This is a genomic window from Streptomyces sp. NPDC007157 (genome assembly GCF_040634235.1).
In the GTDB taxonomy this organism is placed as follows: domain Bacteria; phylum Actinomycetota; class Actinomycetes; order Streptomycetales; family Streptomycetaceae; genus Streptomyces.
The window spans coordinates 55,105-167,311 of the sequence record NZ_JBEYFE010000006.1; the positions used below are offsets into that span (position 1 = coordinate 55,105).

General features: G+C 71.3%; 109 protein-coding genes, 2 pseudogenes and 1 riboswitch (2 of these 112 running past the window's edge). Of the genes and pseudogenes, 43 read left to right on the forward strand and 68 right to left on the reverse strand.

The window, feature by feature from the left end:
- The 4 genes in view from ABZ642_RS12680 to ABZ642_RS12695 are tightly spaced (at most 19 nt apart) and all read right to left on the reverse strand, a layout consistent with a single transcriptional unit that may run on beyond the window.
- On the reverse strand, positions 1–568 hold the 5' portion of the coding sequence (locus tag ABZ642_RS12680) for a DUF6286 domain-containing protein (protein WP_360481500.1). 38 nt of this gene lie to the left of the window's left edge; the window shows 568 of its 606 coding nt (coding positions 1–568); it begins with the start codon at positions 566–568; its stop codon lies beyond the left edge, outside the window.
- Positions 568–927, reverse strand: a complete 360-nt coding sequence (locus tag ABZ642_RS12685) for an Asp23/Gls24 family envelope stress response protein (RefSeq protein WP_360481503.1) — start codon at positions 925–927, stop codon at positions 568–570. Before ABZ642_RS12685 ends, ABZ642_RS12680 begins: the two co-directional genes overlap by 1 nt.
- Positions 924–1,118, reverse strand: coding sequence for a hypothetical protein (locus tag ABZ642_RS12690; RefSeq protein WP_360481506.1), 195 nt, complete (start codon positions 1,116–1,118; stop codon positions 924–926). Before ABZ642_RS12690 ends, ABZ642_RS12685 begins: the two co-directional genes overlap by 4 nt.
- A gap of 19 nt (positions 1,119–1,137) precedes the next feature.
- Positions 1,138–1,611, reverse strand: coding sequence for an Asp23/Gls24 family envelope stress response protein (locus ABZ642_RS12695; RefSeq protein WP_360481509.1), 474 nt, complete (start codon positions 1,609–1,611; stop codon positions 1,138–1,140).
- An 87-nt stretch (positions 1,612–1,698) separates the two neighbouring features.
- Here ABZ642_RS12695 and ABZ642_RS12700 point away from each other — a divergent pair, with 87 nt between their 5' ends.
- On the forward strand, positions 1,699–2,397 hold the full coding sequence (locus ABZ642_RS12700) for a nucleopolyhedrovirus P10 family protein (RefSeq protein WP_360481512.1): 699 nt from the start codon (positions 1,699–1,701) through the stop codon (positions 2,395–2,397).
- Positions 2,398–2,481: 84 nt separating this feature from the next.
- Here the strand turns inward: ABZ642_RS12700 and ABZ642_RS12705 are convergent, their stop codons facing one another.
- The 4 genes from ABZ642_RS12705 to ABZ642_RS12720 all read right to left on the reverse strand — a co-directional run bounded on the left by ABZ642_RS12705 (position 2,482) and on the right by ABZ642_RS12720 (position 6,473).
- Positions 2,482–3,285 (reverse strand): enoyl-CoA hydratase/isomerase family protein, encoded by an 804-nt coding sequence (locus ABZ642_RS12705; protein ID WP_360481515.1) that lies wholly within the window; start codon positions 3,283–3,285, stop codon positions 2,482–2,484.
- 128 nt (positions 3,286–3,413) lie between these two features.
- A complete protein-coding gene (locus tag ABZ642_RS12710) occupies positions 3,414–3,632 on the reverse strand; it encodes a helix-turn-helix domain-containing protein (RefSeq protein WP_046727957.1) in 219 nt (72 codons plus the stop codon).
- 391 nt (positions 3,633–4,023) lie between these two features.
- Complete coding sequence (locus tag ABZ642_RS12715; protein WP_360481518.1) at positions 4,024–5,622, reverse strand: ABC-F family ATP-binding cassette domain-containing protein; 1,599 nt, start codon at positions 5,620–5,622, stop codon at positions 4,024–4,026.
- Positions 5,623–5,714: 92 nt separating this feature from the next.
- The gene (locus ABZ642_RS12720; protein ID WP_360481521.1) at positions 5,715–6,473 is read right to left on the reverse strand and encodes a hypothetical protein; all 759 of its coding nucleotides are present in this window, start codon (positions 6,471–6,473) and stop codon (positions 5,715–5,717) included.
- Positions 6,474–6,855: 382 nt separating this feature from the next.
- Between ABZ642_RS12720 and ABZ642_RS12725 the strand changes: the two genes are divergently transcribed.
- Both ABZ642_RS12725 and ABZ642_RS12730 read left to right on the forward strand, forming a co-directional pair.
- Positions 6,856–7,746, forward strand: a complete 891-nt coding sequence (locus ABZ642_RS12725; RefSeq protein WP_360481524.1) for a neutral zinc metallopeptidase — start codon at positions 6,856–6,858, stop codon at positions 7,744–7,746.
- 252 nt (positions 7,747–7,998) lie between these two features.
- Positions 7,999–8,412: a VOC family protein gene (locus ABZ642_RS12730; RefSeq protein ID WP_360481528.1), complete on the forward strand. Its 414-nt coding sequence runs from the start codon at positions 7,999–8,001 to the stop codon at positions 8,410–8,412.
- Between the two features lie 22 nt (positions 8,413–8,434).
- Here the strand turns inward: ABZ642_RS12730 and ABZ642_RS12735 are convergent, their stop codons facing one another.
- From ABZ642_RS12735 to ABZ642_RS12745, 3 genes are all read right to left on the reverse strand, one after another.
- The gene (locus ABZ642_RS12735; RefSeq protein ID WP_360481531.1) at positions 8,435–9,835 is read right to left on the reverse strand and encodes a hypothetical protein; all 1,401 of its coding nucleotides are present in this window, start codon (positions 9,833–9,835) and stop codon (positions 8,435–8,437) included.
- 331 nt (positions 9,836–10,166) lie between these two features.
- Positions 10,167–11,294, reverse strand: coding sequence for an alpha/beta fold hydrolase (locus ABZ642_RS12740; RefSeq protein WP_360481534.1), 1,128 nt, complete (start codon positions 11,292–11,294; stop codon positions 10,167–10,169).
- A 226-nt stretch (positions 11,295–11,520) separates the two neighbouring features.
- Positions 11,521–12,255 carry a class II aldolase/adducin family protein gene (locus ABZ642_RS12745; protein ID WP_360481537.1) on the reverse strand — a complete coding sequence of 245 codons (735 nt, stop codon included), beginning with the start codon at positions 12,253–12,255 and terminating at the stop codon, positions 11,521–11,523.
- 196 nt (positions 12,256–12,451) lie between these two features.
- Here ABZ642_RS12745 and ABZ642_RS12750 point away from each other — a divergent pair, with 196 nt between their 5' ends.
- The 10 genes from ABZ642_RS12750 to cobI all read left to right on the forward strand — a co-directional run bounded on the left by ABZ642_RS12750 (position 12,452) and on the right by cobI (position 26,143).
- Complete coding sequence (locus tag ABZ642_RS12750) at positions 12,452–13,228, forward strand: lysozyme (RefSeq protein WP_360481540.1); 777 nt, start codon at positions 12,452–12,454, stop codon at positions 13,226–13,228.
- Positions 13,229–13,402: 174 nt separating this feature from the next.
- Positions 13,403–14,650: an inorganic phosphate transporter gene (locus tag ABZ642_RS12755; protein ID WP_360481543.1), complete on the forward strand. Its 1,248-nt coding sequence runs from the start codon at positions 13,403–13,405 to the stop codon at positions 14,648–14,650.
- Positions 14,651–14,669: 19 nt separating this feature from the next.
- The gene (locus ABZ642_RS12760; protein WP_360481546.1) at positions 14,670–14,897 is read left to right on the forward strand and encodes a hypothetical protein; all 228 of its coding nucleotides are present in this window, start codon (positions 14,670–14,672) and stop codon (positions 14,895–14,897) included.
- Between the two features lie 138 nt (positions 14,898–15,035).
- A riboswitch (cobalamin riboswitch) is annotated at positions 15,036–15,178 on the forward strand.
- A gap of 99 nt (positions 15,179–15,277) precedes the next feature.
- On the forward strand, positions 15,278–16,261 hold the full coding sequence (locus ABZ642_RS12765; protein WP_360481548.1) for a cobalamin biosynthesis protein: 984 nt from the start codon (positions 15,278–15,280) through the stop codon (positions 16,259–16,261).
- The gene (locus ABZ642_RS12770; RefSeq protein WP_360481551.1) at positions 16,258–17,769 is read left to right on the forward strand and encodes a cobyric acid synthase; all 1,512 of its coding nucleotides are present in this window, start codon (positions 16,258–16,260) and stop codon (positions 17,767–17,769) included. The genes ABZ642_RS12765 and ABZ642_RS12770 overlap by 4 nt, the downstream gene beginning before the upstream one ends.
- Complete coding sequence (gene cobN / locus ABZ642_RS12775; protein ID WP_360481554.1) at positions 17,766–21,419, forward strand: cobaltochelatase subunit CobN; 3,654 nt, start codon at positions 17,766–17,768, stop codon at positions 21,417–21,419. Before ABZ642_RS12770 ends, cobN begins: the two co-directional genes overlap by 4 nt.
- On the forward strand, positions 21,416–23,410 hold the full coding sequence (locus tag ABZ642_RS12780; RefSeq protein WP_360481557.1) for a putative cobaltochelatase: 1,995 nt from the start codon (positions 21,416–21,418) through the stop codon (positions 23,408–23,410). Before cobN ends, ABZ642_RS12780 begins: the two co-directional genes overlap by 4 nt.
- The gene (gene cobO, locus ABZ642_RS12785) at positions 23,410–24,009 is read left to right on the forward strand and encodes a cob(I)yrinic acid a,c-diamide adenosyltransferase (protein WP_360481560.1); all 600 of its coding nucleotides are present in this window, start codon (positions 23,410–23,412) and stop codon (positions 24,007–24,009) included. The genes ABZ642_RS12780 and cobO overlap by 1 nt, the downstream gene beginning before the upstream one ends.
- Positions 24,006–25,415, forward strand: a complete 1,410-nt coding sequence (locus tag ABZ642_RS12790; protein ID WP_360481563.1) for a cobyrinate a,c-diamide synthase — start codon at positions 24,006–24,008, stop codon at positions 25,413–25,415. The genes cobO and ABZ642_RS12790 overlap by 4 nt, the downstream gene beginning before the upstream one ends.
- Positions 25,412–26,143, forward strand: coding sequence for a precorrin-2 C(20)-methyltransferase (gene cobI, locus ABZ642_RS12795; RefSeq protein ID WP_360481566.1), 732 nt, complete (start codon positions 25,412–25,414; stop codon positions 26,141–26,143). Before ABZ642_RS12790 ends, cobI begins: the two co-directional genes overlap by 4 nt.
- 5 nt (positions 26,144–26,148) lie before the next feature.
- Here the strand turns inward: cobI and ABZ642_RS12800 are convergent, their stop codons facing one another.
- Positions 26,149–26,877, reverse strand: coding sequence for a ZIP family metal transporter (locus ABZ642_RS12800; protein ID WP_360481569.1), 729 nt, complete (start codon positions 26,875–26,877; stop codon positions 26,149–26,151).
- An 84-nt stretch (positions 26,878–26,961) separates the two neighbouring features.
- Between ABZ642_RS12800 and cobM the strand changes: the two genes are divergently transcribed.
- Genes cobM through cobC form a run of 6 tightly spaced genes read left to right on the forward strand, consistent with a single transcriptional unit; the run spans position 26,962 to position 33,330 of the window.
- On the forward strand, positions 26,962–27,822 hold the full coding sequence (cobM, locus tag ABZ642_RS12805) for a precorrin-4 C(11)-methyltransferase (protein WP_360481572.1): 861 nt from the start codon (positions 26,962–26,964) through the stop codon (positions 27,820–27,822).
- Positions 27,819–29,051, forward strand: a complete 1,233-nt coding sequence (gene cbiE, locus ABZ642_RS12810; RefSeq protein WP_360481575.1) for a precorrin-6y C5,15-methyltransferase (decarboxylating) subunit CbiE — start codon at positions 27,819–27,821, stop codon at positions 29,049–29,051. Before cobM ends, cbiE begins: the two co-directional genes overlap by 4 nt.
- Positions 29,048–30,751 carry a precorrin-3B C(17)-methyltransferase gene (gene cobJ / locus ABZ642_RS12815; protein WP_360481577.1) on the forward strand — a complete coding sequence of 568 codons (1,704 nt, stop codon included), beginning with the start codon at positions 29,048–29,050 and terminating at the stop codon, positions 30,749–30,751. Before cbiE ends, cobJ begins: the two co-directional genes overlap by 4 nt.
- The gene (locus ABZ642_RS12820) at positions 30,748–31,332 is read left to right on the forward strand and encodes a precorrin-8X methylmutase (protein WP_360481580.1); all 585 of its coding nucleotides are present in this window, start codon (positions 30,748–30,750) and stop codon (positions 31,330–31,332) included. The genes cobJ and ABZ642_RS12820 overlap by 4 nt, the downstream gene beginning before the upstream one ends.
- On the forward strand, positions 31,329–32,255 hold the full coding sequence (locus ABZ642_RS12825; protein ID WP_360481583.1) for a sirohydrochlorin chelatase: 927 nt from the start codon (positions 31,329–31,331) through the stop codon (positions 32,253–32,255). The genes ABZ642_RS12820 and ABZ642_RS12825 overlap by 4 nt, the downstream gene beginning before the upstream one ends.
- Complete coding sequence (gene cobC / locus ABZ642_RS12830; RefSeq protein ID WP_360481586.1) at positions 32,245–33,330, forward strand: Rv2231c family pyridoxal phosphate-dependent protein CobC; 1,086 nt, start codon at positions 32,245–32,247, stop codon at positions 33,328–33,330. The genes ABZ642_RS12825 and cobC overlap by 11 nt, the downstream gene beginning before the upstream one ends.
- 102 nt (positions 33,331–33,432) lie before the next feature.
- Here cobC and ABZ642_RS12835 read toward each other — a convergent pair whose 3' ends face one another.
- The 5 genes from ABZ642_RS12835 to ABZ642_RS12855 all read right to left on the reverse strand — a co-directional run bounded on the left by ABZ642_RS12835 (position 33,433) and on the right by ABZ642_RS12855 (position 38,148).
- Entirely contained in the window at positions 33,433–34,338 is a 906-nt protein-coding gene (locus ABZ642_RS12835; RefSeq protein ID WP_360481589.1) for an SCO1860 family LAETG-anchored protein, read from the reverse strand.
- A gap of 142 nt (positions 34,339–34,480) precedes the next feature.
- On the reverse strand, positions 34,481–35,572 hold the full coding sequence (locus ABZ642_RS12840; protein ID WP_360481592.1) for an amidohydrolase family protein: 1,092 nt from the start codon (positions 35,570–35,572) through the stop codon (positions 34,481–34,483).
- A 118-nt stretch (positions 35,573–35,690) separates the two neighbouring features.
- Positions 35,691–36,464 carry an amino acid ABC transporter ATP-binding protein gene (locus ABZ642_RS12845; protein WP_360481595.1) on the reverse strand — a complete coding sequence of 258 codons (774 nt, stop codon included), beginning with the start codon at positions 36,462–36,464 and terminating at the stop codon, positions 35,691–35,693.
- Complete coding sequence (locus ABZ642_RS12850) at positions 36,461–37,297, reverse strand: amino acid ABC transporter permease (protein WP_360481598.1); 837 nt, start codon at positions 37,295–37,297, stop codon at positions 36,461–36,463. Before ABZ642_RS12850 ends, ABZ642_RS12845 begins: the two co-directional genes overlap by 4 nt.
- Positions 37,294–38,148 (reverse strand): ABC transporter substrate-binding protein, encoded by an 855-nt coding sequence (locus tag ABZ642_RS12855; RefSeq protein ID WP_360481601.1) that lies wholly within the window; start codon positions 38,146–38,148, stop codon positions 37,294–37,296. Before ABZ642_RS12855 ends, ABZ642_RS12850 begins: the two co-directional genes overlap by 4 nt.
- A 217-nt stretch (positions 38,149–38,365) precedes the next feature.
- Between ABZ642_RS12855 and ABZ642_RS12860 the strand changes: the two genes are divergently transcribed.
- The 5 genes from ABZ642_RS12860 (at position 38,366) to thpD (ending at position 42,936) form a co-directional block, all read left to right on the forward strand.
- Positions 38,366–39,466: an aminotransferase class V-fold PLP-dependent enzyme gene (locus ABZ642_RS12860; RefSeq protein ID WP_360481604.1), complete on the forward strand. Its 1,101-nt coding sequence runs from the start codon at positions 38,366–38,368 to the stop codon at positions 39,464–39,466.
- Between the two features lie 350 nt (positions 39,467–39,816).
- Positions 39,817–40,332, forward strand: a complete 516-nt coding sequence (ectA, locus tag ABZ642_RS12865) for a diaminobutyrate acetyltransferase (protein WP_360481607.1) — start codon at positions 39,817–39,819, stop codon at positions 40,330–40,332.
- Positions 40,333–40,343: 11 nt separating this feature from the next.
- The gene (gene ectB, locus ABZ642_RS12870; protein WP_360481610.1) at positions 40,344–41,615 is read left to right on the forward strand and encodes a diaminobutyrate--2-oxoglutarate transaminase; all 1,272 of its coding nucleotides are present in this window, start codon (positions 40,344–40,346) and stop codon (positions 41,613–41,615) included.
- Between the two features lie 31 nt (positions 41,616–41,646).
- Entirely contained in the window at positions 41,647–42,045 is a 399-nt protein-coding gene (locus ABZ642_RS12875; protein ID WP_351496114.1) for an ectoine synthase, read from the forward strand.
- Positions 42,046–42,048: 3 nt separating this feature from the next.
- Positions 42,049–42,936 carry an ectoine hydroxylase gene (gene thpD, locus ABZ642_RS12880; protein WP_360481613.1) on the forward strand — a complete coding sequence of 296 codons (888 nt, stop codon included), beginning with the start codon at positions 42,049–42,051 and terminating at the stop codon, positions 42,934–42,936.
- A gap of 71 nt (positions 42,937–43,007) precedes the next feature.
- Here the strand turns inward: thpD and ABZ642_RS12885 are convergent, their stop codons facing one another.
- The 5 genes from ABZ642_RS12885 to ABZ642_RS12905 form a co-directional block, all read right to left on the reverse strand.
- Positions 43,008–44,069, reverse strand: a complete 1,062-nt coding sequence (locus ABZ642_RS12885) for an aminotransferase class V-fold PLP-dependent enzyme (protein WP_360481616.1) — start codon at positions 44,067–44,069, stop codon at positions 43,008–43,010.
- A 97-nt stretch (positions 44,070–44,166) separates the two neighbouring features.
- Positions 44,167–44,883, reverse strand: a complete 717-nt coding sequence (locus ABZ642_RS12890; protein WP_360481619.1) for a DsbA family oxidoreductase — start codon at positions 44,881–44,883, stop codon at positions 44,167–44,169.
- Between the two features lie 61 nt (positions 44,884–44,944).
- Positions 44,945–45,448, reverse strand: a complete 504-nt coding sequence (locus ABZ642_RS12895) for a GNAT family N-acetyltransferase (RefSeq protein ID WP_360481622.1) — start codon at positions 45,446–45,448, stop codon at positions 44,945–44,947.
- A 48-nt stretch (positions 45,449–45,496) separates the two neighbouring features.
- Positions 45,497–46,105 (reverse strand): DUF1349 domain-containing protein, encoded by a 609-nt coding sequence (locus ABZ642_RS12900; protein WP_360481625.1) that lies wholly within the window; start codon positions 46,103–46,105, stop codon positions 45,497–45,499.
- A 125-nt stretch (positions 46,106–46,230) separates the two neighbouring features.
- On the reverse strand, positions 46,231–47,760 hold the full coding sequence (locus tag ABZ642_RS12905) for an aldehyde dehydrogenase (NADP(+)) (protein ID WP_360481627.1): 1,530 nt from the start codon (positions 47,758–47,760) through the stop codon (positions 46,231–46,233).
- Between the two features lie 145 nt (positions 47,761–47,905).
- Between ABZ642_RS12905 and ABZ642_RS12910 the strand changes: the two genes are divergently transcribed.
- Complete coding sequence (locus ABZ642_RS12910) at positions 47,906–48,679, forward strand: IclR family transcriptional regulator (RefSeq protein ID WP_351326197.1); 774 nt, start codon at positions 47,906–47,908, stop codon at positions 48,677–48,679.
- Between the two features lie 81 nt (positions 48,680–48,760).
- On the forward strand, positions 48,761–50,218 hold the full coding sequence (locus tag ABZ642_RS12915; protein ID WP_360481630.1) for a penicillin-binding transpeptidase domain-containing protein: 1,458 nt from the start codon (positions 48,761–48,763) through the stop codon (positions 50,216–50,218).
- Positions 50,219–50,311: 93 nt separating this feature from the next.
- On the opposite strand, the gene ABZ642_RS12920 is transcribed toward ABZ642_RS12915, so the two are convergent.
- A complete protein-coding gene (locus ABZ642_RS12920) occupies positions 50,312–51,763 on the reverse strand; it encodes an NCS2 family permease (RefSeq protein WP_360481633.1) in 1,452 nt (483 codons plus the stop codon).
- Positions 51,764–52,041: 278 nt separating this feature from the next.
- On the opposite strand from ABZ642_RS12920, the gene ABZ642_RS12925 reads away from it, so the two are divergent.
- A complete protein-coding gene (locus ABZ642_RS12925; protein ID WP_360481637.1) occupies positions 52,042–52,614 on the forward strand; it encodes a SigE family RNA polymerase sigma factor in 573 nt (190 codons plus the stop codon).
- Positions 52,611–53,462, forward strand: a complete 852-nt coding sequence (locus ABZ642_RS12930; protein WP_360481640.1) for a hypothetical protein — start codon at positions 52,611–52,613, stop codon at positions 53,460–53,462. Before ABZ642_RS12925 ends, ABZ642_RS12930 begins: the two co-directional genes overlap by 4 nt.
- Before the next feature lie 72 nt (positions 53,463–53,534).
- Here ABZ642_RS12930 and ABZ642_RS12935 read toward each other — a convergent pair whose 3' ends face one another.
- The 18 genes and pseudogenes from ABZ642_RS12935 to ABZ642_RS13020 all read right to left on the reverse strand — a co-directional run bounded on the left by ABZ642_RS12935 (position 53,535) and on the right by ABZ642_RS13020 (position 71,883).
- On the reverse strand, positions 53,535–54,689 hold the full coding sequence (locus tag ABZ642_RS12935; protein ID WP_360481643.1) for a right-handed parallel beta-helix repeat-containing protein: 1,155 nt from the start codon (positions 54,687–54,689) through the stop codon (positions 53,535–53,537).
- Positions 54,690–54,837: 148 nt separating this feature from the next.
- A complete protein-coding gene (locus tag ABZ642_RS12940; protein WP_360481646.1) occupies positions 54,838–55,635 on the reverse strand; it encodes an HAD family acid phosphatase in 798 nt (265 codons plus the stop codon).
- Positions 55,636–55,753: 118 nt separating this feature from the next.
- Positions 55,754–56,866: a chondroitinase-B domain-containing protein gene (locus ABZ642_RS12945; RefSeq protein ID WP_360481649.1), complete on the reverse strand. Its 1,113-nt coding sequence runs from the start codon at positions 56,864–56,866 to the stop codon at positions 55,754–55,756.
- Positions 56,867–56,888: 22 nt separating this feature from the next.
- On the reverse strand, positions 56,889–57,884 hold the full coding sequence (locus tag ABZ642_RS12950) for a pectinesterase family protein (RefSeq protein WP_360482463.1): 996 nt from the start codon (positions 57,882–57,884) through the stop codon (positions 56,889–56,891).
- A 34-nt stretch (positions 57,885–57,918) separates the two neighbouring features.
- Positions 57,919–59,049 (reverse strand): pectinesterase family protein, encoded by a 1,131-nt coding sequence (locus ABZ642_RS12955; RefSeq protein ID WP_360481652.1) that lies wholly within the window; start codon positions 59,047–59,049, stop codon positions 57,919–57,921.
- Between the two features lie 87 nt (positions 59,050–59,136).
- Positions 59,137–60,411 carry a pectate lyase gene (locus tag ABZ642_RS12960; RefSeq protein ID WP_360481655.1) on the reverse strand — a complete coding sequence of 425 codons (1,275 nt, stop codon included), beginning with the start codon at positions 60,409–60,411 and terminating at the stop codon, positions 59,137–59,139.
- A 59-nt stretch (positions 60,412–60,470) separates the two neighbouring features.
- On the reverse strand, positions 60,471–61,244 hold the full coding sequence (locus ABZ642_RS12965) for a rhamnogalacturonan acetylesterase (RefSeq protein WP_360481658.1): 774 nt from the start codon (positions 61,242–61,244) through the stop codon (positions 60,471–60,473).
- Positions 61,245–61,351: 107 nt separating this feature from the next.
- A complete protein-coding gene (locus ABZ642_RS12970) occupies positions 61,352–62,692 on the reverse strand; it encodes a sugar ABC transporter substrate-binding protein (protein WP_360481661.1) in 1,341 nt (446 codons plus the stop codon).
- Positions 62,693–62,817: 125 nt separating this feature from the next.
- Positions 62,818–63,003: pseudogene (locus ABZ642_RS12975) on the reverse strand (family 43 glycosylhydrolase); the annotation flags it as partial.
- Positions 63,000–63,839: a PmoA family protein gene (locus tag ABZ642_RS12980; RefSeq protein WP_360481664.1), complete on the reverse strand. Its 840-nt coding sequence runs from the start codon at positions 63,837–63,839 to the stop codon at positions 63,000–63,002. The gene ABZ642_RS12980 and the pseudogene ABZ642_RS12975, both read right to left, overlap by 4 nt.
- Positions 63,836–64,984, reverse strand: a complete 1,149-nt coding sequence (locus ABZ642_RS12985; RefSeq protein ID WP_360481666.1) for a Gfo/Idh/MocA family oxidoreductase — start codon at positions 64,982–64,984, stop codon at positions 63,836–63,838. Before ABZ642_RS12985 ends, ABZ642_RS12980 begins: the two co-directional genes overlap by 4 nt.
- Positions 64,985–65,054: 70 nt before the next feature.
- Positions 65,055–65,939: a carbohydrate ABC transporter permease gene (locus tag ABZ642_RS12990; protein WP_360481669.1), complete on the reverse strand. Its 885-nt coding sequence runs from the start codon at positions 65,937–65,939 to the stop codon at positions 65,055–65,057.
- Positions 65,936–66,871 carry a sugar ABC transporter permease gene (locus ABZ642_RS12995; protein WP_360481672.1) on the reverse strand — a complete coding sequence of 312 codons (936 nt, stop codon included), beginning with the start codon at positions 66,869–66,871 and terminating at the stop codon, positions 65,936–65,938. Before ABZ642_RS12995 ends, ABZ642_RS12990 begins: the two co-directional genes overlap by 4 nt.
- A gap of 112 nt (positions 66,872–66,983) precedes the next feature.
- Positions 66,984–68,717: an L-arabinonate dehydratase gene (gene araD, locus ABZ642_RS13000; protein ID WP_360481675.1), complete on the reverse strand. Its 1,734-nt coding sequence runs from the start codon at positions 68,715–68,717 to the stop codon at positions 66,984–66,986.
- Positions 68,714–69,625, reverse strand: a complete 912-nt coding sequence (locus ABZ642_RS13005) for a dihydrodipicolinate synthase family protein (RefSeq protein ID WP_360481678.1) — start codon at positions 69,623–69,625, stop codon at positions 68,714–68,716. Before ABZ642_RS13005 ends, araD begins: the two co-directional genes overlap by 4 nt.
- Entirely contained in the window at positions 69,622–70,278 is a 657-nt protein-coding gene (locus ABZ642_RS13010; protein WP_360481681.1) for a GntR family transcriptional regulator, read from the reverse strand. Before ABZ642_RS13010 ends, ABZ642_RS13005 begins: the two co-directional genes overlap by 4 nt.
- A gap of 170 nt (positions 70,279–70,448) precedes the next feature.
- Positions 70,449–71,201, reverse strand: coding sequence for an MBL fold metallo-hydrolase (locus ABZ642_RS13015; protein ID WP_360481684.1), 753 nt, complete (start codon positions 71,199–71,201; stop codon positions 70,449–70,451).
- A gap of 97 nt (positions 71,202–71,298) precedes the next feature.
- Positions 71,299–71,883, reverse strand: coding sequence for a TIGR03086 family metal-binding protein (locus ABZ642_RS13020; RefSeq protein WP_360481687.1), 585 nt, complete (start codon positions 71,881–71,883; stop codon positions 71,299–71,301).
- A gap of 172 nt (positions 71,884–72,055) precedes the next feature.
- Here ABZ642_RS13020 and ABZ642_RS13025 point away from each other — a divergent pair, with 172 nt between their 5' ends.
- Positions 72,056–73,282, forward strand: a complete 1,227-nt coding sequence (locus ABZ642_RS13025; RefSeq protein ID WP_360481690.1) for an MFS transporter — start codon at positions 72,056–72,058, stop codon at positions 73,280–73,282.
- Here the strand turns inward: ABZ642_RS13025 and ABZ642_RS13030 are convergent.
- Together ABZ642_RS13030 and ABZ642_RS13035 are read right to left on the reverse strand one after the other, a co-directional pair.
- Positions 73,225–74,382 (reverse strand): hypothetical protein, encoded by a 1,158-nt coding sequence (locus ABZ642_RS13030; protein WP_360482466.1) that lies wholly within the window; start codon positions 74,380–74,382, stop codon positions 73,225–73,227. The two genes, ABZ642_RS13025 and ABZ642_RS13030, sit on opposite strands and share 58 nt — an antisense overlap.
- A gap of 95 nt (positions 74,383–74,477) precedes the next feature.
- Positions 74,478–75,419, reverse strand: a complete 942-nt coding sequence (locus ABZ642_RS13035; protein ID WP_360481692.1) for a 5-dehydro-4-deoxyglucarate dehydratase — start codon at positions 75,417–75,419, stop codon at positions 74,478–74,480.
- Between the two features lie 224 nt (positions 75,420–75,643).
- On the opposite strand from ABZ642_RS13035, the gene ABZ642_RS13040 reads away from it, so the two are divergent.
- The 7 genes from ABZ642_RS13040 (at position 75,644) to ABZ642_RS13070 (ending at position 83,017) form a co-directional block, all read left to right on the forward strand.
- Positions 75,644–76,453, forward strand: a complete 810-nt coding sequence (locus ABZ642_RS13040) for an NAD(P)-dependent oxidoreductase (protein WP_360481695.1) — start codon at positions 75,644–75,646, stop codon at positions 76,451–76,453.
- A 245-nt stretch (positions 76,454–76,698) separates the two neighbouring features.
- Positions 76,699–77,469 (forward strand): DeoR/GlpR family DNA-binding transcription regulator, encoded by a 771-nt coding sequence (locus tag ABZ642_RS13045; protein ID WP_360481698.1) that lies wholly within the window; start codon positions 76,699–76,701, stop codon positions 77,467–77,469.
- 122 nt (positions 77,470–77,591) lie between these two features.
- On the forward strand, positions 77,592–78,962 hold the full coding sequence (locus tag ABZ642_RS13050; RefSeq protein ID WP_360481701.1) for a sugar ABC transporter substrate-binding protein: 1,371 nt from the start codon (positions 77,592–77,594) through the stop codon (positions 78,960–78,962).
- On the forward strand, positions 78,959–79,900 hold the full coding sequence (locus tag ABZ642_RS13055) for a sugar ABC transporter permease (protein WP_351705429.1): 942 nt from the start codon (positions 78,959–78,961) through the stop codon (positions 79,898–79,900). The genes ABZ642_RS13050 and ABZ642_RS13055 overlap by 4 nt, the downstream gene beginning before the upstream one ends.
- Entirely contained in the window at positions 79,897–80,733 is an 837-nt protein-coding gene (locus ABZ642_RS13060) for a carbohydrate ABC transporter permease (protein WP_360481706.1), read from the forward strand. The genes ABZ642_RS13055 and ABZ642_RS13060 overlap by 4 nt, the downstream gene beginning before the upstream one ends.
- Positions 80,730–81,719 carry a zinc-dependent alcohol dehydrogenase family protein gene (locus ABZ642_RS13065; RefSeq protein ID WP_360481709.1) on the forward strand — a complete coding sequence of 330 codons (990 nt, stop codon included), beginning with the start codon at positions 80,730–80,732 and terminating at the stop codon, positions 81,717–81,719. Before ABZ642_RS13060 ends, ABZ642_RS13065 begins: the two co-directional genes overlap by 4 nt.
- 104 nt (positions 81,720–81,823) lie before the next feature.
- The gene (locus tag ABZ642_RS13070) at positions 81,824–83,017 is read left to right on the forward strand and encodes a TerD family protein (protein ID WP_360481712.1); all 1,194 of its coding nucleotides are present in this window, start codon (positions 81,824–81,826) and stop codon (positions 83,015–83,017) included.
- Positions 83,018–83,081: 64 nt separating this feature from the next.
- Here ABZ642_RS13070 and ABZ642_RS13075 read toward each other — a convergent pair whose 3' ends face one another.
- Positions 83,082–84,122 carry a 1-aminocyclopropane-1-carboxylate deaminase gene (locus ABZ642_RS13075; protein WP_360481715.1) on the reverse strand — a complete coding sequence of 347 codons (1,041 nt, stop codon included), beginning with the start codon at positions 84,120–84,122 and terminating at the stop codon, positions 83,082–83,084.
- A gap of 14 nt (positions 84,123–84,136) precedes the next feature.
- Positions 84,137–84,784 carry a GntR family transcriptional regulator gene (locus ABZ642_RS13080; RefSeq protein WP_360481718.1) on the reverse strand — a complete coding sequence of 216 codons (648 nt, stop codon included), beginning with the start codon at positions 84,782–84,784 and terminating at the stop codon, positions 84,137–84,139.
- A gap of 210 nt (positions 84,785–84,994) precedes the next feature.
- On the opposite strand from ABZ642_RS13080, the gene ABZ642_RS13085 reads away from it, so the two are divergent.
- Positions 84,995–86,197 (forward strand): hypothetical protein, encoded by a 1,203-nt coding sequence (locus tag ABZ642_RS13085; RefSeq protein WP_360481721.1) that lies wholly within the window; start codon positions 84,995–84,997, stop codon positions 86,195–86,197.
- 84 nt (positions 86,198–86,281) lie between these two features.
- On the opposite strand, the gene ABZ642_RS13090 is transcribed toward ABZ642_RS13085, so the two are convergent.
- From ABZ642_RS13090 to ABZ642_RS13100, 3 genes are all read right to left on the reverse strand, one after another.
- Entirely contained in the window at positions 86,282–86,980 is a 699-nt protein-coding gene (locus ABZ642_RS13090; RefSeq protein WP_360481724.1) for an HNH endonuclease signature motif containing protein, read from the reverse strand.
- Between the two features lie 75 nt (positions 86,981–87,055).
- On the reverse strand, positions 87,056–88,537 hold the full coding sequence (locus ABZ642_RS13095) for an alkaline phosphatase PhoX (RefSeq protein ID WP_360481727.1): 1,482 nt from the start codon (positions 88,535–88,537) through the stop codon (positions 87,056–87,058).
- 285 nt (positions 88,538–88,822) lie between these two features.
- Positions 88,823–90,253: a hypothetical protein gene (locus ABZ642_RS13100; protein WP_360481730.1), complete on the reverse strand. Its 1,431-nt coding sequence runs from the start codon at positions 90,251–90,253 to the stop codon at positions 88,823–88,825.
- A gap of 306 nt (positions 90,254–90,559) precedes the next feature.
- Here ABZ642_RS13100 and ABZ642_RS13105 point away from each other — a divergent pair, with 306 nt between their 5' ends.
- Entirely contained in the window at positions 90,560–92,386 is a 1,827-nt protein-coding gene (locus tag ABZ642_RS13105) for an endonuclease/exonuclease/phosphatase family protein (RefSeq protein WP_360481733.1), read from the forward strand.
- 10 nt (positions 92,387–92,396) lie between these two features.
- On the opposite strand, the gene ABZ642_RS13110 is transcribed toward ABZ642_RS13105, so the two are convergent.
- From ABZ642_RS13110 to ABZ642_RS13125, 4 genes and pseudogenes are all read right to left on the reverse strand, one after another.
- Positions 92,397–93,134 (reverse strand): SRPBCC domain-containing protein, encoded by a 738-nt coding sequence (locus ABZ642_RS13110; RefSeq protein ID WP_360481736.1) that lies wholly within the window; start codon positions 93,132–93,134, stop codon positions 92,397–92,399.
- Between the two features lie 17 nt (positions 93,135–93,151).
- Positions 93,152–93,874, reverse strand: coding sequence for a helix-turn-helix domain-containing protein (locus tag ABZ642_RS13115; protein ID WP_360481739.1), 723 nt, complete (start codon positions 93,872–93,874; stop codon positions 93,152–93,154).
- Positions 93,875–93,969: 95 nt separating this feature from the next.
- Positions 93,970–94,452, reverse strand: coding sequence for a circumsporozoite protein (locus tag ABZ642_RS13120; protein WP_360481742.1), 483 nt, complete (start codon positions 94,450–94,452; stop codon positions 93,970–93,972).
- Between the two features lie 103 nt (positions 94,453–94,555).
- Positions 94,556–94,946: pseudogene (locus ABZ642_RS13125) on the reverse strand (hypothetical protein); the annotation flags it as partial.
- A gap of 93 nt (positions 94,947–95,039) precedes the next feature.
- Between ABZ642_RS13125 and dapA the strand changes: the two are divergent.
- The gene (gene dapA, locus ABZ642_RS13130) at positions 95,040–95,951 is read left to right on the forward strand and encodes a 4-hydroxy-tetrahydrodipicolinate synthase (protein WP_360481745.1); all 912 of its coding nucleotides are present in this window, start codon (positions 95,040–95,042) and stop codon (positions 95,949–95,951) included.
- Here dapA and ABZ642_RS13135 read toward each other — a convergent pair whose 3' ends face one another.
- Together ABZ642_RS13135 and ABZ642_RS13140 are read right to left on the reverse strand one after the other, a co-directional pair.
- Positions 95,952–97,169, reverse strand: a complete 1,218-nt coding sequence (locus tag ABZ642_RS13135; RefSeq protein ID WP_360481748.1) for a WD40 repeat domain-containing protein — start codon at positions 97,167–97,169, stop codon at positions 95,952–95,954.
- A complete protein-coding gene (locus tag ABZ642_RS13140; protein ID WP_360481751.1) occupies positions 97,166–97,726 on the reverse strand; it encodes a SigE family RNA polymerase sigma factor in 561 nt (186 codons plus the stop codon). The genes ABZ642_RS13135 and ABZ642_RS13140 overlap by 4 nt, the downstream gene beginning before the upstream one ends.
- Positions 97,727–97,866: 140 nt before the next feature.
- Here ABZ642_RS13140 and ABZ642_RS13145 point away from each other — a divergent pair, with 140 nt between their 5' ends.
- Entirely contained in the window at positions 97,867–98,376 is a 510-nt protein-coding gene (locus tag ABZ642_RS13145; protein ID WP_360481754.1) for a hypothetical protein, read from the forward strand.
- 134 nt (positions 98,377–98,510) lie between these two features.
- On the opposite strand, the gene ABZ642_RS13150 is transcribed toward ABZ642_RS13145, so the two are convergent.
- The 6 genes from ABZ642_RS13150 to ABZ642_RS13175 all read right to left on the reverse strand — a co-directional run bounded on the left by ABZ642_RS13150 (position 98,511) and on the right by ABZ642_RS13175 (position 102,879).
- Positions 98,511–98,735, reverse strand: coding sequence for a hypothetical protein (locus tag ABZ642_RS13150; protein WP_360481757.1), 225 nt, complete (start codon positions 98,733–98,735; stop codon positions 98,511–98,513).
- Positions 98,736–99,194: 459 nt separating this feature from the next.
- The gene (gene dapD, locus ABZ642_RS13155) at positions 99,195–100,184 is read right to left on the reverse strand and encodes a 2,3,4,5-tetrahydropyridine-2,6-dicarboxylate N-succinyltransferase (protein WP_360481760.1); all 990 of its coding nucleotides are present in this window, start codon (positions 100,182–100,184) and stop codon (positions 99,195–99,197) included.
- Positions 100,185–100,318: 134 nt separating this feature from the next.
- Positions 100,319–101,296: a CU044_5270 family protein gene (locus tag ABZ642_RS13160; RefSeq protein WP_360481763.1), complete on the reverse strand. Its 978-nt coding sequence runs from the start codon at positions 101,294–101,296 to the stop codon at positions 100,319–100,321.
- A gap of 2 nt (positions 101,297–101,298) precedes the next feature.
- The gene (locus ABZ642_RS13165) at positions 101,299–101,904 is read right to left on the reverse strand and encodes a sigma-70 family RNA polymerase sigma factor (RefSeq protein WP_360481766.1); all 606 of its coding nucleotides are present in this window, start codon (positions 101,902–101,904) and stop codon (positions 101,299–101,301) included.
- A gap of 118 nt (positions 101,905–102,022) precedes the next feature.
- Positions 102,023–102,559, reverse strand: a complete 537-nt coding sequence (locus ABZ642_RS13170; RefSeq protein ID WP_360481769.1) for a TetR family transcriptional regulator — start codon at positions 102,557–102,559, stop codon at positions 102,023–102,025.
- The gene (locus tag ABZ642_RS13175) at positions 102,559–102,879 is read right to left on the reverse strand and encodes a multidrug efflux SMR transporter (protein ID WP_360481772.1); all 321 of its coding nucleotides are present in this window, start codon (positions 102,877–102,879) and stop codon (positions 102,559–102,561) included. Before ABZ642_RS13175 ends, ABZ642_RS13170 begins: the two co-directional genes overlap by 1 nt.
- A gap of 273 nt (positions 102,880–103,152) precedes the next feature.
- Here ABZ642_RS13175 and ABZ642_RS13180 point away from each other — a divergent pair, with 273 nt between their 5' ends.
- Complete coding sequence (locus tag ABZ642_RS13180; RefSeq protein ID WP_360481775.1) at positions 103,153–104,028, forward strand: AbfB domain-containing protein; 876 nt, start codon at positions 103,153–103,155, stop codon at positions 104,026–104,028.
- Between the two features lie 54 nt (positions 104,029–104,082).
- Here ABZ642_RS13180 and ABZ642_RS13185 read toward each other — a convergent pair whose 3' ends face one another.
- From ABZ642_RS13185 to ABZ642_RS13220, 8 genes are read right to left on the reverse strand one after another with little or no spacing between them, the layout of a single operon-like run.
- Positions 104,083–104,415: a metal-sulfur cluster assembly factor gene (locus ABZ642_RS13185; RefSeq protein ID WP_037743875.1), complete on the reverse strand. Its 333-nt coding sequence runs from the start codon at positions 104,413–104,415 to the stop codon at positions 104,083–104,085.
- The gene (gene sufU / locus ABZ642_RS13190) at positions 104,412–104,882 is read right to left on the reverse strand and encodes a Fe-S cluster assembly sulfur transfer protein SufU (RefSeq protein ID WP_360481778.1); all 471 of its coding nucleotides are present in this window, start codon (positions 104,880–104,882) and stop codon (positions 104,412–104,414) included. Before sufU ends, ABZ642_RS13185 begins: the two co-directional genes overlap by 4 nt.
- 18 nt (positions 104,883–104,900) lie before the next feature.
- A complete protein-coding gene (locus ABZ642_RS13195) occupies positions 104,901–106,157 on the reverse strand; it encodes a cysteine desulfurase (RefSeq protein ID WP_360481781.1) in 1,257 nt (418 codons plus the stop codon).
- On the reverse strand, positions 106,154–106,945 hold the full coding sequence (sufC, locus tag ABZ642_RS13200; protein WP_360481784.1) for a Fe-S cluster assembly ATPase SufC: 792 nt from the start codon (positions 106,943–106,945) through the stop codon (positions 106,154–106,156). The genes ABZ642_RS13195 and sufC overlap by 4 nt, the downstream gene beginning before the upstream one ends.
- Before the next feature lie 7 nt (positions 106,946–106,952).
- Complete coding sequence (locus tag ABZ642_RS13205) at positions 106,953–107,273, reverse strand: non-heme iron oxygenase ferredoxin subunit (RefSeq protein ID WP_360481787.1); 321 nt, start codon at positions 107,271–107,273, stop codon at positions 106,953–106,955.
- Positions 107,270–108,454 (reverse strand): Fe-S cluster assembly protein SufD, encoded by a 1,185-nt coding sequence (sufD, locus tag ABZ642_RS13210; RefSeq protein ID WP_360481790.1) that lies wholly within the window; start codon positions 108,452–108,454, stop codon positions 107,270–107,272. Before sufD ends, ABZ642_RS13205 begins: the two co-directional genes overlap by 4 nt.
- A gap of 55 nt (positions 108,455–108,509) precedes the next feature.
- A complete protein-coding gene (gene sufB / locus ABZ642_RS13215) occupies positions 108,510–109,931 on the reverse strand; it encodes a Fe-S cluster assembly protein SufB (protein WP_351694876.1) in 1,422 nt (473 codons plus the stop codon).
- Entirely contained in the window at positions 109,928–110,662 is a 735-nt protein-coding gene (locus ABZ642_RS13220; protein ID WP_360481793.1) for a metalloregulator ArsR/SmtB family transcription factor, read from the reverse strand. Before ABZ642_RS13220 ends, sufB begins: the two co-directional genes overlap by 4 nt.
- A gap of 172 nt (positions 110,663–110,834) precedes the next feature.
- On the opposite strand from ABZ642_RS13220, the gene ABZ642_RS13225 reads away from it, so the two are divergent.
- Positions 110,835–111,638 (forward strand): AAC(3) family N-acetyltransferase, encoded by an 804-nt coding sequence (locus tag ABZ642_RS13225; protein ID WP_360481796.1) that lies wholly within the window; start codon positions 110,835–110,837, stop codon positions 111,636–111,638.
- A gap of 46 nt (positions 111,639–111,684) precedes the next feature.
- Positions 111,685–112,207, forward strand: partial view of an ABC transporter ATP-binding protein gene (locus tag ABZ642_RS13230; protein ID WP_360481799.1) — the 5' portion only. The gene runs 401 nt beyond the window's last position; only the first 523 of its 924 coding nucleotides appear in the window; its start codon is at positions 111,685–111,687; its stop codon lies beyond the right edge, outside the window.

Sequence of the window (112,207 nt, forward strand, 5' to 3'; positions counted from 1 at the left end):
GCCTGGGCGGGTGGGCCAGACCCAGGCCGTGGATCGCGTCGGTGAGTGCCGCGTCCAGGTCGGCCCGCACCTCGTCGAGTTCACGGAAGTGGGAGACGGCGAGGACATGGGCGCGGGAGCGGTGCAGTCGTACGCGTACCCGGCGTACGCCCGAGATCTCCATGGCCCGGTCGCGCAGCGCCATCGCGGCCGCGTCACGGCGCAGCCCGGCGCGGACGTCGGGGTGGCTGCGGCGCATCGGCAGGACGTCCCGCAGGCCCGGCGTGAGGGCCAGGGTCAGCAGCCATACGCCGAGGGCAGCGGCGATGCCGGCGCCGACCAGGACCCAGGTGTCGTCGAGGGGGCGCGTGGCGAGTTGCCGGGCCAGTGCGCGGCGCCAGTGCATCGCGGGGTGGTGGGCCCGTACGGCCCCGATGTCGTACAGGAAGGCGGCCGCCGTCACCAGGAGAACGACGGCGGCCAGGGCCGCGGGTGTGCGGCGTGGCGACCAGAAGCGGCCCGCGTGGCCGGCCGGGGGCGGCGCGGCCTCGGGTGGCTTCTCGATGACCTGTGTCTGCTCCGTGCTCATCACGCCCTCCCCTGGGTCTGGGCCGGGTGCAGCCGCTCGACGTGCACGGCGACCTCCCGCACCTCCATGTCCACCAACGCGCCTACCCGCTCGACCACATGCCGACGCACAGCCGCGCACCGGGCGCCGATGTCGGACGGATAGCCCAGTTCGAGGTGGACGCGGACGCGGGCGGTGCCGTGGTGGACCGCCACCGTCGCGTGCGGGGGTACGGCGTCCTTGGGGAGGGGGCCGAGGATCTCGCGGGCCGCCTGCGCCGCGATCTTCGCCACCACCCGGTCGGCGATCCGGACGGCCCCGCGCTCGCCGGGCGCCACGACCGTCGCGGGCCTGCGCGTCTCACCGCTCACGGTGGTCATCGCCGCCGGTCACGCCGGTCGTCGCGGCCGCGGAAGAAGTCACCGAGTTCGAGGTCTCCCTCCGCGAGCCTGCCGACGACGAACCCGACGGCCCCCAGCGCCGCCACCAGAAGGAAGGCGCCGAATCCGCCGAAGTACCCGGCGAAGCCCAGCGCCATGCCGGCGATCATGCCGACCACGGCCAAGCTCATGGTGCGCTCCCCTCAGCCGTCACTGAAGCCGGGACTCCGGCTCCTCTTCCTCTTCCTCGGGCAGCTTCACATCACTCACCGCGATGTTGACCTCGACCACCTCGAGCCCGGTCATGCGCTCCACGGCCGCGATCACGTTCTCCCGTACCGCGCGGGCCACATCCGCGATCGAGACGCCGTAGTCCACGACGATCTCCAGGTCGAGCGCGGTCTGCACCTCGCCGACCTCGGCCTTCACACCGCGGGTGACCGACTTGGAGCCGCCCGGCACCCGGTCGCGCACCACGCCGAAGGTGCGGGCGAGTCCGCTGCCCATCGCGTGCACGCCGACCACGTCCCGGGCCGCCAGTCCGGCGATCTTCTCCACCACACCGTCGGCGATCGTGGTCCGGCCCCGGGTGGACGGGTCACCGCCACCACGTCTGACGGTCTTGCGGGTCTGTACCGTCGGGTCCTTCGGCTCCTTCTCCGGCTCCGCCGTCATCTCCGTCATCGCCGTGCGCCCCTTCCGGTCGTCGTCCTGCGACCAAGGTAAGTGCGGATGCCCTGTCATGTTCCGGTGATGCGGCAGGCTGGAGCAATGACGGCGGACCGATGGACACACGCGGTACGGCATCCCCTGGGCTCGGGCAGGCTGATCCCGCTGGGCGGGCGGCACGACGGTGCGTGGGTGACGGAGCCGGCGGCCGACGCGGTGCTGCGCCGGGCGGCGGCCGGGGTGCCCGGGGTGCGGCTGGGGGCGGTGCGGATCGCGCCGGCGGATCCGGAGGACGTCCAGGAACCCGTCGTACCGCCACCGCCCGGTGCCGTACCGCCGGGGCCGCTGCGGATCGCGGCGGACTTCGCGGCGACGGCCGCCGAGCCGCTGCCGACCACGGCGGCACGGCTGCGCCGGGCGCTGGCGGCCGCGGCGACGGCACGGCTCGGGCTGACGGTGGCCGAGGTGGACCTGCGGGTGACCGACCTGCTGACGGCGGACCGGACGGAGCCGGAGGCGGTACGTCCGCCTCGGCCGCCGTCGGTCCGGGAGGGCACGGATCCGGACGGGGCCCGGGTGACGGCGGCGGCGCTGGCGGTGCCGGGGGTGGCGCGGGTGACGGGGACGCTGAGCCGGGAGGTGCATTTCGAGGCCGCGTTGCCGCGCCGGCATGTGCGGGTGGAGGTGGCGCTGGCCGACGGGCCCAGGGCCGTGGACGTGGCGAGGAGGGTCCGTACAGCGGTCGGCGCGGCGCTGGAGGACCACCCCACGGTGGCTGTGCTGGTGACGGACGTCGGCTGAGCGCCCGGGAAGGGGGGCGGGGCTGTATCGATACGCGGCTGTCGCCACGTGGGCACGACCAGCCCCCCACCCACCCTTACCGAACTACTCGCCCACGCCCGCCAGGTCCCGCAGCCGCCGAGCCTGAGCCTGCCGCTCGGCAGCCCGCTGCTCCTCGTAGGTACGGCCGCCGGCGCCCCGCAGCAGCGCCTTGGTCTCCACCACCGCGTCCCGGGGCGCGGCCAGCAGCGCCGCGGCCAGGTCGCGCACCGCGGCGTCGAGTTCGGCACCGGGCACCGCGAGGTTGGCGAGCCCGGAGGCCACCGCCTCCTCGGCCGTTACGAACCGTCCGGTCGCGCAGATCTCCAGCGCGCGGGCATAGCCGACGAGGGAGACCAGTGGGTGCGTGCCCGTGAGGTCCGGGACCAGGCCCAGGCTGGTCTCGCGCATGGCGAACTGCACGTCGTCCGCGACGACGCGCAGGTCACAGGCGAGGGCGAGCTGGAAGCCGGCCCCGATGGCGTGGCCCTGCACGGCGGCGATCGACACGAGGTCGTTGCGCCGCCACCAGGTGAACGCCTGCTGGTATTCGGCGATGGTGGCGTCGAGCCCGGCGTCGTCACGGCGCGCGAGTTCGATGAACGTCGGCTCGCCCGGGATCCCCTCCGGCGAGAACATCTGCCGGTCGAGGCCCGCGGAGAAGGACTGGCCCTCACCGCGCAGCACGACAACGCGGACCGACCCCGGCAGCGACCGCCCGGCCTCGGCCAACGCCCGCCACAGCGCGGGGCTCTGGGCGTTGCGCTTGGTCGGATTGGTCAGCGTCACCGTGGCGAGCGCGTCGTCCACGGTGAGCCGTACGCCGTCCTTGTCGAGAACAGGAACGAGATCCTGGTCGGGCGAAGCCATGGGGCGCCTCCGATGTGTGCGGTCATCACGCATTGCCGTACGGCATGCTAAGTGACTGCACAGTAACCACCCGGCCGATCAGTCGGCCGACCGGGTGGCCACCATCGAAGCCGATGGGCCGCCCGGGGTCAGGACGCGGCTTTCTTGCCCCGCGTCGCCCCGCCACGCCCACGCAGCGTGACCCCCGACTCACTGAGCATCCGGTGGACGAAGCCATACGAGCGGCCGGTTTCCTCGGCCAGTGCCCGAATGCTCGCACCGGAGTCGTACTTCTTCTTCAGGTCTGCCGCGAGCTTGTCGCGCGCGGCGCCGGTTACCCGGCTGCCCTTCTTCAGAGTCTCGGCCACCCGTGCCTCCTCATGGGAAGTGCGCTCTGGTCCCCTCATGATCACCCCTCCGGGGCGCGATGGCCACCCATTCGGCAAGGTCCGTGAGACATCGTTGTGACGACAGGAGCGCATCCCCACAAGCGGAATCTGTGATTCCTGCGGGTGGCACCCATGGGGCCGAACGGGTTCTTCCGCGAAGTGCCAGGTCAGACACGGAAAGCGACCGACCCCTTGTCGACAAAGGGATCGGCCGCGAAATCGGTGCATGACACACCTCGATACGAGGAGATCTCACACAGATGATGGATCACCGATAAGCCGAATGATCCATAGCCAGTGGATCAGGCATTCGATCAAGCGAGGACGACGAGACCGGCACGTGAGGACGAGGGGCCGGTCCTCCCGGTTCTCAGGCGAGCGCGACCAGGTCCGCGTAGTCGGCGCCCCACAGGTCCTCGACGCCGTCGGGGAGCAGGATGATCCGCTCGGGCTGGAGCGCCTCGACGGCGCCCTCGTCGTGGGTGACGAGGACGACCGCGCCCTTGTAGGTGCGCAGGGCGCCGAGGATCTCCTCGCGGCTGGCGGGGTCGAGGTTGTTGGTCGGCTCGTCGAGGAGCAGGACGTTCGCCGAGGAGACGACCAGGGTGGCGAGGGCGAGCCGGGTCTTCTCGCCACCGGAGAGGACACCGGCCGGCTTGTCGACGTCGTCGCCGGAGAACAGGAACGAGCCGAGCGTCTTGCGGACCTCGACGAGGTCCAGGTCGGGGGCCGCCGAGCGCATGTTCTCCAGGACCGTGCGCTCCGGGTCCAGGGTCTCGTGCTCCTGGGCGTAGTAGCCGAGCTTGAGGCCGTGCCCCTCGATGACCTCGCCGGTGTCGGGCTGCTCGACGCCGCCGAGCAGCCGCAGCAGGGTGGTCTTGCCGGCGCCGTTGAGACCCAGGATGACGACCCGGGAACCCTTGTCGATGGCCAGGTCGACGTCGGTGAAGATCTCCAGCGACCCGTACGACTTCGACAGGCCCTCGGCGGTCAGCGGGGTCTTGCCGCAGGGCGAGGGTTCCGGGAAGCGCAGCTTGGCGACCTTGTCGGAGGCCCGGACCGCGTCCAGGCCGGCCAGCAGCTTGTCCGCGCGGCGGGCCATGTTCTGCGCGGCGACGGTCTTGGTGGCCTTGGCGCGCATCTTGTCGGCCTGCGAGTGCAGCGCGGCCGCCTTCTTCTCGGCGTTGGCACGCTCCCGCTTGCGGCGCTTCTCGTCGGCCTCGCGCTGCTGCTGGTAGAGCTTCCAGCCCATGTTGTAGACGTCGATCTGGGAGCGGTTGGCGTCCAGGTAGAAGACCTTGTTGACGACCGTCTCGACCAGGTCGACGTCGTGGGAGATCACGATGAAGCCGCCGCGGTAGGTCTTCAGGTAGTCGCGCAGCCAGACGATCGAGTCGGCGTCCAGGTGGTTGGTCGGCTCGTCGAGCAGGAGCGTGTCCGCGTCCGAGAACAGGATCCGGGCCAGCTCGATACGGCGCCGCTGACCACCGGAGAGCGTGTGCAGGGGCTGGCCGAGCACCCGGTCGGGCAGGTTGAGCGCGGCGGCGATGGTGGCGGCCTCGGCCTCGGCGGAGTACCCGCCCTTGGTGAGGAACTCGGTCTCCTGGCGCTCGTACTGGCGCAGCGCCTTCTCGCGGGTGGCGCCCTGGCCGTTGGCGATGCGCTGCTCGTTCTCGCGCATCTTGCGGATCAGTACGTCGAGGCCGCGCGCGGAGAGGACGCGGTCGCGGGCGAGCACGTCGAGGTCGCCGGTACGGGGGTCCTGCGGGAGGTAGCCGACCTCGCCGGAGCGGGTGACGGTACCCGCGGCGGGGACGCCGTCACCGGCCAGGACCTTGGTGAGGGTGGTCTTGCCGGCGCCGTTGCGGCCGACCAGACCGATGCGGTCACCCTTGGCGACACGGAAGGTGGCGTTCTCGATGAGGATGCGCGCACCGGCGCGCAGCTCGATACCGGAGGCGGAGATCACGGACAGACTCCAGGGCGTACGGGGTTTGACGGGTGGGCGGCTGAGGACGTTCCCGCCGTCTAATGCGCGAGGAGAATGGCCATGGGCCAAGTCTAACGGGGCGGCGCAAGCGCTTTTTCGGCGTGCGGGTGTTCGGGGCGGCTGCCGGGGAGGTCGTTGCCGAGGGGCGCGCGGTGCGGGGCGATCCGGCCCAGGTCGTCCACGGCGATGAGCTGCGCGGTCCAGGCGCCGTCCGCGCAGGGCTGGGCGACCAGCAGGGCGGTGCCGTGACGTACGGCACGTTCGGGGCGGAACGCGCAGCCCGCGCGGGCGGGCAGTACCCAGCGCAGGTCACCGTCGGCGGTGCGGTACGCGGCGATGCGGGCCGGGGTGACGACCGCGAGGATGCCGCGGCCGAGGGGCCGCAGGACCCCGGTGCCGCCCTGTCGTCGGAGCCAGCCGGTGGCCGCGGGCAGGGCGCGGTGCCAGCGCACGGAACGGCCGTCGGTGTCGGTGACGAGCCCGTCGTCCCAGACGGCGATCGCATGCCCGCGCGCGGGCACCACGCTCAACGGACGCCGCCCCACGCGCGCGTACCGCCACCGTAGGGTCCGTCCGTCGTACGCCTCGACCACCGCCCCACGCGCGCGTGCGCTGTGCGCGGCCGGACCGGGGGTGAGGCGGTCGCCGTAGGGGGCGGGCCGAATCTGCTGGACCACACCGAGGAGGGCACCGGCCAGGAGCACGGCGAGGACGACGGGGAGGCGCCGGCGGGCGGGGAGTCCGCGCCGGAGGGGGATCGAGAGCCCGAGGGGGTTCGAGAAAAGCCGGGAGGACGCGCGCACCGGGGGGCGGTCGGCGGGGGCCGGCACCGGGGCGGTCCTGCGCGGGCCGCCGATCGTGGGGGCCGGGTTCCGGGGGCGGTCGGGAGAGAGCACCGGGTTCCGGGGGCCGCCCGCGGCGGGAATCTGATCCCGGGGGACGCCGGCTGCGGGGACCGGGGCTGTGGTGGGCGGTGGGGTGCTCGTGTGGGGCAGTACGGGCACCGGGTCCCCCTTCGACGCCCGGGCGGGCGTCCTTGTCGCATGGGTCAGGCGCAGAGCGTAGTCATGGCCGCGAGGCGGTGGTGGGCGTGACGCGGGGGCAGGACGGGACGTCGCCCGATCGGGCGTTCGCCGGGCCATCGGCGCGAAGTGACGGCCGGGATGGCGCAAGGTGGATGCAGGGGACGGTGCGAGCGGAAGGCGGTGCCCCATGCAGTTCGACGACGACGCGAACCTGGACACCTCCGAGGTCCAGGACGTGCGCGGCAGCCGTGTGCCGGGTGGGAAGGCGACCATCGGCGGCGGCCTGGCCGGTCTGATCGCGCTGCTCCTCGCCCTGTTCTTCGGTGTCGGCCCCGACCAGCTCGGCCTCTCCTCCGGCGACAGCTCGCCCGCGCCCACCTCCTCCTCGCTGGCGCAGGTGCAGCAGAGCTGCCGTACCGGGCGGGACGCGAACACCAAGGAGGACTGCCGGATGGTGGCGGTGGTCAACAGCGTGCAGGACTTCTGGAAACAGGAGTTCCAGCAGCGCCGGGGCACCTACACGAACGCCCCGACGGTGTTCTTCACCGGCCGGGTCCCCACCGCGTGCGGCACGGCGACCTCGGCGGTCGGGCCGTTCTACTGCCCGGGCGACCGCAAGGTCTACCTGGACCTCGGCTTCTTCGACGAGCTGCGGTCCAAGTTCGGCGCGAGCGGCGGCCCGTTCGCCCAGGCGTACGTCGTGGCGCACGAGTACGGGCACCATGTGCAGGACCTGATGGGCACGTTGAGCCGGTCGCAGGACAACCTGACCGGCGTGAACAGCAATGCGGTTCGGGTGGAGCTCCAGGCCGACTGCTACGCCGGGGTGTGGGCACGGCACGCGACGACCACGAAGGACGAGTCGACCGGGCGGCCCCTGATCACCAGCCTGACGAGCGCCGACATCCGGGACGGTCTCGACGCGGCGGCGGCCGTGGGCGACGACCGGATCCAGGAGCGGTACCAGGGACGGGTGACGCCGGAGACCTGGACGCACGGGTCGGCGCGGCAGCGCCAGCAGTGGTTCTACCAGGGGTACCGGACCGGGGACATGGCGCAGTGCAACACCTTCCGATGAACCGGTACGCCGCCCTCCGATGAAGTCGTGCACCGCCCTCCGATGAACTGACGCAACACCTTCCGACGGGCCGGCGCCCGCCGTCCGATGAACTGATGAACCGATGGCCCGATGGGCCACTGAGCCCCCGGCCGGCACCGGCAGCGCGGGCCGGGGCCTTGTCAGTGCCGGGTGCAAGACTGTGCAACAGGCCGGACGACGACTTTCGGGGGACCGGCACACGGGGACCGGCACACAAGGGGAGTGATCGGCATGGCAGGCACGACCGGCGGACGGCCGAGCATCTATCCGACGCTGCTGTACGCGGACGCGAAGGCGGCGATCAAGCAACTGACGGAGGCCTTCGGCTTCACCGAGCTGTCGGTGTACGAGGGCGAGGACGGCAAGGTGCTGCACGCCGAGCTGGTACAGGGCAACGGCGCGATCATGCTGGGTTCCCAGGGCCGTGGCGGCCGTTTCGACGCGGCGATGGAGGGCGCGGGCCCGACCGGGGTGTACATCGTCGTGGACGACGCCGACGCACACCACCAGCGGGCCGTGGACCACGGCGCGGAGATCCTGATGCCCCCGACGGACCAGGACTACGGCTCGCGGGACTACATGGCCCGCGACGTCGAGGGCAATGTCTGGAGCTTCGGCACCTACGCCCCGGAGATAACGGCCTGACCTGCCCGCCCCGCCTCCGCCGTCAGCCGCCGGTGTGCACCTGGAAGGCGGCCCGGCGGACGGCTTTGGCGAGCGCCGGGTCGGGGTGGGCGGCGGCGAGGGCGACCAGGACCTGCACGGTGCGCGGGTGACCGACGGCGCGCACCTCGTCGAGCAGGGCGGGGACGGTGGGCTGCAGCGCCGACTCCAGATGACGGACCAGCATCGGGGCCTCACCGTGGTCGGCGACCGCGGCGGCCGTGTCCACCCAGAGCCAGGTGGCCTCTTCGCGGGTGAGCACCTCGTGGGCGTCCTCCGGGTCGGCCCCGTCGTGCTCGGCCAGCCACAGCAGGGCGTACGGCCGCAGGGTCGGCTCGTCGACGACCGCGTGGACGTCCGGTTCGGCGGGGGCGCCGACCACGCGCAGCGCCTCGAAGGCGAGACCGCGCAGCAGGGCGTCCTCGCCACGGGCGGCGGCGACGAGTTCGGCGACGGCTCTGCCGACGGGGCGGGCGGCGAGCCAGGCGCGGTATTCGGCGCGGGCCGCGTTGGGGCGGAGCTGGGCGCAGCCGCGCAGCATCTCCTCGGCGGCGACCTCGATGTTCCCGGCGGGGCTCTGTGCGGCCACGCAGATCTGCTCCAGCTTGACCCAGACCGCCCAGCTGCCCAGCGGGGTGAGGGTGGCCTGGCCGACGCCGTAGGTCAGCGCGCCGACGGAGGCGAGCGCGTGCAGGGACCAGTCGAGGAGGGGGGCGAGCTCGGCGTCCTCGGCGGGGGCCGGGTCGTCGGCCGGTGCGCGCTCCGCCAGGTCGGTGCGGGCGGCGGGCACGGTGACGGCGGGCACGGCGGACCCACCCCCGGCGCCGATCCCGGCCTCCGTCTCGTAGGGGACCTCGCAGCGTTCGGTGCGCAGTTCGGTGACCCGCTGACGCAGCAGGTCCAGGAGCTGCTCGACCGGGACGGGACCGGCGGACAGCTGGAGGAAGGAGAGCACCTGGGGCATGGCCGAGACGACCTCGGCGACGGCGGCGGCCTCGAACTCCGCGGGCTCCGGGTGGGCGAGCGACCAGGCGTCGAAGAGGGCGACCCAGCCGCGCAGCACGGCGCTGTCGTCGCGGTCCCAGGCGCGCAGGCGCCAGCCGGGGCGTGCGCTGTCGCCGTGCACCTCGACCAGGCCGGCGAGCCGGGCGGTGTCCCAGTCGGCGCGGATCTGAGCCACGGTCAGGCCCAGATCGCCGGACGCGCGTTCGGCGGACGCCTCGGAGAGAGTGGCCTTGCCGTCGGCGGTCGCGCCGTCGCTGCCCGGACCGAGGGCCGTGTCGGCCCAGAGGGCGACTCGGGCCGCTCCGGCCAGCCCGGACCGTGCCATTCTGGCCAGCTCGGCGGGGGCCGGGGTGCCCTCGGGTGGGCGGGGTGCGGGGCGACGCGCGGGCCGCTGGTTCATCGCTCGGGGGGCTGCGGCCAGGGGTCGCGTTCGGACGAGTCGAAGCCTTGAGTCGCGCGGGATACGGGACGTCACGGGTGCAGTCTTCCGGTTGACGGTCCGAAAACCCAAACGGAATGTCACGGCGGGCGACGGGGCTGGCCAACGCACGGGACCCGAGGGGAGGCGAGGAGACATGTTCAGGCCAGTGGTACGGCCTTAAACGGAACTCGCGGGACCGACTGGAATCGGGGCTTCCGGCTTGTGTCGGGGCGAGGTCGGGGAAGGGCCGCGGGTGCGGGGAAAATCATGTCAAGGGTGTCATGTCATAAGAGAGGAGACATCAAGGGCATCACATCAGAGGCGTGAGGAATCGGCGCAGCCGCTCCTCGTAGCTGTCGGGGTCGGCGTTCCACATCGCGCCGTGCGGGGCGTCCGGCACGGTGTGCAGGGCGATGCGGTCGGGGCGCTGTGCGGCGAACCGGCGGGAGTACACCCAGGGGGCCACCGTGTCGTCCGGGCCGTGGACGATCAGGGTGGGCACGGTGAGCTGCTCCGGGTCGACGGGGTCGCCGACGTGGTCGGCGTGCAGGCCGGCGCGGCCCTGGGCGGCGCGCACCGCGAGCGGCAGCAGCGGCTCGGGGATGTGCCGGGCCTGGGCCAGGGCGCGCAGGGTGGCCTCCCAGCTGAGCACCGGCGAGTCCAGGACCAGCCCGGAGACGCGCTCGCGCAGCGCCGAGTGGGCGACGGCGCGCAGCGCCATGGTGGCGCCGGTGGACCAGCCGTACAGGACGACACGGCGGGCGCCGTAGCGGATGGCGTAGCGGATCGCCGCGTCCAGGTCGCGCCACTCGCTCTCGCCGAGGTGGTTCAGGCCGTCCGGGGGGCGCGGGGCGCCGAGGTCGCCGCGGTAGGCGAGGGCGAGGACGGGCAGGCGCCGGCCGTGCAGGAACCGCATGACGTTCATGGCGAGCTCGCGGGTGGTGCCGAGGCCGTGCACCGCGATCACCCAGGTGTCCCGGTAGCCGGGCACGAACCAGGCGGGCAGCGCCCCGAGTTCGCCGGGCAGGTCGATGTCGGCGTGGTCCAGACCCAGGGCCGCGCCCGGGTTGCCGATGTGGACGTTGGGGGTGAGCCAGACCTTGTCGCCGGTTTCGAGGGTGCCGTGGGTCACGCGCTCCAGGCGCCGTACGACGGTGTCCGGGGTGTTCGCGGCGGACTCCAGGACGGCGCCGACGACCGCGTGCGAGCCGTCGCCGGCCAGGCCGTAGGTGCCGGGGCGCAGCGAGGCCAGGTCCCGGGTGAGGGTGACGCGGCCGACCGTGCTGCCGTGCACGGTGAGGCGGGGCTCGGTGGGCAGGGGGCGGCCCGGCGGCGCCTTCAGCGCGGCACCGCTGGCGAACCGCCCCGCGGCCACGCTGGCCGCGCCGGCGGCGAGTACGGCACCGACGGCGGCGGCCGTGACTTTGACTGGGCGCACCTGTCCAGTGTCGGGGCGGAGCGGGACGGCGGCCAGTGGAGGCGGGGCCGCCTGCCACTCGGGCGAAGCTCCCGAAAGGACACGAGACGAGTTCGGCACCGCAGGGGACGTACGTCGTGGCGGGGCACCGTCGCGGCGGAGAAAGAGCCGAGCAGCACGGAAAGAAGAAGCCGAAGCTGACGCGAGGAACCCACGGGCGGGACGCGGAAGACCGGCCCGTCGGTGGCTACCCGTTCTGGTGGCCGTAGCCCCGTAGGCGCTCTGCCGCCTCTGCCATCTCTTGCGGTGAGAGCAGGCTCGGGGTCAGACCGGGGACGGCGGACGCCGTGAGCCACAGGCGGCACATCCACTCCAGTTGGGCCGTGCGGTCGTAGGCCTGGGTCAGGGTGGTGCCGTAGGTGATCGTGCCGTGGTTCTGGAGGAGACAGCCGGAGCGTTCGGTCAAGGCGCGGAGCATGTTCTCGGCCAACTCGTCGGTGCCGTAGGTCGCATACGGGGCAACCCGGACGGCGCCGCCGAGCGCGGCGGACATGTAGTGGATCGCCGGAAGCTCCGGGACGAGCGTCGAGACGGCCGTCGCGTGCACGGCGTGGGTGTGCACCACGGCACCGGCGTCCGTGCTGCCGTAGATCGCGAGATGCATCGGCAGCTCGCTGGTCGGGACCAGGGTGCCCAGCACCTGGCGGCCGGAGAGGTCGACGCCCGTCACGTCGTCGAGGGTGAGCCGGTCGTACGGCACGCCCGACGGCGTGACCAGCACGGTGTCGCCGACACGGGCCGAGACGTTGCCGGAGGTGCCGACGACCAGTCCGTCGGTCACCGTGCGGCGGGCGGTGGCGAGGAGTTCGCGCCAGGCGCTCGCCTCCTCCGCCCGCACATCCCGCCTGCGCGGCTCCGACACACCCTGTGCGCCGCTGCGCCCATCCCGTCCGTCACGCTCGCCCCGCCACTGCTCAGCCATGGCCCGATCCTGTCAGGCGGCGCCCCAACCGGCTTGTACGGCGGGGCACTTTAGGCCGGACGTCCCGAATCCAGTAGAGCGCAAATCCGCACAAAGAGCCCCATTTCAAGGCTTGGCCGAAGATCGCCGAAGATACGCCGATCTTCCAATAATCTCTGGACGATTTTTCGTACACGTCGCCATTCCGGGGGGAAACATGGCCCGTGACCGCTCCGCGTCGCACCACCACCGCCACCGCCACCGCCATCCCGCCCGCGCCCTCGCGGCGTCCGTGGCCGCTCTCGCCCTCGCTGGGGCCGCGACCGCGTTCGCCGGGACGCCGGCGTCCGCGGCGAGCCCACCGAAGGGGCACGACGTCTCCTCGCACCAGAAGAACGTCGACTGGTCGGGGGCCAAGGCGAAGGGCGCCAGGTTCGTCTACGTCAAGGCAACCGAGTCCACCACCTACCGCAACCCGTACTTCGGCCAGCAGTACAACGGTTCACGCAAGGCCGGAATCATGCGGGGCGCCTACCACTTCGCCCTGCCGGACAAGTCGTCGGGCGCTCAGCAGGCCGCGTACTTCGTGAGCCACGGCGGCACCTGGACCGCGGACGGCTGGACACTGCCGCCGGCGCTCGATGTCGAGTACAACCCGTACGACAAGAAGCACAGGTGCTACGGGCTGAGCCACTCCAGGATGGTCGAGTGGATCAAGTCCTTCAGTGACGAACTGAAGCGGGAGACCGGTCGGCGGCCGGTGATCTACACGACCACCCACTGGTGGAACCTCTGCACCGGCGGCAGCGGCGCCTTCGCCGCGAACCACGCCCTGTGGATCGCCCGCCACGGCTCGGCGGACGCGGGCGCGCTGCCGGCCGGGTGGTCGCGGTGGACCTTCTGGCAGTACGACAACAGCGGCAGCCTGCCGGGTGACCAGAATCTCTTCAACGGGTCGGCGAGCCGGCTGAAGGCGTTCGCCGAGGGCTACTGACCAACGGACGACTGAGCCGCCGGACCGCATACGGGACGGCGGCTTCGCCCGTTCCCGCGCGCGGATACCTCGAAGTCGATCTCAGACACCACAGAGACCATCCCAGTTCACCTTCCGTTCATCCAGGTTGCCTACGGTCCAACGGCCGATGACCTCTAAAGATTGTCTGGGTAAATGGAAAACTTCTCGCTGATCCTCGCGATTGTGGTGGTGACCGCACTCGCGTTTGATTTCACGAACGGTTTCCACGACACCGCCAACGCGATGGCCACGACCATCTCGACCGGCGCACTCAAGCCCAAGATCGCGGTGACCATGTCGGCCGCGCTCAACCTGGTGGGCGCCTTCCTCTCCGTGGAGGTCGCCAACACGATCTCCAAGGGCCTCGTCGACGAGAACGGCATCCGCCCCGAGGTCATCTTCGCCGCCCTGGTCGGCGCGATCCTCTGGAACCTGGTGACCTGGCTGGTGGGTCTGCCCTCCAGTTCCTCGCACGCCCTGATGGGCGGTCTGATCGGCGCCACCGTCGCCTCCGCCGGCCTCGGCGCGGTCCACGGCGACGTGCTGGTCACCAAGGTCCTGCTCCCGGCGGTCGCCGCCCCCGTCGTCGCGGGCCTCGCGGCGATGCTCGCCACCCGCCTGTCGTACACGATCGGCAAGAACGCCGACGACAACGCCACCCGCAAGGGCTTCCGCGCCGGTCAGATCGCCTCCGCCGGCCTGGTCTCCCTCGCGCACGGCACCAACGACGCGCAGAAGACGATGGGCATCATCACCCTCGCGCTGATCGCGGGCGGCTCCATCGCCCCCGGCTCGAACCCTCCCACCTGGGTCATCCTCTCCGCCGGCCTCGCCATCGCCCTCGGCACCTACATCGGCGGCTGGCGGATCATCCGCACCATGGGCAAGGGCCTGACCGACCTCCAGCCGCAGCAGGGCTTCGCCGCCCAGACCAGCGCGGCCACCGCCATCCTGGCCTCCTCCCACCTCGGCTTCTCCCTCTCCACCACACACGTCGTCTCCGGTTCCGTGATGGGCGCGGGCCTGGGCCGCAAGGGCGGCACGGTCCGCTGGTCCACCGCGACCCGCATGATGGTCGCCTGGGTGCTCACCCTCCCCGCGGCCGCGGTGGTCGGCGCGCTCGCCGAGTCCGTGACGGACCTCGGCGACTGGGGCACGGCGGTCGTCGCCGTCTTCCTCGTCGCCTCCAGCGCCACGATCTGGAAGCTCTCCCGCCGCGAGGTCGTGGACAGCGCCAACGTCAACGACGGCACGGAGCCGGCCGGTGTGGTGACCGCGGCGATGGCCGCCGTGTCCCCGCCGCCCGCGGGCACGGTGACCGACGACCTCACCGCCACGATCCCGTCCCCCGCCCCGTCACCCGCGCCGGCCGCCGCCACCGACCCGGCCGCGACCGTCTGACCCCCGAGGAAGAACCGACATGAACATCGACTGGGCAGCCATCGGCTCCGTCTTCGGCGTCAGCCTCGTGGTCACCGTGGGCATGGTGGCCCTCTTCACCCTCGGCATCAAGGGCCTCTCCGCCCGCGAACGCGCCATGGCCCAGGGCAATTCCGCGGCCCTGGCCGTGACCGCCGCCTACCTGTGCTTCGCCGCCTGCGCGGCCGCGGTGGCCTACGGCATCCACCTGATCGTGGCCAAGGCCTGACCCAGACCTGAACAGAGCCGAGGAAGGCTCCTCTCCGACTCGCTCGGGAGGAGCCTTCGGCATGTCCCACCAGCCCCGCAGGACCACCGGTGTGGGCCTTCCCACACACTCCCCTCGCAGGTCAACGGCAAGTTGACTGGTCTTCCGGGGGCATGGTGGACTTCCGGAGCCAAGTACGGCGCCAAGAGAGGAAGCCGGTGTGAATCCGGCGCGGTCCCGCCACTGTCACCGGGGTAGCAATCCCCGGGAGCCAGGAACTCTCACCGCCGGTCTCGTCGAACCAGGGCGTGGACACCCTGAGTGAGGACATATCTCCATGCGCGGCTGCCGTTCGAGGTTGAGTACCAGGCCCGTTCCCGCCCCCGCGGCGGGCTGAGCCGATGGGTGCCGGTCGCGTCTTCGCGTACGGCGCCGCCGCCGGCCTTCTCGGCGATCTGCTGCTCGGCGATCCGCGCCGCGGGCATCCGGTCGCCGCGTTCGGACGGGCGGCCGGTGCCGTCGAACGAGCGCTGTGGCGGGACCACCGCGGGTGGGGCGCGCTGCACACCGCCGTCTGCGCCGGCGGCGCCGTGACTCTGGGTGCCCTGGCCCAGCGGGTCGTACGACCGTCCACCGCCGCTTCCGTCGCGCTCACCGCGACCGCCACCTGGGCCGTCGTCGGGGGCACCTCACTCGCCCGCGAGGCCGGCGTCATCGGGCGCGCCCTCAGGACGGGGGACGTCGAGGCCGCCCGGGCCCGGCTGCCGCATCTGTGCGGACGGGATCCGCAGGCCCTGGACGCCGACGGGATCGCCCGGGCCGTCGTGGAGTCCGTCGCCGAGAACACGAGCGACGCGGTCGTGGGTGCGCTGGTGTGGGGGGCCGTGGGCGGGGTGCCGGGGCTGCTCGGGTTCCGGGCCGTCAACACCCTGGACGCCATGGTGGGTCACAAGTCGGCCCGGTACCGGCGGTACGGGTGGGCCTCGGCGCGGCTGGACGACGTGGCGGGGTGGCCGGGGGCACGGCTCACCGCCGTGCTGGCCGCCGTCGCCGGAGACGACGCCAAGGGGGCCGTGCGGGCCTGGCGGTCCGACGCGGCGAAGCACCCGAGCCCCAACGCCGGGCCGGTGGAGGCGTCGTTCGCGGGGGCGCTCGGGGTACGGCTCGGCGGGACGTTGTCCTACGGCGGGCGGGTCGAGCATCGGCCGGTGCTGAACGGGAAGGGGCGTGCGGTGGAAGTCGCGGACATCGAGCGGGCGGTGCGGTTGTCACGGCGGGTGGGGTGGCTGGCGTTCGGGGCCGGCGCGGCCGGGGCCCTGGTGCGGGAGGCGCTTGCACGGCGCCCGGCACAGCGCTCCGCACAGCGGTCGGGACGGGCGTCGTGAACGGCGGCGGCCTCCTCGTGGCCGGTACCACCTCCGACGCCGGCAAGAGTGTCGTCACCGCCGGTATCTGCCGGTGGCTGGTACGGCAGGGCGTCAAGGTCGCGCCGTTCAAGGCGCAGAACATGTCCCTCAACTCCTTCGTCACGCGCGAGGGCGCCGAGATCGGGCGGGCGCAGGCCATGCAGGCGCAGGCCTGCCGCATCGAGCCGACCGCGCTGATGAACCCCGTGCTGCTCAAGCCGGGCGGCGAGCAGAGCAGCCAGGTAGTGCTGCTCGGCAAGCCGGTCGGTGAGCTGAGTGCGCGCGGCTACCACGGCGGGCGGCAGCAGAAGCTGCTCGGGACCGTGCTCGACTGTCTCGCCGAGTTGCGGGGCACGTATGACGCGGTGATCTGTGAGGGGGCGGGCAGTCCGGCGGAGATCAACCTGCGCCGGACCGACATCGTGAACATGGGGATCGCGCGCAACGCGCGGATCCCGGTGCTCGTCGTCGGTGACATCGACCGCGGGGGCGTGTTCGCCTCCTTCTTCGGCACCGTCGCCCTGCTCTCGCCGGAGGACCAGGCCCTCGTCGCCGGGTTCCTCGTCAACAAGTTCCGGGGCGACGTCTCCCTGCTGGAGCCCGGCCTCGACATGCTGCACGGCCTCACCGGGCGGCACACCTACGGCGTGCTCCCCTTCCGGCACGGGCTCGGGATCGACGAGGAGGACGGGCTGAGGGTCTCGCTGCGCGGGACCGTCCGGGAGTCGAACACGGCCCCGCCCGTCGGTGCGGACGTCCTGCGGGTCGCCGTCTGTGCCATCCCCCTGATGTCCAACTTCACGGACGTGGACGCGCTGGCCGCCGAACCGGGTGTCGTGGTGCGGTTCGTGGACCGCCCGGAGGAGCTCGCCGACGCCGATCTCGTCGTGGTCCCGGGCACCCGGGGCACGGTCCGGGCCCTGGAGTGGCTGCGGGAGCGGGGACTCGCGGAGGCGCTGAAGCGCAGGGCCGCCGAGGGGCGGCCGGTGCTCGGCATCTGCGGTGGCTTCCAGATCCTCGGGGAGCACATCGAGGACGAGGTCGAGAGCAGGCGCGGACAGGTGGCCGGTCTGGGTGTCCTGCCCGTCCGGGTGCGGTTCGCCCGGGAGAAGACCCTCACCCGGCCCGTCGGCGAGGCCCTCGGCGAGCGCGTCGAGGGGTACGAGATCCATCACGGGGTCGCCGAGGTCACCGGCGGGGACCAATTCCTGGACGGCTGCCGGGTCGGGCCGACCTGGGGCACCCACTGGCACGGCTCCCTGGAGTCGGACGGCTTCCGCCGGGCCTTTCTGCGCGAAGTGGCGGCCGCCGCGGGCCGCCGGTTCGTGCCGGCCCCCGACACCTCGTTCGCCGCGCTGCGCGAGGAGCAGCTCGACCGGCTCGGCGACCTGATCGAACACCACGCGGACACCGACGCGCTCTGGCGGCTCATCGAGTCGGGCGCGCCACAAGGACTGCCTTTCATCCCACCGGGAGCGCCCGCATGAGCACTGTGTTGTTGTTGTCGACCGCCGACACCGATCTGCTGGCGGCCCGGGCCGCCTCCGGTGCCGGCTACCGGATCGGCAATCCGACGCGCGTCGACGTCACGGAGGAGCTGCCCGCGCTGATCGAGGGCGCGGACATCGCCGTCGTACGGCTGCTCGGCGGCAAGCGGGCCTGGGAGGACGGGCTCGCCGCGCTCCGGGCGTCCGGGGTGCCGACCGTGCTGCTCGGCGGCGAGGCCGTGCCGGACGCCGAGTTGATGGCCGAGTCGTCGGTGCCGGCCGGCGTGGTCGCGGAGGCGCTGCGCTATCTCGTCGAGGGCGGGCCCGCGAACCTGCTGGAGCTGTCCCGGTTCCTGTCCGACACCGTGCTGCTGACCGGCGAGGGGTTCGCCGAGCCGCAGAAGATGCCCGAGTTCGGGGTGCACGGCTCGTACGAGATCCGGGCCGGCCGTCCCACGGTCGGGGTGCTCTTCTACCGGGCCCATGAACTCAGCGGCAACACCGCCTTCGTGGACACCCTGTGCGAGGCGATCGAGGCGCGCGGCGCCAACGCCCTTCCGGTGTACTGCGGTTCGCTGCGCGGGGCGGACGCCGGGCTGTACGAGATCCTCGCCGGGGCCGACGCGCTGGTCGCCACCGTGCTGGCGGCCGGCGGCACCCACGCCTCGCAGGCCTCGGCCGGCGGTGACGAGGAGGCCTGGGACATCGGGGCGCTCGCCGATCTGGACGTCCCGGTGCTGCAGGGCCTCTGCCTGACCTCCTCCCGGCAGGCCTGGGGCGAGTCCGATGCCGCCCTCTCCCCCATGGACGCGGCGATGCAGGTCGCCATCCCGGAGTTCGACGGCCGTCTGATCACGGTCCCGTTCTCCTTCAAGGAGCAGGGCCCGGACGACGTCCCGGTGTACGTCGCCGACCCCGAGCGGGCCGGACGGGTCGCCGGGATCGCCCTGCGGCACGCGCGGTTGAAGCACAAGCCGAACGCGGACAAGAAGCTCGCGCTGGTCTTCACCGCCTATCCAACCAAGCACTCGCGGGTCGGCAACGCGGTCGGGCTCGACACCCCTGCCTCGGCGGTACGCGTGCTGGACGCGCTGCGGGATGCCGGTTACGGGGTCGAGGGACACCCCGACAACGGGGACGAGTTGATCCACCGGCTCATCAACGCCGGTGGCCACGACGTCGAATGGCTCACCGAGGAGCAGCTGGCCGCCGCGCCCGCGCGGGTGCCGCTCGCCGACTACCGGGCGTGGTTCGACCAGCTGGACCCGGACCTCAGGGGAGGCATGCTGGAGGCGTGGGGCGAGCCGCCGGGCAGCCTGTACGTGGACGGCGACGACATCGTCCTCGCCTCCCTCCAGTTCGGGAACGTCGTCGTGATGATCCAGCCGCCGCGCGGCTTCGGCGAGAACCCGATCGCGATCTACCACGACCCGGACATGCCGCCGTCGCACCACTACATGGCCGCCTACCGGTGGCTCGAGAACTCTTTCGGCGCGGACGCGGTCGTGCACATGGGCAAACACGGCACGATGGAGTGGCTGCCCGGCAAGGGGCTCGGGCTGAGCGCGGGCTGCGCACCGGACGCGGTCCTCGGCGAGCTGCCTCTGATCTACCCGTTCATCGTCAACGACCCCGGCGAGGGCACCCAGGCCAAGCGGCGCGGGCACGCCACCGTGGTCGACCATCTGGTCCCGCCGATGGCCCGTGCCGACACCTACGGCGACCTCGCCAAGCTGGAGCAGCTGCTCGACGAGTACGCACTGGTCTCCGACCTGGACCCGACGAAGGCACCGGCCGTGCGGGCCCAGATCTGGACGCTGGTCAAGGCGGCCGAACTCCACCACGACCTGCATGTGGACGACCAGCCGGACGACGCCGACTTCGACGAGTTCGTCATGCACATCGACGGCTATCTGTGCGAGATCAAGGACGTGCAGATCCGCGACGGCCTGCACATCCTCGGCGGCGGCCCGGTCGGCGAGGCGCGCGTGAACCTGGTGCTGGCCGTGTTGCGGGCCTCCCAGGTGTGGGGCGGCCAGGCCAACGCGCTGCCGGGGCTCAGGGCCTCGCTGGCCGCTCACTTCGGTCTGGTCGAGAAGGAGTTGCTCGCCGAGCCCGGTGCGCCCGTGAAGGTGCCGGTCGAGCTGTCCGATCTCGTCGAGGGTCCGTCCCGCACGGCCGCCGACGCCATCGACCTGCTGGAGCAGCTGTGCCGACGGATCGCGGAAGGGATGGAGGAGCGCGACTGGGCGGTCACGGGCAGCCGCTCCCTCATCCGTGACGTCCTCGGCGCCGAACTCCCCGACGCCGTCGCCGTGCTGGAGTTCGCCTGCGCCGAGGTCGTACCCCGGCTGGCCCGCACCACGGACGAGATCGACCACATCCTCAAGGCACTCGACGGCGGTTACGTCCCGGCGGGACCGTCCGGCTCCCCCACCCGCGGGCTGGTCAACGTCCTGCCGACCGGCCGCAACTTCTACTCCGTCGACCCCAAGGCCATTCCCTCCCGGCTGAGCTGGGAGGTCGGCCAGTCCCTCGCCGACTCGCTGGTGCAGCGGTACCTCCAGGACACCGGCGAGTACCCGAAGTCCGTCGGGCTGACGGTGTGGGGCACCTCCGCGATGCGCACCCAGGGCGACGACATCGCCGAGATCCTGGCACTGCTGGGCTGCCGTCCGGTCTGGGACGAGGCGTCTCGGCGCGTGACCGGCTTCGAGGTGGTCCCGCTGGACGAGCTGGGCCGGCCGCGCATCGACGTCACGGTCCGGATCTCCGGCTTCTTCCGGGACGCGTTCCCGCACGTGGTCGGACTGATCGACGACGCCGTGCGCCGGGTCGCCGAGCTGGCCGAACCGGCCGACTTGAACTACGTGCGCGCCCACGCCGACGAGGACACCGCCGAGCACGGCGACCGGCGGCGCGCCACCGCCCGTATCTTCGGCTCCAAGCCGGGCGCGTACGGCGCGGGCCTGCTGCCGCTGATCGACGCCCGCAACTGGCGCTCCGACGCCGACCTCGCCGAGGTGTACGCCGTCTGGGGCGGCTACGCCTACGGCCGCGGACTCGACGGACGGGCGGCGCGCGGGGACATGGAGACCGCGTTCAGGCGGATCGCGGTCGCCGCGAAGAACGTGGACACGCGCGAGCACGACCTGGTCGACGCCGACGACTACTTCCAGTACCACGGCGGGATGGTGGCGATGGTGCGCCATCTGACCGGCACCAACCCCGAGGCGTACGTGGGTGATTCGGCCACCCCCGACCAGGTGAAGACCCGCACCCTCGGCGAGGAGACCCACCGCGTCTTCCGGGCCCGGGTGGTCAACCCGCGCTGGATGGCGGCGATGCGCCGGCACGGCTACAAGGGCGCCTTCGAGATGGCGGCGACCGTCGACTACCTCTTCGGCTACGACGCCACGGCGGGCGTGGTCGACGACTGGATGTACGAGAAACTCAGCGCGGAGTACGTCTTCGACCCGGAGAACCGGGACTTCATGAAGAAGTCCAACCCGTGGGCGCTGCGCGGCATCACCGAACGGCTCCTGGAGGCCGCCGACCGGGGCCTGTGGGCCGAGCCGGACGCGGACACCCTGGAGCGGCTGCGTGCCACCTACCTGGAGCTCGAAGGCGACCTGGAGGGCGACCAGTGACCACCCCCTTCCCCTTTACGGCCGTCGTCGGCCAGGACGACCTGCGGCTGGCGCTGCTGCTGAACGCCGTGTCGCCGGCGGTCGGCGGCGTGCTGGTGCGCGGCGAGAAGGGCACCGCCAAGTCCACGGCGGTACGCGCCCTTTCGGTGCTGCTGCCGACCGTGGACGTCGTCGCCGGCTGCCGCTTCTCCTGCGACCCGGACGCCCCGGATCCGGCCTGCCCGGACGGGCCGCACAACCCGCCCGGCGCCTTCGAGTCGCGCCCGGCGCGCATGGTCGAACTGCCGGTCGGCGCCTCCGAGGACCGGCTGGTCGGCGCCCTCGACATCGAACGGGCCCTGGCGGAGGGCGTGAAGGCCTTCGAGCCGGGCCTGCTGGCCGACGCGCACCGGGGCATCCTCTACGTGGACGAGGTCAACCTCCTCCACGACCACCTGGTCGACCTGCTGCTGGACGCGGCCGCGATGGGCGCCTCCTACGTGGAGCGCGAGGGCGTCTCGGTACGGCACGCGGCGAAGTTCCTGCTCGTCGGCACCATGAACCCCGAAGAGGGCGAACTGCGGCCGCAGTTGCTGGACCGGTTCGGGCTGACCGTGGAGGTGGCCGCCTCGCGCGAGCCCGACCAGCGGGTGGAGGTGGTCCGCCGGCGGCTCGCCTACGACGACGATCCGGACGGTTTCGGGGCCCGTTGGGCCGGCGAGGAGGCCGCCGTACGGCAACGGATCGTGGCGGCGCGGGCGTTGCTGCCGTCGGTCCGGCTGGGCGACGGGGCGCTGCGGCAGATAGCGGCGACCTGCGCGGCCTTCGAGGTCGACGGTATGCGCGCCGACATCGTGATGGCGCGGACGGCGACCGCGCTGGCCGCGTGGGCCGGGCGGACCGAGGTGCTGGCGGAGGACGTCCGGCAGGCCGCGCTGCTCGCGCTGCCGCACCGCAGGCGCCGCAACCCCTTTGACGCGCCGGGCCTCGACGAGGACAAGCTGGACCAGACGCTGGAGGAGTTCTCCGGCGAGTCCGAGGACGACGATCCCGATCCGGACGGTCCCGGCGGGGGCGGCGGGCAGCCGGCGCCCGACGACGGTGACCCGCAGGGCGGCGACACGGGCGCGCGGCCCGAGGCCGGGGAGGACGGCGAGCCGCAGGCCGCCGGCGGCTCGGGCGAGCAGGCGCCGACGCGGGCCGCCGAGCCCTTCCGCACCAAGGTGCTGACCGTGCCGGGGATCGGTACGGGCGCCGCGGGCCGGCGGTCCCGGGCGCGCACCGAGCACGGGCGTACGACGGGTGCGCGGCGGCCCCGGGGCGCCCTGACCAAGCTGCACCTGGCGGCGACCGTGCAGGCCGCCGCCCCGCATCAGCGGGCGCGCGGGCGGTCCGGTCCTGGCCTGGTGGTCCGGCGGGACGATCTGCGGCAGGCGACCCGGGAGGGGCGCGAGGGCAACCTCGTGCTGTTCCTGGTCGACGCGTCCGGGTCGATGGCGGCCCGGCAGCGGATGAGCGCCGTGAAGGGGGCCGTGCTGTCGCTGCTGCTCGACGCCTATCAGCGGCGGGACAAGGTGGGGCTGGTGACCTTCCGGGGCTCGGCCGCCGATGTCGCGCTGCCGCCGACCTCGTCCGTGGACGCGGCGGCGGCCCGGCTGGAGGCGCTGCCGACCGGAGGGCGTACGCCCCTCGCCGCCGGGCTGCTCAAGGCGCACGACGTGCTGCGGGTGGAGCGGTTGCGGGACCCCGCGCGGCGGGCCCTCGTCGTCGTGGTGACCGACGGACGGGCCACCGGCGGCCCGGAGCCGGTCGCGCTCGCCGGGCGGGCGGCCCGGCTGTTCGCGGCCGACGGGGTCGCCTCGGTGGTCGTGGACTGCGAGTCGGGACCGGTACGGCTGGGACTCGCCGGGCAGTTGGCCGGTGAACTGGGTGGTACGGCGGTGACGCTCGACGAGTTGCGGGCGGACTCCATCGCCGGGCTGGTGAAGGACGTGCAGAGGAGGGCCGCGTAATGCCGCAGGGACAGCCGAGTGTCGTACCGGACGACGGACTGACGACTCGTCAGCGTCGTAATCGGCCTCTTGTCGTCGTGCACACGGGCGTCGGCAAGGGCAAGTCCACCGCCGCGTTCGGGCTCGCGCTGCGCGCCTGGAACCAGGGGTGGCCGATCGGGGTGTTCCAGTTCGTCAAGTCGGCGAAGTGGAAGGTCGGCGAGGAGCGCGCGCTGCGGGTCCTCGGGGACTCCGGGGAGGGCGGGACCGTCGCCTGGCACAAGATGGGCGAGGGCTGGTCCTGGGTGCAGCGGGACGCGCAGATGGACAACGAGGAGAAGGCCCGGGAGGGCTGGGAGCAGGTCAAGCGGGACCTGGCGGCCGAGACGTACCAGCTCTACGTGCTCGACGAGTTCGCGTACCCCATGCACTGGGGTTGGGTGGACACCGACGAGGTCGTCGAGGTGCTGCGGAACCGGCCCGGGAACCAGCATGTCGTGATCACCGGGCGGAACGCGCCCGAGAAGCTGGTGGACCTCGCCGACCTCGTCACCGACATGTCCAAGGTCAAGCACCCGATGGACGTGGGACAGAAGGGGCAGAGGGGCATCGAGTGGTGACGTCTTCCATCCCACGGCTGGTCATCGCCGCGCCCTCCTCGGGCAGCGGCAAGACCACCGTTGCCACGGGGTTGATGGCCGCGTTCGCCGCGCGGGGGCTCGCCGTGTCCCCGCACAAGGTCGGACCGGACTACATCGATCCCGGGTACCACGCGCTCGCGACCGGGCGGGTGGGGCGGAACCTCGACGCGTATCTGTGCGGTCCTGAGCTGATCGGGCCGCTGTTCGCGCATGGTGCGCGCGGCTGTGACATCGCCGTGGTCGAGGGTGTGATGGGGCTGTACGACGGGGCCGCCGGGGAAGGTGAACTGGCGTCCACCGCTCATGTCGCGAAGCTGCTGCGGGCGCCGGTGGTGCTGGTCGTGGACGCGTCGTCGCAGTCGCGGTCGGTGGCCGCGCTGGTGCACGGGTTCGCGTCCTGGGATCCGGAGGTGCGGGTCGGGGGCGTGATCCTGAACAAGGTGGCGTCGGACCGGCACGAGGAGCTGCTGCGGGAGGCGCTGGATTCCTCCGGGGTACCGGTGTTCGGGGTGCTGCGGCGGGTGGCCCAGGTGGACACGCCGTCGCGGCACCTGGGGCTGGTGCCGGTCGCCGAGCGGCGGGGCGCGGCGGTGGACGCGGTGGCGGCGATGGCCGCGCAGGTCTCCGACGGGTGTGACCTGGAGGGGCTGCTGGGGCTGGCCCGGGGGGCCGGTGCGGTGCCGGGTGCGGCGTGGGACCCGGGGGCTGCCGCCCCCGAACCCCCGCTTCGCCCTGAACGGCTCCGCCCGCAGACGCCGGACGGGCCGGGTGGCGGGGGTACGCGGCCTGTGGTCGCCGTCGCCTCCGGGGCCGCCTTCACCTTCTCCTATGCCGAGCACACCGAGCTGCTCGCCGCCGCCGGGGCCGACGTCGTGCCGTTCGATCCATTGCGGGACGAGCAACTGCCGGACGGGACACGGGGGTTGGTCGTCGGCGGGGGTTTCCCCGAGGTGTACGCCGCCGAGCTGTCCGCCAACGAGCCGCTGCGCAAGGCGGTCGGTGCCCTCGCGCACAGCGGTGCTCCGGTGGCCGCCGAGTGTGCCGGGCTGCTCTATCTGTGCCGGGAGCTGGACGGGCTGGCGATGTGCGGTGTGCTGGATGTCCGGGCGCGGATGACCGAGCGGCTGACTCTCGGCTACCGGGACGCGGTCGCCGTGAGCGACAGTGTGCTGGCCGTCGCCGGGACCCGGCTGCGGGGGCACGAGTTCCACCGGACCGCGGTCGAGCCGGGGGCCGGTGCGGCGCCCGCGTGGGGGGTACGTACCCCCCGGCCGCGGGTCGAGGGTTTTGTACAGCAGGGTGTGCACGCGAGTTATCTGCACACGCACTGGGCGTCCGAGCCCGGTGTGGCCCGAAGGTTCGTGGAGAGGTGCCGGACGTCATGAGCAGCAGGCTGATCGGAGTCGGGGTGGGTCCGGGGGACCCTGAGCTGGTGACCGTGAAGGGCGTCAACGCCCTGCGTGCCGCCGAGGTGGTCGTCGTACCCGTCATGGACACAGGTGAGCGGGGCCGTGCCGAGGCCACCGTGCTGCACTACGTCGGCGCGGAGAAGGTCGTCCGGGTCGTGTTCGCGCTGAACGAGCGCAGTGACCGGGGGCGGCGCGAGGCCGCCTGGGACGCGGCGGGCACCAAGGTCGCCGAGTTGCTGCGGGAACGCGGGTCCGTCGCCTTCGCCACCATCGGGGATCCGAACGTCTACTCGACCTTCACCTATCTCGCGCAGACCATCGCCGGGCTGGTTCCGGACGTGGTCGTGGAGACCGTGCCCGGCATCACCGCCATGCAGGACCTCGCCGCCCGTTCCGGTGCCGTGCTCACCGAGGGGACCGAGCCGCTGACGCTGGTGCCGGTGACGGCGGGTGCCGAGGTGCTGAAGGACGCGCTGAGCGGGCCGGGAACGGTCGTGGCGTACAAGTTCGGGCGGCAGGCCGGCGCGGTCGCCGAGGCGCTGCGGGAGAGCGGGCGGATCGAGGACGCCGTGTGGGGGTCGGCGCTGGGGCTTGACGAGGAGTCCATCCGGCCCGCCGCCGACCTCGACGGTTCCCCGCTGCCGTATCTCTCCACGCTCATCGCGCCGCCGCGCCGGGACGGCGGCAGAGGCGGGAAACTGTGAGCGCCTCAGCCCGAGATGCCCACCACCAGCCAGATGAAGGCGGCACCGGCCACCGTGCACAGCAGGGTGGAGCGGGCCGGGTGTTCGTGGTGGGCCTCGGGGAGGATCTCGGCGGCGGCCAGATACAGCAGGACACCGCCGAAGAGGCCGAGATAGCCGCCGAGCACGGTCTCGGGGATGGTGAGGAAGACGGTCGACAGGGCGCCGAGGACGGGTGCGCAGGCGTCGGCGATCAGCATGCCTATCGCCCGGCGGCGCGCGTTGCCGTAGAGGCTCGTGATGGTGAACGTGTTGAAGCCGTCCGCGAAGTCGTGCGCGATCACGGCCAGCGCGACCGCCGTGCCCATGCCGCCGCCCACCTGGAAGGCCGCGCCGATCGCCACGCCGTCCATCGCGCTGTGCCCGACCATCGCGCCGGCCGCCGTCAGCCCCACCTCGGGCGCCCGGTGACCGTGTTCGTCGCCGCCGTGCGCGGCCTGGCGCAGGGCCAGTGTGCGTTCCACCAGATGGGCCAGCAGGAAACCGGCCACGAAGAGCAGCAGGGCGGCCGGTACGCCGAAGATCTCCCGGCCGGCCGCGCGCAGCGCCTCCGGCAGCAGGTCGAGGCCGACCACCCCGAGCATCAGGCCGCCGGCCAGGCCCAGGACCAGATGGCGACGGTCGGTCACGCGCTGTGCCGTCCAGCCGCCGGCCAGCGTCATCAGGAACGCGCCGAGCGCGACGAAGACCGCCATGTGCCCTTGCTATCCGATCGACCCGCCCCAGCGCACATCCAGCAGCACCCGTAACACCGTTTGTCCAGAGAGGACCGATTTTCCATGGCCGATGCCGCTGCCTCCGCCGCTGCCGTCGCCGCTGTCTCCGGCGACGCTCCCACCGGCAAGGTGACCTTCGTCGGTGCCGGCCCCGGCGCCGCCGATCTGCTGACGTTCCGGGCCGCGCGCGCGATCGCCGACGCCGACGTGGTGATCTGGGCCGCGAGCCTGGTCCAGGCGGAGGTCCTCCAGCACGCGCGCGAGGACGCCGAGATCCTCGACTCGGCCACGATGTCGTTGGAGGACGTCGTCGCCGTCTACGAGCGGGCGCGGGCGGAGGGGCTGCGGGTCGCCCGGATCCACTCCGGCGATCCGGCCCTGTGGGGCGGTACCCAGGAACAGGTCGACCGGTGTGCCGGCATCGGCGTCGAGGTCGAGATCGTGCCGGGTGTGTCCTCCTTCTCGGCCGTCGCCGCGCTCGCCCAGCGCGAGCTGACCATTCCCGAGGTGGCCCAGTCCGTCGTCCTGACCCGGCTCGGCGGCGGCAAGACGCCGATGCCGCCGGGCGAGGAGGTACGGGAGTTCGCCCGGCACGGCACCACCATGGCGATCTTCCTCTCCGCCGCGCGCAGCGGGCAGCTGGTGCGGGAGCTGCTGGAGGGCGGCTATCCGACGTCGACGCCGGTGGTCGTCGCCTACCAGGCGACCTGGCCGGAGGAGCTGATCGTGAAGTGCACGATCGAGACGCTGGAGGAGACGGTCAAGGAGCACAAGCTCTGGAAGCACACCCTGTTCCTGGTCGGCCCCGCCCTGGACGCCCACGGGACCCGCTCGCACCTCTACCACCCCGGCCATTTCCACGGCTTCCGCAAGGCCGACCCGCAGGCCCGGCGGGCCCTGCGGGAGCGGGGGGCGAGTACGTGATCACGGTCTTCGGTACCGGGACGGGGACACCGCTCCCGCCGGACGCGCTGGCCGGGGCCGAGCTGGTGGTCGGCGGGCGGCGGCACCTGGACGCGGTCCGGCTGCCGGAGGGGGCCGAGCGGATCGTCCTCGGGCCGCTGGCACCCGCGCTCGACGCCGTCGCGGAGTACGTCGGCAAGGACCGGTCCGTGGCCGTGCTGGCCTCGGGCGACCCCGGGTTCTTCGGGATCGTGCGGGCGCTGGCCGAGCGGTTCGGGCCGGAGCGGCTGGAGGTGCGGGCCGGGGTGTCGTCCGTCGCCGCCGCGTTCGCGCGGGTCGGGCTGCCCTGGGACGACGCGGTGGTGGTGAGCGCGCACGGGCGGGAGCCGCGTACGGCGTTCCATGTGTGCCGGGCGCATCCGAAGGTGGCGGTGCTGACCGGGCCGGGGGCCGGTCCGGCGGAGCTGGGGGCCGCGGTGCCGGCGGACCGGCTGCTGGTCGTGGCGAGGGCGCTCGGTGACCCCGAGCGGGAGCGGGTGGAGCGGGTCACGCCCGCCGAGGCCGCCGGCCGGGACTGGGGAGCGGACGTCAGCGTGGTGCTGTGCCTGGACCCGGCGCGGTCGCTCGGGGCGGTGCGTACCGTCGCCGGGGTGCCCGCCGGGCCCGCCCGATGGGCCCTGGACGAGCGGGAGTTCGCGCACCGGGACTCGATGATCACCAAGTTCGAGGTACGGGCCCTGGCGCTGGCCCGGCTCGGGCCGCGGATCGGCGACCTGGTCTGGGACGTCGGCGCGGGTTCCGGGTCGGTGGCGGTGGAGTGCGCGCGGCTCGGGGCCGCCGCCGTCGCCGTGGAGAAGGCCGCGGACGGGGTCGAGCGGATCGCCGCCAACGCGCGGGCGCACGGCGTGTACGTGGACGTGGTGCACGGTACGGCGCCCGAGGTCCTGGCCGGACTCCCCGATCCCGACGCCGTGTTCGTCGGCGGCGGCGGTCGTGAGCTGCCCGCCGTGGTCGGCGCCTGCGCACTGCGGGCCCGGCGGTCGGTGGTGGTGGCGCTGGCCGCTCTGGACCGGGTGCCGGCTGCGCGCGAGGCGCTGACCGGTGCCGGGTTCTCCTGCGACGGGGTGCTGCTGCAGTCCTCGCGTCTCGCGCCGCTGCCCGGGGATGTCACCCGGCTGGCGGCGGCCAATCCCGTGTTCTTGTTGTGGGGGCATCGAATCCCCCTTTCCGAAGAAGGAGTTGCTCAGTGATCGGCCTCATTTCCGCCACCGCGGCGGGGGCGGCGGCACGCGACCGGCTGGCCGCGGCGTGGCCGGACCGCACGCGGGTGTACGACGGTCCGGTCGGGGACGCCGTGCGCTCCGCGTTCGCGGAGTGCGGGCAACTGGTGTGTTTCCTGGCCACGGGTGCGGTGGTCCGGCTGATCGCCCCGCTGCTGGGCGAGAAGACGGCCGACCCGGGTGTGGTGTGCGTCGACGAGGGCGGGCGGTTCGCCGTGTCCCTGGTCGGCGGGCACGCGGGCGGCGCGAACGAACTCGCCCGGGAGGTGGCCGAGGTACTGGCCGCGCGACCGGTGGTGACCACCGCGACGGACTCCGTCGGACTGCCCGGCCTCGACACCCTGGGCTTCCCGGTCGAGGGCTCGGTGGCGACCGTGTCACGGGCCCTGCTGGACGGTGAACCAGTGGCCCTGCGCGCCGAGTTGACGTGGCCGCTGCCGCCGCTGCCGCTGGCCGCGGAGGGCGCGTACACGGTCCGGCTGACCGACCGCGCGGTCGAACCCGCCGAGCGCGAGGTGCTGTTGCGCCCGCCGTCCCTCGTGGTGGGCGTCGGCGCCTCCAAGGGCGCTCCGGTCGACGAGGTTCTCACCCTGATCGAGGGGGCCCTGCGGGACGCGGGACTCTCCCCTCGAAGCGTCACCGAACTCGCCACCGTCGACGCCAAGGCCGAGGAGCCCGGCGTCGTCGAGGCGGCCGCACGGCTCGGGGTCCCCCTGGTGACGTACACCGCCGAGGAGTTGGCCGCGGTAGCGGTGCCCAACCCCTCCGACGCGCCCCTGGCCGCCGTCGGCACCCCGTCCGTCGCGGAGGCCGCGGCCCTGGTGCGCGGCGGCGAACTCCTCGTCCCCAAGCGGAAGTCGGCCCCTGAGGACGGCCGGCCCGCCATGGCGACCTGTGCCGTCGTACGACGACTCGCGCGCGGCCGGCTCGCGGTCGTCGGGCTCGGACCCGGCGCCCGTGACCTGCTCACCCCGCGCGCCAAGGCCGAACTCCGGCGCGCCTCCGTGCTCGTCGGGCTCGACCAGTACGTCGACCAGATCCGCGACCTGCTGCGGCCCGGCACCCGCGTCCTGGAGTCGGGGCTCGGTGCCGAGGAGGAGCGGGCGCGGACCGCGGTCGCCGAGGCGCGTGCCGGGCATGCCGTGGCGCTGATCGGCAGCGGCGACGCCGGCGTGTACGCGATGGCCTCCCCCGCGCTCGCCGAGGCCTCCGACGACATCGACGTGATCGGTGTCCCGGGGGTCACCGCGGCACTCGCCGCCGGGGCGATCCTGGGCGCGCCGCTGGGCCACGACCATGTCTCCATCAGCCTGTCCGACCTGCACACGCCGTGGGAGGTCATCGAGCGCCGGGTGCGGGCCGCCGCCGAGGCGGACATCGTGGTGACCTTCTACAACCCGCGCTCCCGGGGCCGCGACTGGCAGCTGCCGAAGGCGCTCGCGATCCTCGCCGGGCACCGCGAGCCGACGACACCGGTCGGTGTCGTACGCAACGCCTCACGCCCCGACGAGTCGAGCCGGGTGACCACCCTGGGCGCACTGGACCCGGCGTGGGTCGACATGATGACCGTCGTGACCGTCGGCAACACCGCGACCCGGAACATCGCCGGGCGCATGGTCACCCCGCGTGGTTACCGCTGGCAGGAGAGCGCTCCGGAGGGGGCCGAGTGAACCGGGTCGTCCACCCCATCGAGGAGGAGTCCTTCCGGCGGCTGCGGGCCCGCCTGGACACCTCGCACTTCCCGCCGCTGACCCGCGCCGTGGTGGAGCGGGTCATCCACTCCGCCGCCGACCTGGCGTACGCGACCGACCTCGTGACCGACGAGGACGACCTGGTGAAGGCGCATGCCGCGCTGCACGCCGGGGCGCCGGTCGTCGTGGACGTGGAGATGGTCGCCGCCGGGATCACCCGCCGGGAGACGGTGTGCCGGCTGCGCGACGCCGGGTCCGTTGCCGGGCTCACCCGTTCGGCGCACGCGATCCGCCTCGCCTACGAGCAGGTGGGCCCCGGCGCGCTCTGGGTGATCGGCAACGCGCCGACCGCCCTGGAGGAGCTGCTGACGCTGGACGCCTCCCCCGCGCTCGTCATCGGTCTGCCCGTCGGTTTCGTCGGCGCCGTCGAATCCAAGGCCGCGTTGCGGGAGAGCGGGCTGCCCGCCGTCAGCAACGTGTCCGAGAAGGGCGGCTCGGCGGTCGCCGCCGCCGCGCTCAACGCCCTGCTCTACCACCCCATTTCCAAGGAGACGCTGTGACCACCCCGCCCGCCCTGCTCATCGCCGGCCATGGCACCCGGGACGAAGCCGGGGCCGAGGCGTTCCGTGACTTCGTACGGGAGCTGGGACGCCGCCACCCCGAACTGCCCGTCGCCGGCGGCTTCATCGAGCTGTCCCCGCCCCCGCTGGGCGAGGCGGTGACCGAACTGGTCGAGCGGGGGGTACGACGGTTCGCCGCCGTACCGCTGATGCTGGTCTCCGCCGGGCATGCCAAGGGCGACATCCCGGCCGCGCTGGCCCGGGAGAAGGAACGGCACCCGGGGATCTCCTACACGTACGGGCGTCCGCTGGGCCCGCACCCCTCGCTGCTGACCGTCCTGGAGCGGCGCCTGGACGAGGCACTGGGCGCCGACGCAGGGCGCGCCCCGATGGACCGGGCGGACGTCACCGTGCTGCTGGTCGGCCGGGGTTCCACGGACCCGGACGCCAACGCCGAGGTGCACAGGGCGGCGCGGCTGCTGTGGGAGGGGCGCGGCTACGCCGGTGTGGAGACGGCGTTCGTGTCGCTGGCCGCGCCGGACGTGCCGAGCGGACTCGACCGGTGTCTGAAACTGGGGGCGCAGCGGATCGTCGTACTCCCGTACTTCCTGTTCACCGGGATCCTGCCGGAGCGGGTGCGGCAGCAGACCGAGGGCTGGGCGGCCGCGCACCCCGAGGCCGAGGTGCGCTCGGCGGACGTCATCGGGCCCGAGCCGGAGCTGCTCGACCTGGTGATGGAGCGGTACCGGGAGGCGGCCGCCGGGGAGGTGCGGATGAACTGCGACTCGTGTGTGTACCGGATCGCGATGCCCGGTTTCGAGGACAAGGTGGGGCTGCCGCAGCAGCCGCACTTCCATCCCGACGACGACGGCCACGACCACGGGCACCACCATCACCACGGCGGACACGCGCATGCGCACTGACGACGGTTCCGGCGGTCCGGGAGGCCCGCACGATCTGCGGCACCACGGTGACGCCGAGGTCCGTGACGACGGTTCCACCCTGATCGACCTGGCGGTCAACGTACGGGCCGACACTCCCCCGGCCTGGCTGCGGGAGCGGATCGCCGGGTCGCTGGGCGGTCTCGCGGCCTATCCCGACGGGCGGGCGGCGCGGGCGGCGGTCGCGGCGCGGCACGGGCTGCCGGTGGAGCGGGTGCTGCTGACGGCGGGCGCGGCGGAGGCGTTCGTGCTGCTGGCGCGTGCGCTGAAGGTGCGCCGGCCGGTGGTGGTGCATCCGCAGTTCACCGAACCGGAGGCGGCGCTGCGGGACGCGGGGCACACCGTGGACCGGGTGCTGCTGCGGGAGGCGGACGGGTTCCGGCTCGATCCCGCGGCCGTGCCGGAGGACGCCGACCTGGTGCTGATCGGCAATCCGACCAACCCCACGTCGGTGCTGCATCCCGCCGAGGTGATCGCCCGGCTCGCCCGGCCCGGGCGGACGCTGGTGGTGGACGAGGCGTTCATGGACGCGGTGCCGGGTGAGCGGGAGGCGCTGGCCGGGCGGACCGACGTGCCGGGGCTGGTGGTGCTGCGGAGCCTGACGAAGACGTGGGGGCTGGCCGGGTTGCGGGTCGGCTACGTGCTGGCCGCGCCGGAGATCGTCGCGGAGCTGGCGCGGGCGCAGCCGTTGTGGCCGGTGTCGGCGCCGGCGTTGGTGGCGGCCGAGGCGTGTGTCGCCCCGCGGGCGCTGGCGGAGGCGGCACACGCGGCGCACCGGGCGGCGGCCGACCGGGCCCATCTGGTGGCGGGACTCGAGGAGTTCGCGCCGGAGGGGGTGCGGGTGGCGGGGCCCGCGGAGGGGCCGTTCGTGCTCGTCCGGATGGCCGGGGCGGCCGCGGTGCGGCGGCAGTTGCGGGTGTTGGGGTATGCGGTGCGGCGCGGGGACACGTTTCCGGGGCTGGACGAGGAGTGGGTGCGGGTCGCGGTGCGGGACCGGGGGACGGTGAACGGGTTCTTGCAGGCGCTTGATCAGGCGTTGATGTTGATACGCGGGTGATGGGAACCGCGCGCGGTGTGCGACGGCGGGTCGTGTGTGGCTGGTCGCGCCCGCGCGGCGGTAGCCGCAGATCGACTACCGCCCCGCGCCCCTTACGGGGCGCTATCGCCTGCGTCGGGCCACGGTCACCGCTCCTCCGCCCGCCAGAAGCAGTGCCAGCGCTCCTGCCACGACATAGGGCGTCGCCGAACTCCCGCCCGTCTCCGCCAGCTTGGTCTCCTTCGCCGGGGCGCCCTGGGGCTTGACGTCGGTCACCGGGTCGGCCGGGTCCGACGGGGCGGCCGGGTCCGGCGGTGTCTCGCAGGTCGCCTTCGCCAGGGTCAACGTTCCTTCCACGTCGGCCACGTTCAGCTTCAGCGGGTTCACGGAGACCTTGAGTTCCAGGGCGCTCGCCGCCGCCGTCGTCGACGTCGTCTCGCGCTTGGAGAGGTCGAGGCGGACCTCGCCGACGCCGGGGACCTTGACGTCGGTGGGGCCACCCGCGCTCAGCGTCACCCGCTTGCCGAGGACCGTGACGGCGCCGAGCACGTTCGCGGAGGCCACCGGCTGCTTGCCGGTCTCGCAGGTGGCCTTGGAGGTGACCGTGTCGAGTTCGACGAGGGACAGCAGGGGCAGGCCGGGCACGTGCAGCCGGGCGTGGGCGAGGTGGACCGAGCCCTCGGCCAGGCTGCCGGAGACCGTCGCCTTGGCCGAGGCGACATCGGCGCCCAGGACGCTGAACGGCTTGCCGCCGTCCACTCCGTCGAGCGTGGCGGTCAGCGCGGTGCGGTCGGCGCTCCGCGGTGCCTGGACCTCGTTCAGGGAGACCGCGAGCGGGACGTTCACGGTCTTGTTGAGGAGCGAGACGTCGAGGCCGGTGCGGAGGACGACCGCGCTCGCGCGACCCTGGTCGGTGGTGGCGTGCGCGGCGCCCGCGCCCGCCAGGGCCGCGGGACCGGCGACCAGGGCGGTGGCCGTCGCGACGGTCGCGAGACGGCGTGCGGGCATACGGAATGTGTCGCTGTTCAAGGTGGTGGGACCCCCAGAGGAAACTTGCTCGGGACCCGCCAAGAATTACGCACTAGGAGTGAACGGGCGGCAATCCAGCGTGACTTCACTCATTAGTGGACTTTCCGCGCATGTATTCGAGTCGCCAGGCACAGGCGTTCCTTTACTCGACGACCTGCCCGTTCAGCACCACCCGACGGGGGGACGCGAGGACGCGTACGTCCGCGCGCGGGTCGCTCTCGTACACCACCAGGTCCGCCGGTGCGCCCTCCTCCAGGCCGGGCCTGCCGAGCCAGCCGCGGGCCGCCCAGCTGGCCGCCGCGAGCGCGTCGACGGGCGGGATCCCGGCGGTGACCAGCTCGGCGACCTCGCCCGCGACCAGGCCGTGGGCGAGGGAGCCGCCCGCGTCGGTGCCGACGTAGACCGGGATGCCGGCGTCGTAGGCGGCCCGGACGGTGTCGTAGCGGCGCTCGTGGAGCCGGCGCATATGGGCCGACCAGCGCGGGAACCTGGCGTCGCCGCCGGCCGCGAGCCTCGGGAAGGTGGCGATGTTGACGAGGGTCGGGACGATCGCGACACCGCGCGCGGCGAAAAGGGGGATCAGCTCCTCCGTCAGGCCGGTCGCGTGCTCGACGCAGTCGATGCCGGCCTCGACCAGGTCCTGGAGCGAGTTCTCGGCGAAGCAGTGGGCGGTGACCCGGGCGCCGAGCCGGTGCGCCTCCGCGATCGCCGCCTCCACCGCGTCCCGCGGCCAGCTGGGGGCCAGGTCGCCGAGGTCGCGGTCGATCCAGTCGCCGACCAGCTTGACCCAGCCGTCACCGCGCCGGGCCTCCTGGGCGACGTACGCGACCAGGTCGTCCGGCTCGATCTCGTGGGCGAAGTTCCTGATGTAGCGGCGGGTGCGGGCGATGTGCCGGCCGGCCCGGATGATCTTCGGGAGGTCCTCGCGGTCGTCGACCCAGCGGGTGTCGGAGGGCGACCCGGCGTCCCGGATGAGGAGGGTGCCGGCCTCGCGGTCGGTGAGGGCCTGCTTCTCGGCGGTGGCCGCGTCGACCGGCCCGTCCGGGCCGAGCCCGACATGGCAGTGGGCGTCGACGAGACCGGGGAGCGTCCAGCCCTCGACGGTCCGGATGTCACGGACGCCGACGGGGCGGTCGTAGGAGACCCGGCCGTCCACCACCCACAGTTCGTCGCGGACGTCCTCGGGTCCCACAAGGACCCGGCCCTTCACGTGCAGCACCGCTCGATCGCTCATGCCACGCACGATAGTTCGTCGGGTGCGGGCGCGTCGTGGCCGGTCGCGCCCGCGCGGCGGTAGCCACATGTCGACTGCGGCCCCGCGCTCCTTTGGGGCGCGTCCCAGCGGGCGCGTCCTACGGAGTACCGTCCTCCTCCACATCCGCCATCGCCGGATCCAGCAGCCGGGACAGGAAGTGGCGGGTCCGTTCGTGCGTCGGGGCGCCGATCACCTGGTCCGGTGTGCCGTCCTCGACGACGACTCCCCCGTCCATGAAGACGACCCGGTCGGCGACCTCCCGGGCGAAGGTCATCTCGTGGGTGACGACCATCATGGTCATGCCCTCCCGGGCCAGCATCCGCATCACCGCCAGGACGTCCCCGACCAGCTCCGGGTCGAGGGCCGACGTCGGCTCGTCGAAGAGCATCACCTCGGGGCCCATGGACAGCGAGCGGGCGATCGCCACGCGCTGCTGCTGGCCGCCGGAGAGCGAGGCGGGGTAGGCGTCCGCCTTCTCCGAGAGGCCCACCCGCCGGAGGTTCTCGGCGGCCACCCGCGCGGCCTGCGCCTTGTCCCGACGGAGCACCCGGCGCTGCGGCAGCGTGAGGTTCTCGGTCACCGTCAGGTGCGGGAACAGGTTGAACTGCTGGAAGACCATGCCGATACGGCGGCGCACGGCGTCGATGTCGACGTCCGGGTCCGTCAACTCGGTGCCGCCGACGAACACCTGGCCCTTGGTGGGTTCTTCAAGGAGGTTGACGCAGCGCAGCAACGTCGACTTGCCGGAGCCCGACGGGCCGATCACGCACACGACCTCGCCCCGGCCGATCTCCAGGTCGATGCCGCGCAGCACCTCATTGTCGCCGAAGGACTTGTGCAGGCCCTTCACCTCGATCTCGGGTCGGCTCATTTGACGGCCTTCCGGGCCTTCGCCTCCATACGGCGGACGAGGAAGCCGAGCGGGATCGTGACCAGCAGGTAGCACAGGCCGGCGACGAGGATCGGCGTGGAGTTGGCGGTCGTACTGGCCAGGTCGCGGCCGTACTTGGACAGTTCGCGCTCCTCCAGGGTGACGCCGAGGAAGAGGACCAGGGAGGAGTCCTTGAAGAGGAGCACCAGCGAGTTGGTCAGCGGCGGGAGGATGATGCGGAACGCCTGCGGGAGGATGATCGAGACCATCGCGCGGGCGGGCGAGAAGCCCAGGGAACGGGCCGCCTCCAGCTGCCCCTTGGGGACCGCCTGGATGCCCGCGCGGATCGTCTCGGCCATGTAGGCGGCGGCGACCAGGCCGAGGGCCAGCGCCACCTTGCCGTAGGTGCCGCCGACGATCTCCGTGCCGGGGAAGGCCAGCGGGACCGCGACCCCGATGAAGATGAAGATCAGCAGGGCGGGCAGGCCGCGGAAGATCTCGATGTAGATGCCGGCCAGCCAGCGGTACGGGCCGACCGACGACAGCCGCATCAGCGCGAGCACCATGCCGAGGGTCAATCCGACGACGAACCCGGACACCGTGTAGAGCACGGTGTTCTTCAGCGCGAGCGTGATGACGTCCGGGAACATCTGCCTGGCGATGTCCCACTGGGCGAACTGGTTCCGGAGCCGCCCCCAGTCCGCGCCGACGGCGAAGGCGACCACGGCGGCCACGAAGACGACGTACTGCGCGCCGCGCGACAGCCGGCGCTTCTGCGTCCGGGTCAGGCCTTTCCTGCGAGGCTGGAGTTCGGTGTCCGTCCCGACCGTCATGAGGCGGCGGGGGACGCGGCCGAGGCGTCGTAGGGACCGATCCACTTCTCGTACAGCTTCTTGTACGTGCCGTCGGCCTTGGCGTCCGCGATCGCCTTGTTGACGGCGGCGAGGAGCTTGGTGTTGCCCTTCTTGACGGTGAAGCCGTACTGCTCACCGGTGTTGATCTGCCCGGCGATCTGGAACGCGGCGGCGTTGGCCTTGTCCTTCAGCCAGCCCTGGACCACGGGGTAGTCGATGACGACGGCCTTGACCTGGCCGGTGCGCAGTCCGTTGAGGACGGCGTCGGAGGACTCGAAGGAGACCGGGTCGAAGCCCTGCGCCTTCGCGTAGTCCTCGCCGGTGGTCTGCGCCTGGGTGCCCAGCTGGACCTTCTTCGCCTTGGCGTCGGCGAGTGAGGTGATACCGCTGTCCTTGGCGACCAGGAGGGCCTGGGTGGCGTCGAAGTACGGGTCGGAGAAGTCGACGTTCTTCTTGCGCTCGGCGGTGATGGTCATGCCGGCCGCGGCCAGGTCGCACTCGCCGGAGTTGAGGAAGGCGCCGGTCTTGAAGTTCTCGAACGGCGTGTCGAGGATCTGCTGCTTCACGCCGAGGTCCTTGGCGACCAGGTCGATCATCGACACGTCGAAGCCCTGCACCTTGCCGTCGATCTCCGACTGGAACGGCGGGTACGGCAGGTGGGTGCAGGTGGTGAGCTGCCCGGCCTTGACGAGTTCGACCCCGCCCGCGGCGGTTCTGGAGGCGCTGGAGCCGTTGCCGCTCGACGTGCAGCCGGCCACGAGGGCCAGCCCGGCCGCGGCGGTGACGGCGGCTAGGGCGCGAGCCCGGCGGTGCCCGAGGAGCGTGGTCACGAGACCTCCCGTGAGTCTGTGGCGGAGCTTTGCATTCCGTGTGCGGGTTCCGATTATAAGGAGATGTTGGGGTATCTCAAACCAATCCGATGGCAATGAGGCCGTCCGGCCTAAGAAGTCGCCGGTCACCACCGGTCACCACCGATCCCAGGGGGGTGCGCCGGGTGCCGGTTACGCTCATGCTGATCTGCCCCTCCGTGAGCGAAGAGAGCACGCCGTGACCCACCCCTTCCTCGACCTGCCCCCGCTGACCGCCGCGCACTTCGCCGCCATCGAGGACCGCGTGGCCCGGCTCCTCGACACCCGGCAGGACGTCCTGATCACACAGGGCGAGGCGCTGCTGCCGCTGGAGGGCGCGATCAGGGCGACCGCCGGGCCGGGGACGACCGCGCTGAACGTGATCACCGGCCCCTACGGGCAGACCTTCGGCAACTGGCTGCGGGACTGCGGCGCGACGGTGATCGACCTCACGGTGCCGTTCCACACGGCGGTGACGGCCGCGCAGATCCGGGAGGCGTTCGCCGACCACCCGGAGATCGACTTCGTCTCCCTGGTACACGCGGAGGCGGCGACCGGCAACACCAACCCGGTCGCGGAGATCGGCGCGGCGGTACGGGAGCAGGGTGCCCTCTTCTATCTGGACGCGGTCGCCTCGGTCGGGGCCGAGCCGGTGCTGCCGGACGCCTGGGGCGTGGACCTGTGCGTGATCGGGGCGCAGAAGGCGATGGGCGGTCCGGCCGGCGTCTCGGCGGTGTCGGTGAGCGAGCGGGCATGGGCCCGGATGGCCGCGAACCCGCAGGCCCCGCGCCGGTCGTACCTGTCGCTGCTGGACTGGAAGGAGCGCTGGGTCGACGGCGGCCGCAAGGTGCTGCTGCACGCGCCGGCGCAGTTGGAGATGCTCGCCCTGGAGGCGTGCCTGGAGCGGATCGAGGCGGACGGACTGGAGACGGTGATGCGCCGTCACCGTACGGCGGCACTGGCCACCCGGGCCGGGGCGGTGGCCCTGGGCGGCGGCCTGGAGCCGTATGTGCACGAGGAGTCGGACGCGGCGCCGGTCGCCACGACCCTGCGGGTGCCGTCGGGGGTGGTGGCCTCGGAGCTGGTCGCCGAGACGCTGGCGGGCGACGGCACGCTGCCGCTGGCCGCGGGCGGGGGCGCGCTGGCCGCGGAGATGATCCGGGTGAACCACTACGGGGTGGACGCGACGGTGGGCGCGGTCCGGTCCAGCCTGGCGGCGCTCGGCGCGGGACTGGCGAAGCGGGGCCGGACGGTGGACCTGGAGGGGGCCCGGCGGGCGGTGGAGTCCGCCTGGCGGTAGCCGCCGGAAACGGGCGGGTGGCGCCACGACCGGCGCCACCCACGCCGGTGGACTTGTCCCCGGCCCCGCCCCCGGCGTCGGCGGCGTATGGAAAACGTCAACAGCGCGCGAATTCAAAACAATTCCGAATTCCCTTTTGACCGATGGCTTACCCGAGATCTTCTGCCCGCTTTTTGCGGAGCTAAACCGGGCGAATTTCATCCAGGTTTCAACCCTGTGACACACTCCACATAACCGGGTCATTTGCCCGGTTTGTGGTGGGAAATATCGGCACATACAGGCACGGCGGACGAAGCCGGCAACAGCACCTGCCGTGCGTTTTTGCATTTGCCTCGCTAAATTCAGTGCGCATGACCGCTCCACAAGCAGACCTGATCGTCGAGCGCCCGATGGTGACCGACGGCGCCGCCCTGTGGCGTATCGCAAAGGATTCCGGAAGCCTCGATCTGAACTCCTCGTACAGCTATCTGCTGTGGTGCCGGGATTTCGCCGGCACGTCGGCGGTGGCGCGCGGCGCGGACGGCGAGCCCGTCGGATTCGTGACCGGATACACCCGGCCGGACCGCCCGGACACCCTGCTCGTCTGGCAGGTGGCCGTGGACGCCGTGCAGCGCGGCCGCGGTGTCGCGGCGCAGCTGCTGGACGGACTCACGGCCCGGGTGGCCGCCGAACAGCCGCTCACCGCCGTGGAGACCACCATCACGCCCGGGAACACCGCCTCCGAGCGGCTGTTCACCTCGTACGCCGCCCGGCACGGCGCCACCGTCGAGCGCACCGTGCTGTTCGAGGCCGGCGAGTTCCCCGACGGTCCGCACGACCCCGAAGTCCTGTACCGCATCGGCCCCTTGACCCCCACATCGCACTGAGGAGCCTCCCTGTGACCATCACCCAGCCCGACCTGAGTGTCTTCGAGACCCTGGAGTCCGAGGTCCGCAGCTACTGCCGTGCCTGGCCGACCGTGTTCGACCGGGCCCGGGGCAGCCGGATGTACGACGAGGACGGCCACGAGTACCTGGACTTCTTCGCCGGCGCCGGGTCACTCAACTACGGCCACAACAACCCGGTGCTGAAACGGGCGTTGCTCGACTATCTGGAACGCGACGGGGTCACCCACGGCCTCGACATGTCGACCACCGCCAAGCGGCAGTTCCTCCAGACCTTCCAGGACCTGGTGCTGCGGCCGCGCGACCTGCCGTACAAGGTCATGTTCCCCGGGCCGACCGGCACCAACGCCGTGGAGTCCGCGCTGAAGCTGGCGCGCAAGGTGAAGGGGCGCGAGGCGATCGTGTCCTTCACCAACGCCTTCCACGGGATGTCCCTCGGGTCGCTCGCCGTCACCGGCAACGCGTTCAAACGGGCCGGGGCCGGGATCCCGCTGGTGCACGGGACGCCGATGCCCTTCGACAACTACTTCGAGGGCACCGTCCCGGACTTCCTCTGGTTCGAGCGGCTGCTGGAGGACCAGGGGTCGGGGCTCAACAAGCCCGCCGCGGTGATCGTGGAGACCGTGCAGGGCGAGGGCGGCATCAACGTCGCCCGGCCCGAGTGGCTGCGCGCCCTCAAGGAGCTGTGCGATCGGCAGGACATGCTGCTGATCGTCGACGACATCCAGATGGGCTGCGGACGCACCGGTGCCTTCTTCTCCTTCGAGGAGTCCGGGATCGTCCCCGACATCGTCACGGTGTCGAAGTCCATCAGCGGCTACGGGCTGCCCATGTCGCTGTGCCTGTTCCGGCCCGAGCTGGACGTGTGGGAGCCGGGCGAGCACAACGGCACCTTCCGCGGCAACAACCCCGCCTTCGTCACCGCGACCGCCGCCCTGGAGAGCTACTGGACCGACGGCCCGGCGATGGAGAAGCAGACCCGGACCAAGGGCGAGCAGGTCGAACAGGGGCTCATCGCGATCGTCGAGGAGAACCTCGCCGACGTGCGGGAGTACCGGGGCCGGGGGCTGGTGTGGGGCATGGAGTTCCACGAGAAGGCGCGGGCCGGGCGGATCGCCAGGCGCGCCTTCGAACTGGGGCTGCTCATCGAGACGTCGGGGCCGGAGAGCGAGGTCGTCAAGCTGCTGCCCGCCCTGACCATCACCCCGGACGAGCTGGACGAGGGGCTGAGCATCCTCGCCCGGGCCGTCCGGGAGACCGTCTGACCAGGATCTAGCAAGGAGGCTGTACACCACCGTGATCGTCCGTTCGTTCAAGGAGATCGAAGGCACCGACCGGCATGTCAAGGCCGCGTCCGGGACCTGGGAGAGCAAACGCATCGTCCTCGCCAAGGAGCGGGTCGGCTTCTCGGTGCACGAGACGATCCTGTACGCGGGCACGGAGACGTCGATGTGGTACGCCAACCACATCGAGGCCGTGGTCTGCGTCGAGGGCGAGGCCGAGCTGACCGACCGCGAGACCGGGACGTCGTACACGATCACGCCCGGCACCATGTACCTCCTCGACGGGCACGAGCGGCACACGCTGCGCGTCAAGGAGGACTTCCGCTGCATCTGCGTGTTCAACCCGCCGGTCACCGGCCGGGAGGACCACGACGAGAACGGCGTCTATCCCCTGCTGACGGAGGAGGGCTGACCCATGACCACGATCACCGACCTGTACCCGAGCCGTGGCCCGGTCGAGGTCTCCGTACCCCGCAAGGACCCGGTCGTCTGGTCGGCGCCGGGCGCGGCCGGGCCGATCGCCACGGACCGGCTGGAGGAGTTCGAGCGGGACGGCTTCCTCGCCATCGACCAGCTCCTCGCGGACGACGAGGTCGCCGTGTACCGGGAGGAACTGGAGCGGCTGGTCGCCGACCCGGCGATCCGGGCCGACGAGCGCTCGATCGTCGAGCCGCAGTCCAAGGAGATCCGCTCGGTCTTCGAGGTGCACCGGATCAGTGAGGTCTTCGCGAACCTGGTGCGCGACCAGCGGGTGGTCGGCCGGGCCCGGCAGATCCTCGGCTCGGACGTCTACGTCCACCAGTCGCGGATCAACGTCAAGCCCGGGTTCGGGGCCAGTGGCTTCTACTGGCACTCGGACTTCGAGACCTGGCACGCCGAGGACGGGCTGCCGAACATGCGGACCGTGTCGGTCTCGATCGCGCTGACCGAGAACCACGACACCAACGGCGGGCTCATGATCATGCCGGGCTCGCACCGGACGTTCCTGGGCTGCGCCGGCGCCACACCCGAGGACAACTACAAGAAGTCGCTGCAGATGCAGGACGCGGGCACGCCCTCGGACGAGGCGCTGACCGCGATGGCCGGCGAGTACGGCATCAAGCTGTTCACGGGCCGCGCCGGTTCGGCGACCTGGTTCGACTGCAACTGCATGCACGGCTCCGGCGACAACATCACGCCGTTCCCGCGCAGCAACGTCTTCATCGTGTTCAACAGCGTGGAGAACAAGGCGGTCGAGCCGTTCTCGGCCCCGATCCGCCGACCCGAGTTCGTCGGCGCGCGGGACTTCACGCCGGTGCGGTGATCTCCCCCTGAGCCGGCCGGGCCGGGACCTCCCGTGGGACGGGGTCCCGGCCCGGTCGTGTCCGCGTCCGCTCAGTCGCCGAGCACGTCCAGGAGCCGGTCCACGTCCGCGGCGGTGTTGTACAGGTGGAACGCGGCCCGCAGGTTGCCCGCCCGGTTGGAGACCTCGATGCCGGCGCGGCTCAGGTCCGGCTGCCGGCCGCCGAGTCCCGGCACCGAGACGATCGCCGAACCCGGTGCGGGCAGGGGCGCGTGGCCGAGGGCGGCGAGTCCGGCCCGGAACCGGTCGGCGAGGGCCACGTCATGGGCGTGGACGGCGGCCACCCCGAGTTCCTCGATCAGGTCGAGGGAGCGGCGCAGGCCCGCCAAGGTGAACAGGGCATGGGTGAGGTCGAACCGCCGGGCGGAGTGGGCGAGTTCGGTGACCGGGCCGTAGCAGCTGTCCCACGGCTGCTCGCCCGCGACCCAGCCCGCGAGCAGCGGGGTCAGTCCGCCGAAGTCCTCGGGAACCACGAGGAAGGCCGAGCCGTGCGGGCCGAGCAGCCACTTGAAGGAGACCGCGGCCGAGAAGTCGTAGCCGTCGGCGTCCATCGGGAGCCAGCCGGCCGACTGGGAGAAGTCGACGTAGGTACGCGCCCCGTGCTCGCGGGCGGCCTCCCGCAGGGCCGGCAGGTCGGCGACGCGGCCGTCGGCGGACTGGGCGGCGCTGACCGCGACCAGCGCGGTGCCGGGGCGGACGGACTCGGCGATCCGCTCCAGCGGCACCGCGCGGACCTTGAGGTCGCCGCGGACGTGGAACGGGTTCAGCACGGAGGTGAAGTCGTCCTCGGCGGTGAGGACTTCGGCACCGGCGGGCAGCGAGGCGGCGATCACACCGGAGTGCGCGGCGACCGATGCGCCCACCGCGACCCGGGTCGCGGGGACGCCGGCCAGCCGGGCGTACGCGGCCCGGCTGGCCTCCACGTCCTCGTACAGCGAGGTGAGCGGACGGCCCTCGGCCCGCAGCAGCGCCGCCTCGTGCAGGGCGGCGACGGTGCGGGCCGGCAGCAGGCCGTTGCTGGCGGTGTTCAGGTAGGTGGTCTTCGGGGTGAACTCGGCGCGGACGAGGCTCCCGAACGTCTCCGTGGTCTCCATGGCTCCACTCTGCGGCCCACGGAACCCCCCGTCCATTGCGGACTTTTACCCAGAACCGCTAAGCCCTGCTTATACGACCGCTCTGACCTGGGATTTCTCAGTGCTGCGGGACCGCGCACCCGTCCGGCCCGCAGGCCTCGGCGCCACCCTCGTCGATGAGCTGCAGCGGGGAACGCGCGCCCCAGGCCTGGCCGAGCGCCTGGGTGAACACCTCGGCGGGCTGGGCGCCGGAGACCCCGTACTTCCGGTCGAGGACGAAGAAGGGCACCCCGTTCGCGCCGAGCTCGGCGGCCTCGCGCTCGTCGGCGCGGACGTCGTCGGCGTAGCGGGCCGGGTCGGCGAGCACCCCGCGCACCGCCTCCGCGTCCAGCCCGGCCTCCACGGCCAGCTCGACGAGCCGTTCGGCGCCCTCGGTGAACAGGGACCGCTCCTCGGCGAAGTTCGCCCGGTACAGGAGCTGGATCAGCTCGTCCTGCCGGCCCTGCTCCTTGGCGAAGTGCAGCAGCCGGTGCATGTCGAAGGTGTTGCCGTGGTCCCGGCCGCGGGTCTGGTAGTCGAGGCCCTCGGCGGTGGCCTGGGCGCCCAGGTTGTCCTCGCCGGCCTGGGCCTGCGCCTCGCTCATGCCGTACTTCTTGGTGAGCATGGCGAGGACGGGCTGGACGTCGCCCTTGGCGCGGCCGGGGTCCAGCTCGAAGGAGCGGTGCACGACCTCGACCTCGTCGCGGTGCGGGAAGGCAGCGAGCGCCTTCTCGAAGCGGGCCTTGCCCACGTAGCACCACGGGCAGGCGATGTCGCTCCAGATCTCGACGCGCATGTCTTCGGCTCTCCAGGTAGTAAGACGTCTCTCAACCGCCTGAACCTTCAAACAGCCCGCTTCATTCCCCGTCCACCGTGTACCGCAGATACAGGTGGTGGTCACCGTCGACGGGCGGGTGCTCCGGGTCCGGCACCCAGCCCTGGCGGGCGTAGAAGGCCTGAGCCGGCCGGTTGTCGGTGTGCACGTCGAGCACGGCCGTCCGCCGGCGGTCGGCCCGCCACTGCTCCAGGCAGGCGGCGTGCAGGGCGGTGCCGACGCCGGCCCGCCAGTGGTCGGGGTCCACATGGAACTGGAACAGCTTGACCGTTTCCGCGGGCGCGCCCCGCGCCGTACGGAAGGAGGCGACCGCGGTGATCACGCCCGCTTCCACCACGCACAGCACCTGCCCGTCGGGCCGCTCGACGGCTCCCCGCCAGGCCGCCGTCCAGTCGACGCCGTCGTCCGGGAGGCCGTCCGGGTAGTACGTCGACCGGGCCCGGCGGTGCAGCGCGGCGATCTTCTCGGCCTCGGCGGGCAGGGCCGTACGGATCACCCGCAGCCCCTTCAGAGGGTCACTGATCATGCACCGGAGGACGCGGCCGCGGCCGCACCGGTTCCGTGGCCTCGCCGCTCAGCTTCCGTCGCGGAGGTCGGCCGGCCAGTCGGGCCGGAACGCGATGTGGTCGTACGTCACCACGCAGCCCTCCCCTATCGGCGACTGGGTCATGAAGCCGACCAGGGCGCCCTCCGTCTCCTTCTCCCCGCCCAGCGTGAACAGCCGCACGAAGACCCACCTCTTGCCGTCGCGGGAGGCGTGGAAGGCGAGCGCCCGCCCGGTCCGGCTGATCCGCAGCCAGACCGAACTCCCCTCCACCGTGAAGGCGTTGGAGTCGTCGGAGTGCCCCCGGGTGACCACCGTGCAGACGGTGGGGACGTCGGGGGAGTTCTCCAGACAGAGCTTGGCCCAGGCCCGGTCGCCGACGTGGACGTACAGCACACCGGCGTCGAAGGCGGCACCGAACCCGACGGTGACCCGGGCGATGAGCTGGAAGTCCCCCTCGGGCGCCCCGAGCAGCCGGGGTGCGTCGGAGGCGGGATCCAGGGCCTCCCCGGTGGGCGACACGAACCGATCCTGCCGGGCCCCGGCCCACCCGGTGAGCACGCCGTCCTCGTAGAACCAGTGCCCGTCGGGCCCGTAGGTGCGGAGGGGAAAGGGAAGTTCGGGAAGTTCCACGTCCATGGTCGGATTGTGTCAGCAGAACGTTTCCAGGTATGCAGGGGCAGGCGCCCCGTAGGGGCGCGGGGAACTGCGCGACCGGCCACGGACGACCCGCAGCCGCCGAACCACCCCACGCCCCTACGGCGCTACCGCTCCAGCACCCCGTTGAACCGCCGAGGAAGCCCCAGCGGATTGTCGTCCCGCAACTCCGCCGGCAGCAAAGCCTCCGGCACCCCCTGATAGGCCACCGGCCGCAACCACCGCTCGATGGCCGTACCGCCCACCGAAGTGGACGTGGAAGTGGTCGCCGGGTAGGGCCCACCGTGATGCTGGGCCGGCGCCACGGCCACCCCCGTCGGCCACCCGTTCACCAGCACCCGACCGGCCAGCGGCGTGAGCTCCGCTAGGATCTCCGCCCCGAGCCCCTCCCCCGCGGCCTCCTCGGCGGAGACGTGCACCGTCGCGGTGAGATTCCCCGGCAGCCGCGACAGCACCGCCGTCGCCTCACCCCGGTCCGCGTAACGGACCACCACGGTCACCGGCCCGAAGCACTCCTCCAGGAGCAGGTCGTACGCCCCCTCCTCGGCCAGCCGGCTCGCCGGCACCGTGAGGAACCCCGCGCTGACGGTGTGCTCGCCGCCCGCGCCCGGGGTCACCGGGCTCTCCACGTCGGGGAGTTCGGCGCGCTCGGCGACCCCGGCGACGAAGTTGTCCCGCATCCGGTGGTCGAGCAGCACGCCCGCGTCGGTGTCGCTGACCGCGTCCGTGAGGGACTTGACCAGGCCGTCACCGGCGGTGTCGGCCGGCACCAGCACCAGGCCCGGCTTCACACAGAACTGGCCCACGCCCAGCGTCATCGACCCGGCGAGCCCGGTGCCGATCTCCCCGCCGCGCTCGGCGGCCGCGGCCTCCGTGACCAGGACGGGGTTGAGGGAGCCCAGCTCGCCGTGGAACGGGATCGGCACCGGACGCGCGGCGGCGGCGTCGAACAGTGCCCGACCGCCCCGCACCGAACCGGTGAAGCCGGCCGCGGCGACCAGCGGATGCCTGATCAGCTCGATGCCGGCCTCGAAGCCGTGCACCAGACCGACCACCTCGGCGGGGATGCCGTGCTCGGCCGCGGCCCGGCGCAGCACCTTGGCGACCAGCTCGGACAGGCCCGGGTGGTCGGGGTGGGCCTTGACGACGACCGGGTTGCCCGCGGCCAGCGCGCTCGCGGTGTCACCGCCGGCGACCGAGAAGGCGAAGGGGAAGTTGGAGGCCGAGTAGACGGCGACGACGCCCAGCGGGACCTTGTAGCGGCGCAGGTCGGGGACGGGCGGGGTGGCGGTGGCGTCGGGGTGGTTGACGATGACGTCGAGGAAGGCGCCCTCGTCGACGATGTCGGCGAAGGCCCGCAGCTGGTAGGTGGTGCGGGCGAGTTCCCCGGTGAGCCGGACCGGGCCGAGCGCGGTCTCGGCGTCGGCGGCCTCCACGAGGTGGCCCTTGGCCGCGTCGAGTCCGGCGGCGGCGGACCGCAGGAAGGCGGCGCGGACCGTGCGGTCGGCGAGCGAGCCGCGTGCGGCGTGCGCCGCGGTGACGGTGGTGTCCACCTCCTCGGCTGTGGCTTCCACCGCAACCTGTTCACGCTGCTTCCCGGTGCGCGGGTCGACACTCCAGACTGGTGCTGCTGCCACCGCGGGTCCCTCCATGAGTTGCGTTCTGCCGCAGAGCCGGGTCACTCACCAGGGATGTTCGATATACTGAACGCTGTCTCTGATGATGAATATGCTGTTGGAGACTATAACCTCGGTTTCTCGTCCAACGAAGGGGTCAAGGGCGATGTCGGCAGGCGAGACAGGCGGCGGGGCACAGGTCAAGTCCGCGGTACGGACCGTGGAGTTGCTGGAGTACTTCGCCGGCCGGCCCGGTATGCACTCCCTCGCGGCGGTCCAGGAGGCCGTGGGCTATCCCAAGTCCAGCCTCTACATGCTGCTGCGCACCCTGGTGGAGCTGGGCTGGGTGGAGACGGACGCGACCGGTACCCGGTACGGCATCGGGGTCCGGGCCCTGCTGGTCGGCACGTCGTACATCGACGGCGACGAGGTGGTCGCGGCGGCCCGCCCGACCCTGGACCGGCTCTCCGACGACACCACGGAGACCATCCACCTGGCGCGCCTCGACGGCACGAACGTGGTCTACCTGGCCACCCGCCAGTCCCAGCACTACCTGCGCCCCTTCACCCGGGTCGGCCGCCGGCTCCCCGCGCACTCGACCTCCCTCGGCAAGGCGCTGCTCGCCACCCACACCGACGAGCAGGTCCGCAAGCTGCTCCCGGAGACCCTCCCGGCGCTCACCGAGCACACCCTCACGGACCGCGAGAAGCTCATCGAGGAGCTCCACCAGATCCGTGACCAGGGCTTCGCGATCGACCGCGAGGAGAACACGCTCGGGCTGCGCTGCTTCGGGGTGGCGATCCCCTACCGCACCCCGGCCCGCGACGCGATCAGCTGCTCGGTCCCGGTGGCCCGGCTCACCCCCGCCCACGAACAGATGATCAAGGACGCCCTGTTCGACGCCCGGGACCGCCTGACGCTGGCGACGCGACGGCTCTAGCGCGGCGCCGCATGAGCGGACGATGAGAAATCCGCCCGTTCGGGAACGGGCGACCCGTCTTCGCTCGTCTGTCTGAGCGGGATGAACAAGACGATCAGGCGGGCGTCCGTCTTCACACTGCTGCTCGTGGTCGTTCTGCTGGTCAGGGCGACATGGGTGCAGTTCTACGACGGCCAGGCCCTCGCGAACGACACGGACAACCGGCGCAACGCGATCGAGACGTACTCGCGGCCGCTCGGGAACATCATCGTGGCCGGTGACTCGATCACCGGCTCGGCACGGACCCTGAGCAGCAGCGACCTCAAGTACAAGCGCACGTACAGGGACGGCAGGCTGTACGCGGCCGTCACGGGCTATGCCTCGCAGGCCTATGCCCCGACCCAGCTGGAGGGCATCTACCAGGATCTGCTGAACGGCACCGACAGCCGGCTGAAGACGGTCATGGACACGGTCACCGACCAGCGCGCCGACCCGGGCAACGTGATCACGACGATCGACCCGGCCGTCCAGAAGGCGGGGTACCGGGCGCTCGGCGACAAGAAGGGCGGGGCGGTCGCGATCGACCCGAAGACCGGCAAGATCCTCGCGGTCGTGTCCACCCCGTCGTACGACCCCTCCTCGCTCACCGACGCCAACACGGCCGGTTCGGCCTGGAAGAAGCTGAACGCCGACGCGGACAAGCCGCTCACCAACCGGGCGCTGCGCCAGCCGCTGCCGCCGGGTTCGACGTTCAAGCTGGTGGTCGCGGCGGCGGCGCTGGAGGACGGCCTCTACGCGAACGTCGACGACAAGACCGACAGCCCGAACCCGTACACCCTGCCGGGCACGACGACCCCGCTGAAGAACGAGAGCACCACGGCCCCCTGCGAGGACGCCTCGATCCGCACGGCCCTGCGCTACTCCTGCAACAACGTCTTCGGCAAGATGGCCGTCGACCTCGGCCAGGACAAGGTGCGCGCGATGGCCGAGAAGTTCGGCTTCGACAACGCCAAGCAGGACATCCCGGTGCGGGCCTGGGCCAGCGTCTACCCGTCGGACATGGACAAGGCCCAGACCGGCCTCTCCGGCATCGGCCAGTTCGACGTCACGGCGACCCCGCTCCAGATGGCCATGGTCTCCGCCGCGATCGCCAACGGCGGCAAGCTGGTCTCGCCGCACATGGTCTCGCAGATCACCGACAGCGGTGGCGATGTGCTGAAGAACTACGACGACGACACCAGCACCGAGCAGATCGTCAGCTCCGGGACGGCCGAGCAGTTGCAGTCCGCGATGCAGACGGTCGTCGAGCAGGGCACCGGCACGAACGCGCTGATCGCCGGCGCGACGGTGGGCGGTAAGACGGGCACCGCCCAGCACGGCGAGAACAACTCCAAGACCCCGTACGCCTGGTTCACCTCGTACGGCAAGTCCGACAGCAGCGGCAAGGAGGTCGCGGTGGCGGTCCTGGTCGAACAGTCGGACGCGGCGAGGTCGGAGGTCAGCGGCAACGGGCTGGCGGCGCCGGTGGCGAAGGCGATGATGGAAGCGGCTCTCAAGTAGACGCCCCGAGCCGGGGCGCCCCTCAGGGGCGCGGGGAACCGCGCGACAGGCCACGAATCACCCGCGGCCGAAACGCACCCCGCGCCCCTCCTCCTACTTGACGCCCAGCACCTGCTCCACCGGATCGATCGCGAAGTACACCAGGAACAGCGCCGACACCACCCACAGCAGCCAGTTGACCTCCTTCGCCTTCCCCAGCACCCCCTTGATCACCACGTACGCCAGGAACCCCGCCCCGATACCGTCGGTGATCGAGTAGGTGAACGGCATCGCGGCGATCGTCAGGAACGCCGGGATGGCGATCTCGTACTTGTCCCAGTCGATGTGCTTGACGTGGGTCATCATCAGGAAGCCCACGGCGATCAGCGCCGGCGCCGCCGCCTGGAGCGGCACGATCGTCAGCAGCGGCGTCAGGAAGAGCGCGAGTCCGAACAGCCCGCCGGTGATCAGGTTGGCGAAGCCGGTGCGCGCCCCCTCGCCCACCCCCGCCGCCGACTCGATGTACGCCGTGTTGGAGGAGGCCGAGCCCACACCGCCGGCCACCGCCGCCGCGCCGTCGATGAACAGCACCCGTCCGATGCCGGGCACCTGCCCCTTCTCGTCCAGCAGCCCGGCCTCCGCGCTGATGCCCACGATCGTGCCCATGGCGTCGAAGAAGTCGGACAGGATCAGTGTGAAGACCAGCAGGACGGCGGTGAGGACACCGGCCTCGGCGAAGCCGCCGAACAGGCTGAAGTGACCGACGAGTCCGAAGTCGGGGGCGTCGACGATCTTGTCGGGGACCTTCGGCGTGGTCAGGCCCCAGCTCTTGATGTCGGCGACCGAGTCGATGACGATCGCCACGACGGTCATGGTGACGATGCTGATCAGGATCGCGCCCTTCACCTTGCGCGCGACCAGCGCGATGGTCAGGAGCACGCCAAGACAGAAGACCAGTACGGGCCAGCCGGTGAGCCGGCCGACGGCGCCCAGCTGCACCGGCACGGTGGTGTTCGCGGCGTCCGGGATCCGGCTGACGAACCCGGCGTCGACGAAGCCGATGAAGGCGATGAACAGGCCGATGCCGACCCCGATCGCCTGCTTCATCGCCTGCGGGATCGCGTTCATGATCGCTTCGCGCAGGCCCGTCACCACCAGCACACAGATCAGGATGCCTTCGAGGACGACCAGGCCCATAGCGTCGGACCAGCTCATCAGCGGCGCCAACTGGAAGGCCACGACGGCGTTGAGGCCGAGCCCGGCCGCGATCGCCAGCGGCAGGTTGCCGCCGACGCCCATGATGACCGTCATCACACAGGCCACCAGCGCGGTGGCGGTGACCAGTTGGCCGGTGTCGAGGGTGTGGCCGAACTTGTCCTTGGCGCTGCCGAGGATGATGGGGTTCAGGACAAGGATGTAGGCCATGGTGAAGAACGTGGCGAAGCCGCCGCGTATCTCCCGGCCGAAGGTGGAACCTCGTTCGGAGATCTTGAAGAACCGGTCGACGGTGTTGCGGGCAGGTGGCGGGGCGCTCTGCCGCTCGTCCACCTTCTGCGACTCGGACATGGTCGTACTCCTCGTTGCCTGAGCGATCGTGTGCGGATGCTGGCTGGATTGTTCCCGCGTCGAACCGGTTTCAGGTTTTCCCCGTGTTACGGAATCAGGCCTGATGGACTCCGGTCGACCGGACCGCCACCGAACCCCCGTACAGCGCACACAAAAAGATCACTGCTACGCTCCGGATCTCGCCGGAACGTTCCTCCGGGCGTTCGCATGTCGATACGCCTGTCATTTACATGACATAGGTAGCGCGACGCAGACACCCTGACAGAAGAGGTCAACCCGTGGGCACAGTCGTCGACGACGCCGCCGCCGCGGAGTTCCATGCCTTCTTCGAACGCCACTACGCCGAACTCTCGCGCCTCGCCCACATGTTGACCGGCGAGGCCGACACCGCCGACGACCTGGCCGCCGACGCGCTGCTGGCGCTCTGGCACCGCTGGGACCGGGTGCGCGCGGCCGACCACCCGGTGGCCTACGCCCGGGGTGTCGTCGCCAACCTGGCCCGCACCCGCATCCGCAGCGCCGTGCGCGAGCGGCGCCGTGTCGCCCTGTTCTGGTCGCACCGCGAGGAGAGGACCGAGAACCCGGACATCGCCGGCGTGGTCGACGTCCAGGGGGCGCTGCGCCGCCTGCCGTTCCGCAAACGGGCGTGTGTGGTACTCCGGCACGCGTTCGACCTGTCGGAGAAGGACACCGCGCTCGCCCTCGGGATCTCGGTGGGTACCGTTAAGAGCCAGACCTCCAAGGGCATGGCCGAGCTGCAGCGGCTGGTCGGCGACTCCCGGGGTGTGCCGCAGCGGGTGCACGCGGCGATGGCGCCGCGCGCCGGTGAGAGCGGAGGAAGGAACCGATGAGGCAGCAGGACGTGCACGACGAGCTGCGCGCCCGGCTGCACGAGGCGGCCGAGGAGCACGAACCCGACCGTGCCCGCATCCTGGCCCGGGTCGAGCGGGGCATGGCCGCGCAGGCCCGCCCCGGCCATCGCGCCACCCTGCCGCCCTTGTTCGGCTGGGTACGGGTGGCCGGCGCCACGGCGGCGGTCGCCGCGGTCCTCGGCGTCGGCGGCTACGCGGTCGCCTCGGCCGTGAAGGACCCGCCCACCGAGAAGACGGTCGCGGTGTCGCCGACACCCTCCGCGTCCCCCGACGTCACTTCCCGGCCGCCGACCCGTCCGGCGGTCCCGCCGTCCCCCAGGACGCCCTCGAAGTCGTCGCATCCCACGGCGAGTTCGAGGCCCTCCGCGACCGCGACGGCCTCCGCCACCCCGACGGCGCCGGTCGCCGAGGGCGAGACGGACGGCCCCCTGTGGTCGGACGGCTCGGTGGACCCGCACAGCAACGACTTCTGGGCGCAGTCGGACGTCACCCTGAAGACCTCCGAGCGGCTGACCGCGCTGACCGTGCGGTTGCGGGTGGCCCAGACCGGCGGGGTGTCCTCGGCCGGAGCCTGGCGCTCGTTGCCGGAGACCGACTTCACGCAGACGGTGACCGAGCAGGACGGCTTCCTGGTCTACACCTGGACGCTCAAGCCGGACCGCGAGGTCGCGGTCGGCCAGTGGGTGTTCGCGGGCCAGTACAACCACGAGCAGGGCGGCCGCGACGCCAAGGGCGACCGCTACACGATCACGGGCAGTACGGACGGCAGGCAGTACGCGGTGACGGGCGGCTTCGCGACGCACACGACAGCCGACGGCGACTCATAAAGGAATGGCGGCTCTCCGCGCCCCTTGGGGGCGCGGGGAACTGCGCGATCGACCACGGCGAAACCCGCGGCCTCAGTTCATGGTCGCCCCGACGGCGGTGGAGCCCGTAGTCAGGAACGTGGTCGCCGGCAGCGAGCCGTCGGAGCCACGCGCCCCGTACGCCGTCGTCGCGTCGATCGACTTGAAAGCCGGCGTGCTCACCCCGCCGTCCCAGCTGTTCGCCGCGGACACCGCCCGGGACCCCAGCTTGTCCGCCCCGCCCCCGTTGCCCACCGCCAGGTTCCGCGCCAGCCGGGCCTTGCCGGTCTCGAAGAAGAACCCGGCCTGGGCGTTGGCGTAGGCCGTGTCGCGGTTCAGCACGATCGCGCCCGTGTTGGAGTTCTCGGTGAACCCGTTCAGGGTGTTGTCCCAGGCCGCGTCGTCGTTGACGACGTGCGCGACGGCGACGCCCCCGCCGCCCAGCTTGAACCCGTTGCCGTTGCCCTCGAAGGCGGAGTCGTTCCAGCGGTTCCTGCCGTTGCCGAAGGCCCAGCTGTGCTCGATGGTGACCGGGGAGGAGAACTGCCAGAGGTCCAGCCCGTCGTCCGAGTTGTTGTAGAGGCGGGCGCCGGTCACCTTGTTTCCCGAGCCCGAGCCGAACTTGATGGCGATCCCGTCGGCGTTCTGGCCGTGCCCGGCCTTGTCGTAGTTGCCGTAACTGTCCAGGTTCTGGACGAGGTTGTTCACGGTGCCGTCGCCGCGGAGGGTGAACCCGGAGTCGCCGTTGTCCGCGGTGACCAGGTTCTTGAAGACGCCGCCCGTGGACGAGGTGACGACGAAGCCCTGGGCCGGGGAGTTCTGGAAGGTGAGGTCCTGGACGGTCCAGTAGCTGCCGTAGATCCCGGCGAGCCAGGAACCGGCGGGCAGCCTGGAGCCGTCGATCTTCACCTTCTCGCCGCTGTAGGCCTTGAGCGTGATGCGCTTCGCGCCGGTACCGCCGGCCGTCGACTTGAGGGTGGCGGTCGGGTAGTAGGTGCCCGCGCGGACCTGGATGACGGTGCCGGCGGTGGCGTTCGCGACGGCCGACTCCAGTTGTGCGGTGGTGGAGACGGTGACCGTGCCGGTGGCGGCCTGGGCACCGCCGTTCGACAGGCCGAGGTAGACGCCGCCCGCGCCCGCCGCGACGGCCACCGCCGCGGCGATCGAGAGGGTACGGGTCCTGCGGTGGCGTCCGGTGCTGAAGCGCACTGGCCGTTCCTTTCCTTGACGTCGCCGATGACGACGTGCTGACGAGGGGAGCGAAACGGGCCGGAGGGGTCACCCCGGCCCGTTTCCGTCTCCCAGTCGCCACCGCGGCCGGAAAGGGTTGCCGCGTCCGCCGACCGAGACCTGCGGCCTACGACACGAAGTACGTCGGGTTCGGCAGCTTGTACGTGCGGTCCGCGTGGCCGCCGTCCAGGTCCGAGTACTGGTCGCCGAAGTTGGCGATGATGTCGTACCCGAGGTCCTTCTCGATGTGCTTGCGGGTGCCGGACTTGTACTGCACGGTGGTGCAGGTCCAGCTGCCCGCGGTCGCGCAACCGCTGAGGTACGACGGCGGGTTGGCCGCGTCCTTGAGGAACATGTGCCCGGCGTCGAGGTTGACGTCGGAGCCGATCTTCTTCAGGTTCTCGACGGCGGCGGTGCGCTGCGCCTCGCTGAGACCGGAGTTGTAGAAGACCTCCACCCCCTTCTGCTTCGCGTACCGCACCAGCTCGGCGCTGCCGAAGACGCCCGGACGGTCGGCCTTGTTGACGTAGGCCGCCCAGGTGGCGGAGTTGTACGTGTAGTTGTAGCGCTTCTCGTAGTCGAGGCTGAGCAGCAGCGTGTCGTCGATGTCGAAGACGACCGCGGGCTTCTCGCCCTTGCGGTGGGCCTTGCGCGCGGCCCGGTCGATGTACCGCTCGGCGTCCTTGTCGAGGTGCGCCAGGTCCTTGGCGTACGGGCTGGTCGGCGACGCCTGGTAGACACCGCCCGCGTCGGCGGTGGTGCCGTAGTAGGTGTCGATGTCCTTCACCAGGAGCCCGATGTTGTAGGGCTCGTGGGTGGAGTTCGCGGTCTTCTGGCCGGCGGTGGCGGCGCCGGCGCCGTAGAGGGCGCCGGCGGCGACCGCGCAGGAGGCGGTGATCGCCGCGATGCGGAGTGACTTATGCATGACAGGAGTTCTACGCGCGTCATCCTGGTGGGCGCGAGTCCCGTTGCCTGATCGATATCTCATCCACAGGCAAAAACCGGGTCAAGCGCCCTGGAGGGAATGGTTCCGGATGTCCGGGTCAGTCCATGGTGGCCCCGATGGTGGTGCTTCCGGTCGTCAGGAAGGTGGTCGCGGGCAGTGTGCCGCTGGAGCTGCGGGCGTTGTACGTGCTGCTCGCGTCCGTCGACCTGAAGGCGGGGGTGCTGATCCCGCTGTCCCAGTTGTTGCCGGCCGACACGACCGAGGAGCCCTTGGTCACCGGGCCGCTCCCGTTGCTCACGGCGAGGTTCTTGCCGAGCCGGGCGGCGCTGGTGGCGAAGTAGTAGCCCCAGTTGCCGTTGGCGTAGGCGGTGGTGCGGTTGATGACGATCGCCCCGGTGTTGGAGTTCTCGGTGAACCCGTTGCCCGCGTTGCCCCAGGCGGCCGAGTTGTTGACGACGTGCGCGACCACCTCGCCGTCGCCGCCCAGCTTGTAGCCGTTGCCGTCACCGGCGAACGCGGAGTCGCCCCAGCGGTTGTACCCGTTGCCGAAGGACCAGGTGTGCTCGACGGTGACCGGCGAGGAGAAGGACCAGAAGTCGATCCCGTCGTCCGAGTTGTCGTACGTCCGTGCCGCCGAGATCAGGTTCCCGGTGCCCGAGCCGAACTTGACGGCGATCCCGTCCGCGTTCTCCCCGTGGGTGGCGGCGTCGTAGTTGCCGTAGGAGTCGATGTTCTTGACGGTGTTGTTCACCGTCCCGTCCCCGGTGAGCGTGAAGCCGGAGTCGCCGCCGTCGATGGTCTTGATGTTGTTCCAGTTGGTCCCGGTGCAGGACTGGCAGACGACCGCGCTGTCCGGCGAGTTCTGGAAGGTGATGTCGGAGACGTTCCAGTAGTCGGCGGTCAGCTTGAGGATCCAGGAGCCGGAGGGCAGCGAGGACCCGTCGATCTTCACGGTCTCCGAGCCGTACGCGGTGAGGGTGACCGGCGACGACGAGGTGCCGTTGGCGGTGGACTGGAGGGTGGCGGTCGGGTAATAGGTGCCGCCGCGGACCTGGATGACCGTGCCGGCGGTGGCGTTCTTGATGGCGTTGGTCAGGTCGGTGGAGTTGCTGACCACGACCGTCGCCGCGTGCGCCGGGGTGGCGAGCACGGCGAGTCCGAGCGATGCCGTGGTCACGGCGAGCGCGGTGAGGAAGCTGATACGACGCATGACGTGCGGGTCCTTTCGTCGATCAGGGCTGGTGGACGGGTTTCCAGTCGCCGAGGTAGGCGGCGGGGGTGTGCGACGCGGCCTCGGCGGCGCTGAGCTGGGGCCGGTTGCCGGGGACGGTGATCACCGCGCCCGGCCCGTGGTTGCGGTACTCGTGGAACCGCATGGACTGCCAGGGGTAGGCGTCCCGCATGTTCGTGTAGGGCGCGACGGGATCGATGCCGGGGCCGATGAGACTGTCCCGCACGACCAGCGAGGGCCAGGCGGTGGTCTCGTACGTCGGCACCCAGGGCCGCGCCAGCTTGTACGCCCCGTCCTCCGCGCCGGAGGAGAACCGGCAGCGGACGGCGAGGAACCCGTGTGCATCGGCACGGGCGGTCGAGGGGGCGAACACCATGCCCTTGGGAGTGAAGTCCACGTCCCGTCGCAGGGTGCGGAAGTGGCAGTTCTCGTACACCGCGACCGCCCGCCCGAAGACGAAGTCGACATCCCCCTCGACATAGCAGTGGTGGAAGAACTGCCGGTCGAAGGAGCCGAGTTCGGTCGTGTCGGCGAACAGGGTGTCCTGGTGGGCGAGGAGCCGCACGTTCTCGACGTGCGTACGGTCCCCGGTGAGGTACGCGGCGACGGCCTGGGTCCCGGTGATCTCCGGGTGGTCGGCGCGCAGCCAGTCGTTGGCGAGGGTGAGATCCCGCACGACGAGTCCGGCCGCCGCGGAGGTGAACGTCGCGGAGCCCGCGGTGCCGTAGGTCCCCGACCCGTCCGGCTTCCGCGTCCCGTTGGCGTTGTCGTAGACGATCACGGCGGCCCTGGGATCACGGCTCGCACCGCGCAGGGTCAACCGCACCTTGTCCGCGGGCACGTTCACGACTTCGCGGTACGTCCCCGGGTGCACGACGATCGTCCGGCCCGGCCCGGACACCGCGTCCACGGCCGCCTGGACGGAGTCACCGGGATGGACGTGCAGGACACGGCGGTCGTGGTCCGTGGCGAAGGCCGATGAGGCGCCGACGGCGATGGCGGCGGCGAGCAGCGTACGTCTCGACGGCACGTCAGCACCCCTGCCACGGGGTCCAGTCGCCGAGGTAGGCCTCGCGGGTCACGGACTCGGCCTGCTCGGCGGTGAGTTGGGGCCGGTTCGCGGCAACCGTGATCTCGGCGCCGGGGCCGAGGTTGCGGTACTCGGCGAAGCGCTGGCTCTGCCAGGGAAAGGCGTCCGACATGTCGGTGTAGGGCGCGACCGCGTCGATGCCGGGGCCGAGCATGCTGTCCCGGACGACCAGCGAGGGCCGGGCGGTGGTGTCGGAGCTGGGCACCCAGGGGCGGGCCAGCTTGTAGGAGGCGGGCGGGGCCTCGCCGGTGACACGGCTCCCGGTCACCAGATAACCGCGCGGATTGAGGACCGCCGTCGAGGGCGCGAAGACGAACCCGTACGGAGCGGCCGCGAGGTCGGTCCGGTCCAGGGTGCGGAAGTGGCACCGCTCGTACACCGCGGTCGCCCGCCCGAAGACGAAGTCGACGTCACCCTCGACGTGGCAGTGGGCGAAGTACTGGCGGGCGAAGACACCGAGGGCCGTCGAGTCGGCGTACAGGGTGTCCTGATGCCCGAGGAAGCGGCAGTGGTGGAAGGCGCTGCGATCGCCCTGCACCTTGAGGGCGACGGCCTGGGTGCCGGTGATGTCCGGGTGGTCGGCGCGCAGCCAGTCGTTGGCGAAGGTGATCCGGCGGGCGGTGAAGCCGTCGGCCTGCACGGTGGTGGTGGCGGAGCCGGTGGTGCCGTAGGTCCCGCCGCCGGGCTTGGCGGTGCCGGCCGCGTTGTCGTGGACGATGACGACGTCACGCGGGTCCCCGGAGGCGCCGATCCAGGTGGCCTCGGTGCGGGTGGCGTCGAGGGCGACGGTCTCCCGGTAGACGCCCGGGGCGAGGACGAGGGTACGGCCGCTGCCGGTGGCGGCGGTGACGGCGGCCTGGACGGTGGTGAAGTCGCCGCGGCCGTGCGGGTCGACGTACAGGGTCTCCGGGGTGAGACGGCGTTCGGGCGACCCGTACCGCCCGAACGGACGGCGGCCGCCGCCGACGGCCCGGGCGGGGCCGGCGGCGAGACCGAGCGCGGCGCCCGCCCCGGCGCCGGCGATCAGGAAGCCCCTTCTGGACAGGGGAGGTCGAGGTTGGTGCGAGGGCATGCGGATGCTCCTTCGCGGTGCGGCTCGGGTGAAGGTGAGGGACGGGACCGGGGCGGTGGGGCGCCCCGGCCCGAGGACGCGACAGGGTCAGCGCAGCCGGCCGGCCCCGGCCCCGCAGTCGACGATGCGTGGCACGGCCCGTGCCGGGTCGACCCTCGTGCGCAGGGTCGGGGTCCAGGTCGAGCCCGCCTGGAGGGTCTCGGCGGGGATCTGCGCGTTGTGGACGGCGATCAGGTCCGTCGGCTCACCGTTGACGTAGTTGTCGTCGGCGGTGAGCGTCGACTCGTTCCACTTCTTCAGGATCGAGCCGGCCTTGACGGTGTCGGGCAGGGTGAACGCGTTGTGCTCGGCGACGAGTTGGGACTCGATGCCGATGCCGTAGCTGTAGCCGTAGCCGTCCTCGGCGACGAAGTGGTTGTTGTAGGAGTCGACCTGCCCGAACCGCACGCGCGGCGCGCGCTCCACCAGGTCGGAGAACAGGTTGTGGTGGAAGGTGACCTTGAGGTGCCCCCGGTCGACGGCGGCCGTGGACGCGCTGTCGCTGTTGCCGATGAGGATCGTCTTGTCGTGGTCCTCGAAGACGTTCCAGGAGGCGGTGACGTAGTCGGCGCCCTTGACGATGTCCAGCTCACCGTCGTGCTGCTCGTAGATCCGCCCGAAGTAGGAGGGCAGGGTGCTGTCCGGGTGGTCGCCGTCGGTGAACGTGTCGTGGTCCAGCCACACATGGGTCGACCCGTAGACCACCGCGCTGTCGTACTCGGAGTTCCAGTTGCCGTCGGCGGTGTCGGTCGGGTCCCACTGCGGGAAGCAGTCGAGGGGGCTCTCGAAGTCCAGGTTGCGGACGATGACGTTGTCGACGGCCTTGATCTGCAGGCTGGCGCCCTTGAAACCGGCGCCCTTGCCGATGCCGACGATGGTGGTGTCGGCCGGGATGTTCGCCTTGATGTAGGCGTCCTGGTGGGCGGCGGAGGCGCGGCGCAGCCCCTCCGGGCTGTCGTCGGGCTCGCCGTCCAGGTTGGCGGAGTGCCCCCAGGCCTCGGGTGAGTACTTGGCGAGGTAGGCATCGAAGTCGTAGCCGGGCACGGCGAACGAGTCACAGCTCGGCCCGTCCGCGTCGATGACCCCCTTGACTCTGATGATCTTCGGCGCGCTGCCCCCGTCGGCCAGGGCGGCCTTGAACCCGTCCCAGGTGGTGACGGTGTAGACGTGTGCGGAGTCGGCGGCGGCCCCGCCGGTGGTCCCGGTGGTGGCTGAGCCCCAGCCGTCGCCGGCGCCCAGCACCTGGCGTTCGAGCGCGGCCCGGTGCGGGGCGGCGGCCTGGGCGGTCCCGGTCACGGCGAGCACGAGGGCAGTGCAGCCCACGACCGCCACTGTGACGCGTGCATGACATATTGGTGTACGCACTGTGCGGGTCTCCTCAGCTATGCGGGTGGCCAGGTGATCCAGGACGTGGGGATGTCCTGGTGCAGCCGGATGACGTCGTGCCGGGCCGGCACCCGGGTGCGCGACAGCTCCCGCGCCACGAGCCGGGCCACGGCGATGGCCCCCGGCGGATTGAAGTGCGTGTTGTCCTGTTCGGTGTCGGTCCAGTTGAAGTACGTCTTGGTCGCCTCGACCCCGAGCGACTGCCACAGCGCGAGCGACAGGGCCTCGATGTCGAGCAGCGGCACACGTTCCCGCGCGGCGAGCGCGCGCATCGCCGCCGGGTAGTCGCCGTGGGTCGGCACGGCGTTGCCGCCGGCGTCGAACCTCCGCCGCTCCACGGGCGTGGCGAGCACGGGCCGGGCGCCCTTGGCGCGGGCTCCGTCGATGTACATCCGCAGATACTCCTGGAACGTCGTCCAGGGCTCGGTGTACCGGGTGGGATCGTCACTCTTCTCGTCGTTGTGCGCGAACTGGACGAGGAGCAGATCACCCGGCCGGACGGCGGCGAGGATGGCATCGAGCCGCCCCTCGTCGACGAAACTCTTGGAACTCCGGCCGTTGACGGCTTGGTTGGAGACACTGACGTCGTTCCGGAGAAAGAAGGGGAGCGCCATTCCCCATCCGGTCTCCGGAGCCGCGTCGGCGAATTTCTGGGCGGCGGTGGAATCACCGGCGATGTACAGGGTGCGACGGTGCTTCTCGGAAGAGCGACCGACAAGAGGAACGGCACCGAGGGCCGCGGAAGTTACCTGTCTGCGCGTGAGGGACACGGGGTCACCTTTCCAGCAGGGGACGACATGAACTGCTCAGGGGCGCGGGGAACTGCGCGACCAGCCACGACAGACCCGCAGTCCCCCACGACCGCACCCACCCGAACTCAGTGGTTCTTCTTCCAGTCCGCCTGAGCCTTGTCGAGCTGATCGGCCAACGTGTCCAAGAACTCCTTCGCCGTCAGCTTCCCGAGCAGCACCTTCTGGAAGTTCGGCTCGTTGTCGGCCTTGGAAACGGTGTTCCAGTCCGGCAGATAGTAAGGAAGCTGCACGATCTTGGTGGACGCCCCGTTGAGTGCCTCGGCGGCCAGTTTCGTCGGCTCCGACGCCCGCACCCACGCGTCCCGCGCCGCCTCGTTGTTCGCCGGCACCTGCCCCGCCGACTCGTTCCACTCGCTGTTGGCCTCGTGGGACGCCGCGAACTCGATGAACTTCCAGGCGGCGGCCTTGTTCTTGCTGGACTTGAACAGCCCGAGACCGTCGACCGGGTTGGACACCTGCACCCGGGTCCCGTCGTCGAGCGTGGGATTGGGAATTCCCTTGAACTTCCCGCTCAGCGCTTTCTCGTGGTCGGCGTAGGAACCGAGGTTGTGGCTCAGCATCCCGATCGTGCCGGAGTCCCACTGCGCGACCATCTTGGTGAAGTCGTTGTTGACGTCGGCGGACGGGGTGTCCTTCTTGTAGAGCCCGGCGTACTTCTCCAGAGCGGCGACGTTCTTCGGGTCGTTCACCGTCGTCCTGTCGCCGTTCCAGAACGAGGTGATCCCGCTCTGCCCGTACATGGCGTCCAGCGCCTGGGCTATCGACCCCTCACCGCCCCGGATGGTGTACCCGAACTTGTTGTTCCCCTTGTCGGTGAGTCCGTCGGCCGCCGCGAAGAACTTCGTCCAGGTGGTCGGCGGGTCCAGCTCGGCCGCGCTGAACAGATCGGTCCGGTACCAGAGCGTTCCGTTGTTCGCGGACGTCGGCACCGAATAGGTCTTCCCGTCGCCGCCGGCGGCTTTGACGCTCTCCAGGAACTTCTCGTTGAGCTTGCCGTTCAGGGAGCTCTTCGCGAGCCGGCTGTCCAGCGGTTCGAGGGCACCCTGCGCGGCGACCTCCGCGAGCATCGCGGTGCCGACACCGCCGACGTCGGGGAGTCCGCCACCCTGGATGGAGGTGTCGTACTTGGACTGCACACTGGCGGCGGGCACGCCGACGTAGTCCACCTTGATGCCGGGGTTCTGCTTCTCGAAGTCGGCGATGATCTGCTTCCAGACGTCGGTGCGGACACCGCCGTTGTTGTCCCAGAAGGTGATCGTGCCCTTGCCGGAGCCCTCGTCGCCCTTGTCCCCCGCGCTGCCGCTGCCGTCGTCGCCGCAGGCGGTGGCGGTCAGGGCGAGCACGGAGCCCAGGGCGACGGCGACGGCCGCACGCCTGCTTCTGCGAATGCGGATGCTGGTCTTCATTGGTCGGCTCTCTTCTTCTGGATCCAATGGAGATGTGAGGTGGTGCGGACGTTCGGCTGCTCGGCGCCGTCCCGGCGCCTGGGCGTGGCGGCGAACACCGGGCCGGACGGGGCGGTGAACCGCTCTTCGGGCCGCAGGCGTTCGAGGGCGTGACCGACGAGGGTCCGCTCGACCAGGTCGCGGGAGTGCGGCAGGGGCAGTCCGGGGGCGCGGCCGAGGCCGGAGGCGGTGAGGCAGAAGTCGTCGCCGACGCGGACGGCGTCCGGGTCGGACCGGTCGGCGTTCAGGCCCGGGTGGGTGAAGGTGGTCATCGGGTCACCGCCTTGCGGACCAGCGCGGCCGCCTCGCCCGGCCGGAGCCGCCCGTCGGCGACGACGGTGACGACGCGCCGTACGACGGTCTCGCCGGGCGGGAGGGGCAGCCGTTCGACGGGGGCCAGTGCGGAGCCGACGCCCGGGTACTCGGCGGTGCGGACGAACCAGGGGTCGCGGCGGGTCTCCTCGGTGGCCCCGGCGAAGACGAGGGTCCAGCCGGTGCCTGCCAGCGCCAGCCAGTCGGCGCTCCGGCCGTGCACGGCGGGCTCGCCCTCCAGGTCGGCCGTGAAGACGTCCGGGGCGGCGGCCTCCTTGCGGGCCCGCCAGAAGTAGCCGCCGTAGGCCGCGCCGGGGCGTCCGTTGGTGGCGGGGCTGCCGATCGACAGCGGGCCTTCGGTGACGTTGGTGAGGGAGAAGGTGAAGTCCAGCGCCCAGGCGGTGTCGGTGAGTTCGGTCGCGGCGACCGTGCGCCGCTCGCGCAGCAGCTCGGTGCCGGCGGCGGCCCAGCGCAGCTCTTCCACGAACCCGTCCGGGTCGCTCAGCTGGAACGCCAGGTGGCGCTGGGTGCCGTGGTTGTCCAGTTCGGTCGGACCCTGGTCCCGGACGAAGGTCCGCCCGCCCCAGAAGTTGAACCCCTCGACGTCGGGAACGGTGACACCGACGCCGAGGTGGTGGGTGTGGTCGGCCGGGGTCAGCTCGGTGACCGCCGTGCCGGCCAGGGTGGTGACGGGGTGCAGGTAGGGGCGCGGGGAGAGGCGGGCCGGCAGTTCGGGCCGGGTGACGTAGCGGGCGACCGGGCGGCCCGCGACCCGCAACACCAGGGTGTCTGTCATGTGCTCACCGCTTTCGGTGGGGCCCAGGGGGCGGCCAGCTCGGAGTAGAGGGCGAGGGTGTCGGCGCAGGCCGCGACCAGGGCGTCGATGCCGGTGACGACCCGGCGGTCCTCCTCGGGCAGGAAGCGCCAGGCGTCGGCGGGCAGGGCGGCCGGGTCACCGGCCAGTCGAATCGCTTCAACGACCTTCATGAAGGCGCCCGTCGAGTCGGGTTCCACCAGCAGTTCGGCGCCGGTGGTGAGGTGGTCGGCGAGGTTCTCCAGCAGGTCCGTGCTGCCGTACTCGGTCTCCTGCGGGCCGTGGCCCGCCCGCTGCACCAGCACCCGGTCCTGCTTGTACCAGAAGGTGATCCGGCCGCTGGTGCCGTGCACCAGGACATAGGGGTCCCCGGGCTCCTCGGCGCAGAGCGTGGCGGCGACGGTGAGCGGGCCGCGCGGGGTGGTGACGCGGACGCAGGAGGTGTCGTCGGACTCGATGTCGTTGGCGCGCAGCAGTTCGGTCTCGATGCCGGTGACGTCCTCGGCGCGGGGGGTGCCGAGCAGGGCGAGGCCGGTGGCGACGGAGTGCGCGAAGGGGTTGGTGAGGACGCCGTCGACGACGTCCACGCCGCCGAGGCGCCGCTTGCCGGCCCAGGGCGCCCGCCGGTAGTAGGACTCGGCGCGGGCCCACGCGCCCGCGCCGCCCACCCCCAGCACGTCACCGATCACGCCCTCGGCGAGCAGCTTGCGGATCGCGGGCACGGCGCCCGAGCCCAGCGACTGGAAGCCGATCTGGCAGACCACGCCCGCCTTGGCGACCCCGTCGGCCATCCGCCGGAACTCCGCGTACGACGGTGCCGGCGGCTTTTCGAGGAGCAGGTGCACGCCCCGCTCGGCGGCGGTCAGCGCGAGGTCGGTGTGGGTGGGGATCGGGGTGCAGATCACGGCGATCCGGGCGCCGGTCGTATCGAGCAGGGCGCCGAAGTCGGCGGACTGCTCGGGCGTGCCGAGGCCCTCCGGCAACTCGTCCGCGCCGAGCGGGGTCAGCTCGCAGATGCCGGCGAGCCGTACCACCCCCTTGTCCTGGAGGCGGCGGATGTTCTCCAGGTGCCAGCGGCCGTGGCCGCGCGCCCCCGCCAGCACGATGTCGATGGTCGAAGAGTTCACGGCATGCTCCCTGCGCTGTCGATCTTTGCGTGCAGGGTAAGCGTCCGGCCCGGTCGGCCCGTGTGGTGTCTCATCCCTTCACCGCCCCCGCGCCGAAGCCGGTGATCAGCCACTTCTGGATGAAGGCGAAGACGATCACCACCGGTACGGCGGCGATGATCCCGCCCGCGGCCAGCGCGCCCAGGTCGACGCTGTCCGCGCTCATCAGGGTGTTGAGGCCGACCGGGATGGTCTGCTTGCTCTGGTCGGACAGGAACATCAGGGCGAACAGGAAGTGGTTCCAGGCGTGCACGAAGGCGAAGGAGCCGACCGCGATCAGCCCGGGCCGCAGCAGCGGGAGGACGACGATCCGGAAGGCGGTGAGCCGGTTGCAGCCGTCGACCCAGGCGGCCTCCTCCAGGGAGTACGGCACGTTCCTGATGAAGCCGCTGATCAGGATCATCGACAGCGGCAGCTGGAAGACGGTCTCGGCGAGGACGACGCTGCCGAGCGAGTTGATCATCTGGAGCTTGGCGAAGATCTGGAAGAGCGGGACCAGGAGCAGCGCGCCCGGTACGAACTGGGAGCAGAGCAGGGCCAGCATGAAGCCGCGCTTGAGCCGGAAGTCGAAGCGGGCCAGGGCGTAGCCGCCGGCCAGCGCGACGACCGTGGTCAGCAGCAGGGTGGCGACACCGACGTAGACGCTGTTGGTGAAGTAGGTGCCGAAGCTGCGCTCGGTCCACACCTTCCGGAAGTGCTCGAAGGTGACCGGCCAGGGCACCAGGGAGGTGGAGCCGGCCGGGCGCAGGGCGAAGAGCAGGATCCAGTAGAAGGGGACGAGGGTGAAGACCAGGTAGGTCCCGAGGGGGAGGTAGATCTGCCAGCGGGGGGCCGCGTCCCAGGCGCGGCGCTTCTTCCCCGGCCGGGCGGGTGCGGACACGACGGGTTCGGCCTCGGGGGCGATCTCGGTGATCACTTGGCGTCGCCTCCGAACTTGCTCAGCCGCAGATAGACCACCGAGCAGAAGAGCAGGATCACGAACGCCACCGTGGTCAGCGCGGAGGCGTAGCCGAAGTTGTGGGCGTCGACACTGGTGTTGGCGATGTAGAGCGGGAGGGTCGTCGTCTCCCCCGCCGGACCGCCGCCCGTCAGGGTGTAGAGCAGGTCGACGTTGTTGAACTCCCACACCGCGCGCAGCAGGGTGGAGAGGACGATGGCGTCCTTCAGATGCGGCAGTGTGATGTGCCAGAACTGCTTGATCCGGCCGGCCCCGTCGACCTCGGCGGCCTCGTACAGGTCCTTGGAGACGGACTGGAGGTCGGCGAGGATGAGGATCGCGAAGAAGGGGACGCCGCGCCACAGGTCGGCGACCACGGCCGCCGGGAACACCGTCGAGGTGTCGGAGAGCCAGCTGGTGCCGTACGACCCGATGCCCGCGTCGGCGAGATAACGCGTGATGCCCGTCTGGGAGTTGTAGAGCAGCACCCAGATCGCGGAGGTCAGCACGCCGGAGACGGCCCAGGGCGAGAAGACCAGCGCCCGGCCGAGCGCCCGCCCGACGAACGTCTGGTTGACGATGAGCGCCAGCGCCAGACCGAACAGCAGCTGCAACCCGACTTCCACCACGACCCACTTGGCGCTGAAGGTCAGCGTGGACCAGAACTGCGGGTCGTGCGCGAAGGCCTGGGTGAAGTTGCCGAGGCCGGCGAAGCCGTTCCGCCAGGGCTTGGTCGGGTTGTAGTTCTGCAGGCTGTAGTAGAAGACACTGAGCACCGGGTAGGCGATGAAGCCCAGCATCAGCAGGGCCGCCGGGGCGATCAGCAGATACGGCAGCCTGCGCGGCGTCGCGGAGGCACGGCGCCGCCTGGGTGGCGCGGGCGGTTTCGCCACGGCTGCGGCTTGGGCCATGACTGTTCTCCGTTCGCTTTGGTTACAGCGGGTGCAGGAAGCGCTTGCTGGATGCACGCAGTTGAAGCGCTTCGACGATCATCTGGAGTGGTGGCGGTTGTGGGTGGTGCGGTCAGCCCGCGTACGGGTCCGGGACCTCGCCCGGCCGGGCCAGGAACTCGAAGTCGCAGCCGGTGTCGGCCTGGGTGATCTGCTGGTCGTAGAGGGCGCCGTAACCGCGCCGGTGGCGCACGGGCGGCGGCGTCCACTCCGCCCGGCGTCGCGCCAGCTCCTCGTCGCCCACGTCGAGTCGGAGCGTGCGGGCCTCGACGTCGAGGGTGATGGAGTCGCCGGTGCGGACCAGCGCCAGCGGGCCGCCGATGTACGACTCCGGTGCCACGTGCAGCACGCAGGCGCCGTAACTCGTGCCGCTCATCCGGGCGTCGGAGATCCGCACCATGTCCCGCACGCCCTGCTTCAGCAGGTGGTCGGGGATGGGCAGCATGCCGTACTCGGGCATGCCGGGGCCGCCCTTGGGCCCGGCGTTGCGCAGCACCAGCACGCTGTCCGCGGTGATGCCGAGGGCGGGGTCGTCGATGGTGCGCTGCATGGTCCGGTAGTCGTCGAAGACGACGGCGGGCCCGGTGTGCCTGAGGAGCCGCGGTTCGGCCGAGATGTGCTTGATGACGGCACCGTCCGGACAGAGGTTGCCGCGCAGCACGGCGACTCCGCCCTCGGCTGCCACCGGGTTGTCGCGGGGCCGGATGACGTCGTCGTCGTGCACCCGGGCGCCGGCGAGCTGCTCGCGGTAGGTGTCGTGGGAGACCGTCGGCCGGTCGAGGTGGAGCAGGTCGGGGATGCGGGAGAGGAAGCCCGGGAGGCCGCCCGCGAAGTGGAAGTCCTCCATGAGATGTCTCCGGCCCCCGGGCCGGACGTTGGCGAGGACGGGCACGGTGCGGGCGATGCGGTCGAAGTCGTCCAGGGTGAGCCGCACGCCCGCCCGTCCCGCCATGGCGATGAGGTGGATGACGGCGTTGGTGGAGCCGCCGAGGCCGAGGACGGTGGTGACGGCGTCCGCGAACGCCTCTTCGGTGAGGATGTCGGAGAGCCGCCGGTCCCGGTGGACGAGTTCGACGATCCGCATGCCCGCCCTGGCGGCCATCCGGTCGTGCCCCGAGTCGACGGCCGGGATGCTGGACGCGCCCGGCACGGTCACGCCGAGGGCCTCGGCGGCGGCGGTGAGGGTGGAGGCCGTCCCCATGGTCATGCAGTGACCGGGCGAGCGCGCCAGCCCGCTCTCCAGCTCCTGCATCTCGCAGTCGCCGATCAGACCGGCGCGCTTGTCGTCCCAGTACTTCCACATGTCGGTGCCGGAGCCGAGGACCTCGCCCCGCCAGTGGCCGGGGAGCATCGGGCCGGCGGGCACGAAGACGGCCGGCAGGTCGACGGAGGCCGCGCCCATGAGGAGGGCGGGGGTGGACTTGTCGCAGCCGCCCATGAGCACGGCCCCGTCCACCGGGTACGACCGCAGCAGTTCCTCGGTCTCCATGGCGAGGAGGTTGCGATAGAGCATCGGGGTCGGCTTCTGGAAGGTCTCGGAGAGCGTGGCGACCGGAAACTCCAGCGGGAAACCGCCGGCCTGCCACACGCCCCGCTTGACCGCCTGCGCCCGGTCACGGAGGTGCGCATGACAGGGGTTGATGTCCGACCAGGTGTTGAGGATCGCGACGACCGGCTTGCCGAGGTGCTCCTCGGGGAGGTAGCCGAGCTGGCGGGTGCGGGCGCGGTGGCTGAAGGAGCGCAGGCCCTCGGTGCCGTACCACTGGTGGCTGCGGAGTTCCTCGGGCTGCTTGCGGGGCGCGTTCATATGGACCATCCGGCGGCGATGGCGGCGACCTCGGCGCGCTCTTCCTCGGGCAGCTGCCTGCTGGGCGGGCGCACGTCACGGCGGCAGAGGCCGAGGGAGGCGAGGGCCTCCTTGACGACGGTGACGTTGTCGGCGGAGCCGTGGGCCGCGCGGAGTTCCTCGAAGCGGCGGATCTGTTCCCAGACCTTCATGGCGGCCGGGTAGTCGCCGGATCGAAGCGCTTCGATCATGTTCAGCGAAACGGCCGGGGCGACGTTCACGAGACCGGAGGTGAAGCCGGTGGCGCCGGCCGAGAAGTAGGAGGGCGCGTAGGGCTCGGCGAGCCCGGCGACCCAGACGAAGCGGTCGAGACCGGCGTCGCGGGCGAACGCGGCGAACCTGGCGGCGTCGGGGACCGCGTACTTGACGCCGATCACGTTGGGGCAGGCGTCGGCGAGTTCGGCGAGGCGGGCGCCGGGGAGCTGGGCGTTGCGCAGGTAGGGGACGACGCCCAGTTCGGGCACGGCCTCGGCGATGGCGCGGTGGTAGTCCACCCAGCCGCCCTGCGAGACGTACGGGTGGACGGGCTGATGGACCATGACCATCCGGGCGCCGCACTCCTGGGCGTGCCGGGCGGAGGCCACGGCGGTCGGCACGTCGTGTCCCACGCCGACGAGGATCACGGCCCGCTCCCCGGCCTCGTCGACGGTCAGCTCGGTGACGAGCCGCCGCTCCTCGGGGGTGAGGGCGTAGAACTCGCCGGTGTTGCCGTTGGGGGTGAGGGTGCGGATCCCGCCGTCGAGGAGGCGGCGCAGCAGGGCCCGGTGGCCGTCCCGGTCGACGCTGCCGTCCGCGGCGAAGGGGGTCACCGGGATGGCCACCACATCGGCCAGGGCCGCCCGTTGGGTCTCGAACGCCACGCTGCTCATTCCTGTCCTTCCTCGGCCTGGGCTTCGGGGTACGCGCGCTCGACGAAGGACGCGATGTGGGCGTGCAGGGCACCGGCGGCGCCGTCGGCGTCGCCCGCCAGGGCCAGCCGCAGGATCTCGCGGTGCTCACCGGCCTCCTGTTCCCAGGAGGGGGAGGCGGCCCAGGCGACGGCGGAGACGAGGGCGGCCTGGTCGCGGACCTCGTCGAGCATCCGGCCGAGCAGCGGGTTGCCGCACGGGAGGTAGAGGGCGCGGTGGAAGTCCCGGTTGGCGAGGGAGCGTTCGGCGGTGTCGGTCGCGTCGTCGGCCCGGGTGAGCGCGTCCCGGGCGGCGTCCAGGCAGGCGCCTGTCCTGACGGCCCGCCGGAGCGCCTCGGGTTCGAGAAGGAGCCGTACGTCGTAGACCTCACGCGCCATGTCGGCGTCCACCATGCGCACCGTGACGCCCTTGTACTGGCTCATCACGACCAGCCCGGTCCCGGCGAGGGTCTTGAGCGCCTCCCGCACGGGGGTCTTGGACACCCCGAACTGCGCGGCCAGCTCGGTCTCCACCAGGGCCTGGCCTGGCGTCAGCTGCCCGGTGAGGATGCGGTGCTTGATCGCGTCCAGCACATACTGCGTCCGGGACGGAATCGGCATGGGCACAGAGGTCATGCGCGCCTCTCGGGGTCACGTACCGGCTCCGGCGAGCCGGTCTGACGTATCTGATCTCGCATATCGCGTCTCATATATGACGTACGAAGTACGACGCGGATGAAGGTAGGAGGGCCGCCGTGGTTCGTCAATGCTTCTGACAAAGGTGTTCGGACGAGCGCGCCCCGGGCTCAGAGGCCCCGGGCCTCGCCCTCCCGTGCCACGCTGGTGGGCCGTCCCGACACCGCGCCCGCCCGGGCCGCCGCCATCTCCCTGGTCAGCGTCGGCCCCACATGCGTCACCAGCAGCTCCCGCACCCCGGCGTCCCGGGCGATCCGTCCCGCGTCTTCGGGTGTCAGATGTACCCGTTCGCCATCGCGATGCTCGTCGAGGTCGGCCTCGCACAGGAAGACGTCCGCGCGGGCGGCCAGCTCGGTCAGCGCGTCGCAGGGACCGCTGTCCCCGGAGTACGCCAGTACGCTCCCCTGGCATTCGGCGCGCAGCCCGTAGGCCTCGACGTCGTGGGCCACCGCCCGCGCGGCGAGCCGCAGGTTCCAGTGCCGGACCATGTGCCCGTCGTACAGCGGCCGGAAGTCGAGCACCCCGGCCAGGAAGCCCAGGTCCGGCCGGCCGAGGAAGCCCGCCAGCCGCCCCGCGCAGGCCTGCGGCGCGTACACCGGTATCGGCGCGGCCGGCGTCATCCCGCCGAAGGCGTACGCGTACGCGGCGGCCAGCAGATCCGCGCTGTGGTCCGCGTGCAGGTGCGAGATCCAGATCGCCGTGAGCCGGGCCGGATCCGTGTGCCGCTGCAATTCCGCGAAGGTACCGGTCCCCGCGTCCACCCACACCTCGGCGCCCCCGCCCCGCAGCAGATAGCCGGAGCAGGGGCGGCCGGGCCGGGGGTGCGGAGAGGCCGTACCGAGGACGGTGAGGCTCAGTGCCATGGCGAGGAGAGTACGGATCCGGATCCCCGCCCGCTCACCGTTCGAGTCGCTCCACGGCTTCCGGCCCGGTCCTTTTACGGCTTGCGGCCCGGTCCCCTTACGGCTTCCAGCCCGGATCCCGGCCGCTCAGCCCGATCACCCGTGCCAGCAGTGGCGCGCTCTCCGGCACCGGCACCAGCGGGCCGAAGGGGCCCCGGTCGGCCTCCTTCGCCACCGCCCGCAGAAAGCCGAACGCCGCCTCCAGCGCCACCGGGTCCGGGGTGTACTCCTGGCCGGTGGCCCGGGCCAGGTCCCAGCCGTGGACGACCAGTTCGTCGGCGGCGACCGCCGCGGCCACCTCCCCCGGCAGGTCGATCCCGCCCGCCCGGGTCATCCCGCCCCACGCGGACGGCTCCCGCCAGGCCTTGGCCAAGTCGCCGAGCGCCTTGGGCAGTTCCGCCCGCCAGCCCGGCCCGATGTCGGGCAGGACGGTGCCGGGAGGCGTGGCGGTCGTCGCCCCCAGGTCCTTGCGGGCCGCGTCCCGGAAGGCCACGGAGAGTCCTGCCACGTGGCCCAGCATGTGACGGACCGCGTAGGCGGGGCACGGCGTCGCCCCGGCCAGTTGTTCGTCCGTCACCCGCTCCGCGAGCGCCGCCACGACCCTGGCCTGCGGGCCGAGGTCGATCATGGTCGTGCCGTTCATCCAAGGTCTCCCGCTGACTCGGTCGTCGCCTTCAGGAGGTAGACCGGAGCGACCGCCGGAACTCATCGGCCCGTCCGTCCTCGCACTCAGCCGGAGTCCGCGCACGGTCTCCCGGCCTTTAAGGCACCTGCCCGATCCCCGCGCCCCCTCCTTAGTCCCACGATGACCAGGCATGACCACCTCCTGGACCGTGACCCGCCTGCTCCGCGACCGCAACGCGGTCCTCTACCTCACCGGTGTCGTCGTGTCCGGCTTCGGCAGCTCCGCGCTCTGGCTGGTGTCGGGCGTCTGGGTCAAGGACCTCACCGGCTCCGACGGCCTCGCCGCCCTGTGCACCGCCGCACTGTGGACCCCCACCCTGCTCGGCCCCGCCCTCGGCACCCTCGCCGACCGCGTCCGCCGCAAACCCCTGCTCATCCGCCTGAACCTCGCCCTCGCCGTCCTCCTGCTCCCCCTCGGGACGGTCGACTCGCCCGGCTCCGTCTGGCTCCTCTTCACCGTCCTCGTCCTCTACGGCGCGGCAGGCGTCGTCGAGGACGCGGCCAACTCCGCCCTGGTCGCCGCCGCCGTCGACCCGGACCTGCTCGGTGACTTCAACGGGCTGCGGACGACCGCCCGCGAGGGCATGAAGCTGGTCGCCCCGCTGACCGGCGCCGCGCTGTACACGGCCTACGGCGGGCCGAGCGTGGCGCTGCTGGACGCCGGCACCTTCGTGCTGGCGGCGGGGGTGTGCGTGCTGCTCCGGGTGCGCGAGGAACGCCCGCGGCCGGCCGCCGGCAGCTGGCGTGGACAGACCGCCGAGGGGGTCCGGCTGCTGTGGTCGCACCCGATCCTGCGTCCGCTGGTGCGGTCCGGCGGCGCCACGATGTGTCTCGCCTCGCTCGGCAGCAGCCTCAACTACGCGGTGGTGGACGCCCTCGGCCGCTCCCCCGCCTACACGGGCGTGATGTACGCCGTCCAGGGCGCCGGCTCGGTCGCCGTCGGCCTGGTCTCAGGGCCCGCCCTGCGGCGGCTCGGCGAGCGCCGGTTCGCGGCGTACGGCATCGCGCTGACCGGGGTCGCGGTGGCCGCGCGGGCGGTGCCGTACGACGCGGTGGTGCTGGCGTGCAGTGCGGCGGCCGGGCTCGGGCTGCCCTGTGTGCTGATCGCGGCCTACACCGCCGTGCAGCGCGAGATCCCGGCCGCGGCACTGGGACGGGCCACCGCGACCGCCGACACGCTGATGTTCACGCCGAACGTGATCGGACTGGCCGTGGGGGCCGCCCTCGTCGAACTCGTCGACCACCGGCTGCTGTTGACGGTTTTCGGCGGTGCGCTGCTGGCCACCGCCTGGTCACTGGCTCAGCGCAGCGCCGCCCGCACCGCCGCCAGGTCGCCGTCGGACGCCAACCCGGCGTGATACAGCCGCAGTTCGGTCGCGCCCAGGTCGCGTGCCCGGGCGGCGTCGGCCGCCAGGGTGCCGGGGCTGCCGCCCATCCCGGAGACCACCGTGAAGTTGGCTGCCAGAACGGTGTCCTCGCGCGCGTGCTCCGCGAAGGGCGCCAGCAGGGCCGTACCGCCCGCGCAGGGGACCACGACGCCGTCCGCGACCGACAGCACGTGCGCGGGGTCCACGCCCGCGTTGGCGCCGCAGTGGTAGGCCACCGGGTCGGCGTGCAGCAGCACCTGGAAGCCGACGGGGGCCGCCGCGCGGACCGCGGCCACGGCCGCCTCCTGGAGCGTGCGGGCCCGTCCGTCGCGCCACGCGCGGGTGGCCGCCGCCACCGGTTCGCCGAGCAGCTTCTCCACCGTCGGCCATCCGCCGTCGTCCGCCGCACCCCGCCACAGCGGCTCCAGGGCCTCGCGTACGGCGGTGGCCAGCTCGTCGGCGTCCAGCCCCTGGTCGCCGTACCCGGCCCGACAGGCCGGGCAGAAGCACAGCGCCATCAGGTACTGGCCGGCGTCACCGAGGGCGACGCCCCCGGTCTTGTCGTGGGCGTGCAGATGCGGGAGCCCGTACCAGCCGAGGGACTCCAGTTCGGTGCCGGCCGCGCCCGGCCGGACGGCGGCCTCGGCGGCGAGGTCGGTCAGGTACGCGCGCGTGGCGGGCTGGGCGATGCAGGGGGCCCAGGGGTAGCGGTCGCCGTAGGCGTTGACGACGGAGGTGTCCGGGTGCTCGGCGCCCAGGCGGGAGCTGTGGGCGAGGATCACCCAGGTGTGGACGTCGAGGCCGGCGCCGGCCAGGGCCTCGGCGGCTGCTCCGTAGGCGTCGCCGGGGGCCCAATCACCCGCCTGGTGGGGGCGGAGCCGGCGGCCCGCCCAGCGGTCGCCCGCCGGGTAGTAGACGGCCGCGTACTCGGCGGTGACGATGCGGTGGCGCGGGTGCCGGGGGGTCAGCGCGCGGGTCGAGTGGTAGGCGGAGGCGAGGGTCACCTGGTCCACGCCGAGTGCGGCGATCCGCTCCGGGGCCCCGGGATCCCCGTTCACGTCCCAGGGGTAGACGAACGCCGACGTCTTCAGCCGGCCTCCTGCGGATCCCGGGGACGCCTTCGGCTGCCCCCCTCCGGCTCCCGCCGATGCCTCCGACCGCTCTCCCCCGGATCCCGCCGACGCCGTCACGCGCCCTCCTCCAGCAGTGCGTACCCGCGCTCGATCAGCTGGGCGAGCTGCTTCACATGGTCCTCGCCCGGCTCGTGCAGCGGGGGCCGGACCTCGCCGACGTCCAGACCGCGCAGCCGTACGCCCGCCTTGACCAGGGAGACGGCGTAGCCCCGGCCCTGGGCGCGGAGTTCGACGAACGGGCGGTAGAAGCCGTCCAGCAGGCGCTCCACCGTCGGCCGGTCCCCCTCGCGCAGGGCCGCGTGGAAGGCGAGGGCGATCTCGGGGACGAAGCAGAAGACGGCCGAGGAGTAGAGGGTGATGCCGATGGCCTGGTAGGCGAGCTGGGTCTGTTCGGCGGTGGGCAGGCCGTTGAAGTAGAGGAAGTCGCCGGGGACCTCGGTGCGGACGGCGCTGACGATGCGCTGCATCAGGTCCAGGTCGCCGAGGCCGTCCTTGAAGCCCATGATGCCTTCGGTGCGGGCGAGTTCGACGACCGTGGGCGGGGTGAACACCGCGTTGTCCCGCTGGTAGACGATCACCGGGAGGTCGGTCGCCGCGGCCACCTCCCGGTAGTGCCGCAGCAGGCCCTCCTGACCGGCGACCACCAGGTAGGGCGGCATGGCGAGCAGGCCGTCGGCGCCCGCGGCCGCGGCGAGACGCGCGTAGCGCACGGCGAGCGCGGTGCCGTAGCCGGCGCCGGCGATCACCGGTACCCGGCCCTCGGTGGCCGCCACCGCCGCGCCCACACAGGCCTCGAACTCCTCGGGCAGCAGCGCGTGGAACTCCCCGGTGCCGCAGCAGGCGAACACGGCCGCGGCACCGGCCTCGACGCCCCGGCGCACATGCTCGCGGTAGGCGTCGAGGTCGAGAGAGCCGTCGGGGCCGTAGGCCGTGACGGGGAAGAAGAGCGGCCCGCGCGGGTCACGGAGCCGCGCGGCGAGAGGGGCTGGCGTCACGGGCGCTCCCTGTCGATGCATGTGTCTGATCGGTGTCCATATTCATGAACGCGACCACGTTACGATTCCTCATTGGTGCCGGTCAAGCCGCGAAACGGGCAACACCAAGGCGGATCACCGCACTCCACGGCACACTTGACTCAGCGCGCCCCAGCTCCCTAGCGTGTCCATGAATGTGAATGCCGTACATGTACGCGATCGGTGCCGAATCAAGGAGACCGCGGATGCCCACTCCCCGCACGCTGCTGCTGACCGGTGCCGCCGGCGGGCTCGGCACCCTGATGCGGTCCCTGCTCCCGGAGTACGGGTGCGCACTGCGCCTGTTCGACGTGCGCCCGATCGACGGTGAGCCGGACGCGATCACCGCCGACCTCACCGACCAGGACGCGCTGCGCGAGGCCGTGCGCGGCGTGGACGCGGTCCTCCACCTCGCGGGGATCTCCCTGGAGGCACCCTTCGAGAAGATCCTGCGCTCGAACATCGAGGGCACCTACAACCTCTACGAGGCCGCCCGCGAGGCCGGCGTGCCGCGGATCGTCTTCGCCTCCTCCAACCACGCCGTCGGCTACACCCCCGCGCCGCGCGCAGGCGATCCGCTCATCCCGATCGACACCCCCCGCCGCCCGGACACCTTCTACGGCCTGTCCAAGTCCTTCGGCGAGGACCTCGCCCAGCTCTACTGGGACCGGCACGGCCTGGAGACCGTCTCCGTCCGCATCGGCTCCTGCTTCGCCGAGCCGGCCGACGTGCGCATGCTCTCGGTGTGGATGAGCCCCGCCGACGGCGCCCGGCTCTTCCACGCGGCCCTGACCGCCGAGGAGGTCGGCCACACCGTGGTCTACGGCTCCTCCGCCAACACCCGCCTGTGGTGGGACCTGACCAGCGCCCGGGCGCTCGGCTACGAGCCGCAGGACGACTCGGAGCAGTTCGCCGAGAAGCTGATCGCCGAGCACGGCGAGCTGGACCCGGAGAACCCGGCCCACACCCACCTGGGCGGCCGCTTCGTCAACGACCCGCCCCTCTGGCCGTACTGAGACGAGCGCTCACGACGGCGGGCGGGCACCGAACGGGCCCGCCCGCCGTCGTATTCGGGCACGGATCATGCCCGATCTCACGTCCCGCACAGCAGCGCCCCAGCTCCGAGACGGGCACGCCCGAGCACAACCGGGCACATACGGGCAGTATCGGGTTTGCAACAGGCCTGGTCAGCGACGTGCGCCGGAGGTACAACTTCCCCCATGGCCCGAACGGGCAGTTCCACAGGGAAGTGGGTGACGGCATGAGCACCAGGACGTCGGAAGAGCGCCAGCGCGAGATCGTGCGGGCCGCCCGGACCACCGGCTCCGTGGACGTCACCGCGCTCGCCGCCGAACTGGGCGTGGCCAGGGAGACCATCCGGCGCGATCTGCGCGCCCTGGAGGACCACGGGCTCGTGCGGCGCACCCACGGCGGCGCCTACCCGGTGGAGAGCGCCGGCTTCGAGACCACGCTCGCGTTCCGGTCGACCAGCCACGTCCCCGAGAAGCGCCGGATCGCGGCCGCCGCCGCCGAACTGCTGGGCGACGCGGAGACCGTCTTCGTCGACGAGGGCTTCACCCCCCAGCTCATCGCCGAGGCGCTGCCCGCGGACCGGCCGCTGACCGTGGTCACCGCGTCCCTGCCGGTGGCGGGCGCGCTCGCGGAGACCGAGAACGTCTCCGTCCTGCTGCTCGGCGGCCGGGTCCGCTCCGGCACCCTGGCCACCGTCGACCACTGGACGACGAAGATGCTCGCCGGCTTCGTCATCGACCTCGCCTACATCGGCGCCAACGGCATCTCCCGCGACCACGGCCTGACCACCCCCGACCCGGCGGTCAGCGAGGTGAAGGCGCAGGCGATCCGGGCCGCGCGCCGCACCGTGTTCGCCGGCGTGCACACCAAGTTCGGGGCGGTCAGCTTCTGCCGGTTCGCGGAGATCGGCGAGCTGGAGACCATCGTCACCAGCACCCTGCTGCCCGCCTCCGAGGCCCACCGCTACTCGCTCCAGGGCCCCCAGGTCCTCCGCGTCTGACACCGAGCCGACCGGACCGGCCGCCCGACCGCAGTCCCCGAACGGCATCCTCCCGCCCACACATGCCCCTTATGCCCCCATACGTTCTTCAGATCTCCCCATCAGTTCTCCAGGAGCACCCCATGCGAACCCAGAGCCGACGAACGCCCCGCGCCCTGTTTGCGGTGGCCGCCGCAGGAACGCTGACCACCTCGCTGCTCGCCGGCTGCTCGGGCGCCGGCGCCGGCGGCGGTTCCTCCGCCCACTCCATCAACGTCCTGATGGTGAACAACCCGCAGATGGTGGAGCTGCAGAAGCTCACCAAGGCCAACTTCACCAAGGACACCGGGATCAAGGTGAACTTCACCGTGCTGCCCGAGAACGACGTCCGCGACAAGATCAGCCAGGACTTCGCCAACCAGGCCGGCCAGTACGACGTCGCCACCCTCTCCAACTACGAGATCCCGATCTACGCCAAGAACGGCTGGCTGGAGCCCATCGACTCGTACGTCAAGAAGGACACCGCCTTCGACCAGCAGGACATCCTCAAGCCGATGCAGCAGGCCCTCACCGCGGCGGACGGCAAGCTCTACGGCGAGCCGTTCTACGGCGAGTCGTCCTTCCTGATGTACCGCAAGGACGTCTTCCAGAAGAAGGGGCTGACCATGCCGGCCCACCCCACCTGGCAGCAGGTCGCCGACCTGGCCGCCAAGGCGGACGGCGCGGAGCCCGGTATGAAGGGCATCTGTCTGCGCGGGCTGCCCGGCTGGGGCGAGATGCTGGCGCCGCTGACCACGGTCGTCAACACCTTCGGCGGCACCTGGTTCGACAAGGACTGGAAGGCGCAGCTGGACGCCCCCGAGTTCAAGAAGGCCACGCAGTTCTACGTCGACCTGGTCCGCAAGCACGGCGAGGCCGGCGCCGCCCAGTCCGGCTTCGCCGAGTGCCTGAACGACACGACCCAGGGCAAGACCGCGATGTGGTACGACGCCACCTCCGGCGCGGGCTCGCTGGAGGCCACCGGCTCGCCGGTCAAGGGCAAGATGGGCTACGTCCCGGCGCCGGTCGACAAGACCGACAGCTCCGGCTGGCTCTACACCTGGGCGTGGGGCATCCAGAAGGCGTCCAAGAACCCCGGCGACGCCTGGAAGTTCATCTCGTGGGCGTCCGGCAAGGGCTACGAGAAGCTCGTGGGCGAGAAGGCGGGCTGGGCCAACGTGCCGGCCGGCAAGCGCACCTCGACGTACGACATCCAGCAGTACCGCCAGGAGGCGGCGGCCTTCGCGGACGTCACCCGGGACGCCATCGCCAGCGCCAAGCCCAACGACCCGGGTGTGCAGCCGCGGCCCGCGCCCGGCATCCAGTTCGTCGACATCCCCGAGTTCACGGACCTGGGCACCAAGGTCTCCCAGGAGATCAGCTCCGCCGTCGCCGGCCAGCAGTCCGTGGACGACGCCCTGAAGAAGGCACAGAAGCTCGCCGAGGCCGTCGGCAAGAAGTACGAGGGATCATGACCGCCACCGCCTCTCCCCGGGTCGCCGCCGCCACCGCGCGGCCGGCGCCCCGGCCCCCGTCCGACCGTCTGCGGGCCTGGGCCACCCGGGCCCCGCTGCTGCCCGCGCTGGTCTTCATGATCGTGGTGACCCAGCTGCCGTTCGTGGCGACCGTGGTGATCTCGTTCTTCGACTGGAACGCGCTCTATCCGAAGGACCGGCACTTCACCGGCATCGACAACTACCGCCAGGTCCTGACCGACCCGGACCTGCGCCACTCGGTGTGGACGACGGTGCTGCTGACGGTGACCGTGGTGCTGGTCAGCCTGGTCCTCGGCCTGGTGGTGGCGCTGCTGCTGAACCGGAAGTTCCGGGGCCGGGGCGTGGTCCGCACACTGATGATCGCGCCGTTCCTGATCGTCCCGGTCGCGGCGGCGCTGCTGTGGAAGCACGTGCTCTACAACCCCGAGTACGGCCTGCTCAACGGCCTGCTGCACTACGTCGGCGGCCCCCAGCCGGACTGGATCTCGGACAACCCGCTGATCGCGGTCGAGGCCGCCCTGGTGTGGCAGTGGACGCCGTTCATGATGCTGATCCTGCTGGCCGGGCTGCAGAGCCGCGACCAGCAGCAGCTGGAGGCGGCCCGGGTGGACGGCGCGAGCGACTGGCAGATCTTCCGCTACCTGACCCTCCCGCATCTGCGCCGGTACCTGGAACTCGGCGGACTGCTGGGTTCGATCTACATCGTGCAGAACTTCGACGCGGTCTTCACGATCACCTCCGGCGGTCTGGGCACGGCCAACCTCCCCTACACCGTCTACCAGAGCTTCTACCAGGCGCACGAGAACGGCCTCGCCTCGGCCGCCGGCGTCGTGGTGGTCATCGGCTCGATCATCATCGCGACCTTCGCCCTGCGTGTGGTGTCGTCGCTGTTCCGCGAGGAGGTGTCCCGCGCATGAACACCGCCCTGAACCTCGTACGGCGAGGCGGACTCGGGCTGGTCGCGTGGCTGACCGGGATCGTGTTCTTCCTGCCCATCGCCTGGATGGCGCTGACCTCCTTCCACTCCGAGTCGGACGCGGCGACCAACCCGCCGTCCTTCACCGCCGCCCTCACCCTGGACAGCTACCGCGAGTTCTTCGGCGTCGGCGGCGGCGCGAGCCCGTGGCCCGCACTGATCAACTCGGCGATGGCGTCGGTGGTCTCGACGCTCTTCGTCCTCCTGCTGGCCTTCCCGGCCGCGTACGCGCTGTCGATCCGCCGGGTGCGGAAGTGGACGGACGTCCTGTTCTTCTTCCTCTCCACGAAGATGCTGCCGGCCGTGGCGGGCCTGCTGCCGATCTACCTCTTCGCGAAGAACGCCGGGATGCTCGACAACATCTGGCTCCTGGTCATCCTCTACACCTCCATGAACCTCCCGATCGCGGTGTGGATGATGCAGTCCTTCCTCGCCGAGGTCCCGGTCGAGGTCATCGAGGCCGCGCGGGTGGACGGGGCCCGGCTGCCGACGATCCTCGCGCGCGTGGTCGCCCCCATCTCCCTCCCGGGCGTCGCCGCCACCGCACTGATCTGCTTCATCTTCAGCTGGAACGAACTGCTCTTCGCACGCGTGCTGACGGGCGTGGTCGCCGAGACCGCCCCCGTCTTCCTGACCGGCTTCATCACCAGCCAGGGCCTGTTCCTGGCGAAGGTGTGCGCCGCGTCGCTCGTCGTCTCCCTGCCGGTGCTCGCCGCGGGGTTCACCGCCCAGGACAAACTCGTCCAGGGCCTGTCCTTGGGAGCCGTGAAATGAAGGCCGCCGTCATCGAGTCCGTGGGCCGTGCCGTCGTCACCGAGGTCCCCGACCCGACCCCCGGCCCCCGCGAGGTCGTCGTGGAGGTGGCCGCGTGCGGCCTGTGCGGAACCGATCTGCACATCCTCCAGGGCGAGTTCGCGCCCAAGCTGCCGATCGTCCCGGGGCACGAGTTCGCCGGCGAGGTGGTCGGCGTGGGCACCCAGGTGACGGAGGTGGCGATCGGCGACCGGGTCGCGGTCGACCCGTCCCTGTACTGCCACGAGTGCCGGCAGTGCCGCAACGGCCACAACAACCTGTGCGAACGCTGGGCCGCGATCGGCGTGACCGTGCCGGGCGGCGCCGCGCAGTACGCGCTCGCCCCGGTCGCCAACTGCGTCAAGCTCCCCGAGCACGTCCGCACCCAGGACGCGGCCCTGGTCGAGCCGCTGTCCTGCGCGGTACGCGGCTACGACGTCCTCAACTCCCGCCTGGGCGCCCACGTCCTGATCTACGGCTCCGGGACCATGGGCCTGATGATGCTGGAACTCGCCAAGCGCACCGGCGCGGCCAGCGTCGACGTGGTCGACCTGAACCCGGCCCGCCTGGAGACCGCCCGCGCGCTCGGCGTCTCCGCGTCCGCCGCGAACGCCGACGAACTGGACCGGCCGCGGGGCTGGGACGTGGTGATCGACGCGACCGGCAACGCGGCGGCGATCCAGGACGGCCTGGAGCGGGTGGCGAAGGCCGGCACCTTCCTCCAGTTCGGCGTCGCCGACTACGCGACCCGGGTGACGATCGACCCGTACCGCATCTACAACCAGGAGATCACCATCACCGGCTCCATGGCCGTCCTGCACAGCTACGAACGCGCCGCGGAGCTGTTCGCGAACGGGGTCCTGGACCCGGAGGTCTTCATCAGCGACCGCCTCCCGCTGGACAGCTACCCGCAGGCGCTGGAGCAGTTCGCGGCGGGGGTGGGACGGAAGATCGTCGTCGTCCCCTGAGCCGGATCGCGGGGTCTCCTGAGCCGATCGGGGGACGGTGCGAGGGCCGCTCGACGGTAAGGGAACGGTAAAGCGATGTCGTTCGTTCACGCGGCATGACAGCTATGACCCCTGGCTCGAACATCCCTCTCCCCGTCTCCCGGGTGGCGGTGGACGTCGCCGCCCCGGTGCGGCTCGACGTGTCGGGCCTGCTGCTCACGGGCGACGGCAAGGTGCGCTCCGACGACGACTTCATCTTCTACAACCAGCCGAACGGCCCGGGTGTGACGTACCGCTCCGGCGGCGGTACGTCCCCGGACGCGATCACCGTCGACACGGCCGCCGTGCCCCCGGGCATCGAGAAGATCGTCGTCACCGCCAGCCCCGACGCCGCGGGGCAGACCTTCCAGGGCGTCGAGCCGACGGCGACCATCCGCAACGCGGACGACGGCTCGGTGCTGGGCACCTTCACGCCGCCGCAGCTGGGCAGCGAGACGGCGCTGGTGGTCGTCGAGATCTACCTGCGCAACGGCGCGTGGAAGGCCCGCGCGGTCGGCCAGGGGTACGCGAACGGGCTGGCCGGCATCGCCACCGACTTCGGCGTGACGGTGGAGGAGCCGACGGCTGCCCCGGCCCCCCAGCAGACCGCTCCCCAGCCGGCGGCCCCACAGCCGACGGCTCCCCCCGTCGTGGCCCCGCCCGCGCCCGCCGCACCGCCCGCTCCGCCCGTCCCGGGCTCCGGGAAGATCAACCTCGACAAGGGCAGAGTCAGCCTCCAGAAGAACCAGACGGTGTCCCTGGTCAAGGGGGGCAGCCCGCTGCTCTCCCAGGTGAAGATGGGCCTGGGCTGGGAGCCGGCGTTCCGCAGCAAGGACATCGACCTGGACGCCTCGGTCATCGCCTACGGCCCGCAGCGCGACCACGTCGACAGCTGCTACTTCGGCAAGCTGTCCATCCTCAACGGCGCGATCAAGCACTCCGGCGACAACCTGACCGGTGAGGGAGGCGGCGACGACGAGGTGATCGTGGTCGACCTCGGCCGGATCCCCCCGGAGGTCACCGGCCTGGTCTTCACCGTCAACTCCTTCTCCGGCCAGAAGTTCACGGAGGTCGCCAAGGCCTACTGCCGCCTCCTGGACGCGGCGACCGGCGAGGAACTGGTCCGCTTCGACCTCACCAACGCGGAGGCGCAGACCGGCGTGATGATGGCCAAGCTGGTCCGCCAGTTCTCCGGCGAGTGGGACATGACGGCACTGGGCGAGTTCGTGAAGGCCCGCACGGTGCGGAACATGGTGAAGCCGGGAGCGCAGGCGCTGTAGCGGGCGTGGTCCGACACGGTCCCGCGCCCCTTCGCAGGGGCGCGGGACCGCCTCCTGCGGTCCGTCAGAACAGAGCGCTGTAGGCGTTCAGCGCGGGCTGCCCGCCGAGGTGGGCGTAGAGGACGGTGGCGCCGGGGTCGATCTCGCGGCGCGCGACCAGGTCGATGAGCCCCGCCATCGACTTCCCCTCGTACACCGGGTCGGTGACCATGCCCTCGGTGCGGGCCGCGAGGCGCATCGCCTCCAGGGTGGTCTCGTCCGGGATGCCGTAGACGCCCGCGTGGTAACGCTCGTCCAGCTCGATGTCGTCGACGGTCAGCTCCCGCTCGAGACCGATCAGTTGCCCGGTCCGCCGGGCTATGCGGGCGATCTGCTCGCGGGTCTCGGCGGGCTTGGCGGAGGCGTCGATGCCGATCACCCGGCGCTCGCGCCCACCCGCCTCCGCCAGCGTGGCGAACCCGGCGGCCATGCCGGCCTGGGTCGACCCGGTCACCGAGCAGACGATCACCGTGTCGAAGAAGACGCCCAGCTCCCGCTCCTGCTCGGCGACCTCGTACGCCCAGTTGGCGAAGCCGAGCCCGCCGAGCGGATGGTCGGAGGCGCCGGCCGGGATGGCGTAGGGCCTGCCGCCGGACTCCTCGACCTCACGCAGCGCGCCTTCCCAGCTCTCCTTGAACCCGATCCCGAACCCGGCCCGGACGAGCCGGACGTCGGCCCCGGCCAGCCGGCTGATCAGGATGTTGCCGACCTTGTCGTACACGGAGTCCGGCCACTCCACCCAGCTCTCCTGCACCAGCACGCACTTGAGCCCGGCGCGGGCGGCGACGGCGGCGACCTGGCGGGTGTGGTTGGACTGGACCCCGCCGATGGAGACGAGGGTGTCGCAGCCCTGAGCGAGGGCGTCGGCGACCAGGTACTCCAGCTTGCGGGTCTTGTTCCCGCCGTACGCGATCCCGGAGTTGCAGTCCTCCCGCTTGGCCCACAGCGCGGCCCCGCCGAGGTGGGCGGTGAGACGCTCCAGCGGATGCACGGGCGAGGGGCCGAAGAGGAGGGGGTGACGGTCGTAGGAGGAGATGGACGGGGAAGGGGGCGCGGAGGGGGACATGGTGGCTCCTGGTGTCAGTCGGGGTCGGCCAGGTCGGCGAGGGTGTGCCAGATGTCGGCGGTGACCTTGACCGCCGCCCGCGGGTCACCGGCCGCGCACGCCTCGATGAGCCGCTCGTGCAGGCCCGCCGAGCGGCAGGAGCCGCCCTCGCCGAAGCGGCGGCGCTCCAGGCGCCGGATGAGCGGGGTGTAGCGGGCGACGGTGGCGGCGGCCGCGCGGTTGCCGGCCACCCGGATCAGGACGTCGTGCAGTTCGTCGTCGGCACGCAGGGCCTCGTCCACGTCACCGGCGCGTACGGCGGCGGCGAACCGGTCGTTGGCCGCGCGCATCATGTCGAGGTCGGCGTCCCGCAGCCGGGGTACGGCGGCCCCGGTGGCCAGCTCGTGCATGGCGCCGACCACGGCCGCCGCGTCCCGTACGTCGGCGGCCACCACCGGGGTGACCCGGGTGTAGCTCTGTGGCTTGCTCTCCAGGAGCCCCTCGTCGACGAGCCGGGCGAACGCCTCCCGCACCGGCGCCCGGGACAGCCCGAGCCGCTGTGCGAACTCGGCGTCCCGCACCACCGCACCGGGTTCGATCTCGCCGACGACGATGGCATCGCGGATGGCCTCGTAGGCACGGTCGCGGAGCAGGGTACGGGACAGGGGGCGCAGGCTCTCCATGAACTGAAATGTTAGATGTCAATTCGCTGTCCGAACAAGGGTGCGCGCCGAATCCCCGCGGAGCACCGCCTCCGTTGAGGGCTCAGGCCGCCCACGGCCAAGTCTCCGTCGGCGCCGGTATCTTCAATCAGGACCAAGGACCATTGGAGCGGCCGTCGAGGTGCCAGGTACACCGGGCCGCCAGGTCCACAGACCTTGAGGAGACAAGGCATGGCAGCCGACGAGGAGTACGGCTCTCGACCATGGACTGCGGGCTTATGGCAGCGGACCTCGGGCGCGAGCCTGGACGAGTGGCGATCCTCGCCGAACAGCCTCCTCCAACCACATCTGAAGTCCCTGTGCTCAGCAATCGATGCTGTCGCCTCCGCAACAGACACCCCTGAGGCAGTGGCCGCGACACTGGCCGATGTTCTCGACCGCTGCGACGATCTAGAATTTCGGGACCCGGCCGAAGTGATCGCGTACATGATCCTGCATCTCGCCGACCGGTACGGGCGAGTGACGCAGATTCTTGAGCAACTGTTCACTGCGGGCCATCTACCGATCCGTCGGCGACGACTTTCGGTTCTTGAGGTCGGGGCCGGCCCCGCTCCCGCTCTCTATGCGGTGCATGATTTCTACGACGACCTGACGCTGTGGGCCGACACTACACAGCAGAAGGTCGAGTTCGCTCCTGCCACAGAACTGCGCGTTTTGGACAGAGGGCAGGCCTGGAGCCGTTTATTGCACCAACTCTCCGAAGAGATTGGCCGACTTCGGCAGGAAGTACCCACGTTTTCAAGAGCTTTCCCCTTCGGAGTAACGCATCCGGACTTCAGCGGGTTTTCCGTCATTGAAGAACACGTTCACGCGCTGGAATCGAAGGCCCGGCTTATCACTGAAGAGTTCGACAGAGACGACGAACCGATCAGCCCGGGCTACGCTCGGATGCTGGCCCAGGAAGAGGGAGTCCGAGCCCCCAGCGCCTACGACTTGGTGATCATGTGCAATTTTCTCACGACCCGAGACACCATCGAGGCTTTCCGCAAGGAGATACGGGACCTGGCTCGTAGCCTCACACCCGGAGGGTTACTCGTCGTACTGGGCAGCGCAAAGGAGAGATACGCTCCCGTCTGGGCCGATCTACAACAGCTTGTATATGGCACAACCCTTAGGCCGCTCTCAATGTTCAAGGACCCGATTGCAGCGAATTCCGATCCGACCCGGGCCACACTGATCCGCCACCAGGTGCGCAGTTCACTAAGCGACCTTCATTACGAAGGAGGCTCTCTGCCGACAAAGTTGGGCGATCCGAACAAGGCCTATCGAAGGTTCCCCAAGTTCCGAGCTTTTGTCTGGAAGAACCAACAGCCTCCGCGTCGTGGCCGACGCCCACGGCAGCTCGCGACCGAAGGATCAAGGTATCCCAAGTGACACCCCAATCCGTTTCAGCGTCGGCTCGCCTTTGAAGAGCTGTCGCGTGGTGCGAAAAGCGCCACGCCTCAGCGCCTCAGCGCCTCAGCGATATCTTGCTGTACGCGTGTCGAGCCAAACCTCCTGATACCGGCGGGTCTTCTTCTGACGCACCGGTCGGACACGGGGGTTGTTGAGGTGTTGGTAATTTGGCGTCAGCGCATGACAGTTCGGACACAGCAGACGCAGGTCCTCTGGACGGTTTTTCGTCCGATCGCCGTCAATATGGTCAACATGCAGAGGAACACGCCCGGACACAGGGTTGACTTCAGCCCAACCGCATTTCTCGCAGCACTGCCCTCTGAGTAGGACCAGTCCCTGACGCACCCGCCAGTCCGGTCTGCCGTCGTCTCTCGTACCGCTGATCTCGCCCGCTTGCCACGCGGCGAACCACCGCGCGAAAGAGCCGGTGCGCTCGTAGCGGTCGTTGTTGAAGCACTCCCAGGAACAGTACGGGCCGGCAGAACGAGGGCGCCGCTCCGTCGATCCGCAACGGAGGCACGGCGTGGGTTTCCCATGCCGTGCCTCCGCCTCCTGTCTGCGTGTCACGTTCGCGCAGGTCCGACCGCAGTGAACCGCACCGCGAGTCAGGATGGATTTGCCGCACTGAGGGCACGGCGGCTTGGGTTTCCGGTGTGACTCAGCGCGCTGTCGTGCTGTACCCCGGAGGCTGCAGCGATTACTGCAATAGCGCCTGCGATTTTCCTTTACCGGCATGCTGCACTGTTCACACAACTTGGCCATGCCCGAAAGGTATGTCCAGCCCCCTCAGTCGGCAGCTGATTCGGACAGCATCACACGTTCGAGGGACCCTTTGATCTATCGCCTGTGCCTCTTCCAGGGCCCGGTGATGGCAAGCATGATGCCGGGCGTCTGGATGTTCGCGTAGAGGGTCTTGCCGTCGGGCGAGAAGGTGACGCCGGTGAACTCGCTGTATTCCGGCTCCTCTTCGGTGCCGCCCGCCGCGGCAGCGGCTGAGGGGATCGCCAGTTCGTTGCGGGCGATGGGGTAGGTGCGGCCGCTGTCGGTGGCGCCGAACAGGTGCTGGATGCCCTCGCCGTCCTCGGCGATGACCAGGCCGCCGTACGGGGAGACGGTGATGTTGTCCGGGCCGTCGAAGTCGCCGTCCACGGACGGGTCCGGGTTGACGCCGATGAGCACCTTCAGGGTGAGGGTGCGGCGCTTGGGGTCGTAGAACCAGACGGCGCCGTCGTGCTGGACGGGGCTCTCCGAACGGGCGTAGGAGGAGACGATGTACACGCCCCCGTCGCCCCACCACATGCCCTCCAGCTTGCGGGCGCGGGTGACCTGGCCGGCGGTGAACTGCTTGCGGACCGAGGTGGTCTTCGCGTCGCGGTCCGGGACGTCCGCCCAGTCGACGCCGTACACGGTGCCGATCTTCGTGGCGCGGGAGAGGTCGTCGACGAACACGCCGCCGGAGTCGAAGCACTTGAAGGCCTGGAGCGTGCCCGCGTCGTCGGCGAGGGTGCGCAGCCGGCCGCGGCCGTGGTGGAAGTGCTCGGGCGGGGTCCAGCGGTAGAGCAGACCGTTCGGGTTGGACGCGTCCTCCGTCAGGTAGAGGTGGCCGCGCCTGGGGTCGACGACGACGGCCTCGTGCGCGTACCGGCCCAGCGCCTTGATCGGCTTGGGGTTCCGGTTGGCCCGGCGGTCCTCGGGGTCGACCTCGAAGACATAGCCGTGGTCCTTGGTCATGCCGTTGACGCCGGCCTTGTCCTCGGTCTCCTCGCAGGTGAGCCAGGTGCCCCAAGGGGTGTTGCCGCCGGCGCAGTTGGTGGCGGTGCCGGCGATGCCGACCCATTCGGCGACCTTGTCGTGGTGCACCTCGACGACCGTGCAGCCGCCGGCGGCCGCCGGGTCGTAGACGAGGCCCTCGGTGAGCGGCACCGGGTGGGTCCAGTTGGCGCGGGGGCCGGCCAGCTCGTGGTTGTTGACGAGGAGGGTGGTGCCGCGCGGGCCGTCGAAGGTGGAGGTGCCGTCGTGGTTGGAGGGGGTGAACTCGCCCGACTCCAGCCGGGTCCTGCCGCTGTAGGTGATGACGCGGTACTCGAAGCCGGCGGGGAGCGCGAGGATGCCGTCGGGGTCGGGGAGCAGCGGCCCGTAGCCGACGCCGCCGTGCCCGTGGCCGTGCCCCGACTCGGCCGCGCCGGACGCCTCGGCATCGGTCTCGGTGGACGCGAGGGCGTTCGGGGCGGTGGCGAGGGCGCCGACGCTGCCCGCCAGCGCGACACCGGCACCGGTGATCGCGGATTTCCTGGCGAAGTCCCTGCGGGTGAGCGACATGGTGTCTCCTGTGACGGTCGAAGGGCCGTGGAGGGTGGCGGACCTCAAGTCGGCGCACACGCTCCCGGCCGCGTCTGAACTCCGCCTGAACTCAGGGCGACATCGGCTTCGCGTGTTCCATGAATCCGTATGCGCCGCCCCACGGCAACCAAAAGTCACACCCGAGGACGCGCCGCAGACCCCGGCAACCGCGGCCTGGAATCCTTCTTCCGCCGCGGCGGCGCTCAGCCGTGCTCGACGCGTCCGGCGGTGCCCGACCCTCGTGCAGCCCTGCCCCTTCGGCCGCTATCCCCCGTGCTGCGACCGCGCCTTGAACGCGGCCTTCCGGGCCTCCTTCGCCACCTTCTTGTCCGGGTGCAGGCGTCCCATCGCCTCCAGGACGTCGGCCGTGTCCGGGTGGTCGACCCGCCAGGCCTCGGCGAAGAACCCGGCGTGCTGCTGGGCCAACCCCTCGACCAGGGCCTGCAGTTCCTCGGAGTTCCCTTCGGCGGCCAGCTGCGCGGCGACCGTGTCGATGGTCAGCCAGAAGATCATGTCCGGCGAGGGCGCCGGTACGTCGGCGGCGCCGCGCTCGGCCAGCCAGACCCTGGCCAGTCCGCCCAGCTCGGGGTCGCCGAGGACCTCGCGCAGTGCCGGTTCGGCCTCGGGGCCGACCAGGGACAGCGCCTGCTGGCAGCGCAGCCGGCGCAGCGGCGCGCCCGCGTCCCCGCCGCGCGCGGCGGCCAGCAACTCCCGTGCGGCGGCGAGGGCTTCACGACGGTCCAGCCACTGCTCGGTCTCGGCCTGCGCCGCTCCCTGCGGAAACGTGGCCATGCCGTCGAGCAACGCGTCCGCGCCCTTGTCGGCGAGTTCCCCGACCGCCGGCGCCTCGAACCCGGCCTCCAACAGCCGCGCCCGCAGCCCGTACGCGCCGAGCGGGGTGAGCCGCACCATGCCGTACCGGGTGACGTCGCTCTCGTCGACCGGCCCCGCGGCCGGCTCCTCCTCTGCGTCGGCCATGAGCGCCTCGTCGACCGGCTGGTACGCGACGAGTCCGACCGGCTCCAGCATCCGGAACTGGTCGTCGAGCCGCATCATCGCGTCGGAGACCTGTTCGAGAACGTCGTTGGTCGGCTCCCCCATGTCGCTGGGCACGATCATCGACGCGGCGAGCGCCGGCAGCGGCACCGGCGCCTCGCCGGAACCGCCTTCGCTCACCGTCAGCAGGTACAGGTTGCCGAGGACGCCGTCGAGGAATTCCGCCTCGTCCTCGGGGTCCCAGCCGAGTGACGAGAAATCGACCTCGCCGCCCTCGTCGAGCGCGTCGACAATTCCGTCCAGGTCGGGCACGCTCGCGTCGCCGATCACGGTCTCCAGGGCGGCCAGCCAGACCCCGAGGACGTCGTGCGGCGAGCCCCCGGTGAGCCGCGCCAGCTCCTCCCCCGCCGCGACCGTCCCGGCCTCCTCGTCGACGATCTCGACGAGCCCGGCGTCCAGGGCGACCCGCCAGGCCTCGGCGGTGTACGCGGCGGCGTCGTCCCCGGTGAGCCCGAGCAGTTCGGCGGCGGCCGGGAGTTGCTCCTCGGCCAGTCCGCCACCTGCGTCGACGCGGGTGTCGGGTCCGGCCCAGCGGGCGAGCCGGGCGGCCCGGGAGAGCAGCGGCGTGGCCAGCGCGGCGCGTGCCAGCTCCGCTTCGGGACGCAACCGCACCGGCGGCAGGGGCGAGCTGTCTGACATCGGGTGGATCTCCTCGGACGCCTCTACGGTCGTACGACGACATGGACTCCGTACGACGGCCGTACGACCATCGGGACGCCGTACGCCTCAGCCGCTCAGCCTAGACGGATTTCCACCCATGCCGCCCGGTTCATCTCCCCGCCGAGCTGCGTACATGGCCGAAACCTTGACAACTCCCCTACGCAGGGACGAGATTGACGCGCGTAGAAAACAGGGGGGACAGGTGTTCACTCTCTGTCTACGCGTGTCATGCCCACTCCATGACGCCCTCGTCCCGGCACCGTTTATGTCCCCGGAGGGATTTCCTTGCCGAGCAGGTCTTCCGCGCGTCTCGCCGCGCTCACCGTCGCCGCCGTCTGCAGCGCGGCGTCCACCGTCGCCCTCACCTCGCCGGCCCAGGCCGACGGGCTGCGCATCCATGACGTCCAGGGCGCCACGCGCATATCGCCGTACGCCGGCCAGAAGGTGACGGACGTCCCCGGCATCGTCACGGCCACGCGCACCTACGGCTCCTCGCGGGGCTTCTGGCTCCAGGACCCGACGCCGGACGACAACCCGGCCACCAGTGAGGGCGTCTTCGTCTTCACCAGCTCCAATCCGAAGGTCGCGGTCGGCGACTCCGTCACGGTCACCGGCACGGTCTCCGAGTACGTCCCGGGCGGCGCCACCACCGGCAACCAGTCGCTGACCGAGATCACCAAGCCGACGGTCACCACGGTCTCCACCGGCAACGCGGTCCCGGCGCCGGTCGTGATCGACAAGAAGTCGGTACCGGCCGAGTACACCCCGGCGGGTGACACCGCCGCGGCCGGCTCGATCAACGGCCTGACGCTCCAGCCGAAGAAGTACGCCCTGGACTACTACGAGTCCCTCGAGGGCATGAACGTCCAGGTCCGCGACACCCACGTGGTCACCGGCACCGACCCGTACGCCGAGCTGTGGGTCACGGTGAAGCCGCACGAGAACCGCACCGTGCGCGGTGGCTCGCTGTACCGCTCCTACAACGACCAGAACACTGGCCGCCTCCAGATCCAGTCCCTGGGCTCGACCGCCGACTTCCCGGCGGCGAACGTCGGCGACACGCTGGCCGGCGCCACGACCGGCCCGCTGGACTACAACCAGTTCGGCGGCTACACCCTCGTCGCGAGCCAGCTGGGCGCCCTCAGGAGCGGCGGCCTGCAGCGCGAGACGACGAAGAAGCAGTCGAAGAGCGAGCTGGCCGTCGCCACGTACAACGTCGAGAACCTCGACCCCTCCGACGGCACCTTCGCCGCACACGCCTCCGCGATCGTGAACAACCTCCAGTCGCCCGACATCGTGTCCCTGGAGGAGATCCAGGACAACAACGGCGCGACGGACGACGGCACGGTCGCCGCGGACGTGACGGTGAACAAGCTGATCGACGCGATCGTCGCGGCCGGCGGCCCGAAGTACGACTGGCGTTCCATCAACCCGGTCAACGACCAGGACGGCGGCGAGCCCGGCGGCAACATCCGCCAGGTCTTCCTCTTCAACCCCGAGCGGGTGTCCTTCGTCGACCGCGCGGGCGGCGACTCCGCCACCGCGGTGGGCGTCACCAAGGTGCACGGCCAGGCCCAGCTGACCGCCTCACCCGGTCGTGTCGACCCGGCGGACTCCGCCTGGACGGCCAGCCGCAAGCCGCTGGCCGGCGAGTTCGTCTTCCGCGGCAGGACGGTCTTCGTGATCGCCAACCACCTGAACTCCAAGGGCGGCGACCAGGGCCTGACCGCGCAGTACCAGCCGGTGGCGCGCAGCTCGGAGGTCCAGCGCCACGCGCAGGCGACGCTGGTCAACGCGTTCGTCAAGAGCATCCTCGATGTCCAGAAGGACGCGAACGTCATCGCGCTCGGCGACATGAACGACTTCGACTTCTCCGGCACCACCAAGATCCTGGAGAGCCACGGCGCGCTCTGGTCGGCGATCCAGTCGCTGCCGACCAAGGAGCGCTACACCTACGACTACCAGGGCAACGAGCAGGTCCTGGACCAGATCCTGATCAGCAAGGAGATCCGCCGCAACGGCGACTTCGAGTACGACAGCGTGCACATCAACTCGGAGTTCCACGACCAGATCAGCGACCACGACCCGCAGGTGCTGCGCTTCCGCCCCTGACGACCGTGGCTCAGGACTGGCTGAACACCCCGTTCAGCCAGTCCTGCCAGGCGTTCTCGTTCGCCCGGGCGTCGGCGTCCGGTGCGAAGTCGTGGATGCTGATGCCGACCGGGGCGCCCCAGTGGTTGCGTCCGAAGAACCGGACGAGGGCGTCGTCGGTGCGCAGCCCGATGAAGTACGGGTCGCGGTAGTCGACCACCGTCTCCAGGGTCCGCCCGCCGGGCCCCCGGACGCTCGCCTTCGCGCCTTCGGCCAGGTCGTCCGGCAGGCCGAGGGCGCGGCCCACGGCGTCGAAGGCGTCCGGCGCCTGGGCCGCCTCGGGACCGTTGAGCTGCGCGAAGGTGACCGGGCGGGGCGCGAAGTGGACCAGGTACTCGCGCAGGGTGTGCAGATAGAAGTCGGTGTGCCGGCTCGCGCCGTCGTACTGGTTGTCCCAGTCGTCGGTGAAGATCCCGCTGTGCACGTAGCGCACCCAGGCCCGGCGGCCGCCGTCACGCGGCTCGATCACGTGCTCCAGCTGGTTGACGCTCTGGGTCGGGAAGCCGACGTCCTCACTGCGGACGATCAGGTGGTGCGGCGGCTCGTAGGCGGTCACGGTGGAGCCGAAGGCCGCCGCGCCGCCCACCCGGGGCTCGGGCGGATCCATCGGCCACAGGTAGGCGCCGGAGCCGTTGGTGATCGCCTCCCACACCTCCTGGGGCGTGGCGTCGACCTCGAACTCGCGGGCGATCTCGAATTCCTTGGACATGTCGGGGCTCCTGCTGCCTACTGATCCGTTTCGGGGGTGGTCCGCTCCGAGACCCCGGGCCGGCCCTCGGCCGCCGGGAGGATCTCGGCCGCGGGGTGTGTCTCGGCCGTCGGGTGAGTCTCGGCCGTCGGGCCGGTGTCCGCCGTCGGGCGGGGGTCGGCCTTGACCGTGGGGTGGAGGGCGACGACGATCCGGTGGTCCCGGCCGTCCTCCGTATCGGGCGCGTCGTACTTGCGGATGAGCGCGCTCACGCCCGCCGTCAGCTCCTGCACGAACGCCGCGCGGTCGGCGGCGGAGGCGAAGCGCACCTCGCCGTCCAGCGCGTAGGTCGCCAGCTGTCTGCGGGCCTTGGCGGCACCGCTGATCAGCGTGCCGACGTCGCGCACCAGGCGGGCGCCGACCGCGAGCAGCCAGCGCGCCGAGAGCTGGTCGCGGAAGCGGTCCGGGTCCGGCTGTACGGCGGGCAGGGCGGCCGGCGAGATGACGTACGACGCGGCGGTCGCGCGCATCAGCCGCTCGTTGACATTGCCCTTGCGCCGCTCGGCGGCCAGCTCGACGAGGCCGTGCCGCTCCAGCGCCTTGAGGTGGTAGTTCACCTTCTGTCTGGGCAGCCCGACCCGGCCGGCCAGCATCGCGGCCGACGCGGGTGCGGCGGCCAGTTCGGCGAGCAGCCGGGCCCGTATGGGGTCCAGCGACACCGCCGCGGCCTCGGGGTCCTCGATCACGGTCACGTCCAGCATGGCTCCACCCTCTCACCGAAAACTTTTCCTGTCCAGACGGATCAGATTTTCGGTGAGAGGGTGGAGAGGGCGGAGAGAAGGACCCCGGGCGGATCTCAGTGGCGCCGGCCCCGGCGCAGGGCGCCCACGGCGACCGCACCGGCGACGGCGAGTGCGGCGCCCGCGACCAGCACCGGGCGGGCGTGCCGCAGGGCGCCCCGGACGGCCCTGCGCGCGGACTGCGGGACGCGCCCCTCGGCGGCGTGTCCCGCCTCGACGGCCTTGTCGGACGCCAGATGGCCCGCCCGTCCCGCCCGCTCCTGGACGGCGTGCCCGGTCCTGAGCGCCCGCTCCCGCAGCGTGTGCCGCGCCCTGGCCATCTGCTCCTGGGTCGTGTGGCCGCCCTTCGTCGCCCGGTCCTGGGCCTGGTGGCCGGCCCGGGCGGCACCCTCGCGCAGCTGGACGGTCAAGGCGCCGGCCTTGTCCTTGAGATCGGCGGCGCGGGCCTGGGTACGCCCCTTGAGGTCGGCCTTCGCCGCCAAGGAGCCCGCGGAGTCGATGATTCGGGCCCCCGTTCCGTGTGCGGTCCTCTTCGTCATCGGTACTGCCCCTCCTGGTCTCGTCGGCGTCCGCGTGTGCCTGCGGACCTTCCGAGTACCCAGGTCGCCGACGGTCAGGCGGGGCGACCCGTCCGTCAGCCCCGCTCCCCCGCTCACCGAGCCGCGCGAGCCGGCTCTGGAACCAGTCGAGGCGGGCCTGCAACAGGGCCGCCTCCGCGACCGGTTCGGGCACCCCGAAGCCCTCGCCCGGCACCGGCACGGGCTCCCCGGAGACCGCCCCCGCACCCCCGGCCACCACCCGCGGCCCCGCTCCGGCCGGCCGGGCGAACCCGGCGAGCGAGACGGACGTACGCGCGCGTACGGCGCCGAGGACGGAGACCTCCAGCAGCACGGCCGCCCGGTGCTCGGCGGTGCACAACAGGGCCTCGGCGGCCTCGCGTTCGTGCACGCAGTGGAAGCCGCAGTCGCACCCGCCGCGCGGGCGAGTGGTGCCGCCGGCCGTAGACGCAGGACGCGTCGGCCGGCGCTCCATAACGGCAGCGCGCCGCGACGATTCAGCGTTCCTAAGACGTATCCCATAGAAGAATTAAGTGGAGCTAAGCTGTCGCGCTGCCGAGACTACCCTCATGACGAACCCACCCGACACCGCCCGCTCGCCCCGCCCCTTCGGCCGCACCCTCTGTGCGATGGTCACACCGTTCACCGAGGCGGGGGCGCTCGACCTCGACGGCGCCCGGCGGCTGGCCGCGCGGCTGGTGGCGGACGGCTGTGACGGCCTGGTGCTGAACGGCACCACCGGCGAGTCGCCGACCACCACGGACGCCGAGAAGGCCGAGTTGATCTCGGCCGTCCGGGAGGCGGTGGGCGAGCGGGTGCCGCTCGTGGCGGGCGTGGGCACCGCGGACACCCTGCACACCGTGGAGCTCGCACGCGCGGCCGAGAAGGCGGGCGCGGACGGCGTGCTGGTGGTGTCGCCGTACTACAGCCGGCCGCCGCAGGACGCGCTGGAGGCGCACTTCCTGGAGGTGGCGGAGGCGACCGGGCTGCCGGTGATGCTGTACGACATCCCGGGCCGCACCGGCACCCGTATCGAGCCGGAGACGCTGATCCGGCTCGCCGCGCACCCCGCGATCGTGGCCGTGAAGGACTGTTCGTACGACTTCCTCGGCACCCAGAAGGTGCTGGCGCGCACGGAACTGGCGTACTACGCGGGCAGCGACGAGCACATCCTCGCCCTGTACGCGGTGGGCGCGGCGGGCTGTGTCAGCACGGTCGCGAACGTGGTGCCGGGCCGGGTCGCCGCGATCCTCGACGCGTTCGACGCCGGTGACACCGCCCGTGCCGCCGAACTGCAGCTGCGGGCCACGCCGTTGATCGAGGCGATGACGGCCGCGGGTCTGCCGGGCACGGTCACGTCGAAGGCGCTGCTCACCGCGCTCGGCCGGCCGGCGGGCCCGGTACGGGCCCCGCTGCGGTCCGCCGGCCGGGAGACGGCCGACGGACTGCGGGCGGTGTACGAGGAACTTGTGGCCGACTGATCAGCGGCGGGCGAAGACGGGCTGCCACGCCTTCAGCTCGTCGTACATCTCCTTCTGGACACCGCTCAGCGGCACGATCTTGTCGCTGCCGATCGTCACCAGCGCGAGCCGGGCCCGGTACAGCTCGTCCAGGCCGCTGGCCCGCTCCCAGGCGATGAGCCGCCGGTCGTCGACCCAGGCGAGCAGGTCGCCGCCGCGGACCTTCGTGATCTCCTTGCCGGTGCGGGGGTCGCGGATCGAGGAGTACGACTTCCCGGGGGCGACCTCCCTGGTCAGACCGAGCGCGGCGAGCCGGCCGTTCGGGGACAGCCGTGCGTCGACGTCCGCGCGCAGGTACTTCTCGTCCGCCGGGGCGGTGATCTTGGCGCCGTCGAGGTCGTAGAACTGCTGCTTGCCGTCCCGGTCGCCGATGACCTGTGCGTACACCTGGTCGCCGGTGCGGCTGAAGGAGAAGTCCCCGCGCGCGAGGTCGTTGCGGTCGGATACGACCCCGGTCCAGGAGCCCTTGCCGGAGGCCACGTCGAGGTCGTAGAAGCCGGTCCGGCTGGACGTGGCGGACGCGGGTTCCCAGTCCCAGCCGCCGTCGACGTTCTGGGCCTTGGCGCGCACATCGGGGTTGTCGTCGTACGTCGTCGCCAGCAGCCTGGTCCCGTCGTACGAGAAGGCGAGTCCGCCGACCCCGTGCTCGACCGGGATCCACCGCTCGACCTTCCTCGTCGCGAGGTCGAGCAGGCCGATCCGGCGGACGGGCAGGGTCTGCTCCAGCACGGCGGCCGTCCGCAGGCCCGGCGCGACGGCGACGAAGGCCCACCGGGAGTCCTTCACATAGGTGCCGGTCCCCGGGTCGAGCAGCCGGTACGTGCGTACGCCGATGCCCTTGTCGTCCGTCAGCGGCACGGTCCGCCAGGTGTAGTACGCGGCGAGCGCCGTCTGACCGGCCGCGATGAGCTCGCGCGGTGGCGACTGGTCCGGGTGGCCGGTGATCCCGTTCCGCTGCACGACCCCGGACGGACGCACATCGCTTTTCCCGGAGTCCAGCAGCGGTACCGCCACCGCGACGGCGACCACGGCGGCCGTCGCGGCGGCCATGGAGGCGAACCGGCGGGCGCGTCGGCGCCGACGGATGGCCAGCACCCGGTCGGCGAAGCCCGATCCCGCCGACGGCTGTTCGGCGGCCTGTTCGCGCAGGGTCTCCCGGACGAGTTCCTCGACGTTCACGGCCGCACCTCCATGGGCGAGTAGTCACGGGACGGCGGCTGCGTGTGGCCGGCGTCCGGGGCGAGGGCGGCCAGTTCGGGTGCGAGGACGCGCAGCCGGGCCAGGGAGCGGTGGGTGGCGGACCGCACGGTGCCGACCGAGCAGCCGAGCAGCCGGGCCACGTCGGCCTCCGGCAGGTCCTCGAAGTAGCGCAGCACCAGCACGGTGCGCTGGCGGGCGGTGAGCCGGGACAGGGCTGTGCGCAGGACGAGGCGGAGCTCGGCGGCGGATGCGGTGTCGGGGGCCGGCGGGCTCTCCGGGGGTTCGGCGACGCTGAACTCGCGCCGCCGCCACTTGAGCCGCCAGCGGCTTATCTGCTGCCGGTAGAGGATCTGCCGTACATAGGCCTCGGGCTCGTCGATGCGCTGCCAGCGACCCGCCGCCTTGATCAGGGCGTTCTGCAGCAGGTCCTCGGCCGCGTGCCGGTCACCGCCGGTCAGCAGCACGGCCGTTCTCAGCAGCGCGGTGGACCGACCGTCCACGAACTCCCGGAAGCTCTCCTGCAGTTCCGCATCCATCGTCACCTTCTCTTCCCCCGGGCCCACCTTGTGTCCGGCCCCTGTAATCGTGGTGACGCCTATGGAGCGGCCCCACTATGCCTGTCGGCGCGGAATAAATGCACCGGTGTCGCACCCGCCCGCTGCCCTACGTTGTCCCCATGAGCCGCCCCCTGTTGTTCCTGGACGTCGACGGCCCCCTCAACCCGTATGCGGCCCAGCGCGAGCGGCGCCCCGAGGGCTATACGACGATCCGGGCGACCGTCCGCCCGGGACGCCCGCTGCGGGTCTGGCTGAACCCGGAGCACGGCCCGGCGCTGCTCGCCATCGGCTACGAGCTGTGCTGGGCGACCACCTGGATGGCCGAGGCGAACCGCTGGATCGCCCCGGTCGTGGGTCTGCCCGAGCTGCCGTACGTCGACTTCGGCAGGGGGCTGCTGGCGGAGCGGCCCGACGGCGTGCACTGGAAGACGGAGGCGATCGTCTCGTACGCCGGGGGGCGGCCGTTCGCCTGGGTGGACGACGAGCAGAGCCCGGCGGACACGCTGTACGTCCGCGCCCACCACCCCGGCCCGGCCCTGCTGCACCACGTCGATCCCCGGATCGGCCTGCGGGAGGGCGACTTCGCCGCGCTGACGGAGTTCCGGGGATCCCTGCCCCAGGACGGCTGAGCGCCCTCCCGCGCCATGGGGCGGGAGTCCGGGCGACCGCGCGTCTGCGGTTCTGCCGGGTCACGAGTTGGGGGCCGCCCGGCCGCGACATTCCGCGTTGCGGGCATCACCCGTCGACAGAAGCAGCACGCCGATCAACTGATCGTCTCCGGCCCCCAGCGCTCGGGCCCCACTCCGCGCCAGTCGATCCACGGTGACTCGGCCACCTCCGCCGGGTCGATGTCCAGCCCGGCCCGGCGGAGGAACTCCGCGACGTCGACTGCGTGGTGGGCCAGCCCGAGGATCTCACCGTCCACGCGCACGCGGCGGCCTCCCGTGGGCGACGGTGGATGCACGATCACACGTATCGGTCCGGGCATGTCTTCAGGGTCGTCCGGGTCATGCGGATTCGCGTTCCAGGTCGTCATCGCTGATGCCGCTCATTCACGTTCCGGTCTGACCGCTCCAGGTCACGCAGCTGTTGGTCGGTGGCACTCCACTCCTGCTGTGCCTGGGCAAGGTCGGCGGAAAACAGTCGCATGACCAGATTCAAGCACGTGTTCGATTTTCTGGACCACATCGAGGCCCCGGGCGACCGCATGGCCTCCTCGAAACCGGGTTCCCACGGGGTTCCACGCCGACCGTCGGTCTCCGCCTGTGGCGCCCCGCCGCCATCGTGCGGATCGACCGGCCGGGAAAGCCCGTGAGCGCCCTCCCCCGGGCCGTCCTCGGGCCGTGGAAGGGCGCTCAGTGATGACCGGCGTCGACAAACCGCCGACAGCTCGACAGCAGGTCGGGCGCTGATCGCGCAGGCGGCCGCAGGGCACGGCCGTCGATGGTCAGTTGTGGCTGTGCAGGATCTCGTTCAGGCCGCCCCAGACCGCGTTGTTCGGGCGGGCCTCGACGGCGCCCGTGACCGAGTTGCGGCGGAAGAGGATGTTCGAGGCACCGTTCAGCTCGCGGGCCTTGACGATCTGGCCGTCCGGCATGGTGACCCGGGTGCCCGCGGTGACGTAGAGGCCGGCCTCGACCACGCACTCGTCGCCGAGCGCGATGCCGACGCCCGCCTCGGCGCCGACCAGGCAGCGCTCGCCGATGGCGATGATCACGTTGCCGCCGCCGGACAGCGTGCCCATGGTGGAGGCGCCGCCGCCGATGTCCGAGCCGTTGCCGACCACCACACCGGCCGAGATACGGCCCTCGACCATCGAGGTGCCGAGCGTGCCGGCGTTGAAGTTGACGAAACCCTCGTGCATGACGGTGGTGCCCTCGGAGAGGTGCGCGCCGAGGCGGACCCGGTCGGCGTCGGCGATACGGACGCCCTTCGGGACGACGTAGTCGGTCATCCGGGGGAACTTGTCGATCGAGGTCACCTGGAGGTGCAGGCCCTCGGCGCGGGCGTTCAGCCGGACCTGCTCGATGTCGTCGACGGCGACCGGGCCGAGGGAGGTCCAGGCGACGTTGGCGAGGAAGCCGAACTGGCCGTCCAGGCTCAGGCCGTGCGGCTTGACCAGACGGTGCGAGAGCAGGTGCAGGCGGAGGTAGACGTCGTGCGCGTCGATCGGCTTCTCGTCGATCGAGGCGATGACCGTGCGGACCGCGACGACCTCGACGTTGCGGCGGGGGTCCGGGCCGATCGCCTTGGCCGCGCCCTCACCGAGGAGTTCCACGGCCTGCTCGGCGGAGAGCGTCTCGGTGCCGGCCGGGCCGGGCTCGGCGACCAGCACGGGGGCCGGGAACCAGGTGTCGAGAACGGTGCCGTCGGCGGCGATGGTGGCGAGGCCGGCGGCCACGGCGCCGGTGGGACGAAGAGCAGTCGTGTCGGTCATGAGGGCAACCTAACCGGCCGGGGGCCGGGGAGGCGAACCAGCGTGCGGGACGTCTCGGCAGCCGGGCCGTGAAGATCGTCCGGGCGGCCCGCAACTCCCCTGCGGTGCGGGCCGTCCCGGATCCGGCGGTGGCGTCAGGGACGCTCGCCGGCCTTGTCCACCACCGCCATCGTGATCAATTCCTCGCTGTCGACGACCTTGCCGGCCATAAACTGACGCCAGCCCACGACGTGGTAGGTCCGGGGGTCGATCAGTACCTGTTGCACCATGCTGGGCAGGCGCCCGGTCCTGTACGGGGGCAGTTGCGGATCTTCCACGACGAAGTAGTTGGCCACGGCGACGGCCTTGCGGCCGGTGACCGTGCCGACCAGGTGGTTGGCGACGTCCCCTTTGACCAGCAGCGCGAGGGCGCGGTACAGCGAGGCCTGCCCCGCGGGCGGCATGAAGCGGTACCGGAGGAGGGTGCTGATCTCCATGTAGTCGTCCCACGCCTGGCCTCCAGGCCCCTTCAGCCCGTCGTCGCTGAGGGCGTTCCAGGCACGGAGTGCCCGCAACGTCCCCTCGCCGTCGGCCGGCAGCGTGGCCACGAAACGGTACACGGCACGCGGCGAGTCGTAGACGTCCAGCTTCTCGCCCCCCGGACGTGCCGGTTCGACGGTGAGCCTGCGACCGTCGGCCGTCTCGTAACGGGCCCGCAGTTCGCCGTCGTAGCGGGCCCAGCGCTCGCTCGTCTCATCGCCGGGGGTCGACACCACGTGCGTGTAGATCCACTGCTTCCCGGTGGGTTCGGTTCCCGCCGGCTCCCTGTCCAGCGCGTCGGCCGCCCGCTCCAGGAAGTCGCGCGCGCTCAGCCCCTTCAGGTCGATGTCCGGCGTCGCGGGCTGCACCCTGCGTCCCGTGCCGCCCCCGCCCACCAGCAGGGCGGCGGTGACGGCGACGGCGGTCACCGCGGCCACGACCGCGACGATCACGAACTCCCGCCGCCACCCGGCCCGGCGCCGCTCCCCGGCCCGTACCGCGTCGGTCAGCAGGGCGCGCCCCGCTGCCAGCCGTGCCCGGTCGGGCACCGGCGCGTCGGCGCGCAGCGCGCGCACCTCGGTCATCTCGTCCATCGCTAGACCACCTCCGCGGTGTCGCCCACGAATGCCGGATCGGCGCCCAGCGCCGTACGTACCTTGCGCCGGGCCCGGTTGAGCCGGGAGCGGACCGTGCCGACCGGGATGTCCAGCGCCTCGGCGACTTCCTGGTAGGTGAGGTCGGCCCAGGCGACGAGCAGCAGGACGTGCCGGTCGCCCGCCGTCAGTGCGGCGAGGGCGCCGGCGAGCGGGCCCTGCGCGTCGATCCGGATGTCGGTGTGTTCGACCCAGGTCTCGCTCCAGGACGCGGCGACCGGGTCGTGCCCGGTGCGGGCCAGCGCCTTGAGTGCCCGTACCTCGGCCCGGCGTTGCTTGCCGATCAGGTTGCCCGCGATGCCGTACAGCCACGGGCGCGCGCTGGGGCGTGCGAGGTCGTAGCGGGAGCGGATCCGGAAGGCAACGAGGAAGGTGTCCGCGGTGATGTCGTCGGCCGCTGCGTCGCCGAGCCTGCGCGCCGCGTACCGGTGGATGTCGGGCGCGTAGCGATCGTAGAGCCGGGCGAAGAGCTCCGGTTGTTCCAGTGACTGGGCGACGGTCTCCGCGTCGTCCTCCGCCTGTGCCGTGGCCGGCGGCGGTCCGTTCACGAGGGCTCCCCCTGGTTCGTCGGTGCGTGTGTGTCACCCCCTGTTCCCCGATGCCCGCCGGAGGGTTCACGGTGCCTCGGCCGGCTCGCCGGGAAAGGGAGCGGCAGACGCGTTCCGCTCAGGGAATCACGCGCCCCAGCGCCTTTCGCGCGTAGCCCTCGTCGTACGGCGTCCCCGTCAGCAGTACCTGGAGGCAGATCCCGTCCATCAGGGCGACCAGTGCCCGCGCCGTGACCGGGTCGGTGCGCCGTGCCAGCCGTTCGGCGAGGTCGTCGGCCCACTCGGCGGCGACGGGGCGCAGAGCCGGGCGACGCAGGGCGGCGAGGTAGAGCTCGTACTCCAACTCCACGGCGGTACGGTCCCCGTTCAGCCAGTCGCCGAGAATCCGGGCGAGGGCGGTGGCGAGGTCCGCCGAGGGGTCGTCCAGGCCGCCGTACGCGGCGACCACCTTGGCGAAGCCCTCGTTGGCCTGCCGCAGCGCGGCGACCATCAGCTCGTCGAGGGTCTTGAAGTGGTACGTCGTCGAGCCGAGCGGTACGTCCGCCGCGGCGGCGACCGAGCGGTGGGAGAGCCCGGCGAGCCCCTTCTCCCCCACCACGCGGATCGCCGCCTCGATGATCCGCTGCCGGCGTTCGGGGTCGTAACGGCGTGGCATCAGTGCGCGCCTCCCAGGTTCAGGACCACCACTCCGCCGATGATGAGCACGATCCCGGCGACCTTGACCGGGCTCAGCCCCTCCCCGAACAGCAGCAGGCCGAGCACGGCGATGGCCGCGGTGCCGACTCCGGACCAGATCGCGTACGCCGTGCCGATCGACACGGTCTTCAGCGTCGCGGCCAGGAGCAGGAACGACACCACGTATCCCAGTGCCGTCACCAGCGAGGGCCAGAGCCTGCTGAAGCCCTCGCTGTACTTCATCGCCGTCGTCGCGGCGACCTCGGCGGCTATGGCGCCGGCGAGCGTCAGGTATCCCATGTGTACGAGTGTACGCACCGTTGTGTACGCCCGTACACAACGATCGCGCCGCAGCGCACCCCGCGGGAGGGCGCCGGGATCCGCGCTTCAACTCCCCTTGCGTCACCCGAAGATGTTTAACTCTCATAGAAACCGCTAGCTGAAACGACCCCCCACGGCCACGCGGCTCCACTACTGTGTGCATCTCCGTGATCCACCAGTGCTTCACACTTCACCCACCCCACCCTCACACCCCCGGCCGCCGCTGCCTTGGCGCCGCTGGAGGAAGAGCGCATGCCAGAAACCACCCCCCAACCCCCGCCGCATCCCTCCTGGGAGAACGGCTGGGCCCCCGACACCTCCCGGGCCCCCGGAACGCGAAGACTCTGGCTGGCCGGCACGCTGGCGATCGCCACGGTCGTCGCCTGCGTCACCGCGATAGCCGTCAGCAGCAACGCTCCTGACCAGGCGTCGACACCGCCTCCCCCGCCGACCGACGCGGCCCTCGACCGCGGCCCCGGCCTGCTCTCCTTCGCCTCACCGACGGCGACGGGACCGGCCACCCCCGCGAAGGACAAGTCGGGCATGCTGACGACTTCTCCGACCTCGTCCCCCTCCGCCACGGCGTCGACCGCGGCGCCCGGCACCACTCCGAAGACCTCGCCGTCCGGCGCGAAGCCCTCCAAGTCCACGCCGTCCAAGGGAAGTTCGGGCGGATCGAGTGGTTCGGGCGGCTCCACGCCACAGTCCCGCACCCACAGGTCGGTCCGCTCGGTCAACTACCCGGACCGCTACTGGCAGGTGAGCGACGGCTATGTGAAGCTCGGCCCGGTCCGCGGCTCGCAGTCCCGTGCGGACTCCACGTTCACCGTCGTCAAGGGCCTCGCGAACAGCTCCTGTTACTCGTTCAGGACGTCCGACGGGAAGTACCTGCGTCACCGCGACTTCGTGCTGCGCGCCGACCGCGGCGACGGCTCGTCCCTCTTCCACCAGGACGCCACCTTCTGCGCCCGGGCCTCGGCCTACTCCGGCGCGGTCATGCTGGAGTCGGTGAACTACCCAGGCCGTTTCCTGCGCCACCAGAACTTCCAGCTGAAACTGGTCTCCTACCAGAACAGCGACCTCTACCGCGCGGACGCGACGTTCCGCCTGGTGGATCCCCTGGCCTGAACACGCGAAAGCGGCGGCACCTGCCCGGTGCCGCCGCTTTCCGCTACGCGGGTGTCAGACGTTGAACCCGAGCGCCCTGAGCTGCTCGCGGCCGTCGTCGGTGATCTTGTCGGGGCCCCACGGGGGCATCCAGACCCAGTTGATGCGCAGTTCGTTGACGAGGCCGTCCGTGGCGGACTTGGCCTGGTCCTCGATGACGTCCGTCAGCGGGCAGGCCGCCGAGGTCAGGGTCATGTCGATCGTCGCGATGTTCGCGTCGTCGATGTGGATGCCGTAGATCAGGCCGAGGTTGACGACGTCGATGCCCAGTTCGGGGTCGACGACGTCGTACAGCGCCTCGCGGAGTTCTTCCTCCGAGGCCGGCTTCATCTCAACGGTCTCGCTCATGCCGTCTTCCTTTCGGCGTCGGCCGCGCCACCCAGCGCCTGAGCCGTCGCGTCCTTCCACGCCATCCAGCTCAGGAGAGCGCACTTGACCCGGGCCGGGTACTTGGAGACACCGGCGAACGCGACCGCGTCCTCCAGCACCTCCTCCATCGCGTCGTCGGGTTCGAGCCTGCCCTTGGACTGCATCAGCTCCAGGAAGGTCTCCTGGATCTGCCGCGCGTCGCCCAGCTCCTTGCCGACCAGGAGGTCGTTCAGTACGGAGGCGCTCGCCTGGCTGATCGAGCAGCCCTGGCCCTCGTACGAGACGTCCTCGATCGTCGTGCCGTCGTACTTCACTCGGAGGGTGATCTCGTCGCCGCACGTCGGGTTCACATGGTGCACCTCGGCGTCGCCATCCCTGAGACCACGCCCGTGCGGGTGCTTGTAGTGGTCCAGGATGACTTCCTGGTACATCGAGTCCAGCTTCACGGTCTCAGTTCACGCCCTTCAGCCGAAGAAGTTCCGTACGTGCTCCAGCCCCTCGACCAGTGCGTCGATCTCGGCCGGCGTGGAGTACAGATAGAACGACGCTCGCGTGGTCGCAGGAATTCCGTACCGCAGGCAGACCGGACGGGCGCAGTGGTGGCCGACCCGGACCGCGATGCCCTGCTCGTCGAGGACCTGGCCCACGTCGTGCGGGTGGATGTCCCCGAGGGTGAAGGAGATCGCCGCGCCCCGGTCCTCGGCCGTGGTGGGGCCGATGATCTTCAGGTCGGGGACCTCGGTGAGCCGCCGTACCGCGTACTCGGTCAGCGCGTGCTCATGGGCGAGGATCTTGTCCATGCCGATGGCGTTCAGGTAGTCGATCGCCGCGCCGAGACCGACCGCCTGGGCGATCGGGGGCGTGCCCGCCTCGAACTTGTGCGGAGCGGGAGCGTAGGTCGACGAGTGCATCGACACGGTCTCGATCATCTCACCGCCGCCGAGGAACGGAGGCAGGTCCTCCAGCAGCTCCTGGCGGCCCCAGAGGACGCCGATGCCCGTCGGGCCGCACATCTTGTGGCCGGTGAAGGCCACGAAGTCGGCCTGGAGGGCCTGGACGTCCAGCGGCATGTGGGGAGCCGCCTGGGAGGCGTCGATGCAGACCAGCGCGCCGACCTCCTGGGCGCGGCGGACTATCGCCTCGACCGGGTTGACCGTGCCCAGGATGTTCGACACCAGCACGAAGGAGACGATCTTCGTCTTCTCGGTGATGATCTCGTTGATGTTGGACAGGTCGAGGCGGCCGTCGTCGGTGAGGCCGAACCACTTCAGCTTCGCGCCCGTGCGCTGCGCCAGCAGCTGCCACGGCACGATGTTGGAGTGGTGCTCCATCTCCGTGATGACGATCTCGGTCTCGTGGTCCACCCGGTAGGGCTCGTCGGCCCAGCCGAGCATGTTCGCCACGAGGTTCAGCGACTCGGAGGCGTTCTTGGTGAAGATCACCTCGTCGCGGCTGGGCGCGTTGATGAACTCGGCGACCTTGTCGCGCGCGCCCTCGTACAGCGCCGTGGCCTCCTCGGCGAGCACATGCACACCGCGGTGGACGTTGGCGTTGTAGCGCTCGTAGTACTCACTGAGTGCGTCCAGCACCTGGCGCGGCTTCTGCGAGGTCGCCGCGTTGTCCAGGTACACGAGCTTCCGGTCGTCGTGGACCAGTCGGTCCAGGATCGGGAAGTCCTTACGGATCGCCTCGGTGTCGAGGAGGCCCGGCAGCTGCGTCACGCGACGGCCCCCCTTGAGTTCGCTCCGCTCACGGCGCCACCCTTCGTGTAAGCCTCGTAGCCCTCGTTCTCCAGCTTGTCGGCGAGCTCGGCACCGCCGGACTCGACGATGCGTCCGGCGGAGAAGACGTGGACGAAGTCGGGCTTGATGTAGCGCAGAATGCGCGTGTAGTGCGTGATGAGCAGGGTGCCCACCTCGCCGGTCTCGCGGACGCGGTTCACGCCCTCGGAGACGACGCGCAGGGCGTCGACGTCCAGGCCGGAGTCGGTCTCGTCGAGGATCGCGATCTTCGGCTTGAGCAGTTCCAGCTGGAGGATCTCGTGGCGCTTCTTCTCACCGCCGGAGAAGCCCTCGTTGACGTTGCGCTCGGCGAAGGAGGGGTCCATGGAGAGGCGCTCCATGGTCTCCTTGACCTCCTTCACCCAGGTGCGCAGCTTGGGGGCCTCGCCGCGGACGGCGGTGGCGGAGGTGCGCAGGAAGTTGGAGACCGAGACGCCGGGCACCTCGACCGGGTACTGCATCGCCAGGAACAGGCCGGCGCGGGCGCGCTCGTCGACGGACATCTCCAGGACGTCCTCGCCGTCGAGGGTGACGGTGCCGCCGGTGATCGTGTACTTGGGGTGACCCGCGAGCGAGTAGGCGAGGGTCGACTTGCCGGAGCCGTTGGGGCCCATGATGGCGTGCGTCTCGCCCTGCTTCACGGTGAGGTCGACGCCCTTGAGGATCTCCTTCGTGGCGTTGTCGGCCTCGACGGTGACGTGCAGGTCTCGGATTTCAAGCGTTGCCATGGGTGCCTCAGGACTCCTGGGTGAGGGAGACGAGCACGTCGTCCCCTTCGATCTTTACGGGGTAAACGGGAACGGGGCGGGTGGCCGGAAGGCCGGACGGCTTGCCGGTGCGCAGGTCGAAGCTGGAGCCGTGCAGCCAGCACTCGATCTGGCAGTCCTCCACCTCGCCCTCGGAGAGCGAGACGTTGGCGTGGGAGCAGATGTCGTAGATCGCGAACACCTCTCCCTCGGTGCGGACGACCGAGACCGGCGTGCCGTCGAGCTCCACCCGCTTCGGGGTGTCGTCCTCCAGCTCGCTCAGGCCGCAAGCGCGTACGAAGGTGGTCATGCGACCGAGGCCTCCAGCTCCTCCTCGATCTTGGCGAGCAGCCGCTCCTCGATGTCGGCGACGCCGATCTGCTGGACCAGCTCGGCGAAGAAGCCGCGGACCACCAGTCGGCGGGCCTCGTACTGCGGGATGCCGCGGGCCATCAGGTAGAAGAGCTGCTCGTCGTCGAAGCGGCCGGTGGCGGAGGCGTGGCCGGCGCCGACGATCTCGCCGGTCTCGATCTCCAGGTTCGGCACCGAGTCGACCCGCGCGCCGTCCGTCAGGACCAGGTTGCGGTTCATCTCGTAGGTGTCGGTGCCCTCGGCCTTGGCCTCGATGAGGACGTCGCCGATCCAGACCGCGTGCGCCTGCTCGCCCTGGAGCGCGCCCTTGTAGGCCACGTTCGACTTGCAGTGCGGGGTGTTGTGGTCGACGAGCAGCCGGTGCTCCTGGTGCTGCCCGGCGTCCGTGAAGTACAGGCCGTACAGCTCGGCCTCGCCGCCGGTGCCGGCGTAGGAGACACGCGGGTGCAGGCGTACGACGTCGCCGCCGAAGGTGACGACGACCGACTTGAAGGAGGCGTCCCGGCCGATCAGGGCGTTGTGCTGGGCCACGTGCACAGCCTTGTCGTCCCAGTCCTGGACGGAGACGACGGTGAGCTTGGCGCCGTCGCCCAGGACGTACTCGACGTTGGCGGCGGTGACCACGTCGCCGGTGTGGTCGATGACGACGACGGCCTCGGCGAAGGCGCCCAGCTCGATGACCTGGTGGCCGTAGGAGACCCCGCCCTGGCCGTGCACGGCGATCCGGATCGGCTCGGTGAGCACCGTGTCCTTGGGGACGGTGACCACGCCGGCCTGCTCGAAGGCGGAGTACGCCTGGGCGGCGACCCGGTCCACCGGGGTACCGGCCCGGCCGAGCCGGGGGTCGTCGCGGCCGACCAGCTCGACGGTGACGCCCTCGGGGGCCTCCACCGCGACCTTCAGGCCGTCGCCGGTGGCGACCGCCGTGCCGTCGTGCAGCCCGCGCAGGCGCTCCAGCGGGGTGAACCGCCACTCCTCCTCGCGGCCGTGCGGGACCGGGAAGTCCGCGACGTCGAAGGACGGGGGCGCGCTCATGCGCGTGGCGACGGTCGACTCGGCGGCCACCGCGATCTGGCCCGCGGTGGTCGACCCCACGGGGATGTTCTGAGCCTCAGCCATGGCTGTCGGTCTGCTCGCTTTCTTACGTGAGTGGCTTGACGGTGACGGCGGTCGCTTAGCCGACCGCGCCTTCCATCTGGAGCTCGATCAGCCGGTTGAGTTCGAGGGCGTACTCCATCGGCAGTTCCTTGGCGATCGGCTCGACGAAGCCGCGCACGATCATGGCCATCGCCTCGAACTCGGTCAGACCGCGGCTCATCAGGTAGAAGAGCTGGTCCTCGGAGACCTTGGAGACGGTCGCCTCGTGGCCCATGGACACGTCGTCCTCGCGGACGTCGACGTACGGGTACGTGTCGGAGCGGGAGATGGTGTCGACGAGCAGCGCGTCGCACAGCACGTTCGACTTGGAGCCGTGGGCGCCCTCGCCGATCTCGACCAGGCCGCGGTAGGAGGTACGGCCGCCGCCGCGCGCCACGGACTTGGAGACGATGTTGGACGACGTGTTCGGCGCCATGTGGACCATCTTGGAGCCGGCGTCCTGGTGCTGGCCCTCGCCCGCGAAGGCGATGGAGAGGGTCTCGCCCTTGGCGTGCTCGCCCATCAGGTAGACGGCCGGGTACTTCATCGTCACCTTGGAGCCGATGTTGCCGTCGATCCACTCCATGGTCGCGCCCTCGTAGGCGACGGCGCGCTTGGTGACCAGGTTGTAGACGTTGTTCGACCAGTTCTGGATGGTCGTGTAGCGGCAGCGGGCGTTCTTCTTGACGATGATCTCGACGACCGCGGAGTGCAGCGAGTCCGACTTGTAGATCGGGGCGGTACAGCCCTCGACGTAGTGCACGTAGGCACCCTCGTCGACGATGATCAGGGTCCGCTCGAACTGGCCCATGTTCTCGGTGTTGATCCGGAAGTAGGCCTGGAGCGGGATCTCGACGTGCACGCCCTTCGGCACGTAGATGAAGGAGCCGCCCGACCAAACGGCCGTGTTCAGCGACGCGAACTTGTTGTCACCGACCGGGATGACGGTCCCGAAGTACTCCTTGAAGAGCTCCGGGTGCTCCTTCAGCGCGGTGTCGGTGTCGAGGAAGATGACGCCCTGCTCCTCCAGGTCCTCGCGGATCTGGTGGTAGACGACCTCCGACTCGTACTGGGCGGCGACACCGGCGACCAGGCGCTGCTTCTCCGCCTCCGGGATGCCCAGCTTGTCGTAGGTGTTCTTGATGTCCTCGGGCAGGTCCTCCCAGGACTCCGCCTGCTTCTCCGTGGAGCGCACGAAGTACTTGATGTTGTCGAAGTCGATCCCCGACAGGTCGGAACCCCAGTTCGGCATCGGCTTCTTCTCGAAGAGGCGCAGGCCCTTGAGACGGAGCTTGGTCATCCACTCGGGTTCGGACTTCTTCTCGGAGATGTCCCGGACGACGTCCTCGTTGATGCCGCGCTTGGCGGAGGCGCCGGCCGTGTCGGAGTCGGCCCAGCCGTATTCGTACTTGCCCAGACCCTCAAGTTCGGGGTGGGCAGTCTCCGTGGGGAGAGTCATGCGGGGTTCCTCCCGGCCGTGCTAGCAGATGCGTCAGTGGAAATCTTGGGGATGAACGTCGTGCAGACGCCGTCGCCGTGCGCGATGGTCGCCAGTCGCTGGACGTGCGTTCCGAGCAGCTCGGCGAAGATCTCCGTCTCCGCCTCGCACAGCTGCGGGAACTGCTCCGCGACATGGGCGACCGGGCAGTGGTGCTGGCACAGCTGTTCGCCGACCGGTGCGGTGCGCGCCGTTGCAGCGTACCCGTCCCGGCTCAGGGCCTTGGCCAGCGCTTCCGTGCGGTCGTCGGGGCTCACGGCCTCGATCGCCTTGCGGTAGGCGCTCGCCTGTGCGGCGATCCGGGCCCGCGCGAAGGCGGCGACCGCATCCTGGCCGCCCCCCTGCTCGGCGATCCAGCGCAGCGCGTCGGCGGCCAGCGTGTCGTAGGACTGGTCGAAGGCGTCGCGGCCGCAGTCGGTGAGGGCGAAGACCTTGGCGGGACGGCCGCGCGTCCGCGCGCCGTACACCCGCTGCTCGCGCGGCTCCACGACGTCGTCGGCGACCAGGGCGTCCAGGTGCCGGCGTACGGCCGCGGGGGTCAGACCCAGGCGGCCGGCCAGCTCGGTGACGGTCGACGGGCCGTGGTCCAGGATCGACCGCGCGACCCGGTTGCGCGTCGAACGCTCACCGGTCGCGAGTTCCTCCTGCGGGGTCCCCGTGGGGGTCTCCCGAGCCTCGCCGACGTTTTTCACAACGCCATTGTTGCGTAATTCCTCAGAGCCAGGCAAGCGGCGTCCACCCCGGCGAACGGTGCCCTGCGTCACTTAGGCATACCTAATCTGACCTGCGCAAACGATCTTTGATCGATCATCCCGCACGCAATCCGGTGGCGGTCGGCGGCCCCGTCCGGAACACTCCACAACCATGCCCACACCCCCTCCGACCGGCCCTCTTGTCACTCGGGACACCCTCGCGAAGCAGCTTCGGCTGCTCGGTGTCAAGAGCGGTGAAACCCTCCTCGCGCACACCTCGCTCAGTTCCCTCGGCTGGGTCAACGGCGGAGCCGTGGCGGTCGTGGAAAGTCTTCTCGACGCGCTTGGTCCGGACGGCACCCTGGTGGTCCCCACCCAGACCGGCGACCTCTCGGACCCGGCGGTGTGGCGCGATCCTCCGGTACCGGAGGAGTGGTGGGCGGACATCCGGGCGACCATGCCGCCGTACGACCCCCGGATCACCCCCGCGCGCGGCGTCGGCGTACTCCCGGAGACCGTGCGGACCTGGCCGGGCGCCCTGCGCAGCGCGCATCCGCAGACCTCCTTCGCGGCCGTCGGCCCCCGGGCGGCCGAGATCGTCGACGGCCACGCCCTCGACTGCCGGCTCGGCGAGCGGAGCCCGCTGGCCCGCCTGGAGAAGCTGGACGCGCGCGTGCTGATGCTCGGCACCGGCTATGCCACCTGCACCGGCTTCCACCTCGCCGAATACCGCATACCGTCGCCCCGCGTCCCGGTCGGCCGGCCGGCCCCGGGCGGCGGCTGGGAGGTGGTGACCGAGGTGTCGATCACCTCCGACCGCTTCGACGAACTGGGCTACGACTTCGAACGCGACCGGCCCGTCGTCGTGCGCGGACCGGTCGGCGCGGCCGAGGCCCGGCTCTTTCCCGTGCGTGAGGCGGTGGCCTACGCCGAGCGATGGCTGGCCGTACATCGACCCCGTGAGGAGGAGATCTAGCACCCGGCCGTCCGGGTGACGGCAGCCGTACCTAGACTCTGTCTCCATGCGAAGTGAGCCCGTGGTCCAGGTGCGGGACCTGGTGAAGCGGTACGGCACGAAATCCGCCGTGGACGGCCTCGACCTGGTGGCCCGCCCGGGTGTGACCGCCGTACTCGGCCCCAACGGAGCGGGCAAGACGACGACGATCGAGATCTGCGAGGGTTACCGCAGGCCGGACTCCGGCTCGGTACGCGTCCTGGGCCTCGATCCCGTGCGTCAGTCCGCCGAGCTGCGCCCCAGAGTGGGCGTGATGCTCCAGTCCGGCGGGGTCTACTCGGGTGCCCGCGCGGACGAGATGCTGCGCCACGTGGCGAAGCTGCACGCGCAACCGCTGGACGTGGACACGCTGATCGAGCGGCTGGGCCTGGGCGGCTGCGGCCGAACGTCCTACCGCCGGCTCTCCGGCGGCCAGCAGCAGCGGCTGGCGCTGGCCATGGCCGTCGTGGGCCGTCCGGAACTGGTCTTCCTCGACGAGCCGACCGCCGGGCTCGACCCGCAGGCCCGCCGAGCCACCTGGGACCTGGTGC

Coding starts and splice junctions, on each gene's coding strand:
- ABZ642_RS12685 (WP_360481503.1), bottom strand. CDS start 927: ATGACCACCGTGAGCGGTGAGACGCGCAGGCCCGCGACGGTCGTGGCG.
- ABZ642_RS12690 (WP_360481506.1), bottom strand. CDS start 1,118: ATGAGCTTGGCCGTGGTCGGCATGATCGCCGGCATGGCGCTGGGCTTC.
- ABZ642_RS12695 (WP_360481509.1), bottom strand. CDS start 1,611: ATGACGGAGATGACGGCGGAGCCGGAGAAGGAGCCGAAGGACCCGACG.
- ABZ642_RS12700 (WP_360481512.1), top strand. CDS start 1,699: ATGACGGCGGACCGATGGACACACGCGGTACGGCATCCCCTGGGCTCG.
- ABZ642_RS12705 (WP_360481515.1), bottom strand. CDS start 3,285: ATGGCTTCGCCCGACCAGGATCTCGTTCCTGTTCTCGACAAGGACGGC.
- ABZ642_RS12725 (WP_360481524.1), top strand. CDS start 6,856: ATGCAGTTCGACGACGACGCGAACCTGGACACCTCCGAGGTCCAGGAC.
- ABZ642_RS12730 (WP_360481528.1), top strand. CDS start 7,999: ATGGCAGGCACGACCGGCGGACGGCCGAGCATCTATCCGACGCTGCTG.
- ABZ642_RS12735 (WP_360481531.1), bottom strand. CDS start 9,835: ATGAACCAGCGGCCCGCGCGTCGCCCCGCACCCCGCCCACCCGAGGGC.
- ABZ642_RS12745 (WP_360481537.1), bottom strand. CDS start 12,255: ATGGCTGAGCAGTGGCGGGGCGAGCGTGACGGACGGGATGGGCGCAGC.
- ABZ642_RS12750 (WP_360481540.1), top strand. CDS start 12,452: ATGGCCCGTGACCGCTCCGCGTCGCACCACCACCGCCACCGCCACCGC.
- ABZ642_RS12755 (WP_360481543.1), top strand. CDS start 13,403: ATGGAAAACTTCTCGCTGATCCTCGCGATTGTGGTGGTGACCGCACTC.
- ABZ642_RS12760 (WP_360481546.1), top strand. CDS start 14,670: ATGAACATCGACTGGGCAGCCATCGGCTCCGTCTTCGGCGTCAGCCTC.
- ABZ642_RS12765 (WP_360481548.1), top strand. CDS start 15,278: ATGGGTGCCGGTCGCGTCTTCGCGTACGGCGCCGCCGCCGGCCTTCTC.
- cobN (WP_360481554.1), top strand. CDS start 17,766: ATGAGCACTGTGTTGTTGTTGTCGACCGCCGACACCGATCTGCTGGCG.
- cobO (WP_360481560.1), top strand. CDS start 23,410: ATGCCGCAGGGACAGCCGAGTGTCGTACCGGACGACGGACTGACGACT.
- cobI (WP_360481566.1), top strand. CDS start 25,412: ATGAGCAGCAGGCTGATCGGAGTCGGGGTGGGTCCGGGGGACCCTGAG.
- ABZ642_RS12800 (WP_360481569.1), bottom strand. CDS start 26,877: ATGGCGGTCTTCGTCGCGCTCGGCGCGTTCCTGATGACGCTGGCCGGC.
- cobM (WP_360481572.1), top strand. CDS start 26,962: ATGGCCGATGCCGCTGCCTCCGCCGCTGCCGTCGCCGCTGTCTCCGGC.
- cobC (WP_360481586.1), top strand. CDS start 32,245: ATGCGCACTGACGACGGTTCCGGCGGTCCGGGAGGCCCGCACGATCTG.
- ABZ642_RS12840 (WP_360481592.1), bottom strand. CDS start 35,572: ATGAGCGATCGAGCGGTGCTGCACGTGAAGGGCCGGGTCCTTGTGGGA.
- ABZ642_RS12845 (WP_360481595.1), bottom strand. CDS start 36,464: ATGAGCCGACCCGAGATCGAGGTGAAGGGCCTGCACAAGTCCTTCGGC.
- ABZ642_RS12850 (WP_360481598.1), bottom strand. CDS start 37,297: ATGACGGTCGGGACGGACACCGAACTCCAGCCTCGCAGGAAAGGCCTG.
- ectA (WP_360481607.1), top strand. CDS start 39,817: ATGACCGCTCCACAAGCAGACCTGATCGTCGAGCGCCCGATGGTGACC.
- thpD (WP_360481613.1), top strand. CDS start 42,049: ATGACCACGATCACCGACCTGTACCCGAGCCGTGGCCCGGTCGAGGTC.
- ABZ642_RS12885 (WP_360481616.1), bottom strand. CDS start 44,069: ATGGAGACCACGGAGACGTTCGGGAGCCTCGTCCGCGCCGAGTTCACC.
- ABZ642_RS12890 (WP_360481619.1), bottom strand. CDS start 44,883: ATGCGCGTCGAGATCTGGAGCGACATCGCCTGCCCGTGGTGCTACGTG.
- ABZ642_RS12895 (WP_360481622.1), bottom strand. CDS start 45,448: ATGATCAGTGACCCTCTGAAGGGGCTGCGGGTGATCCGTACGGCCCTG.
- ABZ642_RS12900 (WP_360481625.1), bottom strand. CDS start 46,105: ATGGACGTGGAACTTCCCGAACTTCCCTTTCCCCTCCGCACCTACGGG.
- ABZ642_RS12910 (WP_351326197.1), top strand. CDS start 47,906: ATGTCGGCAGGCGAGACAGGCGGCGGGGCACAGGTCAAGTCCGCGGTA.
- ABZ642_RS12915 (WP_360481630.1), top strand. CDS start 48,761: ATGAACAAGACGATCAGGCGGGCGTCCGTCTTCACACTGCTGCTCGTG.
- ABZ642_RS12920 (WP_360481633.1), bottom strand. CDS start 51,763: ATGTCCGAGTCGCAGAAGGTGGACGAGCGGCAGAGCGCCCCGCCACCT.
- ABZ642_RS12930 (WP_360481640.1), top strand. CDS start 52,611: ATGAGGCAGCAGGACGTGCACGACGAGCTGCGCGCCCGGCTGCACGAG.
- ABZ642_RS12940 (WP_360481646.1), bottom strand. CDS start 55,635: ATGCATAAGTCACTCCGCATCGCGGCGATCACCGCCTCCTGCGCGGTC.
- ABZ642_RS12945 (WP_360481649.1), bottom strand. CDS start 56,866: ATGCGTCGTATCAGCTTCCTCACCGCGCTCGCCGTGACCACGGCATCG.
- ABZ642_RS12955 (WP_360481652.1), bottom strand. CDS start 59,049: ATGCCCTCGCACCAACCTCGACCTCCCCTGTCCAGAAGGGGCTTCCTG.
- ABZ642_RS12970 (WP_360481661.1), bottom strand. CDS start 62,692: ATGAAGACCAGCATCCGCATTCGCAGAAGCAGGCGTGCGGCCGTCGCC.
- ABZ642_RS12980 (WP_360481664.1), bottom strand. CDS start 63,839: ATGACAGACACCCTGGTGTTGCGGGTCGCGGGCCGCCCGGTCGCCCGC.
- ABZ642_RS12995 (WP_360481672.1), bottom strand. CDS start 66,871: ATGGCCCAAGCCGCAGCCGTGGCGAAACCGCCCGCGCCACCCAGGCGG.
- araD (WP_360481675.1), bottom strand. CDS start 68,717: ATGAACGCGCCCCGCAAGCAGCCCGAGGAACTCCGCAGCCACCAGTGG.
- ABZ642_RS13005 (WP_360481678.1), bottom strand. CDS start 69,625: ATGAGCAGCGTGGCGTTCGAGACCCAACGGGCGGCCCTGGCCGATGTG.
- ABZ642_RS13010 (WP_360481681.1), bottom strand. CDS start 70,278: ATGACCTCTGTGCCCATGCCGATTCCGTCCCGGACGCAGTATGTGCTG.
- ABZ642_RS13015 (WP_360481684.1), bottom strand. CDS start 71,201: ATGGCACTGAGCCTCACCGTCCTCGGTACGGCCTCTCCGCACCCCCGG.
- ABZ642_RS13020 (WP_360481687.1), bottom strand. CDS start 71,883: ATGAACGGCACGACCATGATCGACCTCGGCCCGCAGGCCAGGGTCGTG.
- ABZ642_RS13025 (WP_360481690.1), top strand. CDS start 72,056: ATGACCACCTCCTGGACCGTGACCCGCCTGCTCCGCGACCGCAACGCG.
- ABZ642_RS13040 (WP_360481695.1), top strand. CDS start 75,644: ATGCCCACTCCCCGCACGCTGCTGCTGACCGGTGCCGCCGGCGGGCTC.
- ABZ642_RS13045 (WP_360481698.1), top strand. CDS start 76,699: ATGAGCACCAGGACGTCGGAAGAGCGCCAGCGCGAGATCGTGCGGGCC.
- ABZ642_RS13050 (WP_360481701.1), top strand. CDS start 77,592: ATGCGAACCCAGAGCCGACGAACGCCCCGCGCCCTGTTTGCGGTGGCC.
- ABZ642_RS13055 (WP_351705429.1), top strand. CDS start 78,959: ATGACCGCCACCGCCTCTCCCCGGGTCGCCGCCGCCACCGCGCGGCCG.
- ABZ642_RS13060 (WP_360481706.1), top strand. CDS start 79,897: ATGAACACCGCCCTGAACCTCGTACGGCGAGGCGGACTCGGGCTGGTC.
- ABZ642_RS13065 (WP_360481709.1), top strand. CDS start 80,730: ATGAAGGCCGCCGTCATCGAGTCCGTGGGCCGTGCCGTCGTCACCGAG.
- ABZ642_RS13070 (WP_360481712.1), top strand. CDS start 81,824: ATGACCCCTGGCTCGAACATCCCTCTCCCCGTCTCCCGGGTGGCGGTG.
- ABZ642_RS13075 (WP_360481715.1), bottom strand. CDS start 84,122: ATGTCCCCCTCCGCGCCCCCTTCCCCGTCCATCTCCTCCTACGACCGT.
- ABZ642_RS13080 (WP_360481718.1), bottom strand. CDS start 84,784: ATGGAGAGCCTGCGCCCCCTGTCCCGTACCCTGCTCCGCGACCGTGCC.
- ABZ642_RS13085 (WP_360481721.1), top strand. CDS start 84,995: ATGGCAGCCGACGAGGAGTACGGCTCTCGACCATGGACTGCGGGCTTA.
- ABZ642_RS13090 (WP_360481724.1), bottom strand. CDS start 86,980: ATGGCCAAGTTGTGTGAACAGTGCAGCATGCCGGTAAAGGAAAATCGC.
- ABZ642_RS13095 (WP_360481727.1), bottom strand. CDS start 88,537: ATGTCGCTCACCCGCAGGGACTTCGCCAGGAAATCCGCGATCACCGGT.
- ABZ642_RS13100 (WP_360481730.1), bottom strand. CDS start 90,253: ATGTCAGACAGCTCGCCCCTGCCGCCGGTGCGGTTGCGTCCCGAAGCG.
- ABZ642_RS13110 (WP_360481736.1), bottom strand. CDS start 93,134: ATGTCCAAGGAATTCGAGATCGCCCGCGAGTTCGAGGTCGACGCCACG.
- ABZ642_RS13115 (WP_360481739.1), bottom strand. CDS start 93,874: ATGCTGGACGTGACCGTGATCGAGGACCCCGAGGCCGCGGCGGTGTCG.
- ABZ642_RS13120 (WP_360481742.1), bottom strand. CDS start 94,452: ATGACGAAGAGGACCGCACACGGAACGGGGGCCCGAATCATCGACTCC.
- dapA (WP_360481745.1), top strand. CDS start 95,040: ATGACGAACCCACCCGACACCGCCCGCTCGCCCCGCCCCTTCGGCCGC.
- ABZ642_RS13140 (WP_360481751.1), bottom strand. CDS start 97,726: ATGGATGCGGAACTGCAGGAGAGCTTCCGGGAGTTCGTGGACGGTCGG.
- ABZ642_RS13145 (WP_360481754.1), top strand. CDS start 97,867: ATGAGCCGCCCCCTGTTGTTCCTGGACGTCGACGGCCCCCTCAACCCG.
- ABZ642_RS13150 (WP_360481757.1), bottom strand. CDS start 98,735: ATGCCCGGACCGATACGTGTGATCGTGCATCCACCGTCGCCCACGGGA.
- dapD (WP_360481760.1), bottom strand. CDS start 100,184: ATGACCGACACGACTGCTCTTCGTCCCACCGGCGCCGTGGCCGCCGGC.
- ABZ642_RS13160 (WP_360481763.1), bottom strand. CDS start 101,296: ATGGACGAGATGACCGAGGTGCGCGCGCTGCGCGCCGACGCGCCGGTG.
- ABZ642_RS13170 (WP_360481769.1), bottom strand. CDS start 102,559: ATGCCACGCCGTTACGACCCCGAACGCCGGCAGCGGATCATCGAGGCG.
- ABZ642_RS13175 (WP_360481772.1), bottom strand. CDS start 102,879: ATGGGATACCTGACGCTCGCCGGCGCCATAGCCGCCGAGGTCGCCGCG.
- ABZ642_RS13180 (WP_360481775.1), top strand. CDS start 103,153: ATGCCAGAAACCACCCCCCAACCCCCGCCGCATCCCTCCTGGGAGAAC.
- ABZ642_RS13185 (WP_037743875.1), bottom strand. CDS start 104,415: ATGAGCGAGACCGTTGAGATGAAGCCGGCCTCGGAGGAAGAACTCCGC.
- sufC (WP_360481784.1), bottom strand. CDS start 106,945: ATGGCAACGCTTGAAATCCGAGACCTGCACGTCACCGTCGAGGCCGAC.
- ABZ642_RS13205 (WP_360481787.1), bottom strand. CDS start 107,273: ATGACCACCTTCGTACGCGCTTGCGGCCTGAGCGAGCTGGAGGACGAC.
- sufD (WP_360481790.1), bottom strand. CDS start 108,454: ATGGCTGAGGCTCAGAACATCCCCGTGGGGTCGACCACCGCGGGCCAG.
- sufB (WP_351694876.1), bottom strand. CDS start 109,931: ATGACTCTCCCCACGGAGACTGCCCACCCCGAACTTGAGGGTCTGGGC.
- ABZ642_RS13225 (WP_360481796.1), top strand. CDS start 110,835: ATGCCCACACCCCCTCCGACCGGCCCTCTTGTCACTCGGGACACCCTC.